The organism is Pedobacter psychrodurus (assembly GCF_032678585.1).
Taxonomy (GTDB): Bacteria; Bacteroidota; Bacteroidia; order Sphingobacteriales; family Sphingobacteriaceae; genus Pedobacter; species Pedobacter psychrodurus_A.
Genome location: NZ_JAVTSN010000024.1, coordinates 1 through 113,798, shown reverse-complemented (window position 1 = coordinate 113,798; position 113,798 = coordinate 1). Strand labels below are relative to the sequence as shown.

88 protein-coding genes, 3 tRNA genes and 2 pseudogenes are annotated in these 113,798 nt (G+C 39.4%); 51 read left to right on the top strand and 42 right to left on the bottom strand.

The window, feature by feature from the left end:
* The 3 genes from R2S57_RS16710 to ppsA form a co-directional block, all read right to left on the bottom strand.
* Window positions 1-279, bottom strand: a 279-nt coding sequence (locus tag R2S57_RS16710) for a RagB/SusD family nutrient uptake outer membrane protein (protein WP_316846087.1), incomplete at its 3' end; no start/stop codon positions are given.
* A 169-nt stretch (window positions 280-448) separates the two neighbouring features.
* Window positions 449-2,584 carry a S9 family peptidase gene (locus R2S57_RS16705; RefSeq protein WP_316846086.1) on the bottom strand — a complete coding sequence of 712 codons (2,136 nt, stop codon included), beginning with the start codon at window positions 2,582-2,584 and terminating at the stop codon, window positions 449-451.
* Between the two features lie 808 nt (window positions 2,585-3,392).
* A complete protein-coding gene (ppsA, locus tag R2S57_RS16700; protein WP_316846085.1) occupies window positions 3,393-6,047 on the bottom strand; it encodes a phosphoenolpyruvate synthase in 2,655 nt (884 codons plus the stop codon).
* Window positions 6,048-6,556: 509 nt separating this feature from the next.
* Between ppsA and R2S57_RS16695 the strand changes: the two genes are divergently transcribed.
* The 3 genes from R2S57_RS16695 (at window position 6,557) to R2S57_RS16685 (ending at window position 9,484) form a co-directional block, all read left to right on the top strand.
* Window positions 6,557-7,939, top strand: a complete 1,383-nt coding sequence (locus R2S57_RS16695) for a phosphatase PAP2 family protein (protein WP_316846084.1) — start codon at window positions 6,557-6,559, stop codon at window positions 7,937-7,939.
* Window positions 7,940-8,081: 142 nt separating this feature from the next.
* Complete coding sequence (locus R2S57_RS16690) at window positions 8,082-8,930, top strand: hypothetical protein (protein WP_316846083.1); 849 nt, start codon at window positions 8,082-8,084, stop codon at window positions 8,928-8,930.
* A 44-nt stretch (window positions 8,931-8,974) separates the two neighbouring features.
* A complete protein-coding gene (locus R2S57_RS16685) occupies window positions 8,975-9,484 on the top strand; it encodes a hypothetical protein (RefSeq protein ID WP_316846082.1) in 510 nt (169 codons plus the stop codon).
* Between the two features lie 24 nt (window positions 9,485-9,508).
* On the opposite strand, the gene R2S57_RS16680 is transcribed toward R2S57_RS16685, so the two are convergent.
* Together R2S57_RS16680 and R2S57_RS16675 are read right to left on the bottom strand one after the other, a co-directional pair.
* Complete coding sequence (locus tag R2S57_RS16680) at window positions 9,509-10,261, bottom strand: porin family protein (protein ID WP_316846081.1); 753 nt, start codon at window positions 10,259-10,261, stop codon at window positions 9,509-9,511.
* An 8-nt stretch (window positions 10,262-10,269) separates the two neighbouring features.
* On the bottom strand, window positions 10,270-11,325 hold the full coding sequence (locus R2S57_RS16675) for a PCMD domain-containing protein (RefSeq protein WP_316846080.1): 1,056 nt from the start codon (window positions 11,323-11,325) through the stop codon (window positions 10,270-10,272).
* Window positions 11,326-11,572: 247 nt separating this feature from the next.
* Between R2S57_RS16675 and R2S57_RS16670 the strand changes: the two genes are divergently transcribed.
* From R2S57_RS16670 to R2S57_RS16660, 3 genes are all read left to right on the top strand, one after another.
* Window positions 11,573-14,056 carry a mechanosensitive ion channel family protein gene (locus R2S57_RS16670; RefSeq protein ID WP_316846079.1) on the top strand — a complete coding sequence of 828 codons (2,484 nt, stop codon included), beginning with the start codon at window positions 11,573-11,575 and terminating at the stop codon, window positions 14,054-14,056.
* A gap of 154 nt (window positions 14,057-14,210) precedes the next feature.
* Window positions 14,211-15,014, top strand: a complete 804-nt coding sequence (locus R2S57_RS16665; protein ID WP_316846078.1) for an SDR family oxidoreductase — start codon at window positions 14,211-14,213, stop codon at window positions 15,012-15,014.
* 60 nt (window positions 15,015-15,074) lie between these two features.
* Complete coding sequence (locus R2S57_RS16660) at window positions 15,075-15,983, top strand: helix-turn-helix domain-containing protein (protein WP_316846077.1); 909 nt, start codon at window positions 15,075-15,077, stop codon at window positions 15,981-15,983.
* Window positions 15,984-16,039: 56 nt separating this feature from the next.
* On the opposite strand, the gene R2S57_RS16655 is transcribed toward R2S57_RS16660, so the two are convergent.
* From R2S57_RS16655 to R2S57_RS16645, 3 genes are all read right to left on the bottom strand, one after another.
* Window positions 16,040-16,127: transfer RNA gene (locus R2S57_RS16655), tRNA-Ser, on the bottom strand.
* Between the two features lie 196 nt (window positions 16,128-16,323).
* Entirely contained in the window at window positions 16,324-17,754 is a 1,431-nt protein-coding gene (pyk, locus tag R2S57_RS16650; protein ID WP_316846076.1) for a pyruvate kinase, read from the bottom strand.
* 149 nt (window positions 17,755-17,903) lie between these two features.
* The gene (locus R2S57_RS16645) at window positions 17,904-18,323 is read right to left on the bottom strand and encodes an IPExxxVDY family protein (protein ID WP_316846075.1); all 420 of its coding nucleotides are present in this window, start codon (window positions 18,321-18,323) and stop codon (window positions 17,904-17,906) included.
* A gap of 158 nt (window positions 18,324-18,481) precedes the next feature.
* Here R2S57_RS16645 and R2S57_RS16640 point away from each other — a divergent pair, with 158 nt between their 5' ends.
* From R2S57_RS16640 to rnc, 3 genes are all read left to right on the top strand, one after another.
* Complete coding sequence (locus R2S57_RS16640; RefSeq protein WP_008508386.1) at window positions 18,482-18,718, top strand: acyl carrier protein; 237 nt, start codon at window positions 18,482-18,484, stop codon at window positions 18,716-18,718.
* 21 nt (window positions 18,719-18,739) lie between these two features.
* Window positions 18,740-19,993 (top strand): beta-ketoacyl-ACP synthase II, encoded by a 1,254-nt coding sequence (fabF, locus tag R2S57_RS16635; RefSeq protein WP_131529614.1) that lies wholly within the window; start codon window positions 18,740-18,742, stop codon window positions 19,991-19,993.
* Between the two features lie 95 nt (window positions 19,994-20,088).
* Complete coding sequence (gene rnc, locus R2S57_RS16630; protein WP_316846074.1) at window positions 20,089-20,817, top strand: ribonuclease III; 729 nt, start codon at window positions 20,089-20,091, stop codon at window positions 20,815-20,817.
* 178 nt (window positions 20,818-20,995) lie between these two features.
* Here the strand turns inward: rnc and R2S57_RS16625 are convergent, their stop codons facing one another.
* The 3 genes from R2S57_RS16625 to R2S57_RS16615 are packed head-to-tail and all read right to left on the bottom strand — an operon-like array spanning window position 20,996 to window position 23,135.
* Window positions 20,996-21,706: a hypothetical protein gene (locus tag R2S57_RS16625; RefSeq protein ID WP_316846073.1), complete on the bottom strand. Its 711-nt coding sequence runs from the start codon at window positions 21,704-21,706 to the stop codon at window positions 20,996-20,998.
* Window positions 21,703-22,428, bottom strand: coding sequence for a hypothetical protein (locus tag R2S57_RS16620; protein ID WP_316846072.1), 726 nt, complete (start codon window positions 22,426-22,428; stop codon window positions 21,703-21,705). Before R2S57_RS16620 ends, R2S57_RS16625 begins: the two co-directional genes overlap by 4 nt.
* Window positions 22,425-23,135 (bottom strand): hypothetical protein, encoded by a 711-nt coding sequence (locus R2S57_RS16615; RefSeq protein ID WP_316846071.1) that lies wholly within the window; start codon window positions 23,133-23,135, stop codon window positions 22,425-22,427. The genes R2S57_RS16620 and R2S57_RS16615 overlap by 4 nt, the downstream gene beginning before the upstream one ends.
* 70 nt (window positions 23,136-23,205) lie before the next feature.
* Between R2S57_RS16615 and R2S57_RS16610 the strand changes: the two genes are divergently transcribed.
* From R2S57_RS16610 to R2S57_RS16585, 6 genes are all read left to right on the top strand, one after another.
* A complete protein-coding gene (locus tag R2S57_RS16610) occupies window positions 23,206-23,934 on the top strand; it encodes a lysophospholipid acyltransferase family protein (protein WP_316846070.1) in 729 nt (242 codons plus the stop codon).
* A gap of 339 nt (window positions 23,935-24,273) precedes the next feature.
* On the top strand, window positions 24,274-25,137 hold the full coding sequence (locus R2S57_RS16605) for a YicC/YloC family endoribonuclease (protein WP_316846090.1): 864 nt from the start codon (window positions 24,274-24,276) through the stop codon (window positions 25,135-25,137).
* 58 nt (window positions 25,138-25,195) lie between these two features.
* Window positions 25,196-25,762 (top strand): guanylate kinase, encoded by a 567-nt coding sequence (gmk, locus tag R2S57_RS16600; protein ID WP_316846069.1) that lies wholly within the window; start codon window positions 25,196-25,198, stop codon window positions 25,760-25,762.
* 163 nt (window positions 25,763-25,925) lie between these two features.
* Entirely contained in the window at window positions 25,926-26,498 is a 573-nt protein-coding gene (gene nadD, locus R2S57_RS16595; RefSeq protein ID WP_316846068.1) for a nicotinate (nicotinamide) nucleotide adenylyltransferase, read from the top strand.
* A gap of 142 nt (window positions 26,499-26,640) precedes the next feature.
* On the top strand, window positions 26,641-28,341 hold the full coding sequence (locus R2S57_RS16590) for a glycoside hydrolase family 3 protein (RefSeq protein WP_316846067.1): 1,701 nt from the start codon (window positions 26,641-26,643) through the stop codon (window positions 28,339-28,341).
* A 104-nt stretch (window positions 28,342-28,445) separates the two neighbouring features.
* The gene (locus R2S57_RS16585; RefSeq protein ID WP_316846066.1) at window positions 28,446-28,655 is read left to right on the top strand and encodes a hypothetical protein; all 210 of its coding nucleotides are present in this window, start codon (window positions 28,446-28,448) and stop codon (window positions 28,653-28,655) included.
* Window positions 28,656-28,731: 76 nt separating this feature from the next.
* Here R2S57_RS16585 and R2S57_RS16580 read toward each other — a convergent pair whose 3' ends face one another.
* Window positions 28,732-29,265, bottom strand: a complete 534-nt coding sequence (locus tag R2S57_RS16580; protein WP_316846065.1) for a thioredoxin family protein — start codon at window positions 29,263-29,265, stop codon at window positions 28,732-28,734.
* A 241-nt stretch (window positions 29,266-29,506) separates the two neighbouring features.
* Between R2S57_RS16580 and R2S57_RS16575 the strand changes: the two genes are divergently transcribed.
* From R2S57_RS16575 to R2S57_RS16530, 10 genes are all read left to right on the top strand, one after another.
* Window positions 29,507-30,166: a TatD family hydrolase gene (locus tag R2S57_RS16575; protein WP_316846064.1), complete on the top strand. Its 660-nt coding sequence runs from the start codon at window positions 29,507-29,509 to the stop codon at window positions 30,164-30,166.
* Between the two features lie 78 nt (window positions 30,167-30,244).
* Window positions 30,245-31,039 (top strand): tRNA threonylcarbamoyladenosine dehydratase, encoded by a 795-nt coding sequence (locus tag R2S57_RS16570; protein WP_316846063.1) that lies wholly within the window; start codon window positions 30,245-30,247, stop codon window positions 31,037-31,039.
* A 79-nt stretch (window positions 31,040-31,118) separates the two neighbouring features.
* Complete coding sequence (locus tag R2S57_RS16565; protein WP_316846062.1) at window positions 31,119-34,337, top strand: UvrD-helicase domain-containing protein; 3,219 nt, start codon at window positions 31,119-31,121, stop codon at window positions 34,335-34,337.
* A 167-nt stretch (window positions 34,338-34,504) separates the two neighbouring features.
* Window positions 34,505-37,360: a PD-(D/E)XK nuclease family protein gene (locus R2S57_RS16560; RefSeq protein ID WP_316846061.1), complete on the top strand. Its 2,856-nt coding sequence runs from the start codon at window positions 34,505-34,507 to the stop codon at window positions 37,358-37,360.
* A 215-nt stretch (window positions 37,361-37,575) separates the two neighbouring features.
* Window positions 37,576-38,133, top strand: a complete 558-nt coding sequence (locus R2S57_RS16555; protein WP_316846060.1) for a GNAT family N-acetyltransferase — start codon at window positions 37,576-37,578, stop codon at window positions 38,131-38,133.
* Between the two features lie 69 nt (window positions 38,134-38,202).
* Window positions 38,203-38,814 carry a DUF4304 domain-containing protein gene (locus R2S57_RS16550; RefSeq protein WP_316846059.1) on the top strand — a complete coding sequence of 204 codons (612 nt, stop codon included), beginning with the start codon at window positions 38,203-38,205 and terminating at the stop codon, window positions 38,812-38,814.
* Window positions 38,815-39,062: 248 nt separating this feature from the next.
* On the top strand, window positions 39,063-40,049 hold the full coding sequence (locus R2S57_RS16545) for a pyruvate dehydrogenase complex E1 component subunit beta (RefSeq protein WP_316846058.1): 987 nt from the start codon (window positions 39,063-39,065) through the stop codon (window positions 40,047-40,049).
* Between the two features lie 309 nt (window positions 40,050-40,358).
* Window positions 40,359-40,931: a pentapeptide repeat-containing protein gene (locus R2S57_RS16540; RefSeq protein WP_316846057.1), complete on the top strand. Its 573-nt coding sequence runs from the start codon at window positions 40,359-40,361 to the stop codon at window positions 40,929-40,931.
* 43 nt (window positions 40,932-40,974) lie between these two features.
* Window positions 40,975-41,343: an iron chaperone gene (locus R2S57_RS16535; RefSeq protein ID WP_316846056.1), complete on the top strand. Its 369-nt coding sequence runs from the start codon at window positions 40,975-40,977 to the stop codon at window positions 41,341-41,343.
* A gap of 213 nt (window positions 41,344-41,556) precedes the next feature.
* A complete protein-coding gene (locus R2S57_RS16530; protein WP_316846055.1) occupies window positions 41,557-43,848 on the top strand; it encodes a Tex family protein in 2,292 nt (763 codons plus the stop codon).
* A gap of 83 nt (window positions 43,849-43,931) precedes the next feature.
* Here the strand turns inward: R2S57_RS16530 and R2S57_RS16525 are convergent, their stop codons facing one another.
* Both R2S57_RS16525 and R2S57_RS16520 read right to left on the bottom strand, forming a co-directional pair.
* The gene (locus tag R2S57_RS16525) at window positions 43,932-44,405 is read right to left on the bottom strand and encodes a hypothetical protein (RefSeq protein ID WP_316846054.1); all 474 of its coding nucleotides are present in this window, start codon (window positions 44,403-44,405) and stop codon (window positions 43,932-43,934) included.
* A gap of 270 nt (window positions 44,406-44,675) precedes the next feature.
* Window positions 44,676-45,755, bottom strand: coding sequence for a mechanosensitive ion channel family protein (locus R2S57_RS16520; protein WP_316846053.1), 1,080 nt, complete (start codon window positions 45,753-45,755; stop codon window positions 44,676-44,678).
* 148 nt (window positions 45,756-45,903) lie between these two features.
* Here R2S57_RS16520 and pnuC point away from each other — a divergent pair, with 148 nt between their 5' ends.
* The 7 genes from pnuC (at window position 45,904) to tsf (ending at window position 51,207) form a co-directional block, all read left to right on the top strand.
* Window positions 45,904-46,566 carry a nicotinamide riboside transporter PnuC gene (pnuC, locus tag R2S57_RS16515; protein WP_316846052.1) on the top strand — a complete coding sequence of 221 codons (663 nt, stop codon included), beginning with the start codon at window positions 45,904-45,906 and terminating at the stop codon, window positions 46,564-46,566.
* Window positions 46,563-47,528 (top strand): AAA family ATPase, encoded by a 966-nt coding sequence (locus tag R2S57_RS16510; RefSeq protein ID WP_316846051.1) that lies wholly within the window; start codon window positions 46,563-46,565, stop codon window positions 47,526-47,528. Before pnuC ends, R2S57_RS16510 begins: the two co-directional genes overlap by 4 nt.
* A gap of 40 nt (window positions 47,529-47,568) precedes the next feature.
* On the top strand, window positions 47,569-48,102 hold the full coding sequence (locus R2S57_RS16505; RefSeq protein ID WP_316846050.1) for an ORF6N domain-containing protein: 534 nt from the start codon (window positions 47,569-47,571) through the stop codon (window positions 48,100-48,102).
* Between the two features lie 416 nt (window positions 48,103-48,518).
* Window positions 48,519-48,962 (top strand): 50S ribosomal protein L13, encoded by a 444-nt coding sequence (gene rplM, locus R2S57_RS16500; RefSeq protein ID WP_010602007.1) that lies wholly within the window; start codon window positions 48,519-48,521, stop codon window positions 48,960-48,962.
* Between the two features lie 3 nt (window positions 48,963-48,965).
* Window positions 48,966-49,352, top strand: coding sequence for a 30S ribosomal protein S9 (gene rpsI, locus R2S57_RS16495; RefSeq protein WP_029279076.1), 387 nt, complete (start codon window positions 48,966-48,968; stop codon window positions 49,350-49,352).
* Window positions 49,353-49,370: 18 nt separating this feature from the next.
* Window positions 49,371-50,231 (top strand): 30S ribosomal protein S2, encoded by an 861-nt coding sequence (gene rpsB / locus R2S57_RS16490; protein WP_316846049.1) that lies wholly within the window; start codon window positions 49,371-49,373, stop codon window positions 50,229-50,231.
* 130 nt (window positions 50,232-50,361) lie between these two features.
* Entirely contained in the window at window positions 50,362-51,207 is an 846-nt protein-coding gene (tsf, locus tag R2S57_RS16485) for a translation elongation factor Ts (protein ID WP_316846048.1), read from the top strand.
* A gap of 279 nt (window positions 51,208-51,486) precedes the next feature.
* On the opposite strand, the gene R2S57_RS16480 is transcribed toward tsf, so the two are convergent.
* Window positions 51,487-52,692, bottom strand: a complete 1,206-nt coding sequence (locus R2S57_RS16480; RefSeq protein WP_316846047.1) for a metallophosphoesterase — start codon at window positions 52,690-52,692, stop codon at window positions 51,487-51,489.
* A gap of 87 nt (window positions 52,693-52,779) precedes the next feature.
* Here R2S57_RS16480 and nagA point away from each other — a divergent pair, with 87 nt between their 5' ends.
* The 5 genes from nagA to frr all read left to right on the top strand — a co-directional run bounded on the left by nagA (window position 52,780) and on the right by frr (window position 59,725).
* Window positions 52,780-53,871 (top strand): N-acetylglucosamine-6-phosphate deacetylase, encoded by a 1,092-nt coding sequence (nagA, locus tag R2S57_RS16475; protein ID WP_316846046.1) that lies wholly within the window; start codon window positions 52,780-52,782, stop codon window positions 53,869-53,871.
* An 11-nt stretch (window positions 53,872-53,882) separates the two neighbouring features.
* On the top strand, window positions 53,883-54,845 hold the full coding sequence (locus R2S57_RS16470) for a 3',5'-cyclic-nucleotide phosphodiesterase (RefSeq protein WP_316846045.1): 963 nt from the start codon (window positions 53,883-53,885) through the stop codon (window positions 54,843-54,845).
* A 132-nt stretch (window positions 54,846-54,977) separates the two neighbouring features.
* Window positions 54,978-58,247: a carboxypeptidase regulatory-like domain-containing protein gene (locus tag R2S57_RS16465; protein ID WP_316846044.1), complete on the top strand. Its 3,270-nt coding sequence runs from the start codon at window positions 54,978-54,980 to the stop codon at window positions 58,245-58,247.
* Window positions 58,248-58,418: 171 nt separating this feature from the next.
* Entirely contained in the window at window positions 58,419-59,123 is a 705-nt protein-coding gene (gene pyrH, locus R2S57_RS16460) for a UMP kinase (RefSeq protein WP_316846043.1), read from the top strand.
* 38 nt (window positions 59,124-59,161) lie between these two features.
* On the top strand, window positions 59,162-59,725 hold the full coding sequence (frr, locus tag R2S57_RS16455; protein WP_316846042.1) for a ribosome recycling factor: 564 nt from the start codon (window positions 59,162-59,164) through the stop codon (window positions 59,723-59,725).
* 59 nt (window positions 59,726-59,784) lie between these two features.
* On the opposite strand, the gene R2S57_RS16450 is transcribed toward frr, so the two are convergent.
* Complete coding sequence (locus tag R2S57_RS16450; RefSeq protein ID WP_316846041.1) at window positions 59,785-60,801, bottom strand: LacI family DNA-binding transcriptional regulator; 1,017 nt, start codon at window positions 60,799-60,801, stop codon at window positions 59,785-59,787.
* 137 nt (window positions 60,802-60,938) lie between these two features.
* Window positions 60,939-61,083 (bottom strand) — tRNA-Asp (locus R2S57_RS16445).
* 344 nt (window positions 61,084-61,427) lie between these two features.
* Between R2S57_RS16445 and R2S57_RS16440 the strand changes: the two genes are divergently transcribed.
* Entirely contained in the window at window positions 61,428-61,904 is a 477-nt protein-coding gene (locus R2S57_RS16440) for an Lrp/AsnC ligand binding domain-containing protein (protein WP_056848148.1), read from the top strand.
* 512 nt (window positions 61,905-62,416) lie between these two features.
* Here R2S57_RS16440 and feoB read toward each other — a convergent pair.
* From feoB to R2S57_RS16320, 24 genes are all read right to left on the bottom strand, one after another.
* Window positions 62,417-64,525: a ferrous iron transport protein B gene (gene feoB, locus R2S57_RS16435; RefSeq protein WP_410479082.1), complete on the bottom strand. Its 2,109-nt coding sequence runs from the start codon at window positions 64,523-64,525 to the stop codon at window positions 62,417-62,419.
* 11 nt (window positions 64,526-64,536) lie between these two features.
* Window positions 64,537-64,752: a ferrous iron transport protein A gene (locus R2S57_RS16430; RefSeq protein WP_055913318.1), complete on the bottom strand. Its 216-nt coding sequence runs from the start codon at window positions 64,750-64,752 to the stop codon at window positions 64,537-64,539.
* Window positions 64,753-64,849: 97 nt separating this feature from the next.
* Complete coding sequence (locus R2S57_RS16425; protein WP_316846040.1) at window positions 64,850-67,621, bottom strand: outer membrane beta-barrel family protein; 2,772 nt, start codon at window positions 67,619-67,621, stop codon at window positions 64,850-64,852.
* 246 nt (window positions 67,622-67,867) lie between these two features.
* Window positions 67,868-70,675, bottom strand: coding sequence for an outer membrane beta-barrel family protein (locus tag R2S57_RS16420; RefSeq protein WP_316846039.1), 2,808 nt, complete (start codon window positions 70,673-70,675; stop codon window positions 67,868-67,870).
* A gap of 261 nt (window positions 70,676-70,936) precedes the next feature.
* Window positions 70,937-71,338, bottom strand: a complete 402-nt coding sequence (locus R2S57_RS16415) for a VanZ family protein (RefSeq protein ID WP_316846038.1) — start codon at window positions 71,336-71,338, stop codon at window positions 70,937-70,939.
* Window positions 71,339-71,348: 10 nt separating this feature from the next.
* Complete coding sequence (gene gcvH, locus R2S57_RS16410) at window positions 71,349-71,729, bottom strand: glycine cleavage system protein GcvH (RefSeq protein ID WP_147224488.1); 381 nt, start codon at window positions 71,727-71,729, stop codon at window positions 71,349-71,351.
* 1,475 nt (window positions 71,730-73,204) lie between these two features.
* Window positions 73,205-73,345, bottom strand: a complete 141-nt coding sequence (locus R2S57_RS16405) for a hypothetical protein (RefSeq protein WP_316846037.1) — start codon at window positions 73,343-73,345, stop codon at window positions 73,205-73,207.
* Window positions 73,346-74,655: 1,310 nt separating this feature from the next.
* A complete protein-coding gene (sprA, locus tag R2S57_RS16400; protein ID WP_316846036.1) occupies window positions 74,656-81,756 on the bottom strand; it encodes a cell surface protein SprA in 7,101 nt (2,366 codons plus the stop codon).
* A gap of 111 nt (window positions 81,757-81,867) precedes the next feature.
* Entirely contained in the window at window positions 81,868-82,452 is a 585-nt protein-coding gene (gene ruvA / locus R2S57_RS16395; RefSeq protein WP_316846035.1) for a Holliday junction branch migration protein RuvA, read from the bottom strand.
* 6 nt (window positions 82,453-82,458) lie between these two features.
* Window positions 82,459-84,780, bottom strand: a complete 2,322-nt coding sequence (locus tag R2S57_RS16390; protein ID WP_316846034.1) for an NADP-dependent malic enzyme — start codon at window positions 84,778-84,780, stop codon at window positions 82,459-82,461.
* Window positions 84,781-84,900: 120 nt separating this feature from the next.
* The gene (locus tag R2S57_RS16385; RefSeq protein WP_316846033.1) at window positions 84,901-87,423 is read right to left on the bottom strand and encodes a phosphocholine-specific phospholipase C; all 2,523 of its coding nucleotides are present in this window, start codon (window positions 87,421-87,423) and stop codon (window positions 84,901-84,903) included.
* A 201-nt stretch (window positions 87,424-87,624) separates the two neighbouring features.
* Entirely contained in the window at window positions 87,625-89,028 is a 1,404-nt protein-coding gene (locus R2S57_RS16380; RefSeq protein WP_316846032.1) for a lytic transglycosylase domain-containing protein, read from the bottom strand.
* A gap of 121 nt (window positions 89,029-89,149) precedes the next feature.
* Window positions 89,150-90,568, bottom strand: coding sequence for an Asp-tRNA(Asn)/Glu-tRNA(Gln) amidotransferase subunit GatA (gene gatA / locus R2S57_RS16375; RefSeq protein WP_316846031.1), 1,419 nt, complete (start codon window positions 90,566-90,568; stop codon window positions 89,150-89,152).
* A gap of 18 nt (window positions 90,569-90,586) precedes the next feature.
* A complete protein-coding gene (locus R2S57_RS16370; protein WP_029287719.1) occupies window positions 90,587-90,787 on the bottom strand; it encodes a twin-arginine translocase TatA/TatE family subunit in 201 nt (66 codons plus the stop codon).
* Between the two features lie 11 nt (window positions 90,788-90,798).
* A complete protein-coding gene (locus R2S57_RS16365; protein WP_316846030.1) occupies window positions 90,799-91,164 on the bottom strand; it encodes a twin-arginine translocase TatA/TatE family subunit in 366 nt (121 codons plus the stop codon).
* 46 nt (window positions 91,165-91,210) lie between these two features.
* Window positions 91,211-92,506 (bottom strand): murein hydrolase activator EnvC family protein, encoded by a 1,296-nt coding sequence (locus tag R2S57_RS16360; protein WP_316846029.1) that lies wholly within the window; start codon window positions 92,504-92,506, stop codon window positions 91,211-91,213.
* Window positions 92,507-92,690: 184 nt separating this feature from the next.
* A complete protein-coding gene (locus R2S57_RS16355) occupies window positions 92,691-93,482 on the bottom strand; it encodes a DUF4292 domain-containing protein (protein WP_316846028.1) in 792 nt (263 codons plus the stop codon).
* Window positions 93,460-95,157 carry a tetratricopeptide repeat protein gene (locus tag R2S57_RS16350; RefSeq protein ID WP_316846027.1) on the bottom strand — a complete coding sequence of 566 codons (1,698 nt, stop codon included), beginning with the start codon at window positions 95,155-95,157 and terminating at the stop codon, window positions 93,460-93,462. Before R2S57_RS16350 ends, R2S57_RS16355 begins: the two co-directional genes overlap by 23 nt.
* A 53-nt stretch (window positions 95,158-95,210) precedes the next feature.
* Window positions 95,211-95,642 carry a dUTP diphosphatase gene (gene dut / locus R2S57_RS16345; RefSeq protein WP_316846026.1) on the bottom strand — a complete coding sequence of 144 codons (432 nt, stop codon included), beginning with the start codon at window positions 95,640-95,642 and terminating at the stop codon, window positions 95,211-95,213.
* A gap of 61 nt (window positions 95,643-95,703) precedes the next feature.
* Window positions 95,704-97,191, bottom strand: a complete 1,488-nt coding sequence (locus tag R2S57_RS16340) for an oligosaccharide flippase family protein (RefSeq protein ID WP_316846025.1) — start codon at window positions 97,189-97,191, stop codon at window positions 95,704-95,706.
* Window positions 97,192-97,251: 60 nt separating this feature from the next.
* Entirely contained in the window at window positions 97,252-97,566 is a 315-nt protein-coding gene (locus R2S57_RS16335) for an acylphosphatase (protein ID WP_316846024.1), read from the bottom strand.
* 50 nt (window positions 97,567-97,616) lie between these two features.
* A complete protein-coding gene (locus R2S57_RS16330) occupies window positions 97,617-98,573 on the bottom strand; it encodes an NAD(P)H-dependent flavin oxidoreductase (protein WP_316846023.1) in 957 nt (318 codons plus the stop codon).
* A 208-nt stretch (window positions 98,574-98,781) separates the two neighbouring features.
* Window positions 98,782-99,948, bottom strand: a complete 1,167-nt coding sequence (locus R2S57_RS16325) for an amidohydrolase family protein (RefSeq protein WP_316846022.1) — start codon at window positions 99,946-99,948, stop codon at window positions 98,782-98,784.
* 111 nt (window positions 99,949-100,059) lie between these two features.
* Window positions 100,060-100,132 (bottom strand) — tRNA-Thr (locus tag R2S57_RS16320).
* A 333-nt stretch (window positions 100,133-100,465) separates the two neighbouring features.
* On the opposite strand from R2S57_RS16320, the gene R2S57_RS16315 reads away from it, so the two are divergent.
* The 6 genes from R2S57_RS16315 (at window position 100,466) to R2S57_RS16290 (ending at window position 104,865) form a co-directional block, all read left to right on the top strand.
* On the top strand, window positions 100,466-100,774 hold the full coding sequence (locus R2S57_RS16315; RefSeq protein ID WP_316846021.1) for a helix-turn-helix transcriptional regulator: 309 nt from the start codon (window positions 100,466-100,468) through the stop codon (window positions 100,772-100,774).
* Window positions 100,771-102,003, top strand: coding sequence for a type II toxin-antitoxin system HipA family toxin (locus R2S57_RS16310; protein ID WP_316846020.1), 1,233 nt, complete (start codon window positions 100,771-100,773; stop codon window positions 102,001-102,003). Before R2S57_RS16315 ends, R2S57_RS16310 begins: the two co-directional genes overlap by 4 nt.
* Before the next feature lie 377 nt (window positions 102,004-102,380).
* Window positions 102,381-102,695 carry a hypothetical protein gene (locus tag R2S57_RS16305; RefSeq protein ID WP_316846019.1) on the top strand — a complete coding sequence of 105 codons (315 nt, stop codon included), beginning with the start codon at window positions 102,381-102,383 and terminating at the stop codon, window positions 102,693-102,695.
* Window positions 102,696-102,759: 64 nt separating this feature from the next.
* Window positions 102,760-103,071, top strand: a complete 312-nt coding sequence (locus tag R2S57_RS16300) for a hypothetical protein (protein ID WP_316846018.1) — start codon at window positions 102,760-102,762, stop codon at window positions 103,069-103,071.
* Window positions 103,072-103,148: 77 nt separating this feature from the next.
* On the top strand, window positions 103,149-103,463 hold the full coding sequence (locus R2S57_RS16295) for a hypothetical protein (RefSeq protein ID WP_316846017.1): 315 nt from the start codon (window positions 103,149-103,151) through the stop codon (window positions 103,461-103,463).
* 70 nt (window positions 103,464-103,533) lie between these two features.
* On the top strand, window positions 103,534-104,865 hold the full coding sequence (locus R2S57_RS16290; protein WP_316846016.1) for a sigma-54 dependent transcriptional regulator: 1,332 nt from the start codon (window positions 103,534-103,536) through the stop codon (window positions 104,863-104,865).
* A 44-nt stretch (window positions 104,866-104,909) separates the two neighbouring features.
* On the opposite strand, the gene R2S57_RS16285 is transcribed toward R2S57_RS16290, so the two are convergent.
* Window positions 104,910-107,384, bottom strand: a complete 2,475-nt coding sequence (locus R2S57_RS16285; RefSeq protein WP_316846015.1) for an ATP-binding protein — start codon at window positions 107,382-107,384, stop codon at window positions 104,910-104,912.
* A 139-nt stretch (window positions 107,385-107,523) separates the two neighbouring features.
* On the opposite strand from R2S57_RS16285, the gene R2S57_RS16280 reads away from it, so the two are divergent.
* The 7 genes and pseudogenes from R2S57_RS16280 to R2S57_RS16245 form a co-directional block, all read left to right on the top strand.
* Complete coding sequence (locus tag R2S57_RS16280) at window positions 107,524-108,213, top strand: YafY family protein (protein WP_316846014.1); 690 nt, start codon at window positions 107,524-107,526, stop codon at window positions 108,211-108,213.
* Between the two features lie 135 nt (window positions 108,214-108,348).
* Complete coding sequence (locus tag R2S57_RS16275; protein WP_316846013.1) at window positions 108,349-108,846, top strand: DinB family protein; 498 nt, start codon at window positions 108,349-108,351, stop codon at window positions 108,844-108,846.
* A gap of 122 nt (window positions 108,847-108,968) precedes the next feature.
* Window positions 108,969-109,490, top strand: coding sequence for an NADPH-dependent FMN reductase (locus tag R2S57_RS16270; protein ID WP_316846012.1), 522 nt, complete (start codon window positions 108,969-108,971; stop codon window positions 109,488-109,490).
* Between the two features lie 27 nt (window positions 109,491-109,517).
* Window positions 109,518-110,492 (top strand): 23S rRNA pseudouridine(2604) synthase RluF, encoded by a 975-nt coding sequence (gene rluF / locus R2S57_RS16265; RefSeq protein ID WP_316846011.1) that lies wholly within the window; start codon window positions 109,518-109,520, stop codon window positions 110,490-110,492.
* A 93-nt stretch (window positions 110,493-110,585) separates the two neighbouring features.
* Window positions 110,586-111,644: a 23S rRNA (adenine(2503)-C(2))-methyltransferase RlmN gene (gene rlmN, locus R2S57_RS16260; protein ID WP_316846010.1), complete on the top strand. Its 1,059-nt coding sequence runs from the start codon at window positions 110,586-110,588 to the stop codon at window positions 111,642-111,644.
* A 1,460-nt stretch (window positions 111,645-113,104) separates the two neighbouring features.
* Window positions 113,105-113,413: pseudogene (locus R2S57_RS30540) on the top strand (Tex-like N-terminal domain-containing protein); the annotation flags it as partial.
* Window positions 113,323-113,798 (top strand): annotated as a pseudogene (locus tag R2S57_RS16245) (IS66 family transposase); the annotation flags it as partial. The pseudogenes R2S57_RS30540 and R2S57_RS16245, both read left to right, overlap by 91 nt.

Sequence of the window (113,798 nt, the reverse complement as noted above, 5' to 3'; positions counted from 1 at the left end):
TACCAGATTGGGGTTACCAATTTGATTATCGGGAATCGGAAAAAGCAGGTACTTGGCTTGGCTTGCTGGTTTTTCCTGCCACGCGGCAAGGAATTTCCCAAAACGGATTAAATCCTGTCTCCTAAAACTTTCCCAATAAAATTCACGGCCACGTTCGTCCAGCAGGATATTCAATGTTAGGCTTGGCAAAACGGAAGCCCCTCTCGCCGTTCTGATTGAATTAACAATGGTAAGGGCAGGTGCTGGTTGCGATGTCCGTAATTGGGCTTCGGCTTTCATTAACAAAACTTAATTTGGAAATTAAAAAGCCATTTTACGTTTCAGAAGCACTGACACAGGAATTTGGGGGAATGAGGCGGTTTGAGAAATCGGTATAACAGCGCTTGGATCTTATTGAAGATGGGCATAAAAAAAGGCTGTACGTTAAAAACATACAGCCTATATCAAGTTATCTTGCGATAGCACCTTTCATCGCGTAATCCTTAGGAGGCTCTGCACCTAAAAGATGTTGTACAAAGTAATCCCAGCGGCGGCGCATCATGTATGGCGAATAAGCACCGTAACCATGTGCGCTGTTTGGAAAAATAACCAGATCGAAAGATTTATTTGCTTTTTCTAATGCCTCTACTACAAGTAAGGTATTGTAAGGTGGCACATTATCATCCATCATACCATGCACCAGCATCAGCTTACCTTTTAGGTTTTTAGCATAGTTCTGGTTGGCCTGTGCTTCATAATCGGCATTTTCTACTAAGCCATTGTAACGTTCGCCCCAATCGTCCTCATAGTTTCTATTGTCGTGGTTTCCTGATTCCGAAATCCCTACCTTAAAGAAATCCGGATAACGGAACATCGCCGCAGCGGTAGCAAATCCACCACCCGAATGGCCCCAGATCCCTACCTTGTTCGTATCGATAGGATATTTTGCCGAAAGCTGTCTAATGGCCGCGATCTGATCGGGCAAAGTATTCTCGGCCATATTGCCATAACTCATATCGTGGAAGCTTTTAGACCGGTCGGGGTTACTGGTGCCTTCTATTACCACCACAATAAAGCCTAACTCAGCCAAAGCCTGGTTATCGCCACGCGAAGCGGAGAAAGCCCAACTGCCTACACTACCCCCTTGTGGACCCGGATAAATATAATCGATTACCGGATATTTCTGGTTGGCATCCATTTTGGTTGGCGTAAAAACCAATCCATAAATATCGGTTTTACCATCTTTTGCTTTAACCGAAACCGGAGTCGGTGCTTTCCATCCGGTAGCAGTTAAACGGGAAACATCTGTTTTTTCTAAACTTGTAATCAGTTTGCCATCTAAACCTCTTAGTACTGTAATCTGAGGCACGTCAGGTTGCGAATAGCTATCAATAAAGTATTTCTCTGAAGGGGATAACGAGACCACATGATTCCCTTCCTCAGGGGTAAGATTACTTAGGTTTTTTCCATCAAAACCAACTTTATAGAAATGTCCGAAATAAGGATTTCCTTTTTCTCGTCCGTTCGCTATAAAGTAAAGTGTGCGTGTTTTCTCATCAACCTTAAGTAAACGGGTTACTACCCAATCACCTTTGGTAATCTGATTTTTTACTTTTCCAGTAGTCGCATCGTACAAATACAGATGGCCCCAGTTATCCCTTTCCGAATACCAGATAATTTCTTTCGATGCCGGAAGATAACGCCAGTTAATCGCACCCTGACCAGATTCGAACTGTGTTTTCACTGTTTCTTCGAAAACTTCGCGAACGGCACCCGTTGAGGTATTGGCAATACGGAATTTTTCGTTTTTGTGATCGCGAGAAGTCGATAAAAAAGCCACCTCAGATCCATCAGCCTTCCAGTCGATATCATCAAAAGTACCACTGCTCGAAATATCATCGCTCAGGGTAGCACGGTGCTGATCTGCCGGAATGTTAAAAGAAATCACTTTAGGATTTTCTACATCAATCACTACCCTTCTGATGGTGGCAATCTGTTTATCGCCAGGCAATGGATATTTCCAGGCTTTTAAAACCGGTGCCCCAACATTGGTAGTCACCAGGTACATATCCTGCGAATTTCGTTGATCTTGTTGAAAAGTGGCTATTTTTTTCGAATCTGGCGACCAGCGCAGAATTGGTGCATCGCTATGTTTCCAACCCGCATTATCGGTGGCATAACCGTAATCTTTAATCCCATCGGTAGTGAGCTGCGTTAATTGTCCGCTGGCTATATCTTTAACAAAGAGGTTATAATCTTTAATTAATATGGATTTTTTCCCGTCGGGAGATAAAACCTCATTACGGCCGCCTCCACGACGCGAAGGCATTGTACCCCCTTTATAATCAGTAGTGAGCGTTTTGGTTTTTTTTACCGGATCTACCAAAAAAGTTTGTTCGGTACCATCGGTTTTGGTGTTATACCAAAATTTATCGCCATCCAGCCAGTTTGGTTGTACACTGGCATGATCGATGTACTTTGCGGTGTTATAGCCCATAAAACTTTCGGCCCGTTCGTAATCTTTAGCCGTTAGGGTTTTATGCTGGGCATTTGCTGTAATGGCCAAAGTACAAGCCGTTACGGTAAGCCAATATCTATTCATCATGTTAGTTAATCTTGCGATAAAAATAATACTGTTTTAGGAAATAGATGGTATTAATCGTGATACAAATTTTGGGAGGGGTGGTTTGTATAAGCACAAGGATATGCAGAGGGCATGGCGCGAAGCGTACAGCGTTGGATTTTCTTCTTGCACAATAAACCCCGGCGGCAGACTTCTGACATCATCCATCTCACGTTTGCCATCTTCCATTTTTAACCACAGAGATCACAAAGAGAAGGAGCAAAGGACACCAAGCTGGGCGCATAGTTAATACAGCCAAATTTAACAACATCATCCATCTCATATTTACATCTTCCGTCTTTAACCACAGAGATCACAAAGAGAAGGCGCAAAGGACACCAAGCTGGGCGCATAGTTAATACAGCCAAATTTAACAACATCATCCATCTCATATTTTACATCTTCCGTCTTCAACCACAGAGATCACAAAGAGAAGGCGCAAAGGACACCAACCTGGGCGCATAGTTAATACAGCCAAATTTAACAACATCATCCATCTCATATTTTACATCTTCCGTCTTTAACCACAGAGATCACAAGGAGAAGGCGCAAAGGACACCAACCTGGTCCGTACTACTCCATTTTACATCTTCCATTTTTATTGTACCAAGTTAACCCTAGGTTAACCTTTTGCTTACCTATTCTCTACCTATCCTTTACCTTTTGCTTACCTTAACGGTTACCTTTTGCATACCTGGAAGGTAAAGAATGGGTATATATACCGTACAGAAAAAGTGAGGCTAGGGTAATGTTAGTCTGCAGTTGGTCGCCAAAACGGATAGAGAGCAGGTTATAATATCTCTACATAACCATCGGTTCCGTTTACCCGAATCAGCTGGCCATCTTTGATCAGTTTCGTTGCATTATCCAAACCAACTACTGCAGGCAGGCCATATTCGCGGGCGATAACCGCACCGTGGGTCATCAAACCCCCAACTTCGGTTACCAGGCCTTTTATTGATACAAACAATGGCGTCCAGCTGGGGTCGGTAAATGTAGTGACCAGTATATCTCCTTCTTCAAGATTGGCATCTGCTATATTTAAAATTACCCGCGCCCTACCTTCAATCAGGCCGGAAGAAACGGCCAAACCTGCGATGGCGCCAGCCGGAAGGTATTTGTGTTTATATTTGCCTGTAACCACCTCACCATCAGATGTGATTACCCGCGGTGGATTTAGTTTTTCAAATAATCTGTGTTCTTCTTTCCGTTTGCCAATAAGTGCTAAATCAAGTTTATGACGCAGTACCACTTCCCTTAACTCTTCAAAAGTAAGGTAGTACACATCATCCCTTTCTTCGATAACCTTGGCCTGTTGGAGTTTTTCTACTTCCTTTAACAAAGCCTGTTTATACACAAAAAAGCGGTTAACAATGCCGTACTTGGGGTATTCGCGATAGCCTGCAAAATTGCGGAGCAGGCCGATCATCTGTTTAGTCTCAATAGCTTTTTGCGCGCCATCTGGCAAAAGCGCCAATGCATCCAACAATGCTTTTTCTTTTTTCGAGACTTCATTTAGTCCCTGTTCAAATTTCCGTTTGCCCGCCTTGGCTTCAAAATTTTTGATATTACTCAGGATGATGGGAATCAAAATTGACGGCTTTTCGCTCCATCGCGTGTTTGTGATATCAATTTCTCCGGCACAACGCATTCCATATTGATCCAGAAACACTTCAATCGCATCACGCGTTTCCTTTCCACCCGACAACTGAAGCAGTTCATCTAAAAAATTATCCGTTTTAATCTGTTGCAAATATTTAACCACCTCCGGATAACGACGGATCACATCGGCAACATCTAAAAGTGCCAATCCCATTTCTGAAGTGATATTATTTGATACCGATTGGGAAAGTACATCTGCTACATTTTTTTCGCCTAACCACTCGCCCATTTGATCATTGAGCCACGATGAGGCGTTCATTGCGGCGATGATTACCCCCATGTGCTGTGAATCAAAGATCATTTTCTTCGATTGCGCGATGTCGTCCAAAATAAAATCGAATAGATCTGTGCCTGATTTGGTTTGGATGTTCTGTTTTAGCAAGGTTACCGATGCCTCGCTCTCTTTGATCAGGTTGGCAACAATTGTGGGGTCGTTTCCAATTTGTGCCAGAATATCAGCAGCCGATAAACCTTTAGTGCTTTTAACGAGTACAAGTGTTTTTTCATCATCAGGCAGTACTTTAATAAAATCACCCCGTTCTGTAATGGTAACCAGAGCGTCTTTAATCAAAGGATCATGTTGTTCCATGGCTTCTAATAAATTGGCTTTGCCACGAGCTGTAACCAAACTATCGGTCACATCAACAAATAACCTTCCGCCAGCCTCAAACATCGGCCTGGCTGCCCTTAATTGCCATAAAGATAAGCCTAAGGGCTTCATAGGGTCAGTCATCATCTGCTGATGACCGACAGATATATAGACATGATTTTCCTGGTCACTTCCTTCAGTTGCGTCTGGGCGCGTGGGGATGGGGTATAAAGTAGTAATCGGTCTGCTCTGAACGATATAAAATGTATATCCGTTTGCCGGGCTGCTGTCCTCAACCAAGCACCACTCGATATCCTGGGGGTTACCAAAATGCGCCTCAATTTTCCGCCCCAATTGCTCCAACTGTAAAATCTGCTCATCCGTAAGTGCTTGCCTGTTCTGCTGCGCAGTCGAAAGCCCTACCGCTTTTGTTCCGCCATCTTTTAAGGCGTAAATGGCCAGTTTCTTTGCCGATATTTTCTTATCGGTGATCACGCTGTCGTGCACCTGATAATTATCGGCATTTACCAAGCCCGAAACCATGGCCTCGCCCAGGCCGAAGCTGGCATCAATAGATAAGGTTTTCCGGTTTCCCGAAATGGGATCTGCCGTAAATAAAATCCCAGCAGCCTGAGGAAATACCATTTGCTGCACCACTACCGCGAGCTGAACTTTTCGGTGATCAAAGCCATTTTGAATGCGGTAGGTTACAGCCCTATCGGTAAACATCGATGCCCAGCACTTGCTGATGTATTTTAAGATGGCCGTTTTTCCAATTACATTCAAAAAGCTATCCTGTTGACCTGCAAAAGAAGCCGTGGGCAGATCTTCGGCAGTAGCGCTCGATCGTATAGCAAAGGCCTCTTGATCAGCAAACCGGCTAAGATAAACTTCAACCTCCCGGGCAATATCCTCAGGAAAAGTAATGTTCTCTATGATCGTCCGTATTTCCTCACTAATCTTATTGAGGTTTAGGCGATCGTCAACCTTAAGATGTGTTAATTCATCCAAAAGGCGGTTAAACTCCAGGTTGTTCTCCGTTATCCTTTTATATGCTTCGGTAGTGATGCAAAAACCATCGGGCACTTGTATGTCATCTATCCTGGATAGTTCACCAAGATTAGCGCCTTTACCTCCTACAATTAAAATAGCCGACTTGTCGGTTTCCTCAAAACCAATTACGTATGTCCTCATATGATTTTTCTTTTTTATCTGGTAGATGTCTGGTCTCTGGTTATTTCATTAAAACGCTTTTTTATACTTTGTTTACCAGCACTTTAATTACAAACTCCATCAAAACGAAAGGCCAAAAGTATTAGCTATAAAACACGAAAACAACGTTTTTAAACTATATTTTTGTAAGCACAATAATGTAGAAAGTATCCACGTTATCCTTACAACAAACAGTCAACCACCAACATAACATTTTATCCACAGAGGAAGTATTGGCTCCGAAATTGGTTATAAATTGAGGTTCAATAAAATCTATTGTACTTAAACATTTCCCACTCCCCAAAATTGTTACTGTCGAGTTAATTCAGGCTACTCACCATCATACAGATCGGCATTTTTGATGATACAAAATAAGTTTGTATTTTAGAATTGAAATGATATGTCATGGCCTTGTATCACATGTTCTCCTATAAGACAAATATGATCAGGAAAGAAATGGCAGATTCATTGACTATCCAAACGCTATGAACATGAATCTCGACCTAAAATTATCCGTTCCCTCATTATTGCTGCTTGTAGCGTTTTTGATTTCGGGCGCCCACGCACAAAACATTTCGCCTGTAGATAGCTTAGTCCTAAAACGTAATTTTTGGGAATCAAAACCCGTTAGGGTTTCAGTTGTTCCTGCTATTCTTCTGGCTGGAAGCGCGGCAACCTGGGCGGTGAGAAAGGATGTAAGAAGTTTTAGAAACCGTTACCTCCCAACCTTCCGTTATCACTACGATGATTATTTGCAGTATGCCCCTGTTGTTGCGGTACTGGGACTTAATGCTGCTGGCGTTAAAGGTAGAAACAAAATGGGCAGGGCTTTGGTTTCTTACGCCTTTTCGGCTGCAATAATGGGAACAGTGGTTAATACCATAAAATATACCGCAAAGGTTGAGCGGCCAGATGGAAGTTCCAGAAACTCTTTCCCATCGGGCCATACGGCAAACTCTTTTATGAATGCGACTTTCCTGCACAAAGAATATGGGCAGTTCCGTTCACCATTATACAGTATTGGTGCCTATACAGCGGCAACAGCTACTGCGGTAGGACGTGAAATGAACAACCGCCATTGGATATCGGATGTGCTTGCGGGAGCAGGGATCGGTATTCTTTCTACAGAAGTTGGATACATCATTGCAGATAAAATTTTCAAAGAACATGGCTTGCACATCAAGGTTGATCACAATCCGGTGCCCATACAATTAAAACCAAGCTTTATAGAAATGAGACTGGGTTATGCCCAGGCCCTGGGAAAAGATTTAACAGATAAATCGCAGGATATTTTTGCCAGGAGCGGCTTTAACCTGGGTTTAGAAGGTGCTTACTTTTTTTCTAAAAATTTTGGTGTTGGTGGAGAATTCGCTTTTTCCAGTTTTCCCATCAACGACGACAACCTTAACTTTAATGATCCCGATATCCCAACCGTTACGGATGGGCACTATACCCAGCCAATGGGCATTCGCTACCTTCATTTAGGGCCGTACTTTAGTTTACCATTGGCCAGGAACTGGTTCATTACAGGCAAATTGGGTGCAGGTTCGTCTGTTGGTGCACAAGGCGACATCATTTTGAGAATAAAGGAGGAATACCAGGAAGACTTTGGAATAAAAGAACTCCCATTCTTTAAATATAAGCCCAAAAATGCTTTCAGCTGGTCGGCCGGGTTAGGGATTCAAAAACAGATCAAGAGGAATATTGGAATAAAGGCATATGCAAGTTACTTTGATTCTGATAATGATTTCGAGTTTGACATTATAGATAAAATTGAGGCCAATGGAAATTATGTATATAGAAATTATAGCGGAGAAAAGGTGCGGTTCGATAATATATCTTTCGGACTTGCACTCACTGCTTTTTTATGGTAGTACTACATATAATTATTTTCAATAGGAGGTTAGCGTTTAAATTAAATTTTGTTTATTTTAGTTAAACATTAAGATCTAAGCACTTATACAAATTCGCAATACATTTTAGTTCAATACCCGATCATCTACTTAAAAAAACAATATGAAAAACCTCTTCATTTTTATCTTTATTGCCCTTCTATCTTTTGGTGCAAGGAGTCAAACAAAAAGTACAGTCGCACTGGATATTGTGCAGAAAACCAACGGAGAAACCCTCAAAGGGAAAGTTATTAAAATCACGGATCAGGACGTTTCGTTTGTTTATTCCGGTGAAACTGCCGAATATGTGATCAAAAAATCAGACATCGCTCAGATTACCCATTCAAGCGGCCGGGTTGAAACCTTTTCGCAACAGACAGCACCTTCAGATACCAGACAGAAAGATCAGGTATCTATGGTGGCAACGCCGGTAGATCACCACAACAAGATTGCCATTCTTCCTTTTACATTCGTGATGGACAATCAGCCTGGAGCAGATGCCATTGGGTTAAAAGCACAACAAGATACCTATGGAATACTTTCGCAACACTCGGCAGGTTACACCATCGTCGATCCGCGTACCACCAATGCGGCGCTGATACAAGCAGGCGCAACAAAGGATAAACTCATGGGCTTTACAATGAAGAATTTATGTGATATCCTCGGTGTAGAGTATATCGTGGATGGCACAGTAACCCAGGCCAAGGGTTATCAAACGAGTTCTACGAGTACTTACGGCAGCGCAGACGTTAAACGCACCGACGGTGACAAGGTAAGTAAGGTTTCGGGCTACGGTGGTGCCAATAGCATGGCTGTACAGCGCTATGATGTGAGCGTAAGTTTGCAAATTTATATGGATAACAACGCCAGCATTTACAACGAAAACCATAAAGCGTTTTTGAGTAATACCGATGGTTCTTACAGTGGACCACTCGAATACCTGTTGAAAAGATGTCCGTTATACCGTAAATAAGCTATACTATGATATCAAAACATTTAAAATATAGTGGCTTGATAATGATCTTTTTATTCATCAGCTATCAATCCTGGTCGCAAAAAGGTGTAAATTTGATTCAGCCTTCCGTTCAGGTAAATATTCCAACAGGCAACCTTGCAGATAATGTAAACACCGGATATGGTGCAGCCCTGAAGGGCATGCTGGGTGTTGGTAAAGTGCCCCAACATTTAACACTGGAAGTTGGTTATAATCGCTTTGGTGTCAAAAACTTACCCTCAAGCGTTGATGCCAGTTATTCGTCAATTCCGGCATACTTTGGCTATCGGGCCAGGTTAGGCGGCTTAACCATCGAATCGCAGGCAGGCGTGGCCTTTAATCACATTGAAGGTTCGGGGCCGTTGGGCACCGTGAAAAGTAATCAAACTTCATTTGGCTGGGCCATAAGTGCAGGTTATGTTTATCGAAATGTAGAATTGGCTGTTCGGTACCAAAATTCCGAATCTGAAAATGATACCTATGTGATTAGATTCGTGGGGGTTCGCCTGGCCTATAATTTTAGCTTGAAGTAGATTATTTCCTAATCTGGTACACCATTAAATCTTGTAAAAAAGACCAAAACTGCCATAAATATTATACATTTTGAAGGAGATCCCGGTAAAGGATGCCGGGAAAGCAGGGATTAATCCCCACTGCAGGTCGAATGAAGCGCCAAAATTTTTATAAATCAGTTTTTCCGTGCCTGCAGATATTCCGAAATCAAACTTTCGTTCTTTATCATTGAAGTTGAAGGTGGCATAATTGATCATTACCTTTTCGCCCAGGGAATTTCCTTTTCTTAAATAACCATCAGATACTGATCCGGAAAAACGGGGGCGTATTAAATATGCAAAATATGCCCCTAGCTTAAACTTCCATTGGTTATTGGTCGTGTACGAAACCTGAACAGGCAGCGAAAGGTAAATATTTCTAACATCGGTTGTATTGGTACCGGTAAAATCGCCTTCTATTGTGGATGCATCCATTGATACCAGCGTATGAAAATATTGAACGCTATCCGAAACTTTCATCGCTTTCCAATCCAATCTTACACCAGTACCTACTGCCCAGTGATCGGATAATGAATAGGAGATTTGATAAGATACGTTTGGAGAAAAGCCCGGTGAAAAACTTTTTATTTTACGGATGTTATTCGGGAAGGATACGGGAGCAAGGCCACCGATGTTATACCCGATGCCGAAAGTATGCGACAAGGTATTACTGTTAGCAGTTGCAGAATTGAGTTCTTGCCCGAAAGTATAACCCGATGCACAAAAGAGAAACAAAAAGAAAATAATTGGTTTTAGCATCACATCTGTTATTTAGGGATTACCGAAAGATTGTCGACTACCAGGCGGCTGCCCAGTGCGCCCCTGTAATGATCCCCCTCCTTGCTCGAAGAGGCAACAATGGCCATCATGAGGTTTTTTCCAGAAGCGTTCCATCCGGCCTTGTACACGAAGGGAATATCAAATTTGGTAAAGTTTGCCTTTGCCGTTCCGTCCGAAAGCCTGGCAACCGCCACTACCCGATCAGATGTATTGATGTTTTTGCCGTTCAAACGCTCGTTACCTTCAAAAAGCACCGCATATATGGAACATTCGTCAACCCTGCCTGGTATTATTTTCTGATTTTCATCCTGAAAACTTGCCCCGGGCGTATACTTGTAATCGCCAACAAATTTATCAGGCAAGCCAATGTATGGTTCACCAAATTCTGTAGCGGCCAAAGGTTCTGCAAGAACATTTTCGCTATTGAAATCGCCAAGAAAAAGGGATCCGGCGTATAAATAAATCCCCACAATAGCCGAAAGTGTAGTGCCTTTAATGGTAACCATTTCGGCGGCTTTAGTTCCCTGATAACCGTCGGTTGTTGAGCGGGTGGGATACGACGATACCAGTGGCGGCACACCAGATAAGGCCACACCCGGATTGCCCGACGACCAGATGGCAGTTCCATTACTTTCAACCGGGAACTCGTATTTATCATTTGCGTTTTGTGCCCAGTTTTCGAATTCGAAATTCCAATCGCCAACATTGATCACTTCAACTGTGTATTTTTTGATATCATCACCCCGTTCGGACGTTACCGTATATTCGACAGCACCTTTATTAAAATGTATTGAATCACCTGAAGCAGGTTTCACCTTTGCATTTTTCGAAATCACAAGGTTTGGGGAAATCCCTTTTTCAAACGCTTCTTTGGTTAAAAAAACCTGTATTTTTCTGTTGGCCTGGTCGATATTCGTTTGCCCGGTTAACTGCCCCTGCGGTACAGTGAAGACTTCAATATCCGCTTCCGGGTTTAGGGGTGCATCTTTAATACACGAAACCAGGCAAACAGCAACGATCAGTAGACCCAAATATCTTTTCATAGGTATTTTATTGATAGACATCCAATTATCAGCACATTATACTGCAAAATAGTTAAAATATTGATAATAAAAATGGATGATGCCCATCTCCAGCTCAATATTCCGGACAGTTGTATTTATGGGATATAGTCATTAATGCCAGAATTAATCAATCATTCCGCTATTAAATCTGGGCATACCAATTTCCACAGAAATTGATAATCATGTATTTTAACAATATATTTAAGCTTAATTGTACGTTACCAGGATGAAAAAAAATATAATTGCTGTCTATTTTATTGTTTTAGCGGGGTTCTTTTATGGTTCTGCCTTAGCACAATCGGCCGGCGACACTATAAAGAACAAGAGTTCAGACAGCACCAATATCGGCTATGTTGCGCGCATGCAAGCCTTCGCCAGGAAATCGGCAAAAGAAAGTGCCAACGACCTTAATGCAGATAAAGCGCTCATGGCGCAGAACAAAACTTTTGAAGACATTAAGCTCACCATACAAAAAGCAGGTATGTATATGCAAAATGGTCCGGATACGGCTATCTCAACAAAACAGCTTAGCGAGATCGAGCGCAATTTTATGGTGGCTGGGGATGGTGTGCTGATCAATCAGGGTAGTGCACAAACTTATAGAAATTTAACAGCAACCTCGAAAATTATTGATGAGTTATTAAATAAAGCCAATACGATTAAAACACGCCTGGATGTTTACCACAATAACCTGGTTAATTTTAGGTACGAGTTAGACTCGTTGATCAGTAAACCTGAACTCTTTAAATTTTCAAACGACTCTACTACCCTATCCAAGTATTTAAAACATCTTGTGGTGATTGCCTATCAGGTTCAACCCACGGACAGTGTGTTAAAAAAGGTATCCGATAATGTGCAAAACCAGTTAAACAATACCAACCTTTTAATTTTGAAACTGCAGACCAGTCTTCAGCAGGTTAATCAATTCAAGGCAAAAATGGCAAACAATGCTTTTCAAAGAGATTTTGGCAACATTTGGGTTAAAAAAGAATATTCAAGACCTCTTGATCAGATATTGGCACAGGCAGAAGCAAAAGGTTGGCTAAATTTATCGTTTTACTTCCAAAACAATACCTTTCTTTTCCTATTTATAATTATTTTGGTCTGTATCGCATTCATTTATCTCCGCTCTTTGAAGAGCATCTACATGGATAACAATTTGATTAATGACAAATATAGTGATCAATTGGTGCTCAGAAGTCCGGTCTTGTCTGCGATAGTGATTGTTATAAACTTATTTCAATTCATATTCTTTTCGCCCCCATTTGCACTTACCGCAATTTTTTCCATCCTATCGGCCTGTTGTCTTTCGATCCTGTTTAGGGGCTTTATTACCAGATACTGGATGAAGGTATGGCTGCTATCGGTAGTGCTTTTTGTTTTGGCTTCAGCGCTTAATTTAGTACTCCAGGCATCAAGGGAAGAACGGTGGTTTATGCTGATATTGGCCACAATCGGTCTATTATTTGGGATATCCGTTACTGCTACGAACCGTAAGTCGGAACTTAAAGAAAAATGGATCGTTTACGCGCTCGGCTTTATGGCTGTTTTGGAAGGCATATCAATCATCGCCAATATTTTCGGCAGATATAACCTCGCCAAAACCCTTCTCATTAGCGGTTATTTAAATGTTGTGGTTGCCATATTGTTTCTCTGGACGGTTAGGCTGGTTAACGAAGGACTGTTCCTGGCCTTTAATGTATATGTACAACAGGACCGGAAACTTTTTTATCTGAATCTCGAGAAGGTAGGCAAAAGAGCCCCTGCATCTTTTTATATCCTGCTTGTATTGGGTTGGATGATATTATTCGGTAGAAATTTTGCCTGGTTCGACTATATCGCCGTTCCTATACGTAATTTTTTCGCCACCGAACGTACCATAGGCGATTATACCTTCACCATCAACAGGCTGTTATTGTTTATCGCCATTTTGGCCATCTCCGTAATGATTTCGAAGATCGTATCGTTTTTTGCATCTGATAATCACCTGGCCGCCACCAACGACGATAAGGGCGGAAAAAAAGGTGTAGGAAGCTGGCTGCTCATCATTAGGATCGTTATTTTAAGCCTTGGCTTTTTTCTAGCCATTGCGGCAGGCGGTATTCCGGTAGACCGCATTGCCATTGTCATCGGCGCGCTTGGTGTGGGGATTGGATTCGGACTTCAAACCCTGGTAAACAATCTGGTAAGTGGTTTAATTATTGCATTTGAAAAACCGGTTAACGTAGGAGATATTGTGGAGATTGACGGGCAGAACGGAACAATGAAATCTATCGGATTTCGGAGTAGTGTGATCACGACATTAGACGGAGCTGATGTGGTAATGCCAAATGGCGACCTGCTCAATTCTCATCTCACCAACTGGACACTGGGTGGGAACAGAAAACGCAGCTCGATAGTGGTTGGCATTTCGTACAGCGCAGACCTGACAAAAGCCAGAGACCTCATCACAGAAATTATCCATAATGACGACAGGATTAGTAAAACAAACGCCCCACTTGTTCACTTTGAGCAATTTAACAATAGTGCGATTGATGTTAAAGTATATTTTTGGGCAAGGAAAATAAAGGATTCAGCAGCCATACGCAGTGATCTTATTTTGCAAATTACGACTGTGTTTGCCAGTAACGGAATTGAAATACCTTTTCCGCAACAGGATATTTATTTGCACCAAGCCCTACCGAGACCAGAAAAAGACAGCACAGAATAAGTCTATTTGAGATTGCTAAGGGTTTAGCGAACAGTATCTACTTTGTTTCAAGCCGGGTATCTATCCGTCATTTATACTACAAACAAACTCAATTCGGCTACGTAGGACGTTGTTGTTTGCCCCAACTTTGTTTTATCAATTTAAAACAATCGAAATGCAAAAGACAATTTTTATTACAGGGGCTTCTACAGGTTTAGGGAAAGCTGCTGCCAAATTATTTCAAAATAGGGGCTGGAAAGTGATTGCTACCATGCGTAATCCAGAAAAGGAAACAGAATTAACCGCCTTAAGTGATGTTACGGTATTGCCTTTGGATGTGACCAATTTAGCCCAAATCCAATCTACGGCAAAAGCAGCTATTGAACAAGGTGTAGATGTGGTATTCAACAACGCAGGTTATGGCCTAATTGGCCCATTAGAAGCGCTTAGCGATGAGCAGATGGTAAAACAGATCAATACCAATCTATTGGGCGTAATTCGTGTTACACAGGCCTTTATTCCTTATTTCAGGGCAAAGAAAGATGGCTTATTCATCAGTACCACCTCTATCGGTGGCTTAATCGCTTTTCCCCTGGGTTCAACCTATCACGCTACCAAATGGGCATTGGAAGGGTGGAGCGAAAGTATGGCCTTCGAGCTGAACACTTTTGGTGTAAACATCAAAACCGTATCACCGGGCGGAATTGCAACAGATTTCTCTGGCCGTTCTTTAGAACTGTCAAGTACTGAAGATTATGATCCATTGGTACAATCGATGATGGCGGGTTTTGGTGACATGATGGAAACAGCTTCATCTCCGGAACAGATTGCAGAAGTAGTATATGAAGCCGCAACAGATGGCAAAACCAAACTGCGTTACGTAGCGGGAGAAGATGCCAAAGCTTTATATGCGCAAAGGTTGGCGCAGGGCGATGAAGCCTTTAGGACAGAATTTGCAAAGGTATTTTTAGGTAAATAATAATTCAGGGCAATACAGACCGAATATTTTGTGTTGCCCTAATATTTGTATTTTTATATAATGGAAAAGAAAGTACCACTCCGAATTTCGACGATCTCTGAAGTACATACCTTGTTGCAGGTACCCAAACCTGTGCATCCATTAATCAGTTTAGTGGATAATTCGCTGATGGTAACCAATACCGACATGTTGGACCGTCCGTTTTTCCTCAACTTTTACAAAATATCCTATAAATATTCCACTACTGGCCGTATGGGTTACGGACAGGGGTATTACGATTTTAACGAGGGTGGTATGATGTTTACATCACCCAATCAATTGATTTCTGTAGATGACGAAGCGAAATATTATGGGGCAACACTGCTGTTCCACCCCGATCTCATCCGAAATCACCCACTGGGAACAACCATCAAAAAATATGGTTTCTTTTCGTATGAAACCAATGAAGCTTTATTTCTGTCGGACAAGGAGAAAAAAATAATCTTAGGGCTCTTCGATAACATTAACGAAGAACTGAATACTTCTATTGATGATATCAGTCAGGATGTACTCGTATCTTACATCGAAGTGTTGCTCAATTATAGCAATCGTTTTTACAAACGGCAGTTTATTACCCGAAAGGTGGTTAACCATGATGTATTAACTAAAATAGAGCATTTATTGGAGGATTATTTTGCTGATGAGAAATCGTTGGTTGATGGGCTGCCCACCGTCGAATATCTTGCCGCTGGAGCAAACCTTTCGCCACGTTATTTAAGCGATATGCTCAGGGCTTTAACGGGTCAAAATACCCAACAGCTCATTCACGAAAAATTAGTTGAAAAGGCCAAAGAAAAATTGTCGGCCACAGATTTATCAGTAAGTGAGATTGCGTATCAACTGGGTTTTGAGCATCCACAATCCTTTAGTAAATTCTTTAAAACCAAAACACATTTATCGCCAGGTGAGTTTAGGCATTCTTTTAATTAAGCTTCACAATGCTAGATAACAAAAAAGCCCGACTAAAAAGTCGGGCTCCAATTTACTGGCGGAGAGGGCGGGATTCGAACCCGCGGTACCTTGCAGTACACACGCTTTCCAAGCGTGCTCGATCGACCACTCTGACACCTCTCCTGTTTTATAAATTTTTTATTGCAAGCATGCAAAGTTTAATTATTAGTCTCTATTTTCCAAGCGTGCTCAATCGTCACTCCCCATAGGGGTCCTTTGCACTGACACCTCTCCAAGGTGGATTGCAAAAGTATATTTTTTATTGATAAAAAAAATGCTCCCAATTAAATCGGGAGCATTTTAAATATGAGATCAGAAATTAATCGATAACCGTAATTTTTAACATATTGGTTTTGCCTTTTGCTTCCATCGGGATAGCAGCCGTATTGATGACAATATCACCTTGTTTAACCAATTTTTTGCTTTTTAAGAATTCATTTACCTCGATAATGGTGTTATCGGTACTTTCCCATTTATCATAGTAGAAACCTCTTACGCCCCATAACAAACTTACCGCGTTTAATAATGCCCTGTTGCTTGTAAAAATAAACGTTAAAGCTTCCGGGCGGTGGCTCGAAATTTCGAAAGCAGTATAACCACTTAAAGTCATCGAAACAATACCTACTGCATTAGTTTGTTTAGCTAAGAAACAAGCCGAATCACAGATTGCATCACTTAAGAAAGATGGAGATTTTGGTTTTAAAAACTTATCAGGATTGAACGGATAATTGTTCTGCTCAATGTTCTGGATAATTTTTTGCATGGTTTCGATTACGATCAATGGAAATTCTCCAACTGAAGTTTCACCACTTAACATCACCGCATCAGCACCATCTAAAACAGAGTTGGCCACGTCATTTACCTCAGCACGTGTTGGGCGAGGTGTAGTGATCATGCTCTCTAACATTTGTGTAGCTACAATTACAGGTTTAGATGCTGCTCTACATTTGGCAACGATCATTTTCTGTAACAATGGAACTTCTTCCATCGGGCATTCAACACCCAGATCACCACGGGCAACCATAATACCATCAGAAACAGCGATAATTTCATCGATGTTAGCGATTGCTTCCGGTTTTTCTATTTTAGCAATTACGCGGGCAGTTTTACCACGTTCTGCAATAATTTTTTTAAGTTCGATAATATCATCAGCCTTACGCACAAAAGATAAGCCGATCCATTCTACATCATTTTCTAAAACAAACTCTAAGTTCTCACGATCTTCTGGAGTTAATGAAGGGATAGAAACTTTAGTATTTGGAAGGTTTACACCTTTTCTGGAAGTTAAAATACCACCGTGAACGATTTCGCAAACTACCTCATCTTTTAAGTTGGTAGAAATTACTTTCATCTGCAGTTTTCCATCATCCAAAAGGATAATTTCGCCTGCCTGTACATCCTGAGGGAAGCTTTGGTAAGTAATATAAATGCGTTCTTCGTTACCTACACATTCGGTAGTGGTAATTACAGTGGTTTTACCATTAATCAGGTTAATACCACCTTCTTTTACTAAACCAATACGGATTTTAGGCCCTTGTAAATCGGCAAGGATACCTACATTATAATCGTATTTTTTGTTTAAATCGCGGATGGTATCCAAAACCGCCTGATGATCTGCTTGTGATCCGTGCGAAAAGTTTAGGCGGCAAACATCTAAACCTGCGTTAAACATACTATATAATACTTCAGGTTTTGCTGACGCAGGCCCAAGCGTGGCAACAATTTTAGTTCTCGAATGAAAAGGTTTCATTTAATTAATTGATTTTAGCAATGCAGTTTAAGAAAGCATAATTATTATCTAAAATAATCAAACTGCATTAAATTTTATATATTTTGTTCTTTTGTTCTTTGTTTGTAACCATCAAATATAGTGTATTTAATACACCAAGTATATAATTTTTATATTACCAAATTCTCCTTACTCTTTAACTTGGTTGGATCTATTTTTGCAGCCACCTGTATATCAGGCAGTTTATTTAATCCGGTGATCAGATAATCCAGATCTTCCTTATCAATAAATTCTTTAATAATAATAAAAAAATCTACTTTGTTCATCTCCGGAATTAAGAAACCATCGCTACTTTTATTGCATATTAAGTAGTATTCTACCTCACCTTGCTCTACAAAAAAGTAATATTTAGAGAAAGACCAGGCTGGTTCGTCGATATTAAAAAATATTTCGTGGTCATCTATTTTTTCAAATTGTGTGTTTAAGCGGGTATTAATTTTGTGGCAAAGCACATAGTCTTTTAGGGGTGCTGTGATCGCAATTAGTATAAAATCAAGGTCTAAGGTAAGTTTTAGGTAAGTTCTATTCAAAGCGAAATAAATTATTTACAGAACGAAATTAAAAAACTAATTCTATATTCGCTGTGTTATTGAGATACCAAAATTACGTATCGAAATAAAAACATTTGAAAATTGTAAGAATTTATTTTTCTTTGCACAGAATTATTTAACCATTAAATTATAAAATTATGTCTGATATTGCTTCAAGAGTTAAGGCTATTATCGTAGAAAAACTAGGTGTTGACGAAAGCGAAGTTACGCCAGAGGCTTCATTCACCAACGATTTAGGTGCAGATTCTTTAGATACCGTAGAGTTGATTATGGAATTTGAAAAAGAATTCAATGTAGCTATTCCTGATGATCAGGCTGAAACCATCGGTACAGTTGGTCAAGCGATTGCTTATTTGGAAAAAAACGTTAAATAGAATTACGCTTTTTCAGTATAAATGGAATTAAAAAGAGTAGTAGTAACAGGGTTGGGTGCGCTCACTCCTATAGGCAATAATGTTCCCGATTTTTGGGAAGGATTGACTAACGGGGTGAGTGGCGCTGCTCCTATTAAGGGTTTTGATACTGAAAAGTTCAAAACCAAATTCGCTTGTGAGGTAAAAAATTTTAATCCGGAAGATTTTTTGGAGAAAAAGGAAGCCCGCAAGCTAGATCCGTTTGTACAATATGCTCTTGTAGCAACAGATGAGGCTGTGAAAGATGGTGGTTTTGATTTTGAAAAATTAGATACCAACCGGATCGGAGTTATCTGGGGCGCGGGCATAGGTGGATTGAAAACTTTCCTGGATGAAATTTCGAATTTCGCCAAGGGAGATGGTACGCCAAGATACAATCCATTTTTTATCCCTAAAATGATTATTGATATTGCTCCAGGGCATATCTCGATCAAATACGGCTTACGTGGGCCAAATTTTGCAACTGTTTCGGCATGTGCTTCTTCTACCAACGCAATGATTGATGCATTTAACTATATCCGTTTGGGTATGGCTGATGTGATTATCAGTGGAGGTTCTGAAGCGATCATCAATGAAGCGGGTATGGGTGGTTTTAACGCCATGCATGCATTATCAACACGTAACGATGATCCGGCAACGGCATCGCGTCCTTTTGATAAAGACCGTGATGGATTTGTAGCTGGTGAAGGTGCAGGAACCATTATTTTAGAAGAACTTGAACATGCAAAGGCAAGGGGTGCAAAAATTTATGCAGAACTTGTTGGCGGTGGAATGAGTGCCGATGCAAATCACATCACGGCACCACATCCCGAAGGTTTAGGCGCTCGAATGGTAATGACCAATGCACTAAAAGATGCTGGTTTAACAACTGCGGATATAGATTATATCAATGTACATGGTACTTCTACACCACTGGGTGATATTAGTGAAACCAAAGCCATTGGTACATTATTTGGTGAAGATGCTTACCGTTTAAACATCAGTTCAACCAAATCAATGACTGGCCACCTTTTGGGTGCAGCCGGAGCTATTGAGGCTATTGCAGCAATTCTTTCTGTTAAAAATGATATTGTTCCTCCAACAATCAATCACTTTACAGATGATCCTGCATTTGACCCTAAATTGAATTTTACTTTTAATAAAGCGCAAAAACGTACCGTTAGAGCAGCTTTAAGTAATACATTCGGTTTTGGCGGCCATAACGCTTCTGTTATTTTTAAGAAATACGAAGATTAATTTAAAACAGCCCTGCTATATAATTTTGTATGCTAATTAAAAATAGATAACTTAGTTCAATATGCTCATTAGCCGTTAATTGTGTTATTTATTTAATGCCGATATTAAAATTATATAAACTTTATCTCTCTCCCCAAAAGGAGTTTGTTAAAAAGCTGAGAAACATTTTAGGCTTTGTTCCAGGCAATGTTACGCTTTATCAAATGGCGTTCAGACACCGTTCTGTAGCAAAGGTTCTAAAAAATGGTAGCAGGAGCAGTAACGAACGCTTAGAATTTTTAGGCGACGCTGTTTTAGGTTCGGTAATTGCAGAATTGCTTTTTAAACATTACCCTTACAAAGAAGAAGGTTTTTTGACCGAAATGCGCTCAAAGATTGTAAACCGGGCTAATTTAAACCAGTTGGCAAAAAAAATTGGTTTCGATAAGCTTATTCAATTCGATCAGCGTTCGGTGAGCATACAAACCAAACACAATTCGATGTTGGGCGATGCTTTTGAAGCCATTGTGGGTGCCATTTACATGGATAAGGGCTACAACTTTACCAAAGAGTTTTTGTTGCGCCGAATTGTAAAACCACACATCGATATCCACACCTTAGAACTAACTGAAACCAACTTCAAGAGTAAGCTAATCGAATGGTGCCAACGCCATGGTAAAGACGTAATGTTCGAACTGGCTGAAAATGGTGAAGGCGAAAGTGCTAAACTGTTTACCATAAGTGCTGTAGTTGAAGGCGAAAAAGTGGGTACCGGAAGGGATTATAACAAGAAAAACGCAGAAAAATTAGCGGCAGAGAAAGCTTGCGAAGCGCTGAGTATTTAGTTCATTGGTCATTGGTTCATTGGGTGAACTGTATAATGGGTTGATCAGATAAGGTTAAAACTCCGCAGGAATTTCCCTCTTAATCTCTGCAATCAGAATTTTCAGCTCCGAACTAAAAACTCCGGACTTTATTCTGCCCCCAATACGCTCAACTCCAAACGCCAAACTCCAAACTAAATCATTTCCCCTTCCCTAATGTATCAGTAAATTTCTTCGAAGATTCTTTAATGTATTTGATATAATCGTAACTGTTCCAATATTGTGCCTTGTCGAATTCAGGGCGACAGTTTAACATGTATTTCTCTAAGGTATCGCCTCTCAGTTCAGTATTGTTCTTAATCATGCTTTGATTAAAGTATACATCAATCTGCGATTGTTTAATTTCATTATCGGCATATCGGCCAAACCTTCTGGCATTTTTAGGATCCGTACCAAATAGGTTATATAAGGCATTTAAGGGACTAAATATAGCGGATAAAACTGTTGTCTTCCCACCATTATATACGCCCTTATTTTTGAATTCACGTTTAATTTCGTCCAGATCCTGTTGTTTTGTATTTCCCCTAATCGTTACATCATCCAAGGTGGTACTTCCCCTAACCAGATAGATCACCAGATCCTTTTCACTATTCACCACCACCCGCTGATCAATCAGATCTCTTTTGATTACCAGGAGTGTATCACCAATTTTAGCTTTTAACTGGAACATACCGATGTCGTTACTGCCCACACCGATTCCGGTGCGCAGGTTGGTAATTTCTGATAGGGCAATCCTGATATTCGAACCTTTTTCGATCACCACACCTTTCACAATAAAATCCTGTGCCTTTGTAATGAAGCCGATTGAGGTAAGAACGAAGAGTATAACGGTAAATTTTAAATTTTTCATTGTGAGTTATTTGTGTTTCTCAAGGTATCGGTATATTTCTTTGCCGATTCTTTGATGTATTTAACAGCATCGTAATTGCTCCAATTAATGGTCGCGCTGCGTGTTGGGTAATAATCGAGCAAAAATTTATTGAGGTCTTTCCCTGTTAATGTTGTATTTTTCGAAACTAGGCTTTTATTAAAAAACTTATCCACTTCGATTAAACTTAATTCCCTTTTGTAATAACGGTTAAAGTTACGGGCTCTGGCTGGTGTTTTGCCAAAAAGCTCGTAAAAAAATGTTAAGGGGCTGCCACCAAAAGGACTGAGCAATACCAACGGTGGTTTACCTTCAAAAAACGAACCATTCCGTTTAAAATCCCTCTTTATGCCTTCCATTTCCTGCTTTTTAGTCTGGCCTTTAACCGTAACCTCCTCGAGCATTGTGCTTCCTCTAACCAAATAGACCACCAGATCATCATCTGTTTTAACCACTACTTTTTGATCGGTCAGATTTCTTTTTTGGATCATCAGGGTATCGCCAATCTGGGCATTTAACTGAAACATTCCGATATCGTTACTCGTTGCGCCCATTTTACTGCGGATATTGGTAATCCCAGCCAAGGCAATCCGCACATTTGATCCTTTTTCGATCACAACACCTTTCAGCACAAAATCCTGGGCCTTGATTTTTAAGCCTTGTGTTAAGATGATCAGTAAAAGAAAGAGTTTCAAATGCTTCATGGTGTTCTTAAAGTATCTAAATATTGTTTTGCTGATTTTTTAATGTATCCAGCGGCATCATAAGTATTCCAATCTTTAATCTGTTTATATTTTGGCCTGTAATCCAACATAAACTTATTCATTTGCTTAGCCGTTAATGTTGTATTATTTTTAACAATTCTAACGTTAAAAAAACGGTCTATCTCCAATTCTTCTGTTTCTTTATCATAATATCGATCAAACCGCCTGGCATTTTTCCGTTCTGCACTAAACAGCTCCATTATGGCTGCTAACGGGTAACGTGCATAATAAAGTGGATTTCTTTTCTTACCATAAAAATAAGTTTTCTTACGGTGTTCTAACCTAACAGCAGATAAGTTTTGTTGTTTGTTTTCTGCTTTAATTGTTACATCTTCCAACAACATATCGGTCCTGAGTAGTTTTATAACCAAATCCAGATCATTGATGAGCACCACAGTAATATTGTCGAAGTGCCTTTTACTGATAACCAGGGTATCGCCAATTTTGGCCTTGATCTGAAAGAAACCCATATCATTACTGCCTACCGATTGTTTGTTACTGATATTGGTTACTACAGCCAATGCAATCCGGATCTGTGTTCCTTTTTCTAAAATAACACCTTTGGCCGAAGTAATTTGAGCGAGCGTTTTTTTAGGCAAAAAGAACAATAGTAATGAAAGTGATAGCGTGATTAAAAATGCTTTCATATCTATAAGATATTTTTTGTAAAATTAACATTTGTTAACCTTGCAAACTGTTAAAGAAACGTTAATAACCATGAGAAAGCTATTGGGCGGATTTTATTTAGGCTATTCGGCAATCGTATTTTTCATACTCATGGTAATCGTTTGTCCCTTTATTATCATCAGTACAAGTATTTTTAGGGAGAAAACCGGGCGGAAAATCGCTTTCTATTTTCTAAAGTTCTGGGCATGGAGTTTTAGCCTGTTTACTTTTTTGTGGTTTTCTGCAAAAGGTAAAGAAATTGACACTTCACAAGCTTACATCTATGTAGGTAATCACAGTTCATTTTTAGATGCCATAGCTATTGTGATCTGTATTCCACAGGCTTTTAGTCCACTGGGCAAGATCGAAATGCTTAATATCCCCGTATTTGGATGGATTTACAAACGTTTGGTGGTGATGATCGACCGCAGCAGCAGAGAAAGCCGCGACCAATCTGTAGCCGAACTGAGAAAAGATCTGGCCGATGGACAATCAATATTGATTTTCCCCGAAGGAACCATGAATAAATCAGACCAACCATTAAACCCATTTTATGATGGCGCTTTTCGCCTGGCGATAGAAACCCAAACGCCGATATTACCTTTCGCCATTTTAAACAGTAGGGATCATTTACCAAGAACAAATCCACTTTTACTTTATCCAGGAATGATTAGAACTGTATTTGGGGAAGCTATTGAGGTAAAGGATTTAGTAGCAGAGGATTTAGAAGAATTGAAACAAAAAACTTTTAATGCTATTTTGGGGATATTGGAAAAGTAACATCATATTTTTTTTTATTAAGAAATGAATGCTCCGGCACTTTTGGCCAAATCCCTCCTGCTGTCCGTTTTATTCCGATGAAAAATCGGAATGTTCACTTCCATCAGGTTTACGAACAAAGGTTCTGCACCCTGTAGGGATCAGGCCTCGCCAAAAGCAATTCCATGTCGTACATAAACCCGATTGAAATGAAATGAGCGGGGCTGCAATTACCAAGAAATACTGAATGCTGGTTTTCTAAATGTAAAAGTATTTTATGCGATATGCTTTACTGTGGCTCTTGCCCATTATTATTTCTCCTTTCGGCTTAAAACCCTATCTTTGCGCATGATAAAATCCATGACCGGATACGGCTTAGCAACAGCCGATTATGCAAATGCAAAGTATAGTGTCGAAATCAAATCGCTCAACAGTAAATTCCTGGAGCTGAATTTAAAATACCCTAAAGCTTTTTCTGATAAAGAGTTGATCCTGCGTAACATCTGCAGTAAAGATATCGAGCGCGGAAAGGTAAGCTTAAGCATTAATGTAGAACGCACCAATGGCGAGGTTACAGGCGCTACGATCAATACAGCATTATTAAGCCACTATTATAAACAACTTCTTGCTGTTAACGACGAATTGGGTGCTGGAAGCAGCAACCTATTGCAAACAGCGTTAACTTTTCCTGATGTAATCAGTTACAAAGAAGAGAGTGTGAGCGAAGATGAGTGGAACCATTTATTCCAGATTTTCACATCGGCTTTAGCCAATTTCAATAAATTCAGGGAAGATGAAGGTTCGGTTTTAAAGGCCGATCTGGAGTTGAGGATTAAAAACATCCTTTCTTATTTTAAATCTGTTGAAGAGCTAGAACCTAAAAGGATTAGTGCGATCCGCGATAAATTTACCCAGTTTCTGGATGATGCGGTTGGCAAAGTAAATATCGATCAAAACCGTTTCGAACAGGAATTGATCTATTACATTGATAAAATTGATATTACTGAAGAAAAAACACGTTTAAAAAGCCATTGTGATTATTTCTTGCAAACTTTAGCAAGCAAAGAAGCAAATGGAAAGAAAATGGGCTTCATTTCGCAGGAAATAGGCAGAGAAATTAATACCATGGGCGCCAAAGCAAACGATGCCCAGATGCAACAGTTTGTTGTAGGTATGAAAGAAGAATTAGAAAAGATAAAAGAACAATTACTGAATGTGTTGTAGCGTTGGGCGGAAAGCGATAAGCGCTTAACGCCAGACGCCAATCGCAAAATTTTTAAAAATGCAAGGCAAATTAATCATATTTTCAGCACCATCAGGAGCAGGTAAAACCACCATAGTACATCATTTATTAACGAAATTTCCTGAGCTGAGCTTTTCTATTTCTGCAACAACACGCGAATTGAGAGGCGCTGAAACACATGAAAACGATTACTATTTTATTAGTAAAGAAGAATTTTTACACAAAGTTGCCCGTCAGGAATTTGTGGAGTTTGAAGAAGTGTATAACGGCACTTTTTATGGCACCTTACGCTCCGAGATCGAACGCATCTGGGACGAAGGCAAACATGTTATTTTTGATATCGATGTAGAAGGTGGTATCCGCTTGAAAAGAAAATATGAAGAAGATGCTTTGGCTATTTTTGTCCAACCGCCATCATTAGACGTATTAAAAGAACGTTTAAGCGGTCGTGGAACAGACAGTCAGGAGAAATTACAGGAGCGTTTCATCAAGGCCGAAAAAGAATTACTTTATGCCGATAAATTTGATGTAATCTTAAAAAACTACGACCTGGCAACCGCCTGTGCAGAAGCAGAGCAATTGGTGGGAAACTTTTTGAAGAAATAGTTTTCTTAAGAAAGTAGGCTTTTTTTTCAAAACGAATCCGTCATTGCGAACCGAAGCGACGGGAAAGTGCATAAGGGTGAAGCAATCTTTTGCTAAATAGATTGCTTCGGCTCCCTCAATCCGGCCTCGCAATGACGGATCATAAATACTCAAAACCGCAAACATGAAAACTGGCCTTTTCTTCGGTTCATATAACCCTATCCACACCGGACATTTAATTATCGCCAATTATATGGCTAACCATACCGAGCTTGATGAAGTTTGGCTGGTGGTTTCACCACATAATCCTTTAAAAGACAAAAGTGCTTTGACAAATATGTACGACCGGTTGGAGATGGCCAAACTGGCGACAGAAAATGCGGAACATATCCGAGTTAGCGACATTGAGTTTGCGTTACCTCAGCCATCTTACACCATCGATACCTTAACCTATCTGCACGAAAAATATCCTGAAAAGGAATTTGTATTGATTATGGGTGCGGATAATCTGGTATCATTTAAAAAATGGAAAAATTATGAGGTGCTTTTAAAAAATTACCAGATTTATGTTTACCCACGTCCGGGGGCAGATGTAAGCGAATGGTTAAATCATTCTTCCATTACTTTTACCAAAACGCCATTGATGGAAATTTCTTCAACCTTTATCCGTAAAGCCATACAGGAGAAAAAGAATATCCAGTTTTTCCTGCCCGATAAGGTGATAGATTTTATCGAAGGAAAAGGAATGTACAAGTAGCGGACATCAATAATTCCAGACTTTACCGCAGCTAAAAAACAACAGGCTTACAACATATTGTATTAAATCGATTACTTGGATTGGTTTTTGTTTAATTCGCCTTTTGATTATTAATTTAGCGGTAGCAGATACAACAAAACACGTGAGAAAAAACTTATTTATACTTATTGCCTTTTGCGGCACAGCATTTTCTGTAAGTGCCCAACAAAAAACTTATCTAGAATTATTGGCCAATCAACCCAAATGGGTCGATTCGGTTTTTAATAAACTTAACCGTAGAGAACGTATTGCGCAGATGTTCTTTGTTCGGGCACATACCAATCTGGGTAAAAAATATACCGATTCAGTTGGTCAGGTGATTAAAAAGGAACAATTAGGTGGCGTTATCTTTTTTCAGGGAGGTCCGGGCCGACAGGTTTTAGCGACTAATGCCTATCAAAAATTAAGTCGCGTGCCTTTAATTGTGGCCAACGACGGCGAATGGGGACTGGGGATGCGTTTAGATAGTACCATTTCCTATCCTTATCAAATGGCCCTAGGCGCAATCCAAAACAAAGAATTGTTGTATAAAATGGGTCTGGAGGTGGCCAAAGATTATAAACGCATGGGGATGCAGATGAATTTGGCTCCAGATGCCGATATCAACAACAACCCTAAAAATCCGGTGATTAACTACCGTTCTTTCGGAGAAAACAAATACAATGTAGCCACCAAAGCTGCCGCTTACATGAAAGGTATGCAGGATGGCGGCTTATTAACCACATTGAAACACTTCCCTGGCCACGGCGATACCGATGTAGATTCTCACTACGATCTGCCGCAGCTTACCTTCTCTGCTGCCCGATTGGATACCTTAGAAATGTACCCTTTTAAAGAGCTGATTAAACAAGGTGCTTCGGGCGTAATGATTGCACACATGAATATTCCTTCATTGGATAATACGCCAAACTTACCTTCTACCCTGTCTAAACCAATTGTTACCGGCATTTTAAAGCAAAAACTAGGCTTTAAAGGGTTGATTATCTCAGATGCCATGGATATGAAAGGGGTGGTAAAATATTTTAAAGATGGTGAAGCCGATTTAATGGGCATTATTGCCGGAAACGATATTATAGAGCTTTCCGAAAACAGCGATAGGGCGATTAAATTAGTACGTAAGGCTGTAAGGCAAGACCGTGTAAGCATGGCAGAAATTGATCAGAGTGTACGTAAAATATTAACCGCAAAATACTGGGCAGGTTTAGCCAAACGCGATACTATCGTAACCCAGGGCGTGGTTGCCGGTGTTAACCGCAATGCAAGTAATGCTTTGGTACAGGAACTTGCCAATGCCTCGGTAACGCTACTAAAAGGTAAGGATTACATCAAACGGTTGATCCCGATCAGAAGAACAGCGATTATCAGTATTGGTGTGCCTTCGGTAACCACATTTCAAAAAGAGATTTCTAAAGGTTATTATAATTCTGTTTATTATGTATTGGATAAAGATGCAAGTGCTACACAGATTTCGAACATTGCCCGCGAAATCGGTGCATTTGACCAGGTGATTGTGGGTATCCATGATAGCCGTGCAAGGCCCGCAAACAATATTCCCTTAAATGCAGGCGTAAAGAATTTTATTAAAGAATTATCAGCAAAAAATGCAGTATTCGCTTTGTTTGCTAATCCTTATAATTTAGCAGGTTTATCGGGATTGGAAAACAGTAAAGGATTGGTTGTTGCCTATCAGAAAGAAGATTATATGCAGATTTCTGCCGCTGCTGTAATTAACAATAGATTGGTACCAACAGGAAAGTTGCCAGTTGGTGTGGCACCGTTTTATAAATTCGGAGATGGCCAATAGTTATTAAGCACAAAGGCGCAACGAATCATTGTTTATCATTCTGAATTTTTTTCTTAAAACAATTCCCTGCTCAAAACGATTATCTAATCATAAAACTTAAGGTTATGATAGATCCAGAAGACGACAATTATTCGAACGATCCGAACGATGCTTTACGCAGAGAGGATGATGTAGAAAACATCAATGAAATTAGTGGCGATGATACCAGCATTGAGCACGACAAAGATTTGCTCGAGCAAGCTGATGAAGCATCAAGAGCTTCTTACGAGTTAAATTTAGATGATGAAGTAGAAGACGACGATCTAGATGATTAAAAAGAAAGCCGTCCCGATTTTAGATCGGGACGGCTTTCTTTTTAGCTCTAAGGGGTTCACCTTAAGCTCTCAAGCTCTATTTGGCTTTCGCCTTATACGTTTCAGGGCTAACAGCTGTGGTTGTCCATCCTTTTAAAAATGAGGTGATTTTCTTCACATCATGTCCAACTTTCTTTTTACCATTTGCGGCAACTTCTTCAGTTTCTAAGTAAGAAGAATTTTCAATATGTAAGACTTTGCCTTTACCGTCTAAAATTAAAAATACAGGAAAACCAAAACGCTGAGGGTAGCCTAAACTGGCTAGAACACTTTCGTTTTTGTTCTCAGGACTGTAATTCACCAAAACGGTTTCGAAGTTATCGTTAATGTATTTTTTCAAGGTTGCTGTGCTATCAACCAGATTATGAAAAGCGATACACCAGCTGCACCAGTTGCCACCAACCTGTAATAAAACATGTTTATTTTCTTTGGCTGCTTTCGAAACTGCCGCAGCAATTTCGGCTTTGGCATCGGCCTGTGGGTTGTAAATATGTACGCCTTCCTTTTTCGCCTGACTAAAAGCCGCTGTCGACATCAACACAGCCGTTAATAAAATAACTATCTTTTTCATGATTTTTATGAATAATAATGATGCAAATGTAATAAAGTCTAGTAATAACATAGATTATTCGCAAATTCTTTACAGAGGGGAAACAGTCCATAGTCCATAGTCCATAGTCCATAGTCCATAGTCCATAGTCCATAGTCCATAGGATGGAAAGGAAATTGGAAAAAAGGTTTAGTCCTATATGTATTTTTACATTCTCCATCTTCCATTCTCCATCTTCCATTTTTACATATCTTTGTTTGAAATGGATTTTTTAGACATACATAACCATAAAGTTGCTACTCAACCAGGGGTGATCAGCATTCAAAGCCTATCGTTAACCAGCGATATCTTTTTAGCGATGCCTAAAACAAAGCCGATTTCAGTGGGCTTACATCCATGGTTTGCTAAAGTTGAACACCTGGAACTCCAAATGAAGTATTTAACCGTTGTGGCCACTCAAACCAATGTTAAACAGATTGGTGAGTGCGGTTTGGATAGGTTGAGGGGTGAAAAGTTAGAAAATCAGATCCTAATACTAGAGAAACAGATCGAACTGGCAGAAAAGCTCAACAAACCATTGATTTTACATTGTGTTAAATGTTTTTCAGAACTTATCGCCATTAAAGACCAATTAAAAGTCAAGGTGCCGATGATTATTCATGGTTTTAATAAAAATGAAACGCTTGGCCACCAATTACTGGGTAAAGGATTTCTCCTTTCTTTTGGTTTGGCCGTTTTAAAGAAAGACTCTGGTGCCGCAAAGCTAATTCAAAGTACCGACAGCTTCTTTTTGGAAACCGACGATGCTGATATTTCGATTGAAGAAATTTACCAGGCCGCAGCCATTTTAAAAAAATGTACAGTTGATGAACTTAAAGCTCGTATTTTTACCGACTGGAACAAATTGAATTTAAAGAATTAACCACAGATTAGCACAGATACACACAGATAAATAACTATCTGTGTTCATCCTTTTCATCTGTGGTAAAATAATAAATATATGTCTGATGTAACCTGGCTTTCGCGCTCTGCCCTGCTTGTTGGAAACGAGGGAATAGAAAAACTCCAATCAAAACACGTCCTGGTGATCGGTTTAGGCGGTGTTGGCTCCTTTGCTGCCGAATTTATCTGCCGCTCTGGAATTGGAGAAATGACCATTGTTGATGGTGATGTAGTTGATCCAACCAACAGGAACAGGCAATTACCTGCTTTGGCAACCAATCATGGCATGAGTAAAGCGGCAATTATGCAGGAACGTTTATTGGCCATCAATCCCGAATTAAAACTCCATGTGGTCAATACCTTTCTTACGCCAGAGAAATGTAGGGAAATTCTAGAATCGAAATTCGACTACATTATGGATTGCATTGATAGCGTGATGCCAAAAATCACCTTACTCAGTACCGCTTTAGAAAAGAATATGCCCATTGTGAGTTCAATGGGTGCAGGTGGTAAAATGGATCCGACCAGATTAAGAATTACACTACTTCCTGATACGTATCAGTGCGTATTTGCCAGTTATGTACGAAAAAGGCTGAATAAACTCGCCAATGCCAGCAAAATAAAAGCTGTTTTTTCAACAGAAGAAATGGATAAAAACTCCATGATCATGACTGATGGAAGTAATTTTAAACGGTCGGCCTATGGTACAGTTTCTTATTTGCCAGCAGCATTTGGTGGTGCATGTGCATCGGTTGTGATCCGTGATTTGCTTGGACTTCCAATCGAAATGGCCGAACGCCCGGCAAGGATCAGTCATAAAACCCTGGCAAAAAAGAAGATCAAAAAGTCTTAACTTAAAGCAGACTGTTAGTATCATGATTTCGTGAAAATTTTAAATTGTTGTAAGTTTAAAGTTCGAGAGAAATCATATTATGCCCCAACCCCTCAAAATTCTTCAGGCCTCCGCAGGTTCCGGTAAAACGTTCAGTCTTACTGCGCATTACCTCACCCTGCTTTTCAGTGGTGACAATAAATACCGTGAAATTTTAGCGGTAACCTTTACCAATAAGGCTACTGAAGAAATGAAAACCAGGATCCTGGAAGTGTTGCTTGGGCTGGCAAAGGGTAATCCAGCGAAAAAAATTGATGACTATCGGAAGCTCATTTTACAGGCCTATCCGATATTAAGCGCTCAGGAGCTACAGTTTAAGGCAGATAAAATTTACCGTAAAATCCTGCACGATTATAGCCGTTTTTCAGTAAGTACCATTGATGGTTTTGTGCAAAAGGTAATCCGCGGATTTGCTTTTGAACTTGGCCTCAACGCTGATTATAATTTAGAAATGAATTATGATAAGGTTAAAGACGATTTGGTAAATAAACTAGATGAAGCTTTAGACCACAACAAACAGCTTTTACAATGGATCATTGATCTGGCTATCGAACGCATCAGCGATAACAAAAGCTGGAATTATAAATTTGAACTCTATAATTTAATCGGTGAGATATTCTCTGAACGCTTTCAGATTTTCGAAGATGCTGTAAGCGCACTTGGATTGGAAAATATAGATGAATTATTTAAAAAATACATCAGTGTTACCAAGGCAGAAATCAAAAACTTCGAAGATGAACTGATTGCTTTAGCCACCGAAGCAAACGAAGCACTGAACGTAATCGGTGTAGAAACCGAGCATCTGAAAGGGAAATCCCGGAGTGCGCTGGCTAAAATTATCTTGGTTGCCAGAGGTGATTTTTCTAAAATAGAGCCACTTTTCAATTTAATCGACGAACCCGATGAATGGTTCCAGAAAAACGTAAGTTTTCCGGAGGCGTATGACACGGTTAATCCAATACTCCAAAAGTTAAAAACACATTATTTAACACATTTGCCAAATTACAGTCTGGCCATTGCCTTTAACAAAAACCTTTATTATTTAAGGTTGATGCAGGAAATTGCTGTACTGCTGAAAGAATACCGGGCTGAAAATGATAACCTGCTGATCAGTGATGCACAAAAACTGATTTCTGGAATTACTGAAGATGCAGGTGATAATCCTTCCTTTATCTGGGAAAAAGTGGGTAACCGCTACCGCAATTTCTTGTTCGATGAATTTCAGGACACTTCTACCAGTCAGTGGGGAAGTTTTAAATCGTTACTAACAAATGCGATGGCTACGCCTAGTCAGGATTTGATCGATCACCTGATTGTCGGTGATACCAAACAATCTATTTACCGCTGGCGAAATGGCGACTGGAACATTTTACATAAACATGCCAAGTTAGATGTTGGTGCAGAAAATGTACTAGAAGAAAGCTTAGAAGAAAATTACCGGAGTGCCGAGAATATCATCACTTTCAATAATTTTCTTTACAAAGCGATTCCAATTACCCTTCAGAATGAGCTGAACGAAAACCTGGCAACCAAACCTGATAGTATCTCCAGATGGTGGCAGGAACAACATTACCAACAAATTATAACCGACATTTATAGCGGTTCTACCCAGAACTTTGCCACCAATACCCTAAAAGGTGGAACCATCAAGATTAAAAAGTTCGGTAAAGACCACGCCCCTAATGAGGCTCGTTTTACAGAAACTGTTTTTAGGGACATTGCCCTGGATGATCTGGTTGAAGAAATAAAGCATCTCAAAAATGAGCAGCAATATGCGTTAAAAGATATTGCCATTTTAGTCCGTTCGAACAGTGAGGCCCTATTGACCGTTAAAAAATTAATGGGGCATAACTTACCGGTTTTATCGGGCGATGCGCTATTAATCTCAAACAACTCAGCCATACAACTGATTATTAACACTTTAAAAGTGCTGATTGGTTTAGAAACGCAAACGGCATTGTATAAAGCCAATTGCATTGCACTGTATCATTCTTTACAAGAGAAAGATATTGATGCCAATTATTATCTTAACCTCAACAATAAACCTTTAAGCACACTTACAGCCGTTTTACCTGTAACTTTATGCGAAAACTGGCAAAGCTGGTTACAGCTCCCCCTACCCGAGCTTGTGGAGATATTAATCGAAAGTTACGGGTTAAGAAACCTAACCGCCAATCTACCTTATTTACTGGCTTTTAGAGACTTGACGGCATCTGCCGGAAAACTTGGTGAAAAAGGTATTATTTCCTTTTTAACCTGGTGGGAAGAAGACGGAATCAAAAAATCGTTACCCTCGCCTGAAGGTGCGGATGCCATACAAATCATTACCATACATAAATCAAAGGGATTGGCCTTTAGGGCCGTTTTCGTCCCCTTTTGCAATTGGGAGATTAAAGGCAAGCCCAATGGTACTTTCTGGGTATCTTCTGAAGAAACAGTTTACAAAGAGCTTAAGGGTATCCCATTGAAATACAATGAAGCCTTAGCCGACTCGGCAATTGCCAAAGCATATTATGAAGAGCTACTTTACAACAACATGGATGCCCTCAATATGCTTTACGTGGCTACTACACGCTCAAAAGACTATTTGTACATCGCTACGATGGCAAAAAAGGAATTAAAGCTGTCCAACATGGGGGATGTGATCAACTTCACTTGTGACGAGCAGTTTGATGAAAATGGTATTTATGAGATTGTTGATCATGTTACTGTAGAGAATAAAGTTGAGGAATCGAATTTTATCAACTTAAAAAGTTATCCAACCACTACCCGATTATCGGAGCTATACATTCCTTCAGAAGACAAACACCTTACACATTTGGTCAATATTGAAAAATCGGGTAGAAAAGGTTCTTTATTACACGATATTTTGGCAAGTGCAAGTACTGAAAAAGAAGTTAATGATTATAGCACCAATCTGGTTTTGCAGGGCACTATTAAAGAAGAAGAAAAACAAAAATTAATCGATTCGGCACTTGAGGTATTGAACAATCCTGAACTTCAAGCCATTTTGGGTAAAGCAAGCGAAAGTATTGTGGAAAAAAACATCATCGATGCCAATGGAAAATTGCACCGCCCCGATCGGGTTTTGATCAATGCCGATGAAGTGATTATTCTGGATTACAAATTTACTTTAGAAGAAAGCGACAAACACATCGAACAGGTGAATAGCTACAAAACATTACTCTCAGAAATGGGCTATCAGAATATCAAAACTTATCTTTTCTACGCGGTTAAAGGCAAGTTGAAATTAGTATAATATGGAAAAAGCAAACGATTTATACGGCAGTCCCAATGCATGTTATCTTTATCATCAAAATGAATTAATTTGCTACGCAGTGCGTAGCAATTCACAAACAAATCATTATCAGCTGAATAAAATATCATTACAATTAAAAAAACAGGGCAACGATTAAAAACACTAACATGAAACCATTTTTACAAGAAGTTGCCGAAGATTTAGTTGCCCGTTTTGGAAATCACCTGGAAAACTGTGCCATTGTTTTTAACAATAAACGTCCGGCCGCCTATTTGCAGAAACACTTTGCCGATATTATAGGCAAACCTTTTTTCAGTCCGTCTTTTTTTACCATACAAGAATTTTTCGCCAGTTCTACCAGTTATAAAATAGCCGATTTTTACTTACAATTTTTCACCTTACACCGTATCTATAACCAACTGCTCGCAGAGGAAAAACTGGAGCACATTTCTAGTCATAAATTTTTTCCACTAGCCAAAATCATCTTAAGCGATTTTAACCAGATAGATGCCGATCTGGTTGATGCCGAGAAATTATACCGCGATCTTGAAGATATTTCAGTTATCAACAAAGAATTCGATTATCTAAGTCCTGAGCAATATGAATTTCTTTCCCAGTTCTGGACTTCATATTCAGAAGGGAAACATAAAAAACAACAGGAGCTTTTCATCAAGATGTGGCGCAGGATGCCAAAGCTTTACCATAAATTTCATGCTACGCTTAAGGAGCAAGGCTATTTAACCAATGGCTCGGTTTATCGTCACCTGGCCCATGATATTACCAATCATCAGGAATTTATTTCAAATTTCGATACTGGCAAAATCATTTTTGTTGGATTTAATGCATTAAGCAGTGCCGAAGCTAAAATATTTACCCAATTGCAAGAAGCCGATAAAGCTTTATTTTATTTCGATGCCGATACCTATTACTTAGATGATGTATCGCAGGAAGCAGGCTTATTTTTACGCAAAAACATCAACCTGCTTGGCCTCAAAAATGAATTTGCAGCACAGGAAAGCTTGATGAAAACAGCAGCACACCGGGTGAATGTTTTCAAGGTTCAGGGACAATCTGCACAAGCCAAAATCCTGAACAATATTCTGGAAGAAGATTATACCCATTCTGAAACCGTTGGCAAAACAGTAGTCGTTTTAGCAGACGAAAGTTTGTTGATCCCTACTTTACAGACCATCCCAACTACATTTAACGGCAAAGAAATCGACCTTAACGTAACGATGGGTTTCGCATTAGCCACCTCAAGTATTTTTGGCCTGGTTGATTTGTGGTTGACCAGTCAGCTGGAAATTTTGCAACGCGATAAAGTAACCTATAAAAATGTAGAGGCCTTTTTAACGCATCCTTTAACGGGCTTAACGCAGAAAATGCGTGATAAAATATTGACGGCATTACTGGAAGAAAACGAAGTGGAGATTGACCATAAACGTTTATTGCGCCAAAGTGGATTGTTTGAAACTTTCTACAAAAAGATTGATGATCCGCAGCATGTAGTTAGCAATTTACTCGATGTGCTGGATTATGTGTTAACCCGATTATCGAATGCGAAAACATTAAAAAAAATCGATGCAGAATTGTTTGTAAAGACCATCCAGGAATTAAACAGATTGCACGATACTTTTAGCAACCACATTGGTAAAGAAGAGATTCCTTTTGTAATCTACCTCGTTCAGAAATCGCTGCAGGCCATTGCTGTTCCGCTTTCAGGAGATCCGTTAAACGGCATACAGGTAATGGGATTACTCGAAACCCGAAACTTAAACTTCGATAAGGTTGTGATTCTGGGCTTCAATGAGGGTATCATACCAAAATCATCCATCGGAAATAGTTTTATTCCAGATTCTATACGCCGTGTTTATGGACTTCCGGTACTCGAAAACCTCGATGCCATTTCTTCCTACATGGTATACCGTCTATTACAGCGGACAAAGAATATCAATTTTGTCTATAATAGCTTAACCGACGAATCAACGTCGGGAGAGGCCAGCAGGATTTTAAAACAGCTGGAATATGAAAGTGGTTTTGATTTTAGTTATAACGAACTTAATCTCGAGGTAAAAACCGAAGCTTTCAAAGAAGTAAAGATCGAAAAAACCAATAATGCTTTTATTCAGGAAACACTTCAAAAATATCTGGACAAAAAGAAGGTGCTTTCGCCATCCGCACTAACGCAATATATCTCCAACCCGATAGATTTCTTTTTCAATTACATCGCAGGTATAAAAGAGCCTAAAGAAGTAAGTGCAGTTGTTGAAGCAAATGAAATCGGTTCGATTTTGCACAAAGTGATGGAATATTTTTATGAGGACCTGAGATCGGGCGAAATAACTGCTGATCGGGTTAAAGAAAAAAGGAAAAAGGTTCCGGCGCTGATACAGAAAGCCTTTAATGCCGTAATGTTCAAAAATCCGGATAAAGTGATGGAATACAAGGGCATGCAAAAGGTAATTTTATCGATTGTAGATGCCTATGTCAACATCATTTTAAACCAGGATGAAGCACAAACACCTTTTACCATCATCAGTCTCGAACAAAAAGTTGAAGCCGAAATCAGTTTTCCGTTAAAAGGAAAAGAAGCCAGTGTTAAAATTTTTGGTTTTATCGATCGTGTTGATGTTAAAGACGGGGTTACCAAAATCATCGATTACAAAACCGGAAGCGATAAGCTCACCTTTAAAGATATCCCCGAATTATTCAATTCAGATGGAAAACACATCAACAAGGCCCTCATCCAAACGCTATTATATACGTATGCTTATGAACAATTTTCGGGTAAAACTTTTGTCGAGCCCAATCTTTATGTGGTAAAAACGATGAGTGTAGATGGTGTTTGGTTTAAATCAGGCAGGCAAAACCTATCAGGAGCATACCTAGAAGAAATAAAGCCAGAGTTCCTGACAGAACTGAGAAAAAAACTGACAGAACTCTTCGAAGCACCTTATTTTGTAGCCAGCGCAATGGAGGATAACTACAAATATTCTATCTATAAAACTTTGTTTGGGAAATAATTTCAATCGCAAAGAAATAAAATAAGCGCAAAGAACGCCAAGCGTTTGGTAAATACCGCGGAGCACACACAGTAAAACCACGGAACGCACTGAGCTGAATGGAAAACATCAACTTCGTGCCCTCTGTGAAAATCTCTCCGTTCTGTGGTTGAAAAAATTTTGTATGCTTTGCGAAAAACTTTGCGCGCTTTGTGGTTAATCTCTTAAATTTAAAAATGCTAACCTTAAATTTCACAAAATTCCCTGTTCTGGAGACCAAACGTTTAATCCTCCGTGAACATGATCTCGCCGACGCCGAAGCACTTTTCGCCATGCGTACCAATGAAACAGTTATGAAATATATCGACAGGGAAAGGCCCAAAGATATTTTTGAGATCAAAGATTTTATCTCCCGCTTTAGAAATGGTTACGAAAACGGCGACAACCTGGCCTGGGTAATCGCATTAAAAGAAAATCCACAGCACATGATCGGCTCTGTAGGTTATTGGCGGACAGATTTTGCGAACCATAGAGCAGAAATCGGTTACATGCTCCATCCCGATTATTGGCGACATGGAATTATTTCCGAGGCCTTAAAAAGATCAATTGCCTTTGGTTTCGAAGAAGTTAATTTGCACACTATTAGCGCCAACATCAATGTAGAAAATGATGCTTCAAGACAAATGCTGCTCAAGCATGGGTTTATAAAAGAAGCTCTTTTTAAGCAAGACTATTATTTTAGAGGTCAGTTTCTCGATAGTGAGATTTATGGATTATTAAACCCAAATCATTGATCCAATCAGTAGTTTCTAGACTAGCGGCAATGTTATTCATTTTGGAGAAGATATTACAGTAAAATAATTATGAAAACTGATACAGAGCAGAAATTCGACTCCATTATAAACCAGAGTTTCCATAACAAACTTAAGCCCTTGGGCTTCAGGAAAAAGGGGAATAACTTTTACTTAAAAAAAGAGCATATAGGACTTATCATAAACGTTCAGAAAAGTGCGTATTATTCAAAAGAAAAAATTCATTTCACGATAAACATTGGCGTGTTTATCCCGGAATACTACCTTACTTATGATTACCACAAAAACATTCTTCCAGATTATCCTACAGAGCCTGATTGTGCCATTAGAAGCAGAATTGGGCAGCTCAAAAATCGAGACGATATTTGGTACGACATTGATGAAGAAACAAATCCAAATATCCTCATTAGCGAAATGGTTTTAAACCTCGAAGACTGGATTTTACCATATTTTAACAACTTTGAATCAAAGGACAGTTTCGTCAAATGGCTGGATTCTCCTGATTGTCGAATACATCCGCTCACTAAATTAATTATATTCGCTGAATACGGATTATATGATATGGCAAAAGATGAATATGATAGATTGATATCTGAAAAATTCAGAAATCCTTATTATAAGCAAAACGTTATCGACTATGGGCTTAAATACAAGCTTACATAATAAGTTGCACCATATTAAACATTTTGAAGAAGATATTTCGAGAAAAGCACAACCTTTGATACAATTAACCTATCAAAAACACAATCACCCAATATTATTTCTTCTTTTAGCAGATAAACAAAAAATAACGCCTCGAAACAGCTAAATAATTAGTCAAATTAGCTATAATTATTACAAAACATAGGCATTATAGCCTTTGGTTTCAAAGCGATTAATAATTATATTTGCCACCGTTATTAAAATTTACAATGAGAGAAATCCAATTTAGAGAAGCACTACGCGAAGCCATGAGCGAAGAAATGCGTAAAGATGACCGCGTTTTTTTATTAGGTGAAGAAGTAGCAGAATATAACGGTGCGTACAAAGTAAGTCAAGGTATGCTTGATGAATTTGGTGCGAAACGCATTATCGATACCCCGATTGCCGAATTAGGTTTCGCAGGTATTGCAACTGGTGCCGCAACAGCAGGCCTTATTCCAATTGTGGAATTTATGACCTTTAACTTCTCATTAGTAGCAATCGATCAGATTATCAACGGTGCTGCTAAAATTTTATCAATGAGTGGTGGTCAGTTCTCATGTCCTATGGTTTTCCGTGGCCCTACAGGTAATGCAGGCCAATTGGGTGCGCAACACTCTCAAAACTTTGAAAACTGGTTTGCTAACACCCCAGGATTAAAAGTAGTCGTTCCTTCTACTCCTTACGATGCAAAAGGATTATTAAAACAATCAATTATAGATCAGGATCCGGTTATCTTCATGGAATCTGAAGTGATGTACGGTGATAAAGGAGATGTTCCTGAAGGCGAATATTATATCGAATTAGGAAAAGCAAACGTAACCAAAGAAGGTACCGATGTAACCATCGTAACTTTCGGTAAAATGTTAACACGTGTTGTAAACCCTGCAGTTGAAGAATTAACTAAAGAAGGAATCAATGTTGAAGTAATCGATTTACGTACTGTACGTCCTATCGATTACGATACCATCATCGCTTCTGTTAAAAAAACAAACCGTTTGGTTGTGGTAGAGGAAGCCTGGCCATTGGCATCTCTTTCTGGAGAAATTGCCTTCATGGTGCAAAAACATGCATTCGATTATTTAGATGCGCCAGTTTTACGTATCACTTGTGCTGATGTTCCACTTCCATATTCACCAACTTTAATCGCAGCCAGCTTACCAAATGCTGAACGCGTAGTTAAAGCGGTAAAAGAAGTAATGTACGTTAAAAAATAAATCATTAGTCTGAGCATAGCCGAAGACCAAACATATAAATCCTCCAAAGCAATTTGGGGGATTTTTTGTTTTATAGCTTGTTATACTGAAGCACGAATCATCCACACCCGCAACGTGCAGTTGTTTCATCGCTTGTAGATGTTTCGTGCCTCAGCATGAAAGTATATTAAAGGTTGCTGTACAAAAAAACAATCCCATTTGTCGGATTTAGTTAAACATTATTTTTACGAAAAACACAATTCAGCACCCTGCTAAAACCGGAAACTGGCTGATAATTTTTATATTCGTCACAAAAAGAAACTCCCTATCATGTCCGAATACACAGCTGATCAAACCTTCGAAAAAGCCGATTTTACCTTACGTGCACTCCCAAAAGCAGAATACGAAAACTGCAAATTCATCAACTGCGATTTCTCCAGTTCGGACTTAAGTGGCGTTAAGTTTTTAGACTGCGAATTTATTTCCAGCAATTTAAGTTTGGCAAGCCTAAGCAAAACCTCATTTATTGATGTCCATTTTCAGGATTGCAAAATGCTGGGATTAAGGTTTGATAATTGCAACGATTTCGGTTTGGCTTTCAGTTTCAATAACTGTAAACTTGACCACTCTTCTTTTTATAAACTAAAGCTGAAGAAAACTGATTTCAAAAATTCGCAATTGCATGAAGTAGATTTTTCTGAATGCGATTTAGCCAATTCAACTTTCGATAACTGCGATTTATTGAATGCCACCTTTGATAAAACCATTCTCGAAAAAGCAGATTTTAGAACAGCCTATCATTATACTATAGACCCCGATAACAATAGGATCAAAAAAGCGAGATTCTCAAAATCAGGCATTGCAGGCCTTTTACAGAAATACGATATTCAGATCAGCGAATAGTTTTTTAGATTTTTTGTAAATTCAGCTCACAAAACCAAAAGTTATGGAGCAGTCTAAACCAGAAAATATAGATCAATATATCGCCAATTTCCCCTTAACAACACAAAAACTGTTAGAGGAAATCCGCGAAACCATCCGTAAAGCCCTGCCAGATGCTAAAGAAGTAATCAGTTACGGCATGCCAGCTTTTAAACAACACACTGTACTGGTTTACTTTGCAGGTTATGCCAAACACATCGGCTTTTATCCAACCGGATCAGGAATTGAAGCTTTTCAACAGGAGTTTGACAATTATAAATGGAGCAAGGGAGCTGTTCAATTTCCTTTAGATAAACCTTTGCCCCTGGATCTCATTACCAGGATTACCAAGTTTAAAGCAGAGCGAGATTTGGATAAGAACAGAAAGAAATAATATCGATTGGCGGGTAACTTGTCACGCTGAACCACGAAATATTCCTGCAAGCTGCAAACAAGTGGTCAATAGCCTGCAGATGCTTCGCACCTCAGCATGACACTACTTTTTTCAAAAACTTACTCACAAATTTCGGTGGAAAACTTCATTTTAAAAATCCTGAAATCCCGCAAATCCTGATTAGCTTTGCTTCCTTTAATTTACCTTTAGGATATGTTAACCCACCATAAAATAATTGCAGCCGAATTAAAAGTTGCAGAAAAACAAGTAACCGCGACCGTAAATCTATTGGATGAAGGTGCAACAGTGCCCTTTATTTCACGTTACCGTAAAGAGGCAACAGGTAGCTTAGATGAAGTTGAGGTAGCTGCAATCCGCGACCGGGTTTTGCAGTTGCGCGATCTGGACAAACGCCGCGAAGCGATTTTAAAATCGATGACCGAGCTTGGTAAACTAACACCCGAACTGGAAAAAAAGATCAACGAAGCCGAAACCATTTCGCTTTTAGAAGATATTTACCTGCCTTATAAGCCAAAACGCAAAACACGTGCATCAGTAGCAAAAGAAAAAGGATTAGAACCATTGGCCCTCCAGATATTTGAGCAGAGTGCTTTTGATCTGGATGCATCGGCAGATAAATTTATCGATGTGGAGAAAGGCGTAAATTCACTTGATGAGGCTTTGGCAGGCGCAAGAGATATCATCGCCGAGATGATTTCTGAAAATGTAGAGGCCCGTACCAAAATGCGTATCTATTTTCAGGAAAAGTCTGCCTTTAAATCGGAAGTAATTAAAGGGAAAGAAGAAGAAGGAATTAAATATAAAGATTACTTCGAATGGAACGAGCCTGTTAAAACAGCGGCATCACACCGCGTTTTAGCGATGCGCCGTGGCGAAAAGGAACTGATTTTAAGATTAGACGCACTACCTCCAGCAGAAGATGCCATTGCCATTTTAGAAAACCAGTTTATTTTAGGCAACAATGCCGCAGCTAAACAAGTGCAACAAGCTTTAGAGGATGGTTACAAACGATTGTTAGAACCAGCGATGGAAACTGAACTTCGTGTTTTAACCAAACAGAAAGCAGACGAAGAAGCGATCCGTGTTTTTGCCGAAAATGCCCGTCAGTTGTTATTGGCAGCCCCAATGGGACAAAAAAATGTACTGGCTATCGACCCTGGTTTCCGCACGGGCTGCAAGGTGGTTTGTTTGGATAAACAGGGTCAGTTATTAGAAAATACTGCAATTTATCCGCATACCGGACAGGGAAATGTGAAAAATGCAGAATTTACCATTCAACAACTTTGCGAGAAGCATAACGTTGAAGCCATTGCCATTGGTAATGGAACAGCAGGAAGAGAAACGGAAGCTTTTGTACGTGCGCTGAATTTACCGCATGTCACTATTGTAATGGTAAACGAAAGCGGTGCTTCGATTTATTCTGCATCAGAAGTAGCGAGAGAGGAATTTCCAACACAGGACATTACCGTACGTGGGGCCGTTTCAATTGGCCGCCGTTTGATGGATCCATTGGCTGAACTGGTAAAAATTGATCCAAAATCGATCGGAGTTGGCCAGTACCAGCACGATGTTGATCAAAATAAATTACAGGCCAGCTTAGATGATACCGTAATCAGTGCGGTAAACGCTGTTGGTGTAGAGTTAAACACCGCTTCTAAACAGATTTTGGCTTATGTTTCTGGTTTAGGTCCAACTTTAGCACAAAACATTGTCGACTATAGAAACACCCATGGTGCATTTAAAAACCGCGAAAGCCTTAAAAAAGTGCCCCGTTTAGGCGATAAAGCTTACGAACAGGCAGCAGGTTTCTTGCGCATACGTAATGCAGAAAACGTTTTGGATACCAGTGGTGTTCACCCTGAACGTTATGCCGTGGTAGATAAAATGGCTAAGGATCTTGGTACCACTGTATCTGCGTTAATGAAAGATACACAACTACAAAAACAGATCAAACCACAACAATATGTAACCGATGAAATTGGTTTACCAACATTAACTGATATTCTAAAAGAATTGGCTAAACCTGGCCGCGATCCACGTGAGCAGTTTGAGGCTTTTAGTTTCACTGATGGCGTGAATGAGATCTCAGATTTAAGAATTGGCATGAAGCTCCCTGGAATTGTAACCAACATTACCAATTTTGGTGCCTTTGTTGATATAGGCGTACATCAGGATGGCTTGGTTCACACCAGTCAATTGGCTAACCGCTTTGTGGCCAATCCAAATGATATTGTGAAAGTTCACCAAAAGGTAGAAGTTACAGTTATGGAAGTTGACGCGGCACGAAAAAGAATTTCACTATCGATGAAAACTGAGGCTGGTCCAAAGTCGGAGGCTCGTAGTCGGGAGCCAAAAGAACATAAGCCAAAGCAAGAATACAAATCCAATAACGGCAAAGCTAATTTCAAACCACGCAATGAGCCAAAAGATGCTGATGGCGACTTGCAGGAGAAACTGGCGAAGTTAAAAGGAATGTTTAAATAAAAAAGAAGCCCTTATTGCTAATCTATTTTTAGCGATAAGGGCTTGATAAAATAGTAAAACAGCCCGATTATTGAACAAATAGATTAGTAATCGTATTTGTGGGTATAATCAGTTGTATAGGTAACATTAAAATTCTGGTCATTCGTAACCACCTCACCATCCACCTCAGCTTTGAAGCTAACTTTATAGGATGGATTTGTTGCACCAGGATTTAAACACTGTTGGCTTGTAGTAACTAACCTTAACGGAGTGGTACTCTCAATGATATAAGTCTTAGTTGCACCTATAAAATCATTTTTACCTAAAGATATAGCCGTTTCATTGCTTTTGGTTACCCCATTAACTTTCCATATGGTTTTGGCGTTATCTAATGTTGCACCAACAAAAACAAAAGAAACATAATCTTGATCCTCTACACCGTTGACTGTAACGGTAAACTTAAAGTTTTTACCTTCAGTACCTGCAGGTGTTTCAGGATCATCTTTTTTACATGAAAATAATAATGTTAAAGCCAATAACGGAAGAATAGTGAAAATTACTTTTTTAAAATTTTTCATAAAATGGAATTAGATAAATGATTTTTTTTCGCTAAAAATCAATAAGTATGCCATTTACAGACTGGGAAAAGCCATTTTAAGATGTAAAAATCGAATCAAGAAACCATTCTTTTGATTATCAGTAATATAAAAATAAAATTTATTGGTAAAAAATAACGATGAAGATCTTTTTCAAAGTTTTTGCCTGTGGTTTGAAACTGAACAGATATTTAGACAGGAATAAATTTTTGAAATAGGTTGGTCATACTCACTGCATGGATTGATATAAATTTAAATATTCTTAAACCTATCCTCAAATGCCAATCTTTTCTTTGGCAAACTTTCCGGATAATTTACCTGGATAAATGAAATCATGGCTTCTCTTACATGGCAACGTAAATCGAAAGCCCTGGAAGAGTTTGAGGCGCTCATCAAAAAACGCACTTCAATTGCACCATCTTTTGTACTATCCGTAACTTGTACCACATTTACACGTTTATCCCAAAGCGCATCTGCATTAAGCAGTCGGGTTAATTCCTGCCGCATGGGTTCAATGGGAATGGTATAATCGAGGTATAAAAAAACCGTTCCGAGCAGATCGGCCGAAACACGCGTCCAATTTTGAAAAGGTTTTTCAATAAAATAGGTAATCGGCAAAATTAACCGACGTTGATCCCAGATATTAACCACCACATAAGTTAAAGTAATCTCTTCTACTTTACCCCATTCGCCTTCCACAATTAAAACATCATCAATCCGTATAGGCTGGGTAAAAGCGATCTGAAAACCCGCCAATAGATTCCCTAGCGATTTTTGTGCGGCAAAGCCTATAATAATCCCTCCTATACCAACACCGGTAAGCAGTCCCGCACCAATTTTACGCATACTCTCAAAACTCAGAAGAATAATAGCGGCAGTAATTAGAATAATAAGCGATACGATAAATTTGCGTACAAACTGCAACTGCGTTCTGATTTTGCGCTCCTTAAGATTGTTTTCTTTGTTCAGGTCGTATTTCAGATAAAAATAATCCTCTAAAACATTAATTGTTCGCACCAAAATTAATGCAAAAGTGATGGTCAGGGCTATTTCTGATATTTTGGTCAATGGAAGACGGAATCTGGGCGATATCTCCATCAGCGTTAACGAGAAATTAAGGAACACTAGGGGAATAAAAACTGCAACGGGCCTTCTTAAATGTTTGATGGTTGATTTTATGATAATTGAATCCCACCAGCGCGAAAGCAAAATAAAGGTTTTGTGAATGATAAACTTGATTAGAATACCAAGCAAGACCGCTATTGCTCCAATAATGAAATTCTTCAAAAGCAAAGGAATGGGATAACCGAAAATCTGGTCGATATACTGCATAAAAGAAAATCTCTGGTTAATAAATACGGCGACTAGCCATTGGATATTCTTATAACAGCTATATTTTTGGATTGTTTGACAACAGAAAACCAATAGCCGCAAATAAATTATTTACATTAGCATTTTGTAGATCTTCTAAAAGAAAGAGATGGATTTTTTCGATGCCCACAGTATATTTTTTACGGTTCTTGAATATAAAATGAGCTATCTGGAATTCTTCGCGGTAATTACGGGGATTATTTCAGTTGTTCTTTCGGCAAAAGCCAGTATATGGAGTTGGCCTGCCGGCATTGTTAATGTATTCTTATCCGCCTTTCTATATTACCAGAACCAACTTTATCCAGATATGTTTTTGATGGTTTTCTTTTTTGTAACCAACATCATGGGCTGGTGGCGATGGGCCAATCCCAAACCCGGGGAAGAAGATAAAAATAAAGAACTCAAAATTAGCTTTATGCCGATAAAACAGTTTCTAATCCTACTAGTTGTGGGTATTGTTGGCACATTACTGATGGGCACTTTAGCTAGCCAGCTCCACAACTGGCTTCCACTTCTGTTCAATCTTCCAAGTGCTTATCCTTTTGTCGATTCATTCATTTTTGTGATGAGTGTGATCACCACTTTTTTAATGATCCAGAAAAGGATAGAATGCTGGATTATCTGGTTGATTATTGATGTTGTGGCAACTTACTTATACTTTTTAAAGGGCATTAAGTTTATGGGCGTAGAATATTTGGTTTTTACCATTATTGCTGCATTTGCATTGTGGCATTGGATCAAAGAATATAGAAACTATTCTAAAACTGAATGAAAAGAGGTTTAGTGATTGGCAAATTTATGCCCATTCATAATGGCCATATTGCATTGATCAATTTCGCCGCTACACATTGTGATGAGCTGATTGTATCGATGAGCTTCACTCCTGATGACAAGATTGATCCGGTTTTGCGTTTCGAATGGATCAAGGAGATTTTTAAGGATCAGCCCAATATCAAACCCGCTATTATTGCTGATGATTTTGATGATGAAACACTCCCCTTAAGTGAGCGCACCCTTATCTGGGCAATCAGGATGCGGGAGGTTTATCCCAAAATCGACATGCTTTTTAGTTCCGAGTACTATGGAGCACCATTCGCTCATCACTTACAGGCAGAAGATATCCTGTTCGATGAACCAAGAATATTTATTCCGGTTTCTGCAACTTTAATCAGAAACAATCCATTTCAGTATTGGGATTTTATACCAACAATAGTTCGCCCTTATTTTGTAAAGAAGATCTGTTTTTACGGCCCTGAAAGTACTGGAAAATCGACCATGGCCGAAAAAATGGCCTTATATTATGAGACCACTTTTGTACCTGAGGTGGCCAGAGAATTAATCATATCCAATGATATCACTGTTGATGATATCATCAAAATAGGAACGGCACAAACACAAAGGGTAATAGAAAAAACCAAAATCGCCAATAAGATTCTTTTTTGTGATACCGATTTAATTACCACAAAAATCTATTCACAGTATTATTTAAACGAAGTTCCAAACATCCTCAACGATCTTGAAAATGAAATCAAGTATGATTTATATTTCCTGCTGGATATTGATGTAGAATGGGTTGCTGATCACCTTCGCGATTTCGGAAACCAGCGCTCGGAAATGTTCGAACTCTTCAAGGCCGAACTTGAGAAACGTAACATTAGTTATATCACCATTAATGGGAATTATAGAGAAAGGGAAGAAAAGATAAAAAAAATCATAGATTCAATTTTGGTATAAATAATCTTTTTTTTATCTTTAATTCAAATCCAAAAATGATATGACAGCTAAACAAGCGCTTCCTATCATCCCTGACAATATTGTAGTTAATAAAATTTACGAGCTTAGAGGCCTTAAAGTGATGCTCGATAGCGATCTGGCCGAGCTTTATGGTGTAGAGACTAAACGGCTAAATGAGCAGGTTGGTCGAAATCGCGATAGATTTCCTGAAGATTTCATGTTTCAACTTAATGATGAAGAGTGGTTAAACTTGAAGTCGCAATTTGCGACTTCAAGTTGGGGCGGAAGAAGAAAACTTCCATTTGTTTTTACCGAACATGGCATTTTGATGCTTTCTAGTGTATTAAACAGCAAACAAGCCATTCAGGTGAATATACAAATTGTTAGAATTTTCTCCCGCATCCGTAAATTTATTATTGATAGCGGCGAACTCAAGCTCGAAATAGAAGCCATCAAACAAAAAGTAAGCAACCAGGATAAAAATATCGAATTGGTTTTTACTTACCTCGATAGGTTAATCGAGAAGCAAAATACGCCGAGGAAGAGAATGGGGTATAAACCAGATAATCTGTAAAAGACAATGTTTAATAATGATGCCCTTTACCCCTACCCGTTAATAATTGTACTAACCCGGATTTTTAAAAGGGATTGCAGCGATATCTTTTTTAAATTTGCATTGCCTCCGTTCACAATGTCATGCTGAGGCACGAAGCATCTGCAACCGATGAAAAAGATGCTTCGTACCTCAGCATGACACCAGCATTTAAAAGATTTAGCATAAAGCCCGACTCGAACCAACCGAAGAACTACAGCTTATGCTTTACAAAAAGCCGCAATTAGATTGCCGCATCGCTGCGCTCCTGGCAATGACGATAATTTTATATCAAAAATTTTCACTCCAACTATTTGATAATAAAAGTATTCTATCTATCTTTGCAGTCCCAAATTTAATGGGAATAATAAATTGTTTAATAAATTAAATACAAGCAAGTGAATACGTTAAGTTACAAAACTGTCTCGGCCAATGCGAAAACTGTTAACAAACAGTGGATTGTTGTTGATGCGCAAGGCGAGATTTTGGGGCGCTTGTCATCGAAGATCGCTATGATCATCCGTGGTAAAAACAAGCCTGAGTACACCCCACACGTAGATTGCGGCGATAACGTAATTGTTATCAATGCAGACAAGGTTAAATTGACAGGAAACAAATTCAGCGAAAAGCAATATGTTTCTTATACTGGTTATCCAGGTGGTCAACGTTTTATTTCTCCTAAGGAGTTAATGGCGAAACACCCTCAACGTGTAATCGAGAAAGCGGTACGTGGTATGTTACCGAAAACTAAATTGGGTAAAAAACTTTACACCAATCTTTTTGTGTATGCAGGTGAAACTCACCCTCATGCAGCTCAATCTCCAAAAACCATTAAACTTTAAGAAATGTCAGTTACTAACACTTCAGGAAGAAGAAAAACAGCTGTTGCACGTATCTACTTAAAAGATGGTGCTGGCGCAATTACCGTTAACGGTAAAGATCACAAAGTATATTTCCCTACTTTACCTTTACAATATATCGTAAACCAAAGTTTAGAGGTTTCTGAACTAGTTGGCCGTTATGATATCACTGTAAATGTTCAAGGCGGTGGAGTAAAAGGACAAGCAGAAGCTGTTCGTTTAGCTATTGCTAAAGCGATTGTTGAACTAGATGCGGAGAAAAAACCTGCATTACGTGCTAAAGGCCTAATGACGCGTGATATGCGTATGGTTGAGCGTAAGAAACCAGGACGTGCTAAAGCTCGTAAGAAATTCCAATTCAGTAAACGTTAATCACAGGAGGCAAAGACAATGGCAAGAACAACTTATCAAGACTTATTGGATGCAGGTGTACACTTTGGTCACCTTACCCGTAAATGGAATCCAAAAATGGCTCCTTACATTTTCATGGAGCGTAATGGAATTCACATTATAGATTTAAATAAAACTTTAACTAAAACTGAAGAAGCTGCGGCTGCGATTAAACAAATCGTAAAATCAGGACGTAAAGTATTATTCGTTTCTACTAAGAAACAAGCTAAAGGAATCGTAGCTGAACAAGCTAAAAAAGTAAACATGCCTTTCGTAACCGAACGTTGGTTAGGCGGTATGTTAACTAACTTTGCTACTGTTCGCAAGTCAATCAAAAAGATGTCTAACATCGATAAAATGACTAAAGACGGTACTTATGCGATTTTATCTAAAAAAGAGCGTTTAATGATTCAGCGTGAGCGTATTAAATTAGAATCACTTTTAGGTGGTATCGCTGATTTAAACCGTTTACCTGCAGCTTTATTCTTAATTGATGTTAAGAAAGAGCACATCGCAGTAACTGAAGCGTTAAAATTAAACATCCCAACTTTTGCGATGGTTGATACAAACTCTGATCCTTCTAACATCGATTTCCCTATCCCGGCGAATGATGATGCTACAAAATCAATCTCTTTAATTACTGATGTAATTATCAAAGCTATTGAAGAAGGTTTAGATGAGCGCAAACGCGAAAAAGATGATGAAGCTGAAAAAGAAGCAGTAGCAGCGAAAGTTGCAGCCGATGCTCCTGAAGCAAAAGAACCTAGAGCAGCTGGTGAAAAAAGACCAACTACTAAAAAGGTAACTGCTGAAGCAGAAGTTGAAGCGCCTTCATCAGAAGAAACTAAAACAGAAGAATAGTAATATTTTTTAATTGCAGGTTACTGGTTTCAGGTTTTAAGTTGGCTTAACATGAGTTTAACTTAGTGCTTGTAACTTGTAACCTGTAATTGTTATAAACAAGATTGTAAATTTTAAAAAAGGAAATAAAATGTCTACAGTACAAATTACTGCCGCAGATGTAAATAAACTACGCCAACAAACTGGCGCTGGTATGATGGATTGCAAAAAAGCTTTAGTTGAAGCTAATGGCGATTTCGAAGCAGCTGTTGATTTATTGCGCAAAAAAGGTCAAAAAGTATCTGCCGCCCGTTCTGGTAATGCTACTTCTGAAGGTTTAGTATCAATCGCTGTTTCAGCGGATGGCACAAATGGCAAATTAGTTGCTTTAGCTTGCGAAACTGAGCCAGTTTCTAAAGTTGAAGATTTCCGTAACCTAGCTCAGGCTGTTTTAGCTGCAGCAGTGGCCAACAATCCTGCTTCTGCCGAAGAATTATCAGCAATTACTTTGGAAGACGGACGTACAGTTGCAGAAACCATTACTGAATTAACAGGTAAAATCGGAGAGAAAATCGTTATTCAAGATTACGCAAATATCTCTGGTGAGAAAATCGTTTCATATATCCATTCTAATGGCAAAATGGGCGTTTTAGTGGTATTTGAAGGTGCTAATGGCGTAGATATTACTGAAGCTGGTAAAGATGTTGCAATGCAAATTGCTGCAATGAACCCGGTTGCTGTTGATAAAGAAGGTGTTGATCCAGCTACTATTCAACGTGAAATTGAAATTGCTAAAGACGTAATCCGTGCTGAAGGTAAACCAGAAGAAATGGTTGAGAAAATCGCTGCTGGTAAATTGAACAAATTCTACAAAGACAGTACTTTATTAAACCAGGAGTTTGTTAAAGACAGTTCGGTAGATGTTCGTAAATACTTAGATAATACTTCTAAAGGTTTAACTGTATCTGCTTTCAAACGCGTACAATTAGGTGCATAAGCATTAAAAACATATTTAAAAAGCTCCAAGAAATTGGGGCTTTTTTTATGCATGGTATTCCTACAATTCCCTTCCTCTCTCCGTTCCAATACCATTGCGCATTTCAATAGAAGGCATCGTCATCTTGATCCGATAGCTATCGGATGAAACGCAGTGAAATGCCTGCCCGTACAGGCAGGGAGAGACCCAATTCAAAAATGCTCTCTAGATAGATTTCCCGACTCCGTTGCACCCGATAGTTATCGGGTCCGCTCGAAATGACGACCGCTTAAGTTTTACCTATTTCCTTAAAGCAGTATACGCTCCTACTTCTTTTCCCGAATCATCAAGCATACTCACCATCAATTTATTTTTATCTGCCTTTATCTTCGTAATCGTTCTCGTACCAGTTTTTGGTCCACCCCCTATGATTAATGGATAATGATTTAATGCTTTATCTGGTTGATGCACCATATATTTATGCGTATGCCCACTTAATACCAGATCTACCTTTCCCTGGTTTAATAAAGGTTCAAACAATTCGGTACAATGTTTTGGTCCGTGCGCATCGCCCGAAAAGCGCGGTGGAATATGCATCAGTACAATTCTGAAAGGTGCTTTTTTAAACGCTTTTGAATTGATTTCTGTTTTAAACCACTCTGCCTGTTGAACCCGGTAATCGTCAAAATTTACAATACCCGCATATACGGGATGTGCATCTTCCTTATCCTCACCTGTATCTAAAATTACGAAACGAACTGGCCCTAAAGTAAAAGCTGTATGACCAACATGCATGTAATACTGCGGAAATTCGCGTGCAAATTTACCCCGCGTTTCATGGTTACCCCTTACGTAGATAAAAGGCGTATTTTTAGCGAAATTATCTACACATGGCTGAAGCATATGATCGATAATCTGTTTTTCATCGGTTTGATAATCGAATATATCACCGTTAAAGAAAATAAAATCTTGTTTTTTTTCAGGAACTAAACCTAGCAAATGAGGGATTGATTCCGGACGATCATGTGTATCATTCAACATGAGAAATGAAACTTCTTCCTGCGCCAAATCGGAATTCACAAATTCTTCAACCGCGCTGCTTACCGTTTCCCCATAGGTTAATTTATAAGGCTGAAAATCTTTAATTTCCTTAGAAACTATTTTATAATAATATTTTACTCCGGGTTTTAGATTCGAAAGTGTAACGCCATTCAGTTTACTATTGGCCTGCATTAAACCCAAGTTGGCCTTCCCATAAGCTTTTTGATTCAACTGATCCGCCTGTTCGCCAAACTCGACCCAGCCTGCCGCATTTTTATTGGTTAACCAAAGTACGGTCATCGAATGATTAAAATTGGTCTGTAAGTATGGGCCAACCTCAATTTTAAATGCATCTTCCCTCTCGGTTACATCGGCTATTGCTACAGATGGCGCGACCAGTGTTGCTGCACTCAAGGTTAATCCGGCCTTTAAAAAACTCCTTCTATTTGGCTGATTTACATTCATTTGATTAAGATTTATCTTATTAACCAAATATATAGCGACAATATTTAACTTTGACTGTGTAAGCTTAAATTTACTCAAACGTTTGATATGCCTAAAGTAATTACCAATATATCCTATTTCCGGGATAATGATCTAAAAAAGAACCAAACCATCACAATTGAAGGTGCTATAATTTCAAATATAAAGGATTCTGAGAGTAGAGAAACGGGGAATTCTTTAGTCATTCCCGGATTTATAGACCTGCAGATCTATGGAGCAGGAGAAAGGCTTTTCTCCGCCGATCCAACTGTCGAATCATTAACTATAATGGAAGATGATCTTCTAAAAAAAGGAACTACAGGCTTCTTAGCTTGCATGGCCACTAATTCTGCCGAAGTTTTTAATGAATGTATTAAAGCGGCAAAAGAACATCGCTCGACGGCCAAAAATTGCCTGGGTTTACACTTAGAAGGACCGTTTTTAAATCCAAAACGTTTAGGGGCACACGTGCCAGCATTTGTACGCAAAGCTTCACTAGATGAAATCAAAAAACTGATCGAATTTGGAGATGGCGTAATTAAAATGATGACTATTGCCCCAGAACTTCAGGATGATGTAGTGATTGAATATTTGTTGAATAACGGAGTAGTTGTTTCATTAGGGCACAGCAATGCAACTTTTGATGAAGCAACTGCCGCCTACAACAAAGGTATCCAAACCACCACACATCTTTTTAATGCCATGAGCCCTATCCATCACCGTGAACCGGGCATTCCTACTGCCGTTTTCAGTCATGATAAAGCGATGGCCAGTATCATTGCCGATGGACAGCATTTAGATTTCGAAGTAGTAAAATTTGCACAGAAACTTTTAAAAGAACGATTATTCCTCATTACTGATGCGGTTACCGCTTGTTCTACAGGTCCATACCAGCATATTGAAAAAGACAATAAATATGTGATGCCTGATGGCACACTTTCGGGTTCGTCGCTCACCATGTTAGCAGCTGTTAAAAACTGTGTATCACATTGCAATATCAGCTTAAATGATGCAATCAAAATGGGAACCTTATATCCAGCTAAACTCATTGGGATCGAAAACCTCACGGCCAACATTGAAATCGGACATCAGGCAAATTTATTGGTGCTTGATGAAGAACTGAATTTAAAAGAAGTAATCTTTAAAGGCGAAACGATATAATACATCCGGATATGTTCAAAAAAATCTTGCCCGCATTGATTTGCTTTTCAGTTTTCACCATTAATTGTTGGGCACAGGAAAAAAATACTTCTTTTACGGTTATACCACTTGGTGTAAAAGGAGGTGATGATGAAAGCAATTTATCTTCATATATGATCGCCCCAAAAGGCAGTGAAAATTATATCTGTTTAGACGCCGGGACAATAAACGCAGGCATTCAAAAGGCAATTGATCACAGATCGTTAAAAGGAGTAAGTGAAGAAATCCAGCGCCAGCAGATTAAGGGATATCTGATCTCACACGCACATTTAGATCATGTTTCAGGGCTGATTATCAACTCACCAGCAGATACGGTAAAAAACATTTATGGTTTGGCTTCAGTCTTGAATATATTAAGGGATAAATACTTTACCTGGGATGCATGGGCCAATTTTGCAAATGAAGGTGAAAAACCGCAATTAAAAAAATACACTTATTTTCCTTTAAGCGAGGGAAGCACGTATCCGCTCGAGGGAACAGAGATGAGAGTGAAGGCTTTTGAATTAAGCCACGGCAACCCTTATAAAAGTACCGCATTTTTGGTCAGCCATAACGAAAGTTATGTTTTGTACCTGGGCGATACCGGTGCCGATGAAATTGAAAAATCAGATAAACTTGCCAAGTTATGGCAAACCATAGCACCGATTATTAATGCAGGACAGTTAAAAGCAATTTTTCTGGAAGTTTCATTCCCCAATGAGCAGCCTGATAAACAACTATTCGGACACCTTACACCAAAACTTTTCTTCAGCGAACTATCCAAAATTGAAAGTTTAACTGATGCAAAAGCATTTAAAAAAGTATCTTTTATTATAACGCACACCAAACCGCCAGAAGAAACTGCCAAAAAAGTAAAAAAGCAACTAATTCAAGGAAAATCGAAAGATTTAATGCTGATTTTTCCTGAACAGGGTAAGCACTTAACAATTAATTAATATAAATAGAACATTTGCAGCATTAAGTGCATGTATTTTTGTTGGAAATGCATGAAATATCATAATTTTAATAGGCCAAAAGGGCAATAAAAAATTATAATCGTTTCATCATCAATAAAAAAACATAAACTAATGAAAAAACTACTACTATTATTCACTTTTATGCTTGCAATAACCATTTATGGTTTTGCTCAAGGCGTTACTACTGCATCATTTATTGGCACAGTTAAAGATCAAAAAGGGGTAATACCCGGTGCAACAGTTACTGCTGTGCACATTCCATCAGGCACAAAATACGCAACAATTACCCGGGCCGATGGGCGGTATAACTTGCCCAACGTACGTGTAGGTGGGCCATACACAGTTAAAATAAGCTATATCGGCTACAACGAACTGGTTAAAGAAAATCTGAGCACCACTATTGGAGAAGATTTAAGGGTTGATGCTTCATTAACCGAAACATCACAAAACTTAGCCGATGTTGTGGTAAAGGGAACGCAGGATAAAGTGATCAATTCATCCAGAACCGGTGCAAGAGAAACCATTACCCGACAGCAGATTGATAATTTACCAACCATTAGCCGTTCATTATCCGATTTCACCAAACTAACCCCATCCGCAAATTCGACAACAGTTGGTGGTTTAAGTTTTGGTGGCAGAAGCGGTTCTTATAACAATTTAACTGTTGATGGTGCCTTATTTAATAACTCTTTTGGATTATCTGGTAGTTTGGGCGGACAGGCCAATTCTCAGCCGATATCACTGGATGCGATTGAGCAAATCCAGGTAGATATTGCGCCATATGATGTGCGTCAGGGATCTTTTACCGGCGCAGGTATCAATACCATTGTAAAATCGGGAACGAATGATTTTAAGGGCTCGGCTTATTACTATACTAGAGGTACTGACCTAACAGGTTACTCAGCGGGAGTTACAAAAATACCAGTTGTAGATTTCAAGTATAACCAGCGTGGTTTAAATATTGGCGGACCTATCATTAAAGACAAATTATTTTTCTTTGTTTCGGGCGAACAGGAACGCATCAGTACACCCGCTACCTCTTTCGTAGCTTCAAGACCAGGTTTATCAGGGGCCAATGTTTCTGCGGCAGATGCAGCAACCTTAGATAAATTATCGAACTATCTGATGAGCAAATACAATTATGCTACAGGCCCCTACGAAAATTATCCATACGAAACGAAAAGCGATAAAATAACCGCGAAAATCGACTGGAACATCAATGCCAACAATACGCTAAGTGCAAAATATTTCTACCTAAAATCGAACAGGCAGGTGGTAGCCAGCGGATCGGGTATCCCGGCGGGTTTAAATGGTAGCCGCTCGCCTTCTTCAACCTCTATGCCTTATTTTGGATCAAGTTATACCATCAACAATAACTTTAACATTGGTATCGTAGAGTTGAACACCAGGATTGGCAACAGCATGTCGAATAAGTTAACACTTGGTTATTCTGCCTTGAGAGATTTCCGGGCTTCGAATGGCGCTGAACTCCCAATGGTTGATATTGGCAACGGAAACGGTGGTATTTTAACGAGTTTCGGGTACGAAGTTTTTACGGCAAACAACTTATTAAACTCAGATATCTACCAGTTTTCTGATGATTTCTCCATTTATGCAGGTAAACACGAAATCACTATTGGTACCAGTAACCAACTGAATAAGTTTTTAAATGGTTTTGCACCAAACTATAATGGTCTATATTATTTTAAAACTGCCGATGATTTTATGAACAATGCACCTGCAGTAAGTTATTCTTACCGCAATTCAGCATTGTCAGATGGTGCTTTCCCATTCGCAAAAATGTCGTCTTATAACCTAAGCTTATACGCGCAGGATAAATATCAGGTAAGCGATAATTTCAAATTAACTTATGGTATACGGGCAGATTACACTTATTTCCCTACCAAATTAGATCCCAACCCAAATTTGGCAGCACTAACCTTTCAAAACGGCTTGCAGGTAGATATTTCTAAATTCCCGAACAAAAAGCTATTATTTTCTCCGCGCGTAGGTTTTAATTACGACGTTTTCGGCGATAAAACAACACAACTGCGCGGTGGAACCGGAATTTTTACCGGTCAGGTACCTTATGTTTGGATATCCAACCAGGCCTCAAATACCGGAACATTATTCAGTTCAGCTACCGTTTCAACAGCTGGAGATCCACGCCTGGTTTTCAATCCGAATGTAAATGCTAACCGCCCTGCTCCAGGCACAGTGAATGCCAATACTTCATACGAAGTAGATGCCACTTCTAAAGATTTCAAATACCCTCAAATCTGGAGAACCAATGTTGCTGTTGATCAGAAGTTACCGATGGGCATCATTGCAACCATTGAGGCCTCATATACCAAGGACATCAATGCCGTAAATTTCTCGAATGCAGCATTGCCGAACAATGCTACAGGTTTAATTACAATCCCGGGTATTGAAGGACAACAACGTTATACCTTAAAATCTACACAAACAGGCACAACAGCTGCAAACCCATCCATATCGCCGTTTATTTATATGCAGAATACCAAAAAAGGTTATTCGTACTTCATCACCGGCCAGTTACAAAAATCTTTTTTAAATGGATTTAATGCAAGTGCGGCCTACACCTATAGCCAATCCAGATCTGTGAACGATGGTGGCTCAACAGCGAGCTCAATCTGGTCGCAGAGGGCAATTGCAGGTGATGCAAATTCAGATGTCTTAGCCAACACCAATTTTATTCAGCCTAACAGGGTTATTGCTTCATTAAGTTATAAAAGAGAATATTTTAAACATGCGGCAACTACAATCGGTTTAATTTTCGAATCGGCCAATAATGGTGCATTCAGTTATGTTTCATCGGGCGATATCAACAATGATGGTGGCGCAAATGATCTGGTTTATATCCCACAAAACCAAGGCGACATTACCTTGGTTCCTGATTTCGTTGGCGACACCCGTACGTCGGCACAGATCTGGAATCAACTAAATGCTTACATCAGTCAGGATAGCTACCTGAGTAAACACAGAGGCGAATTTGCCAAAAGAAATGGCGCGATCATGTCGTACTTTAAAAGAGCTGATTTACACATTGCACAGGATTTCTTTGTTGGCCCCAAAGGAAAAAGAAATACTCTTCAGTTTACGTTGGATATCATCAACTTAGGCAACATGTTAAATAGCGACTGGGGTTTATACCAAACACCAAATATCCCTTTATCTACTTATAACACAGCAGTATTGTTAGCCTATAAAGGTTTAGACCCTGTTTCAGGAAAAGCCACATACTCTTTCCCATATCAGGACAAAGCCAATTTAACCCCTTATACCACCACATATAAAAACATTACCGATCAGATTTCGCGTTGGCAGGCACAATTTGGTGTCCGCTATATCTTTAACTAAGTTAAAGGGATCATTATGGCTTGCCATAACGCAATAAATTAATATAATATGAGGAGCAATATTTTAACCTATTGCTCCTTTTTCTTTAAATCAGTATTTCTATTTAAATATTTACATCAATTGTTAAAAAGCATAGCCAGGTATTAAAAAATTGTTAATATTTTTGAAGTCATGAAATACAAACGCATCCTACTTAAGCTTAGCGGAGAATCGCTAATGGGCGACAAACAATATGGAATTGATAATGAACGCGTTAAACAATACGCAGAAGATATCAAAGCCGTACACGATAAAGGTTTAGAAATCGCAATCGTAATTGGTGGAGGAAATATTTTTAGAGGCTTAAGCGCTGAAAAAAGTGGGATGGACAGGGCACAGGCTGATTACATGGGCATGTTGGCTACGGTAATCAATTCTATGGCCTTACAAGATGCTTTAGAAAAAGTTGGTATTAAAACGCGCTTGCTTACTGCAATTAAAATGGAGCAGATCTGTGAGCCGTTTATCCGTAGAAGAGCAGTGCGCCACTTAGAAAAAGGCCGCGTAGTTATTTTTGGTGCCGGAACTGGAAATCCATATTTTACAACCGATTCTGCAGCAGCATTACGTGCGATCGAAATTAAAGCCGATGTGGTTTTAAAGGGAACACGGGTAGATGGAATTTACACAGCAGATCCTGAAAAAGATCCTTTAGCCACTAAATACACTGAAATTTCATTCAGAGAAGTTTATGATAAAGGCCTTAATGTAATGGATATGACAGCTTTCACGCTTTGTGAGGAAAACCAAGTACCAATTATAGTGTTTGATATGAACAAACATGGTAATTTCATGAAAATTGCAAATGGCGAACCTATTGGAACGCTTGTTAAATAAGGAATAAAAATTATATTTTTGTAGAAATACACACAATTATGAACGACCTCATACAATTACAATTAATGGATGCTCAATCTGCAATGGATAGGGCTATCGATCATTGTGAATCTGAATTAACTAAAATCAGGGCTGGTAAAGCATCAGCTGGAATGTTGGATGGAATTTACGTTGACTATTACGGTGCATCAACGGCATTATCACAAGTATCTAGTATCAATACGCCCGATGCCAGAACAATTGTGATCCAGCCTTGGGAAAAATCGCTTTTAACTACAATCGAAAAAGCAATACAGGTAGCCAACATCGGTATCAATCCACAAAATGATGGTATCGTAATCCGTTTGGTGGTTCCCCCGCTTACGGAGGAGCGCAGAAAAGACCTGGTAAAAAAAGTTAAGGAAGAAGCAGAAAGAGGCCGCATTACGGTTCGTAACATCCGTAAAGATGCCAACACCAAAATTCAAAAATTAAAGGAAGAAAGTGTTTCTGACGATGAAATTAAAACAGGTGAAGGCGAAGTGCAAAAATTAACCGATGCTTACATTGTTAAGGTTGATAAACACGCCGAAGCTAAAGAAAAAGACATCATGACAGTTTAAGCTGTTAAAAAGATATTTGAAGAGGGAATGGATTTAAATCTATTCCCTTTTTTATTGTACTATTTTTTCAGGCTCGATGCCCTTATGTTTAATAGCGTTGGAAGTGATACCTGTGTATTTTCGACAGGCCTGCCTGCCTTTTTAAGCTTATTCAATAAAATTTTCATAATGTTCTCTGCAATGGCCTCGAGAGGTTGTGCGATGGCGGTAACAGGCGGATCGCAGAACTCTAAAATTTCAAAATCATCAAAAGAAACAACAGCTAAATCTTTATGGATGTGCACTCCTAGTTTCCTAAAAGTTCTTAATCCATCTAAGCAGATATAGTTAGCGGCAAAAATGACGGCATCAAGCTGCTTTTCTTCTTTAAAAAATTTTACCATTTCTTCGATGGATGCTGAAGAACTCACGTAGTCGATTTTCTTTACAATTGCTGGCAGATGATGTGCCTTTATCGCTGCTTCGTAACCCGATAAGCGGTCTACCATTTGTTGCTGAGCGGTATCTATTGTAACGAAACCTATATTCTTATACCCATTGCTAATCAGGTGTTCAGTGGCTTCAAAAGTACTGTTTTTGTTATCTATAATTACGTAATCGGTTTTTACATCCTGCACATACCTGTCAAATAATACTACCGGCGCATCTGTTTGGATGAGTCTTTTCACTTCTTCTTCCAGTCCCTCCGGTAAAGCCATAATATAACCATCAACATGCCTGTCTTTAAAAATCTGCAATAATTCTATCGCCTTTTCAGTATCGTTGCGCGTGCTGCTAAATAGAATTTTATAACCAAGGCTCGAGGCAATTTCATCGATGCGACGTGCGATACCTGCGAAAAATGGTTCAGAAATGTCATCTACCAGAAAACCTATAATTTTTGTTTTGCCTGTTCTTAAACTCGTGGCAAGGGCATTCGGTTGGTAGTTTAGCTCAGCAACCAGCTCTAAAACTTTTTTGGTAAGCGATTCGCTAATATTTTTTTCTCTGGCCTTTCCATTGATTACAAACGATACAGTTGTAATGGAAATATTTAATTGTTTAGCGATATCTTTTATGGAAACACGTTTCTTCATCACAGGCATTACACGGGTATTATTAATTGAACTGGTAATATAACAATATATCTACAAAAATGTAAAAGCCCTTAAAAAGAAAAAGAGCAACCTATCCAGGATTGCTCAATTAACTAACTTATTATTCATAAAAAATGCTGTTGGGGAAGGAGTCGAACCTTCAAGGGGTAGTTAGCTACAGTTCAAAAAATTAATTTGTGGTCAACCCAATAAACTGCGTTTGTCCCATTATTCCCCACCACCGAGACAAGGAGGCGTGTCTGCCAATTTCACCACCCAACATTATAGTCCTTAGTCCAAAGTCTGCAGTCCTAAGTCTACTAAAGACTATGGACTCTTGACTTAGGACTCAAGTGCTGTAGGGGAAGGAATCGAACCTTCAAGGAGTGGTTAGTACCGAAACCGGTATATTCCCATTATTCTCCGCCACCGAGACAAGGAGGTGTGTCTGCCTGTTTCACCACCCTACATTATGTTAAACAATTTTGAAAGAACGTTTCCTTTTTGTTAATTGCTTGATACAAATGTAAAGGATCAACCGATACCTTGCAAATATTTTAAACATTTAATTTTATTTTTATAATATTGATAAATATTTGTAAATTCGCTTATCATAATTCAAAAATATGCTTAAAAAAGACAATTCCAATTTAGAAATTGACAACCTCGACATCGATATATTGAAACAATTGATGCAGGATGCCACTAAACCTTACACAGAAATCGCTAAGGATCTGATTGTTTCTGGAGGAACGATACATGTAAGGATGAAGAAACTACAGGAAATGGGGATTATAAAAGGTTCGCACTTAATCATTGACCCACAGAAGGCTGGATACGATATATGCGCCTTTTTGGGTATCTATCTCGAGAAAGGAATCCAGTACAAAGATGCAGTTGCCCAGTTGAGCAAAATTAAGGAAGTGGTAGAATTACATTACACTACAGGCTCATATAGCATGTTCGCCAAAATAATCTGTAGAGATACCAACCACTTACGCCATGTTTTAAACGAGGAAATCCAGGCGGTGAACGGAATTCAGCGTACAGAGACATTAATCTCGTTAGAAGAGAGTATTAAGCGCCAGATTGAACTGGGGTAAAGCGGAGAGACTAAAGGTGAAAGCCACAATCTTAATTAATAATATCTGAGCTAAATGATCTGATATGTCTTACATGGTAAATAGGAATTTTATAACGCTTTTATTTTGAAAATCTACGCTCAGTATTGCTTCGGAAACAGAAGTCCCGTTATCCGCTATAGTCCCGATGCTGATTTAGTGCCGATTTATCGGTAAACAATCGGGAGCTATTGCTACTACCGGGTTTAGATACAAAGGCTGGTGCAAAAAATAACAAGCGCACCTCTGTGATAAACCGTAAATAGTAAATTTTCATTAATAGGCATCAAGCCGATAATAGTAGCAGCTATTGGCCACTAGACCCGATCCGATAGCTATCGGATAACGTGAAAACGAACCCGATTTGCGGGGTGAAGTAAAACGGAAAGCGGTAGCAAACCTTGATCATTGTACAGGTACTGCTCTCCCAGCCTCAGTCATTTTGTGGAGAAGGCCCTTCGACGGATCAGGGTGACAATCCAAAAGGAGTAATGTTACTTCAACAACTGATAAGCAACAAGTGCGGCAACGTAAGCCATGGCCGTCATATATGCCAATTGGATAACCGGCCATTTCCAGCCTTTGGTTTCGCGGTAAACGATGGCTACTGTACTCATGCATTGCATTGCAAAAGCATAAAAAAGCATTAATGAAATGCCCGTAGCAAACGTATAAACAGGCAAACCTGTACGGCTATTTCTAGAGGCCGACATCCGCTCTCTGATGGTGCTGGTATCTTCATCGCCACCATCAACACTGTAAATGGTCGCCATGGTACCTACAAAGGCCTCGCGGGCAGCAAAAGAGGTAATTAAACCAATGCCAATCTTCCAATCGTAACCGAGCGGGCGGATGGCAGGCTCAATCGCATGGCCAAGTATACCTACATAAGAGTTTTCCAACTTTTCTGTGGCCACTAAGGTTTTAATGTGATCCGTATTTTTTGTGGTATCGGCCAGTGCAGATTCGAACTTTTTATCGATGTTTTCAAAACGGTTACCTGGCCCGAAAGAAGCCATTACCCAAAGAATAATGGAGATGGCAATAATCACTTTACCCGCTTCGAAAACAAAGGTTTTCGATTTCTCGTACATGGTGTAGAGCACATTTTTCCATCTTGGCATACGGTAAACCGGCAGCTCCATGATAAAATAAGATTTTTCTTTGGTTTTGATAATGAATTTCATTACCCAGGCCACCAATACCGCAGCAATAATACCAACCAGGTACATCACCATTAAGGCCAAACCCTGAAGGTTAAAAATACCCAAAACCGTTTTTGAAGGGATAATCAATGAAATGATTAAAATATATACGGGGAGTCTTGCCGAGCAGCTTACCAATGGCGTAACCATAATGGTAATCATTCTATCTTTCCAGTTTTCGATATTTCTGGCAGCCATAATAGAAGGAACGGCACAGGCCAAACCACCAATCATCGGCACTACCGATTTTCCGTTAAGGCCAACCTTACTCATGATTTTGTCCATCATAAAGGTAACACGGGCCATATAACCTGTATCTTCCAAAATGGATATAAAAGCAAAAAGGATTGCAATTTGCGGGATAAAAACAAAAATACCACCCAAACCTGCAATTACACCATCCAATACCAGATCGGTAAGCATACCGCCGGGCAAATATTCGTGACCAAGGCTGGTGATAAAACCAAAACCGGTTTCGATCCAATCCATAGGATAGGATGACCAGGCGAATATGGCATTAAAAATAACAAACAGGATAAACAAGAAAATGGCAAATCCCCATACTTTATGGGTGAGGATGCCATCCAACTTATCACTGAAAGAGAATTTCTTTTCGTTACCATTATCAACCACCACATCAGACAATATGGTACTGAGGTGTTTATATCTGGCAATGGTTTCAGCTGCCTGGATTTTTGAAGATTCGAAATGATGCGATTGCTCTATTTCCTCAATTTCTTCCTGCTCCTGTTCGGTAAAAAAAGTTAAGTGCTCATGCTGATGCAAAACCTGCAGGGCGTAATAATCGTTATCCGAATTCAGTTTCGATTTTATGGCATTAATGGCCGCAGGAGCTAAAAAATTTACATCTACATCCTGAAATTGTGTGGCAATTTTATTGGTATTGGCGATGGCCTGTTTTAATTTATCAATCCCGATATTATTCCTTGCAGATATAGAAACCACCTGGATACCCAGTTTTTCAGCAAGTTTATCGAGATTAATCTCTATCCCCTGTTTAGCAGAAAGATCGATCATATTCAAGGCCAGGATCATTGGAATACCCAAATCTGCAACCTGTGAATATAAAAGCATGTTACGCTTTAAATTTGAAGCATCGGCAATGAGCACGATCACATCCGGATGGCTATTGTTGTTCTTATCGGCCAGCACCTGAAAAACAATACTTTCATCGGTACTTTTTGGATACAAGCTATAGGTGCCCGGCAAATCGATAATCTCGGCCTCTTTACCGCCTGCAAGTTTCATAAAACCTGTTTTCTTATCAACGGTGATACCTGGAAAATTTCCTATTTTTTGATTTAATCCTGTTAAGCGATTAAATAAAGTAGATTTACCTGTATTGGGATTACCAACTAACGCAACTTTAATATCCAAACCCAGCTTATTTATTGAATAATAATAACATCGGCTTCGCTCTTACGCAAACAAAGCTGATAACCAGCAACACGGATCGCCATCGGGTCGCCTAGCGGAGCAAAGCGCTCAACCTCTACCACCTCGCCCGGCAAACAGCCCATCTCCATTAACTTTACAGACATATCTAAATCTGTAAAAGCTACAATTGTTCCTTTTTCTCCAACTTTGAGGTGCGACAGCTTCATGTGCTAAATTTGGCGCAAGTTACCCTTTCTTTAGATTTATTCCAAATAAGATAGCGGCATGAGCGGTATAATTTACATAGGATTACCTTAAAATGATCTAGTTTCTTTGTCTACCACCGCCAAAGCCTCCACCACCGTTACCATCCCGGTTTCTACCACCTTCTTCACCTCCCCTGATCCTGTTTTTACCGCCCATCCGGTTAAGCGAATAGGTAAATGAAAACATGAAATAACGTTTCAGTACGTTGTAACTTACATCCTGTATGGTATTGTTATTAGCAGTACGGCTTACGCCTTGGTTTTCGTTCAGTAAATCGTTTACCGCAGCTTTAAAAGTTCCCCTGTTTTTGAAAAACTGTTTGCTGATGTAAGAATTCACTAGGGTAAAATGCGTGTCGAAGGCCTCTCCCCTTCCGGTATTTTGGTTGTAATCGGCATCAATAGCCCAGCGGATGCTGCCAGGGAATAAATAACTTACACTGATATTGGGGCTGAAGGTATAAAAACGGGTATTGGAATTTGGCTGAACGGAGTAGGTTGCGCGGTTAATGGAAGCACTTACACCTGCTGTTAAATCGAGTTTATCTAAATTAGAAACCAAACGGTAACCATTGGTGATGGACCAGCTATTGGTTATATTTTTTAAGGAGTTGGTAAAGTTTACATCCCGATCGTAATTGCCGCTTACGTTGATGTGAAAGTTTAATTTATTCTCGGCCATAATTGGCAAACTCAATGAAGATGAGATGGATCCTGAATAAACGCCGCTAACATTTACCGGAGTAACGGCAAGTTTCCCCTGATCTTCGCCACTCTGGATTAAACTGGTGCTATTTGCGATCCGGTTAGAGGTTTGGGTAAGATTTAAATTCACAAACAAAGATCTGTTTTTCCCCACGGTAAAGGTATTGAAGGCTACACGAAGCGTATTGTTGAACTCTGGTTTCAGATCGGGGTTACCAACCGGAATACTTTGTGTATTGGTATTATTTCTGATCGGCTGTAACTGTTGTATGGTTGGCTGGTTGGTGCTGCCCCTATAATTAAATACCAGGCGTTTGCTGTTGCTAAAATTATACCTGAACATGGCCGAAGGGGTGTAATTGAACACATTTTGCTTGAGTACAAATCCCTTACTGATATTGTTATTCGTTCTGTCGGTATTCTGCACCGCCATGCCCACATTCCAGTTGTATTTTTTAGCCATTTTATTAAAGCTAAAACCTGCAGCATTGGTTAAAATGGTATTTTCGTAGGCATTGCTGAAAGTTTCATCCAATAAATCGTAAGCCAAGGTAACGGGATTGAAATTATAGGTAAAACGGTCGGAAGTGTTGTGGTTATAACCGTTCTGGTAATTAAACTCCAGACTTAAGGTTTTATCCAGCGGTTCGGTATACACCAATCTTGTATTCTGGTTTATAGATTCGCTCTCCTGATCGTTAAACTGGTCGGTTGTTTTTTTGGTAGATACCCCATTCTCTGTCCGCGTTTCTGGATTGCTATTGTAATTATCAGCATCGTTGTTGTTGATACTGGTATTAAAGTTTAATGAAAGCGTTCTTCCCCTGCGCATAAATTTTTTACGCAATAAAATGTTGTTGCTAATGGATGGGGCAGTATTGTGATTTCTCAACGATTGCGTTCCTTCAATCATATACGTTTTATAATCGCGTGTATAAACGCTATTATTTAAACTCTCGTTATCGGTATAACTTAAATTCGGCTGTACACGAAGTGAGGTTAATGAATCGATCTTGGTATCGACCATAAAATTTAAACGGTGGTTTAAACGATCGGAACTGTTGGTCTGGTTGTTATTAAAAATGGTGGTTACATCGCCCAATAAGTTTTGCGTTACGCTATTCCTCAGGATCAGGTTATCAGATTTATTAACAAAATAACTCATGCTGATTTCAGTATGATCAGCGTATTCATCCGAAAAATTAAATCCTCCGGCTTTTGTATCAGTAATTCCACCACGACCGCCGTTACCACCACCATTTCCTCCGCCCAAACCACCGCCAAAGTTCTGTTTGTTTACATTATTAAACTGGGCAATTACGCTCAAACGTTTATCCTGATTAAAATGATTGATGTTCGCATTCACATCATAACGGTCGTCAGAGCCATATCCTGCTGTGCTGTTTCCGAAATAACCGTTTTTCTTATCTTTTCTGGTGGTGATATTAATGATCTTGGTTCTTGAACCATCGTCAATACCCGTAAACTGTGCCTGATCGGAAAGTTCGTCGATGATCTGGATTTTATCGATCATATCAGCCGGAAGGTTTTTCGTAGCCAACAGGGGATCGTTCCCAAAAAATTCTTTACCATCTACCTTAACCTTGGTGATGGTTTCGCCCTGGGCTTTAACCGTTCCTGCTTTATCAACCTCAACCCCTGGCAGTTTTTTCAACAGGTCTTCCACTACCGCATTTTCTACTACTTTAAAAGAACTTGCGTTAAACTCCAGTGTATCTTTTTTTACAACAATTGGTGGCACCTCAGCCTTAATCTCGACAGTTTGAAGATCGATTGCGCCCCCCTCCAAAACAATATCAGGCAAAGTGATATCTGCTCTATCAGCTGTTATGGTAAAATCTTTAGTGGTATTCTTTAAACCCAAAAATGCAGCATATAACCGGTAGGTGCCTGGCTTTAGGTTTTTGATCACGAACTTCCCATCTTCGGTGGTACTTACGGCACCAACCATGCTAGAATCGGTTAAGTTTTTCACCGCCAAAGAAGCGTAATCGATAGGTTTTTTGTCCTTTGATTGGATTACCCTGCCACTTACCGAACCCGTTTTCTGGGCGTAAACATAAAAAGATGATAAAATAAATAAGAGCGTAAAAATTCGTTTCATTCGCTTGGTTTGGTTAGCTTGATGTATAGCATAGAGACACCGGACCTTTCCAAAGGTTTATTTTGCTTAGGTAACATTTGAAATACATAAATGTCAGTTGTACATTTAATAATTAACGAATACCTTAAAACAGGAAAATCCCGGTTAAAACCGGGACTTTCCTTTATTGGTTAAATGCTCATTCAGGAGCAATCAATTTTAGCATTTTACAGGCTAGGGATTCTTCACTGCGTTCAGAATGACAGACTACATTCTCGGGCGACCACCACCGCCGCCGCCACCACGTTGACCTGGCATCTGCATATCTCCGCTCATTGTTCTTCCACCGATACGGGTTAAAGAATAAGTGAACGACAACATATAATAACGTTTTAATACATTAAAGTTTACATCCTGGATTGAAGTACCGGTAGCTGTTCTGCTTACTCCTGTATTCTGGTTAAGCGCATCGTTTACCGAGAACTTAAATGTGCCTCTGTTTTTAAAGAACTGGCGGCTGATATAAGGATTGAGAATGGTATATTCCTGGTTATACAGATCGCCACCACCAAAGTTTCTGAAATAATCGATGTCGATGGCTAACCTGATATTGGCGGGCAATACATAACTTACATCAAAACTTGGGTTAATCGTATAAAACTCTGTGTTAGCCGACTGTTGGGCTGAAAACGTAGAATTGGTATAACTACCGGTTATGCCACCTGTTAAATCGAATTTATCAACATTGGTAACCAATTTATAACCATTTGAAATGGTATAAGTATTGGTAATGTTCTTAACAGATGTTGTACCGCCTTGAGGAACAATGTAATTCACATTTCGGTTATAAGCACCGTTTCCAGAAATATTCAGGGTTAACTTACGCTCTGCCATTAAAGGTAAAGACCATGTTGCATTGGCATTACCGGCATACACACCATCAACATTCACATAACTCACCTGTTGTATACCGCTCGGCAGCTGTGCAACACTGTTACCAATGCTATTAAAGGTTTGTGTCAAATTTAATCCTGCAAAGAAAAATCTACCGTTTTCAATATTAAAATTATTGAAGTTTACTCTCAACTGGTTATTGAACGAAGGTTTTAATGCCGGATTACCCACATAAATGGTTTGAGAATTGGTATTATCGGGGATCGGTTGAATCTGATCGATACTAGGTTGTGTAGTTGAACCACGATAGTTGATAAACAAACGCTTACGGTTGCTAAAGTTATACCTAAACTGTGCAGAAGGGGTAATGTTGATAAAATTCTGGGTACGTTTTAAGCCTGTGGTTAAATTGGTATTCACCCTATTGGTTTGTTGTGCGGCCACGCCAATATTCCAGTTGTATTTTTTCTCGGTTGTGGTTAAACTCACACCTGCTGCATTGGTTAAGGTACGGTTGTTATAGATGTTCGAAAAGGTATTGTCTACAAGATCATATTGCAAGGTTAAAGGGTTGTAATTAAATACATCTCTTTGCGAATCACTATTTGAATAGCCATTCTGGTAATTAAATTCCACACTTAAAGTCTTATTTAAAGGTTCGGTATACACCACCCTTGTGGTATTATTAATGGAGTGGCTGCTTGTATTGTTCAACTGGTTAGTTAACGAATCTCTTGTTGCTGCGCCTGTGGTAATCGTTTCATCTCTATAGTTAAGATTGGTACCACTGTTATCGTTAATACTGGTGTTCACGTTCAAGGAAAGCGTACGGCCTCTGCGCTTAAAGCTTTTTCTGACCAATAAATTATTACTAAATGCCGGGGTAGCTGCAGTTGTTGCATTGCGCTGTAAACCGTCTGTTAAGGAAGTGATAAAATTACGGGTATATTTGGTAATACTGTTACCGTCTGTTTCGGTATAGGTTACATTGGGCTGAATCTTGATCGATAATGAAGGGTCGATTTTGGTATCCACCATAAAGTTGAAACGGTGGTTGATCCGGTCTGTTGTATTATCTAAATCCTGATTGATATCGGTTGTACCTGTACCTAAAAGATTTTGGGTATGTGAATTCTGTATCAGTTCGGATGATGCTTTATTAAAGAAATAACTGGCCTGAAACTGGGTGCCATCTTTATAGGTATCCGCAAAGTTTAAACCTGCCGCATTAGTATTTGTAATACCGCCACTTCCATTAGCATTACCGCCACCGCCGCCGAAACTACCACCACGGCCACCGCCACCAAAACCATTACCTACGCCACCACCCTGGCCAAAATTTTGCTTGTTCACGTTGTTAAACTGACCAATAAAACTGATCTGTCTGTCTTCATCAAATTTGTTTACGTTTAGGCTTGCATCATAACGGTCATTAGAACCGTAGCCAGCAGTACTGTTCCCAAAATAACCGTGTTTCATGCCGCTTTTGGTGGTAATATTCAGGATTTTATTTCTTGTTCCATCGTCAATGCCGGTAAACTGAGCCTGCTCAGAAAGTTCGTCGATGACCTGAATCTTATCAACCATATCGGCTGGAAGGTTTTTTGTAGCCAATAGCGGGTCGTTTCCAAAAAACTCTTTACCATCAACCTTTACTTTGGTTATGGTTTCGCCCTGGGCTTTCACACTACCATCTTTTGCCACTTCTACACCTGGGATTTTCTTCAACAGATCTTCTACCACGGCATTCTCACGCACTTTAATCGATTTGGCATCGAACTCCAAAGTATCTTTCTTCACCACAATCGGAATGGTGGCTGTAACGTTAACGGTATTTAAATCAACACCATCATCGCTCATGGCAATATCGCCAGCGTTTACAGCTGCTTTAGCCACTTCTACATCTTTGGTTGCTGTTTTTAAACCTAAAAAGGCGGAGTAAATTCTATATTTACCTGGGGCAATGGCCTTAAAGCTGAAGCTTCCATCCGGATTGGTTTGTCCGGAGGCAACAACACTCGAATCTTTCAAGCTCTTAATGGCTATGGTTGCAAAATCAACCGGCTTTTTATCTTTTGCGTTAATTACCTTACCGCTTATCGAGCCAGTATTCTGCGCCTGAGCGATATAACCACAAAATAGGAGCGCTACAAATATTGCCCTCTGAACGTATCTTTTCATCAAAAAAAATTAGATATTATAATATAAAACTAAGCTATCAGACTGTAGAAAAGCCGAAAGGTTTGTTAAGGTGTGTTAAAAGCTTGGTAACATTTTAAATACAGCCTAGGGAAGGTAGTCAGATCAAACAGGAAGATTGATCAGTAAGAGGATTATTTTTGCTGAGAAGGATAACTTTTGTAATATACTTTTGGGCAGTTACAGTTCTTTTTAAAAATACTGCAGCCGCTTAAATACATGGTCGCGATTAAACAAATGATGCTAACTTTTCTTCTCATTGAAATTTAATTTATGGAGCAATACATAACTAAAAACTGCCATTGATGCGCCTAACATATCACAGCCAAAATCCCACCACTCTGCAGAACGATAGGTAAAAACTTTCCATTGTAATAGTTCAATTCCGCCACCGATGATAGCACAGACAAGTAAAACCTTAAAAATGGTTAAGGTCCTGAAAGCATAGGTATGCTGGTATTTTATTTTACCATAGAAAAGTAATACAGATAAAACAAAGAAAAAACCCATATGGGTCATTTTATCGAAGCCTTCGAAGAAAAAGCCGCTTTTTCCAACGGAATCGGAAATGTGCATATTACAAAACACCAAAACAACAACTGTCCAAAGAATGGCCCATTTTTGCTGTTTTAGTGTTTTGTACAAAATATTAGAATTAAGCACCTACAAGTTCCTGATAAGCTTCTGCTGTTAATAAACCATCTACTTCAGCTAAATCAGCTAAAGATACTTTTACCATCCATCCTTGTCCATATGGATCAGAGTTAACCAATTCAGGGTTATCGTTTAATTCAGCATTAACTTCCAATACTGTTCCGGTAACTGGCATGTATAAATCAGATACTGTTTTAACAGCTTCTACAGTACCAAAAACTTCTTCTTTAGCTACCTCGCTACCTACAGTGTTAATATCAACATAAACGATATCGCCCAATTCGCGTTGTGCAAAATCAGTTACGCCAATATAAGCTTCGTTACCTTCAACTCTAACCCACTCGTGGTCTTTAGTGTATTTTAATTCTGATGGAAAATTCATTATTTATATATATTTTATGAAAATAAGTTATTTAAGTTTATTGCTCTATCAGGCTTGCATGCATAATTGCAAACATTTAAGCATTCCTATCGTTTACACTCCAAAAATACAATTTACTTTCACATATCGCAATGCCCAACAAATTAACTTAAAAATATTAATTGTGTCAGCATTACACGATATAAGCAAAAGGTAAGAATTTCTGGCTATGTGAGCTGAAGCGGTTAGTTACACAAGGGAATTCAATACAGGCTGATTGCCAGCTGCTGGTTCTGTTATACTTCGTTAACTTTAAGCTACGTAATTCCACTCAAAACACCAATGATTGATTTTTCTCAGCAAGAAACACATTATGTTCGGCAGAAAAGTTATGGGGTGATCAGACAGTGCTTGAATCTTGCTTCGTGTAACTACCTGAAAAAACTCAATTATATTCTATTAATAATATGATGTTCTCAAAACCTTCAGTGCTTTAAAGCTAATCACCCTATCAAAATCTTTATGCCCCAACCATAGCGTTTCATTCCATCGTAATTATCCACACCAGTAATGAGATGATAAGTAATAGTGTAAATATTGATCCAATTATATTAAAGTTGCTCATAATATTTGGTTAGTTATAGATAACAAATTAATACATACGAAATGTTTTATAAAATGGTTGTTCGATCTGTTTATTTTTATAATCAGTCGATCTGACCATTAGCATTTTAAATCGGTCGGTATAATTTTATACCTTATTATTCATAGTGGCGTCGCAAATAAAGGTATCTTTCTCAACTTCACAGGAAATAAAACAAGAGCCTCATGAAAAATCTCCTTTTCATATTAATTGGAAATGTAGGTATTTGAGGAACTTTTCTAAGGCACAAGTATATCGCTATTGAGTACATGACTAACCTATACGATTTTAACAATCATCAGATCGGGTTTTCGTATCTAAACTTATAGAAAGAACATTTGACGATCGGCGTAATAACTGGATATTTATCAAAAATCTTTCCTTATGATCCAAAGCCCCAATGTCATAGTCTTTTCCACTTATTTTATTATGCAATTACCATACCGATTTCGGGCAGAAGTTTGAATTCGCTCTGGTGTCTAACTTTTAGGGGCATTATACAACACGTACAGGCATCGTACCTATAGATACGTCACTAGTTCTGATGTGCTATTGTTATCGATTTCTTTCTATCTTGAGCGCGTTTTTTCTGGTAATGGAAATCAAATATCATTAGCATTAGTGCCAAAATCAACAAAGCAATCAATACCCAGTCCACCGTTGGACGGTCTCTCATAAGAAATAATTGGTTAGACTGCAAACATAGTAAAAAACTTAAAGTAACACAACACCGCAGAAGGTATGGGTTTATTAACCTGCAGGAACTTGTGCAGATACATTTACCTGCAGCAGAATCAAGGGCCGAGAGCAATTTAAAGGAAATGTAGCCGTATTTGTGGAACCGCTCCTAATTTTACCGGCTATAAGAAACTCCAAAGGAGTTATTGTTTTTTTGGACTTGTCTGTTCTGACTGGCCATATCGATTAAAACCATAATTAAAGCACAAATTAATAACGAAATTAACATCCAGTCTGTTGTGAACTGCTTTTTCATAATCTGAGTATTTAAATATGTGCAAATTTAGAAAAAAGTGAACCGCAGTTCAAAAAAAAGTAATTGGACAAATCAGAAATATTAAATCCGGCGAATAAGCCCAAACTCCCATTTCAAACAAAACTCTCGATTGTTTAACACAAAAAATAACCACAACAAAAAACTGATTTCCCATTAACAACAAGATTTCGTCACTCCTGACTATTTACACATATACTTTACTATAAAACCTTATTAATACTTTGAAATACAACTATATAGCACCTTTTAAAACGCATGTAAGCTTAAAAAAATAAAAAATTTTATAAAAATAAAACCGGATACATCAAAAAATACGTATATATGTAAATCTAACCATACAAACATCTAACCAAAAACCAAAAATATGAGTAAGCTAATTATTATTGCAATTATTTTTTGCACGCTATTTTGGACAGTTCTTCTGTTCGTGCAACCTATTATTATGGTTGCTTTTATCCTATTGACCAGCACTGTATTTTGGTTGAATACTAGGCATGCAAAAAACATAGAATAAAACTGGGTCGTGAGGCTGTCTAATAAATATAGAATTGTCATCCTGAGCTTGTCGAAGGAACTGTTTTAAATGTCTTACAAGGCGTTTCGATACTTCGTCAAGCTCTGTACAGGCTGAGCTCAACGCGACAAATTTAATTGAATTACGATTTATGATACAGCCTCATGGCTCAAAACAGGCGGCATTTCCGTAGCCGCTATTAATGAACCTTATGTCCGTTGTATATTGCTATATCATGGAAAGAAAAGTACAGCCGATAGCAGTCGTCTCTATGCTGATGAAAATTGACAGATGAGTCTATCGCATGCGTATAAGAAATATGCATCCCAATCCCCATCTGTATAAAGCACGAGAAATTCTTTCAGATTATCTGTATGACAGATATATTTTTAAAAGAAAATCCAAGTGCAACACCTGATCATTTATGCAGGCTTTACTGATCATTAACACTCTGACTCTATCTTCTAACCTCAGTTCGATTAATATTCCTTTAAAGGTATACTACAGACATTTTTCATTCATAGCGTCACCCTGACCTTTAGCGCGGCGGAAAGCTACGCAGTAAACCGAGCCTTAAGCGAGCTCACCGAAGGTAATTTATTTTAGGGTCCATTTAGCAGGAAGATGCTGACCACATAGTAGCTACAAGACGATTGAAAACACTATTTCTACTTGTAAAATAAATCCGATAGCTATCGAATCAGCATGACGATCGCGCTAGTTTCAAGGGCTTAAAATTAGTGAGTATAATATTAATATTAATCGAATTGGCTTTCTAATTTAATGTAAACCTTAAACTAAAACCGAAATTACTGAAAGAAGTATTAAAGGTTTGTGAAGTATAAGGTTTGGTAATGTTCGAATCGTAAAATAACTTGATATTAAACTTCTGGTTTAACACATAATCTACACTTGGCCTAAGCGTAATGTTTTTTGCACCTGAAGAAACTTCGGCTTCAGTAACATCGGCACGGTAAATCACCGTTTTATTATCGCGGATAGCTACATCTAACTTAAAATCCATGTTGTTATCCATTTTCAGGCTTTTAAACCATCCGAAAGGGAAACGGAATTTATTGGTACGGTAACCCAGTCCCAAAACCATATTGTTTTCTGATAACTGTGCCAGCTGACTGTTTGATAAACTCAAGCCCAGCAGCCTCGAACGGTTTAATTCAAAAGAGGCGGTGAGGTTATTTTTAAACCTGGTATCTACCCCAATCAATGGCGAAAAGTATTCGGAAATGGTTACCTGTGCAAACTGGTATTCGGGTAAGAAGTTGTTGTTCACATCCCTGCTGCTTACCCCACCGTTGGTTTCCTGATAACGCAATAATGAATTAAATCCATTGATATTATAGGCAGAGCGATAACCATGCCGGATGTCTACTGACGAAAATTTATCGGCAATAAATGGTATCCTGGTTAAACCGCTATAAGTTAAACTCCAGTTTGGAAGCGGTATTTTAGGGAAGGCATTCATTTTCGTTTTACTGGCATCTTTACCAGAATAGGCAGCCATAAAAGCAGAGATAATTACATCCTGACTTTCTTTACTGTAACCGTCGGCAAAACCTCCATCAGCACCTGATGAATTGGGATTTTGCAATCCCAATCTTCTCGAAATAACAATCCGGTTGGCCATAAACTGATTAAACAAACTGGAAACGGTATTTGAATTGCTTTCTTTAAAGGCTGTACCCAGGGCAATGTAAGAAACGCTATAATCGCCGGTTGTAATGGCACTTAAATTTTCGAATGATGAGGTACTGGCCACATACCTAAAGTTAGTAGAGAAATTCCGCGTTTGCGCTTTATTAGCCTTCAGCGTGATCCGTAAATCTTTAAAAGGTTCTACTTGTCCGGTAAGCTGTAAATCTTCCCTAAGCGTATTTACATACAATTGGTTTTGCAGGGTATCGGTGGTTAACCAGCCATTGTTCAGTGCCATCTCACGGATATCGCGCTGGCTACCAAAAGCAAAGCCTAAACCTGGTGCACCGGTGGCATTATCAATACCAAAATACTTGGTTGTTGGCAGGTAGCCAGGTAGGAAAATACCTTTTGTTTGTACAAAGCTGGCATTCACATTTTTCACGCTCGTTAATAAATTAATGAAAAATTTCTTTGCCCCACCTCCTTCCTGATCGTTTCCTGCATTCCGGATAAAACCAAACTTATTGTATAGTGTAGTCAGGTTTAAGGTTGGGTTGATCTGAACGGTCCTGCTGTTCTGTACGGTATTACCTAAATTGATGTTTGGATCGCGCAAGGTAGAAAGCGGTTCGGTCTGCCAGTTAAAGTTGGTACCGTAACGGGTTTTTACCGTCACCCAGTTTAGTCCGGGTATTTTATCGATAGGCAGATTATAGGTTACATTTAAGTTGTGGTTATAATCGGTTGTACGGCCTAAACGTTTCAAGTTTTCCCAAACAGTATCACGTTTTAATCCTTCAATCCTGCCATCTGGTTCATCAATAATTGAATAGTTGGTTGCGTTAAAATCCAACTGTAACGAACGGGTAAGGTTCCAGGCAATACCATAAATCCTGCTCATGGTAAAGTTTTTATTAAAGGTAGTGCCATAACCGCTTTGGTAAACCCCGATGCTATTGTTCGGATCGTTATTTCTTAGCGTGTTTTCTGAATACAAGCGGTCTACATCAACCCTGAAGTTGATCGCACTAGGAAAAATACTGAAGTTAAAATCTTTCAGTAAAGCGAGCATGTTCGATTTAATGATCTTTTCGAAAGGCGCTATGGTTTTCGCTTCTTTTGAATAGCTGTATTGTAGTGATGCCCTATAGGTATTCTGGATGCTGCTTTGGTTGATAAAATCGCGGTGATTGTACTGCGTGTAAGCATAACTTGCCGAAAAGTTTTCGATGTCCCAAAGGTGAACCGGCTTGCTGTTGTTTACACGGTCTTTCCGGACATTGGTAAAGTTAATGCCCCGTCTTACCGTATAATCCTGCGCAAAGTTTAAAATCGAATCTTTTTGTTCTTTGGTTGATTGGCTTAAAGCATTTTTCAGCTCGATATCCGGAGTTCGCGGGTTATACTGAGGCGTAGAAACCTGTTTCGAATAACTCACAAACATTGGGATTTTTACCCCTGATTTTTGTGGCAGGAATTTACCCAGTTCCATCGCCGAAGACACATCCAACAGTACATTATCGGCACGGTTTCTTTCGCTCACTTTTGAATCGATTGAACCAAAACCAACTGTAGATTTACTGCCTGAAATATTTACATCTGCAAAATCTGCAAGTTTTAAATTTAATCTTCCTGTTGCTGCCCAACCGCCTCTTTCATCAAATTCGGTTAACCTCAATTCGTTAAACCAAACCAAAGCATTTTTATCCTGGCCATCGTCTGCACGTTCATCATTGGCCGCACGCAAAGGGTTTTTAATACCAACCATGTACACCCTAACCTTGCTCATATCCGGTTGTCCTTTTACCACAATGGTTCTTGCCCCATCGGTATAGGTAAAGGGAACATTGGTAGGCCAGGGCTGTCCGTTAGCTTGCTTGGCTACATTACGGGCGAGTTTGGCATTCTGGAAAAGAGTTAAATCAATATCCATCCTGTTGGCTTCCGGCCAGATGGCATCCGGATCGCTGGTGCCTGGATTGGTCACCTTTAATGGCATTACATATTCGTAATAGTTATCCTGATTATCGGTTCCGATCCTTAAAAAGGCCGCAACATCATTATCATTTAAGATCTGATTATTAACCGCCTCTGCGTGAACAAACATCTCTAAATGTTTGTAAGATCTAAAATCGCTATAGGCAGTTTTAAATGCCGCCCTGCCATAACCATCCCTTAAATTTTTTACGGTAACCGATAGCGATTGCTCATTCAATCTGGTATCGCCGCGGTAGTTGCTATAATCGCGTTCACGCAAAATTCCCGGAGGGGTAACGTAAGGGATCGGAGAACGTTTACCGTTTTCTTCAATATTTACGGTAGATACTTCAATGGTAGAATTATCAGGCGTTAAGGCCGGTAAAGATGGATCAACGATTACCTGGGCAGCGATGTTTGAAGCATTATATTCTCTCCATTCGCCACGGATCAACTGCAGCTTGGCGAAACGCATTACGGCCGTATCGGTAAAGTTGGTCATAAACATCCTGAAAAAACGGATCGATTTAAAATCCTGGATTCCGCCAACCTTATCCTGGTACTGACCGATCGGAATCCGGAACTGGTACCAGGAAACAGCCTGTGTATTTCCATTGGCCAATTTTACCTGCGAGGTTACTTTATCGGTGATGAAATTCTGCCCAACGTTTAAATCGCCCGGGCGGATCGAAACTTTATACTGAAAGTATTCGTCGCTTTGGGTCATGTTGTTATCCCGGTTAATATCTTCCCCATCAGGCAGTGACGTAGAAGCTGAATTTTCAAGCCCTAATTCCTCTTGCGACTGCTGAGCAGTTTTAGAGTTTCCTTCAGTTCCATTGTATTTTTCGTAACGCTTCAGAATACCGGCATTGATCTGATCTAAAGCCGGACCTCTGAAATAAGTATAATTATCTGATGATGGATCGGCATCAAGTGCGGTAGAAGCGGTGGCATTCAACTGCCCTTTAATCTGGGTAATGGCCGCAGCAAACTTTACTTTTTCATCAGCATCCGATAGTCCATCTAAACCCACATCCTGTGCCCGGCGCGAACTGGCATTGTTATCGAAAGCCTGTACAACAGGCTGTAACTTTGGTACACGGCCCCAAACGGTTTCATCAAATTTACTTGGATCGTTTGTAGCGGGTAAACCATTTTCTAACGACTTCCTGCCATCCTTAAGAATATCTTCTGAGATATTTCCTAAGTTGAAATACATATCACCACCGGTAGAATTCGGTTTATAGATGAATGGGTCCATTACCCAAAACTCGATAAAGCCAACATTTAAGGCTTCAAAATCGTTGGTTTCAATCTTCCGCTGAAAACCGCCCCAACTATTTTTAGGCTGCAATAAACTTCCATCTGGTCTAAAATCGGTAGTACGGAAATTGTATGGTCCCCTAACGGTTGGGTAATAGGCCACATCAAAAGTGGTAATATTTAAAGCCTGTCCGGTTGCTGTTTCTTTAAATGGAAAAACTTCCTGCTCGATTACTTCCCTTACATAGTGATTGGAAAGCTCTCCCCGGTTGCCCCTGATATTGGCAGGAGTGGTAGATGCCGCCGAATTGTAAAAAGTTGGATCGATGTTATAAAATGCAATTCTTGCCCGGTTATAACCATAAGATAAATCGTTCGACTTATCAGCCTCCGGGAATAACTGTGGCGTGCCGGATAACTGCCAGGCAATGGCACTCTTCAAATCGATTATTGATCGTGAGGCTTCGAAATCATCTAAATAACTTACCCCGTTTTTACTGCCTGCAAAATTCAGTGCCCGCGGGTGACCAGGGATCAATTGGGCAAATTCACCATAAAACGTTACACTCGATGGTGCTTTGGTTGAAATGAAAGGGAGTTTATCAACCAATTTGGTTAAAAACCTTGAAGGCGAGCTATAGTTAATATCTGCTCCCCAAATGGTATTTGAAATGGGTTCTTCACCGAGATTTACCTTTTGCGTTAAAGGTTTTTCGGTTAAGTTCATAATGGTACCGCCAAGGTTCAGTTTATTGTTGACCCGATAATCTAAACGGGTTCCAAAAAGCGAGCGTTGCTGCAGTCCAAAGGTTTCACTGTTTTCTGTAGTAATTCTAATCGGCTGACCAGATACCAAAAGGGCCTGGTTGATGATGCTCACACGGCCGCCCTGATAATCAACGGTAAAATCCACCCCTTCGGTTAACGGCATTGTTCCTGCAAAAACCTTTACCGATCCTTCGGGAACATTGATGGCATTCAAGCTAAACTCAGAAGAAATATCTGACTGGTAACTTACCTTAATGGTATACCTGTTCTGGTTTTGAAACAGCTGTTTAGCGATGGTTTGTGTTGAATCGTAAAGCGCGGTAAAAGTATATTTATTGATCAATGCCTGTTCACTCGGCAAAAACTTTGCAGCCAAATCTTTACCAAAGGGTTCAATCACCGGAAAAATAATCCTTCCATTTGCCGGATCGATGGTAATATATCCCGAATTGGTATTGGTAACCAAAGATGTTTGCCCATTGCTCCCCACGCCGAACAAGCTTGCCTGGTTGGCATTGTTTGCAGTAGAATAAGCACCAAAAGCATTATTTGAGGCTACGAAATCGAAAACCCCATCAGGCCTGCGTTCATTCTGCTGGTTCAAACGGTCGAATTCTGTCAGGGCAATCCATTGTTTGTTTGCCGTATTTTGTCCTTCGGTCATTACCGGATTATCCACACCCGTTTCGTTATCGATGCGGTAAATATCAAGTTTGAAATTCTGGCTGCTGATCTGGTACCCCCCGGTAGAGTAAATATTTTTCATCATCAGATCCCACGTTGGAAGTTGGATCTTAGTAGTTTCATTCTTTAATAATTTTGCATACAGCACTTTGGGATTTGCAGCATCAAAAGAAACATCGGTAGAAAACTCACCCACCTGGTACTCTACACCGTTATAGGTATAACGGTAAGCCACAGCCAAAACTTCATCAGCATTTAAGGGGTTGTTCAGTGAAAGATAACCCAGTTGCGGCTGAAAAGTAAACTCACGCTCGGTCAGTTTTCTGGCATAAACCAGCTTGGCAAAGTTATCGGTATTACTGGTGTTGGCAGGAGTTGTTTGAAAAAAAGAAAGAATGGCATTAGAATTTGTCTGTCTTACCGCCCCTCCCTGATACGCATTTAACTGCGAGATCAGATTGTTCGATTGCTGTGGGAAACCCGTAGCGGTAGTTCCTGCCGGCAGCCCGGATGTTCCTCCCGTAATGAGATTGTTATTGAAGGGAACATTCTCTCCCAAATCCATTAAACCCAATACATCTCTCGAATCGGTTGTATTTCCCGCTTTGTTGGTAATCCAGACCTCAATTTTGGTAATCTGGATCGGCGAGGTAATAATGGGTGCGTTGGCGAGGTTTTTATTATAGTTGTTCCTAAAATATTGTGATAAAAAATAGTGTTTGTTGGCCTCGTAGCTATCGATATTTACCGTCGTGGTATTTTGTTGCGCACCGTTGGTAATTTTAATTTCCCGTGATTGAGATTTCTGTTGCGTGTAAACACTGGTTACGTTTAAACGCCCAAATTTCAACTGTGTTTTAATACCGAAAAGTGCTTGTGTTCCGGTAATTAATGACGTATTTAAAGGTAAACTTACGTTACCCGCCTCAATTTTCTGGATAATATCATCCGGTCCGCCGGTATAATCCAGTTTGATCTGATTTTCAAAATCGAACTGTGCCTCAGTATTGTAATTACTTTTAATCTTCAACTTCGTTCCGATATTTCCCACCAGGTCCATCTGGATCCTCTGATTAAAATCGAAATTGGTCTGCACCCGCTGTCTTTCGTTAAAGAGCGGGTTTTCGTTTTTATTTACCCGGCCTAAAAAAGTAAGTTCAGCTTCTCCGCGGGGCTGTATATCGATGGTGGTCCCGCCAAATAATTTTTCGAAGGCTTTGCTGTTCACCTGGATCTGGGGAATAATACCGGTACTCCTGTAATCGCTTACTTCGGCATTCGAAATGCTGCGCCAGTTCCCCCGTTTGATCTCACTGTTTACCAGGCGCTGGTACTCATCAATGGTTAAATATTGGGTATTTAAAACAAAATTCTCTCCTATGAGTTCTTTAACTATATAACGTTTGTTCTTGGCATCGTATTCTACAACGCGCTTTAAATTACTTGGAGATGGATAAAATGGATTAACAGCGGGACTAAGCCCTAAACGTTCTTTTTCTTTTAAACCAAAATTGTTTTTTGGCATGATCGTATCCGCTTTGCTTGGAACAACTTGAGAGAAAGCGTGTTGAGAAGCAATTAAAATAAGAGGAGTGAGAAACAGAAATGTAGATATTCTCTTCAAAGGCAGTTGGGTCTATAAAGTTTTTAAAGCATGTTTAATTAATTGCTCTACCGAAAGGGTCCCCTCTGTCACTTTTAATATCTGGTCTATAGTTTTTTCGGCGGTTTGTTTGGCGAATCCGAGCATTACCAATGCTGATAACGCTTCATCTTTAACAGTATTGTGTTGAGGCATAGAAATTAATGAATCTACCCCTTCTTTTTTTAATTTATCCTGTAGTTCTAAAACCAGGCGTTGTGCCGTTTTTGCACCCAAGCCTTTAATCCGCTGAATTAAAGGCAGATCTGCCTTAACAATTGCGGTCTGTATTTCCACGGGGGTAATAGACGATAAAATCATCCTGCCAGTATTCGGTCCAATTCCCGATACCGATATCAGGTGTAAAAATAAACGGCGTTCGCCTTCATCAGCGAAGCCGTATAATGTATGTGCATCTTCTTTTACATGCAGCCAGGTGTATAATTTACACCTTTCTGCATCAGCCAAAGCGCTATAAGTATTTAAAGAAATGTTGATATGATAGCCTATACCTCCGGCTTCAACCACAACGTATGCTGGGTTTTTGAATGTCAATTTACCATCTATATAGGCGTACATGTAATGCTACTTTTTAGTTGTTTTTCCAAATATACCTTTTCGTTTTGATGTTGCAATTTCTTCTTTTGCTTGCACATCTACAACAGCAATGGTAACCATATTCACGATTTCGCGCACAGAACTACCTAATTGAACAATATGAACAGGTTTATTCAGTCCTAAAAGGATCGGACCAACTGCTTCGGCACCACCTAACTCTTGTAACAATTTGTATGCAATGTTTCCCGACTCGAGATTTGGGAACACTAAAGTGTTTGCCGGAGCATCCGCCAGGGTGCTAAATGGAAAGTTATCCTGCAAGAGTTCGTTGTTGATGGCAAAGTTTCCCTGCATCTCTCCGTCTACTACAATTTCCGGATGGTTTTTATGAAGCAGGTTTACCGTTTGCCTTACTTTATTTGGGGTTATCCCATCATTTGAACCAAAGTTGGAGTACGACAATAAGGCAATACGTGGTTTGATGTTAAACTGCTTAACGGATTTATCGATCAATAAAGTGATATCCACCAGTTCTTCGGCAGTCGGATCAACGTTTACAGTGGTATCGCCAAAGAAAACAGGACCTTTTTTGGTCATCATCATGTACATGCCCGCAACACGCTTTACGCCTGGTTCTACACCAATTACCTGCAAAGCAGGTTTAATAGTGGCACCATAATTTTTCGTCAAACCCGAAATCATGGCGTCGGCATCACCAAATTCAACCATCGAAGCCCCGTAATAGTTACGGTCTCTCAATAATTTGGTTGCATCACGCATAGAAGATACTCCTTTACGCTTGCGTTTTTCGAAAAGGGATTCTGCATATTGTTTGGTTTTTTCAGGGTTCAGCATCTGATCGATGATCTCTACGCCCTCCAGCTCCAAAGCATGCTCATCGATAATGGCTTGTATCTTTTCTTTGTTTCCTAAAAGAATTGGAATAGCGATATTTTCATCTTTTACAATCTGGGCAGCCTTTAAAATTTTGTAATTATCGGCCTCCGCAAATACCACACGTTTAGGATCCATCTTCGCTTTGGTGGTTACCGCCCTCATAATGGCATCATCCAAACCTAAACGTTTTCTCAGTTCTTCATTGTAGGCATCCCAATCGGTGATGATTTTTCTGGCTACACCACTTTCGATCGCGGCTTTTGCTACGGCTGTTGATACCTCTGTAATCAACCTGAAATCAACAGGTTTCGGGATGATATAATCGCGTCCGAATTTAAGATTACGAGCATTGTAAGCCAGGTTAACAGCTTCTGGAACCGATTTTTTGGCCAGTTCTGCAATTGCCCTTACTGCTGCAATTTTCATCTCCTCGTTAATGCTGGTTGCCCTAACATCCAGCGCCCCACGGAAAATATAAGGGAAACCCAGTACATTGTTCACCTGGTTGGGATAATCAGAACGGCCTGTAGCCATAATAAGGTCTTTACGGGTCTTAATGGCCAGTTCATAGGCAATTTCAGGGTTTGGATTGGCCATGGCAAAAACAATCGGGTTTTTAGCCATTCCCACCAACATATCTGGCGAAATTACATTCGCTGCTGAAAGTCCGATAAAAACATCAGCGCCCTTCATCGCTTCTCCGATATTGGAAATACCTTTTCTGGTGGTTGCAAAGCTCATGCGGATATCATCCAGATCGGTACGGTGGATATCAATTAGTCCATTGATATCGAACATCACCAGATTCTCTTTTTTTACCCCTAAACTCAGGTACATTTTAGAGCAGGAAACAGCCGCAGCACCTGCACCGCTCACTACAACCTGAATTTTATCAATTTTCTTTTTCTGGATTTCGCAGGCATTTAATAATGCTGCCCCAGAAATAATGGCTGTTCCATGTTGATCATCGTGCATTACAGGGATATTCATCTCCTGTTTTAAACGCCTTTCAATCTCAAAACACTCAGGAGCCTTGATATCTTCGAGGTTGATCCCCCCAAAAGTTGGCTCCAATGCTTTAACGATTTTTACAAAATCATCTACATTTTCGGTATCGAGCTCCAAATCGAATACATCGATATCAGAGAATATTTTAAATAAAAGGCCTTTACCTTCCATTACAGGCTTGCCGGCTTCAGGGCCAATATTTCCCAGGCCCAAAACCGCCGTTCCATTACTGATTACTGCAACTAAATTACCTTTTGCGGTATATTTATAAACATCATCTTTATTGTTTGCTATTTTTAAACAAGGCTCTGCAACTCCTGGAGAGTATGCCAGGGTTAAATCCCTTTGCGATGTTGTTGGTTTAGTAGGTACTACTTGTATCTTTCCCGGACGGCCCTGCGAGTGATAATCCAACGCATCTTGCTTTCTATTCGTATTACTCATTAAGTAACTTATTAGTGACCGTGCAAAGGTACAATTCTTTTTATGAGGCTTACAATAAAAAGCCGTTCAAAAAAAGTTAAATAAGACCAATTGAGCAATGAACAGAAATGCATTATTAGCTTATACCCTTCCCATAACCGGATCGGTATAACTTTCCTTGCCTGTTTCTACCCTACCGGCAAAACGTTGTGTAAATAATGGATCAGCATCACTTTTGATCTCGAAATCGTACCAACCGTAACTCGGTTCTAAATCGAGCACGAGAACTGTTTCGGCATTTGCCGCAATACTCTTTTGTTGATGGTTCGTTTTGTAACCTAAATCGTTCAGGTTAATTTTTACTATACCTTTGCCTGTATTTTTAATTGTTAACCTCATGTTTCCAGTCGCACCTTTTGTTAATCGGTTCAGCTCGTTTTCGGCTGTGATGCTGATTAACGGATCCCCGGCAGAACCGATAAATTCGCGGTAAAAACCGTTTGGCCCGTTTAACCGTAAATGATATCGATCATCTTCAAACGCATTTAACGGCCACTGATATTGCAGTTCATCATTTACCTTAACCGCAAAAGACCAATTTTTACAGATTTCTTCCTGCCCGCCATCTGCTTTAAATTTAGCTGGCGCATATACCGTAAAAGGTGAACCCGCTGCCTGACTCCCAAATAACTGGTTGCTGGCAGCCATTCTGATTTGAAAAGCTTTTTTATTTCGATCAAATGATCCATTTGCCGATAATTGATAAGGTATGGCGCAGGATTTCCGGATCCCTTTTTCCTGTTGCGACATTAAATGCTCACTAGCTCCCGATTTATTGATTTCCTGATCTGAAATTACTTTAAAACCTTTTGGTTCCACTTTAAATTTCGCGTTAAAAATCCCTTCAACAAATGTATTGCGGTTAAGGAAGGGTAATTTCTCCGATTTGGGATCGAAAGGAGCAAATGCCGAGGTTAAATTACCTGAAATGGTTCTGCGCCATTCGCTAATGTTATCCAAACGGATGTTCTTTTTATATTTTTTATTTACAAATTCCTCTAAAAACTGTAAAGTAGATGTGTGCTCGAAAAGCTGAGAACATACTTTACCGCCGCGGCTCCATGGTGAGGCAATAACCATTGGTACACGAAAGCCTAAACCGATCGGTGCTTCCCGGGCTCCTTTTTCGGGTACACCCTGTTTAAGCTCATTGGCCAAACGCACGTGTTCAATTTCAGTATCAATTCCCTTCGAAACCTTTCCAGTTTCTGGTTTATTCTCATCGGGAATGGAATATGGCGGAACATGGTCATAATAACCATCATTTTCATCGTAGGTAACGATAAAGACGGTCTTTTTCCAAACTTCAGGATTTTTGGTTAAAATATCCATTACTTCTGAAATATACCAGGCGCCGTACCATGGCGCACTTGGGTGATCAGAGAAATTCTGTGGTCCGGCAAGCCAGGAAACCGTAGGCAGTTTCCCCCTGTTCACATCATCCCTGAACTGATGTAAAATATCCCCCTTTGGTACGGTTGCTTCACGTTTTTCGCCATTATCATCGTATGCAATTGTTGATATATTGCGGAAATGGGGGTCATTTTGATTCACTACAAAGGCATTGTAAAACAAACTTTTTTCCTGTTGGGAGAGTTTATCGAAATTTTTCTTGCTCCATTGCTCAAGCTCTGTTGCAGCATCATCCAGGGCTTTGATTTTATTTTTGAGATCCGTTTGGATTTTCTTTGCAGCAGCATCGCTCGACGGACTTGCTTCCTGCAGCTTATTGATTTCCGCTGGCAGGGTATCAACCAGCTTCTGCAGGTTTTCTACATATCTATCTTTAAACTTAACATTATAGGCTTTAAAGAATTCCAGGAGATTACAGCCGAAATTCGAAAGCCAGGCTCTTTCTTCGCCTTTAAAACCACCTCCGCAACTGGTTTCGTTCTGATAAAATTTCCATGCAATTTTATTCTCCTCCAGTAGTTCAGGAAAAGTTTTCCATGGTTGTTTACCATAGGCAAAATCGTCATTACGGATATTGGCTTTCGGGATTCCATTTTCTTCGTGGGTAATTTTCCCTGTCCAGAAGAAAGAGCGGTTGGGCGTAGTGCTCGTCATTGCCGAACAAAAATTCTGGTCGCAGATGGTAAATGCATCAGCTAAGGCATAATTAAAGGGAAGATCTTCACGGATATAATGCCCCAGGGTCAGTGGCATCGACGCATAATTTTTATTTCCAGATTTCTTTGCCGTTAGCCATTGGTCGTATTTGCCCTGATTGTTGGCGTCCACCTGGCTGGCACGCGAATGCGGCAGAGAGCCCATCCAGGTTACTTTGGTATCTTTAATATTTAAACGGAAAGGTGCGTAAGTATTTCCAGCAGCATCGGTCTGGAACCAAACCGGTTTTTGGTTTGGAAGCATAATGGCCCTTGGATCGTTAAATCCACGTACACCCTGCAGACTTCCAAAAGTATGATCGAATGAACGGTTTTCCTGCATTAAAATCACAACGTGCTCTGCATCCAGAAAAGTACTGCCAGCAACCGGATCGATCGCTAATGCACGTTGAATTGATGATGGCATCACGGTAGCTATACCCGTTGCGCCAGAAAGTAATAAAGATTTACGAAGAAACTCCCGCCTGGTATCCATTTTTTTAATTTAAGGCAAGTTTAGCTTGTGTTAACTTATTTCAAGTTAAGTAAGCGTTAACTAAATGTAAACCAATATTATTGTTACAGGTTATCGTAAATTGTCATCCGGAGTGCAATCCCGAAGATTCGGGAGAGAAATTTGTGCACATCATTTTAAAGATCTCTCCACTGCGGTAGAAATGACGATTACATATATAACTTATCCCTTGCTAATCTTCAAAACCATACCCACTTGCAAGCCCGCTTTTGATAGACGGTTATCTCTTCTGATCGTTTGTACGGTAGCGCCATCGAACTTCTCGGCAATTTCAGATAAGGTATCGCCAGTTTTAACTTTGTAGCTTAAAAATGATGCCGGCGCTTTTAACGGTGTGCGGTTTTTGGCATAGATCTTTAATCGTTGCCCTGGTACTAGGGTTTTACTTTTTAAACCATTCCAAACCCTCAGATCCTGCACTTCCACGCCGTATTTATTGGCAACGGTTGTTAAATTTTGGCCTGCGGTCACTTTATGGTATACTACCGAAGAGCTGGTGATGCTTTTAATTTTTTTCTTTCTTAAATCCCTTACATCATCGGTATTGGCATTAACAACTTTCATGTTTCCTTCAACCTCCTGGTTGTTTAATACATCATAAATACCAGCATAATCGGCATCCCTCAATTTGGGCATCACAATACGCTTGGGTTCATCATCCGTGCCGTTTACAATCTTTTTCTTGTAGGATGGGTTTAATGCCATGATTGCTTCTTCCTCTATGTTGAGCACTTTGGCCAGGGTAGATAAAGAAACAAAACGAGTCGTTTGAACGGTGTCTGTTTTTAAAAACATGTTCGAAGCTTGTGCCGTAATCTGGTGTTTGCCCGAATAGTTCATTACATAAACAGCTGCAATAAATGCAGGCACATAATTTCTGGTTTCTTTAGGTAAAAACTGTCTGATTACCCAAAAGTCCCTCGATCCTGCTTTGTCAATCGCACGGTTTACATTGCCCTTGCCACAATTGTATGCTGCAATGGCCAAAAGCCAATCGCCTAACTCTTCAAATGCATCCCTAAAATAGGCTGCCGCAGCATAGCTGGCCTGGATAGGATCTTTCCGTTCGTCCACAAAATTGTCCATCTTTAAACCATAAGCCTTGCCAGTTCCAAACATAAACTGCCAGATTCCTGTGGCACCCACTCTAGAAATGGCATGTGGGTTCATCTGCGATTCTACAATGGTTAAATATTTTATTTCCTGCGGGATGTTATAATCCTTTAAGGCTTTGTCGAAAATCGGAAAGTAATAACTCGATAGGCCGATCATTTTGCCGAACATATCTTTACGCTTGGCATAAATATCGATATACTGCTGAACATATTCGTTGTAAGGAAGGGGTACTGTTTTTGCGATAGAATCGAGCCTGAGCTTGTAGATAAAGTTCTGCCCCATGGTTAATGGGTTTTCAGAAACTGAAGGTACCGCTACGGTATCGGTATTGATAAAGATGTTGTTTTGTACCTTCGGAAGACTATCTAATTTGAGGGTTTGTTGCGCAGAAGCGGAAGAAATATATCCTAAGCAAGCACAAATTGAAGCAAAAAGTAATTTTTTAATCATGGGCTATTGGTTTATTCAGCACCGCCAGTCCGAACCTGATCCAGAATCTGTTGTCCAGATGCTGAGCCCGAAATATCGGGACAGCATGACGGTTACTGCACACAGCTCAACGAGCTAATGCCTATTTTAAAAAAGCCTGAGAAAAAGCTAAAAGCTTATCTTCCTCAAAATGTTTGGCTGTAAATTGAATACTTAACGGCAAATCCGCTTCATTATTGCCCAAAGGCAAAGCAATGGCCGGGTTTCCGCTTAAAGATGGCAACACGGTAAAAATATCGGCCATATACATGACCAGTGCATCTTGCACATTATCGCCGATTTTAAATGCAGCTGTTGGTGCCACTGGAGAAAGAATTAAATCATAATCCTGGAATAAAACATCCATTTTCTCTCTGATTAAACGGCGTACCTGCTGTGCTTTCTGGTAGTAGGCATCGTAATATCCGGCACTCAGTACAAAAGTACCTAAAAGGATGCGGCGTTTTACTTCTTCACCAAAACCTTCGGCCCTGGATAACTTGTACAATTCGTTTAATGACTTCGCCTCCATGTTGCGGTGACCATAATGTACACCATCGTAACGCGAAAGATTTGAAGAGGCTTCAGCTGTGGTTAAAATATAATAGGCCGGAACCAGATAATCTAAAAGATCGAACGACACATATTCAACCGTATGTCCATCTGCTTTTAGTTTTTCTATTGATGTTAAAATTGCTGTTTTAATTTCAGGATCAAGCGCATCGCTTTCTATCGTTTCCCTTAAAACGGCTATTTTTTGTTTTTTTTGTTCGCCAAGCTGAGCTGGATAATCAGGAACCGATAAAGGTGAAACCGTTGAATCATGATCATCGGCACCGGCCAAAACCTGTAAAAGTATTGCGGCATCGGTTACTGAAGAAGTAATTGGGCCAACCTGATCAAAAGAGGAAGCATAAGCAATCACTCCATATCTCGAAATCCGTCCATAAGTAGGTTTTAGTCCAATCTGGCCGCAAAAAGCAGCTGGTTGACGCACAGAACCTCCGGTATCGGTACCCAGCGCAGACAAACACATATCGGCCTGAACCGCTACAGCCGAACCACCGGAAGATCCTCCCGGAACAAGCTCCGGATTGGCTGCATTTTTAACGGCCCCGTAAAACGAGGTCTCGTTAGAGCCACCCATGGCAAACTCATCGCAGTTTAAACGGCCAATAATAATGGCATCTTCCTGCAATAAACGTTCTACAACGGTAGATGAATATGGCGAGACAAAGCCTTCGAGCATTTTTGACGAAGCGGTAACAATATGGCCTTCATAACAGATATTATCTTTGATGCCAATCACCATACCTGCAAGCTTACCTGCGGTACCTTCTTCTATCTTTTGCTGTATCGCTTTTGCTTGAGCTTCGGCCGACAAAAAAAACACCTCATTAAATGCATTGAGGTGTTCATTTTTTTCAATTTGCTTAAAATAATAAGCCAATAAATCGGGTAAAGTTAATTGCTTTTGCGAAATAAGCGACTGTATCTCTTTAAGAGAGCTGTATTTCTTCAAAACTAAAAATTATTGCAATTAAACGGTTTTATCACGGTTAGATGGATCTACTTGTTCCCCATCAACGCCATCTTTACCATCTTTAAATTCTTTAACACCTTTACCTAAACCTCTCATCAGTTCAGGAATTTTTTTACCACCAAATAATAACAATACCACTACCGCAATAATGATAATTTCTGGTGTTCCAAGCATTGCTGCTATTGTTGTATTTAACATGATTTTTTTGTTTAAACTTTTTCTTTGTCAGTTACAATTTTTTCGTCAGTAGGCTTTGCCAGATCGATATGTGGCGCACTTGCCTCAACCTTTTCATCAACAGGCGTTTCTTCTTCTGTTGGGTGATGACGTTGGCTATGGGTATTTACAGCTGTTTCTTCCGCTTCTTCTTTATCTAAGTCCATAGCATTAATATTTCTGTGAATTTCACGCTTCACACCGTCAGAGGCGTCTTTAAATTCTCTGATCCCTTTCCCTAATCCCCTTGCCAGTTCGGGTAATTTTTTACCTCCGAACAACAACAGAACCACCACTAAAATGAGCACGATCTCGGATCCACCCATGTTTAAAAACTCTAATAACGTGCCTTGATACATCACTAATATAATTTATACAAATATATACATTTTAAAAACTATTCTTTTATTTACTAATCCAGGCCTCTGGATTTAAAGCCGCTTGTCCTCTTCTGATCTGGAACTTCAAAACAGCATCATCTCCTGTATTTGCAACTACTCCAATGGTTTGTTTGGTATCTACAGAATTACCAACACTTACACTAACTGATTTTAAGTTTTGATATACCGTAAAATATTCTCCATGGTTGATCAATACTACGGTTCTGCCCATCACCACCTGAACAGCCGCAACCTTACCTGCAAATACAGCTCTAACGGCAGCCCCGTCAGCTGTGGTAATATCAACACCATCATTGGTGTAACTTGCCTGATCGATCTTATGCAAACCAAACCTTTCTGTTATGGTTCCGGTTGCTACCGGCCAAGGCAACTTGCCCCTATTATTTTCAAAACCTGCAGATAATCTGGCAGCCTCCGGTGTTGCTGTGAGTAATTCTCCTGTCGATTTTGCCTTAGCAGCTGGTGGAGTTGGTGCTGTTGGTACCGGTTTATTTTCAGCCTTAGCTTTCGCTGCTGCAATCCGTGCTTCCTCAGCTGCTTTTCTTCTCGCCTCTTCAGCAGCCTTTCTTCTTGCTTCTTCAATTGCCCGCTGAATTGCCGCACTAATGGCCCGATCTATCTGGGCCTGCTGTTTTTTACGACTGGTAATATCCTGCTTAAACTGCTTTTCATCCTTGCTCAGCTTATTTAACACTGAAGATTGTTCACTTTTATCTTTACCCAAACGCTCGCGCTCTCTTTCCTGTTCTTTTAACAGATCACTTTTTTCCCTGAGCGTTTTATCCAGCACTTTTATCTTGCCATTCAGGTCTTGCTGTGTATTTTCAATATAACCAGCTTGTTTTTTTCTATACTGACTAAACTGTTGTAAATATTTGATCCTTTTATAAGCCTGATTAAAATCCTTGGCCGCAAAAATGAACATCATTTTATCGTATGAGTTCCTGTTCCTTTGTGCAAAGCGGATCATCCCGGCATATTCTTTTTTAAGATCGCCTAGCTGACCCTGCAACGTATGTACGGTATTTGTGTTCTGAGAGATTTGGTTATCCAGATTTTTTATTTCAGAATTGATTGTTCCAATTTTATCCTGGCGCAAACGTATCTGGGCATTTATGGTATTAATCTGTTGTAAAGTAAGCTTTTTACCATTTGCAGTTTTGTTTAAATTCTTTTGAAGCTGTTCGATTTCGCGTTGTATAGCTTCTTTTTTCCTTCTGAGCTGACTTTCAGTTTGTGCAACCGCCGAAAGGGTTAACACGCTTAAAAAAAGGATAAATAGGAGTTTTTGTAGCTTCATTAAGCCAAAAGTATAAAAATTTTACAGTAAAAAGTACTAAAATCGAGATACTAAAGTCATAATCACTTATTACAGAACCGTCTTCACTTAATCTTCATACAATACAAAGATTGCCAAACAGACTGTTGCAGTACTGCAGATCTCTTTGGCAAACCATTATAAATATTGAACTGTAATTGAAGTACTATTTTACAACTGTAAATCTCTTTGGTACATTAAACGGAAAATCGACAGGAACATTGCCATCAATTTTCACAAACTGGAGGTCGATATTTATTTTTTTCGCTTTGGATAGCGTTTTGATCTGTAAGGCACTAGGGAATAAAGATTCGTTTAATTTTTGATAATCGGTATAGGTCACTTTTAAGGCCTGACCGTTTTTCGCATCATTTAAATTTGTTTCTGCAACTTTAAAAAGCGTATTGAAAAGCAGTTTATAATCCAGTTCAGATTTGCTCCCCGAAACGACCCAAACACCATTTTCCTGTTTCACATCCGATTGCGGGGTTAAAAACTCACCCATGGCATTACCGGTTAAAATGGCCTGTAAAGTATTGAAATTAACCTGTTTATTGGTAAAATTATATATATAGCTGAAAGGCTTTTTTAAATATTCGCTTTTCATTCGGTTCATAATCTTAATGCTATCAGGTGTAATTAAAGCCCTTGCAACCTCTGCCATCCCACCTAAAGCCGTGATGCTTACCCAGATGGTCTCCTTGTCTTTCATCTTGAAATTCATGGTTACATCGTTCGCATCGCCAGCAATATCCAAAGTGGCTTTGGCTTTTAACGAAAGGGTATTAAATTTCAGTTGTTTGTTATTTAATAACGTTAGGGCTTCTGCTTTGGAGTTATCCGTTTTGGTTTCCACTTTTGTTGGCGGCACTACCACAATTTCTTTTTTAGGTTTACATGCCGAAACAAAAACTACAGCCCCGAATAGGATTACGCTATTTAAAATACTTCTTTTCATTTATCTTTTTAATTAATACTTCTGATCCATTTCCAGCTTCCTTTGCCTTTTGCCATTGGATTAACGCGGCATCCTTTTCACCTTTCATAAAAAGAATATCTCCATATCGCTCCAGGTAAACACCGTTTTTATTGCTATTGTTTTGCAAGGCCTTTTCTATCCACGTTATTGCCAGATCGTACTTCTGTTGCTTAAACAGAATGAAGGCATACGTATCGGTAACCGATGGATTATTGGGCATTCCGTTGGCCGCTGTTTCTGCATATTTTGCCGCCTTTGCCAAATCATCATTTCTTAACGCTAAATAGTAGGCATAATTATTCATGATGAGGTAATTATCCGGCTCCAATGAAATGGCTTTTTCGAAGGCCGTTTTAGCGGATGCAAAATTATTCTGACTGATGTAGATATCGCCCTGTAAGGCATAAATCTGCGCCTGAAGGCTCTTGTTCTCCACATCCAACTGCAGCGAGGTTTTCAGATTGCTTTGAGCAGGTTCATATTTGCCTGTTTTAAAAAGGGCATAGGCCATATAATAGTACAAACTGGCCTGGTTGGGATAGATGGTTAAGGCCTCATCGCCCACTTTTATGGCTTCATCATAATGTCCAAGCAAGGTTTGAATATTAATGACCTGTTCCCAAACCACGTAAATTTGTTCATTGAGTTTTAGTGCGGCCTGATATTGTATTAAAGCATCCTTTAAATTATTCTGCTGATACAACACGTCGCCATAAAGCGCCAAAGCTTTGGCATCACTAGGATTTTTTTCGGCAACCAGTTTACTCAGTTCGGTTACATTTTTAGCTACAACGGGCTGATTGAGTTTTGGAAAAAGGGCCGCTATGATCTTCACTTTTTCTGTCAATGGCATTTCAGCGCTCTCGAAAGCAAGTTTTAATGAGGCAAAGGCCGCATCGTCATTTTTTTGCCGGCGGTAAATGTCGGCCAGGGCTAGGTTTACCTCAAAATTATTAGGCTCTAACTGCTGTGCTTTGCTTAATACTTTTAAAGCTTCAGGATCATTTCCTTTCTGCAAAAGCAGGCCTGCCGCATAAAGATAATTTTTTACATCGGCCTGGTTGCCCTCCAACAATTTCACAATATCACTTTCTGTGGCGCTCCCGTTGGCCTGAAAGCGTTTTTTCGCATTCACCAGGTCTCTCGATTCGCCAAATTTAACCCCGATTTCATCGTAGGTCTTTTTTGCAGCATCGAGCTGGTTGGCCAAAAACTGAGCGTTGGCTTTATCAAAATAATAGGCGTCGTTTTCCGGGTCTAGGCGGATCAACTGATTAAACACTTCAATAAGCTCAGGCATTTTATTATTGCGTTTATATACCTCTCCAAGCAGGCGCCAGTACCATAAGTTGCCTGAATTTAATTTGATGGCCTGTTTTATGTTTTGCTCGGCTTCTGTAAGTTTATCCAGACGCAGATTTGCGTTGGCCAACTCGAAATAGGCCGCATGGTTATTAGGATCTAAACCTACAATTTTGTTGAAATTGGTTGAGGCAACAGTATAGTTTTCAGACATTTTCTCGCGCAGGCCAGCAAAAAACAATTGTTTTACCATATTGCTATCGCGGTTGGTGGCTGGTGTAACTACACCCTGACCAAAGGCCTTGAAACTAAATAAAGTAGCTCCGATAAGAAAATGTATTTTGTATTTCATATCATTTTATCACTCCAAAAATTAACTCGAACTGAAAACTGCGAACTCCAAGCTTATTTACCTGTATGTCCGTAACCACCTTCACCACGTGCCGTTTCTCCCAGTTCTTCAACAGATTTCCAGCTCACGGTTTCGTGTTTGGCCACAACCATTTGCGCAATCCGATCGCCGTTAATAATTTTAAAATCTGTGTCTGATAAATTTACCAATAAAACTTTTATTTCCCCACGGTAATCGGCATCAATTGTACCCGGTGAGTTTACAATACTAATGCCATATTTATAAGCCAGGCCGCTTCGAGGTCTGATCTGTGCCTCGTACCCAATTGGTAGTTCGATAAACAATCCCGTTGGCACCAACAACCGCTGTAAAGGTTTTAATACGATTTCTTCAGTTAATGCAGCCCTCAGATCCATACCAGCCGCATGTGCGGTTTCATATTGTGGAAGTGGATGTTCGGAGATATTGATAATTTTTATTTCCATTTTTATTAGATGTGAGATTGGAGATATGAGATTTTAGACAAAATCAGCAACCTGAAATCCTTTATTTTTTTAAGATTTTCATTAAATCATTCTTTTCAAAATAGGCTATCCCAGCCACAAAAGCGACTAACATGGCATTGCCAATATAAATGTTCCGGTTAAAGATAAAAAATGAAGAGAACACCAGTATGATTGAAATGATTAAATAAGCTAAAATCTTTTTGAGGTTATAAGGGATTGGATAATATTTCTGCCCTAGGATGTAGGAGATAATCATCATTGTTCCATAAGTTGCCATCGAAACCCAGGCAGAACCCATGTAACTAAATTTTGGAATCAGTATAATATTGAAAACAACGGTGATCACCGCGCCCACTAATGATATATATAATCCGAACCTGGTTTGGTCGGATAACCTGTACCAAATGGAAAGGTTCATATAAATCCCTAAACATACGTATCCTACCAATAAATAGGGTACTGCAGGCAAACCTACCCAATACTCGGCCAGATGTTTGGCGTCACGGCTAATAAAATATTTAAGAATTTCGATATTTGCTGTGAGTGCCACAAAGAGGATGGAGAGGGCAATTACAAAATACTCCAAAATTTTTGCGTAGGTAACTTTTGCATTTTCGTTTTTTGCATAACTGAAGAAAAATGGTTCAGCGCCTAACCTGAAAGCCATATTGAAAATACTCAGGAATATGGCCAGTTTACACACCGCTCCGTAAATACCTACTTCAGCCTCTGTAGTATAACGGTCTAAAAGTATTTTATCCAAGTTTTCATTAATGATAAAAGATAAATTTGCAACCAAAACAGGCCAGCTGTAGGAAAGCATCTTTTTAAACAGATCTTTATCGAATTTAAACTGAACCTTTAAAAATTCGGGGACCAAAAGCAAAAAGGTAAGTCCGCTAGCGGCCAGGTTGGCGATAAATACATAACCAACCCATTTATCGCGAAACCAGCTTTGAAAAAAGGCAGCCCCCGGCAGATCATGTTTGATAATCAACGGGATACCATAAATAAAAAACAGACTTAAGAGTACATAACTTAATATGTTTACAAATTTAATGATGCTATATCTAAAAGGTTTCCCGTCTGCCCTGATCCTGGCAAAGGGGATTACACAAATGGCATCTGAAAACAGGAGCCAAAGAAAATACTGAACATATCGCTTCTGATCCTGATAGTGTGACATGTTACTGTTTAACAGCCATTTGGTTATCGGCTCGGTAAAAACCAGACCACTGATTAAAAATAACGTAGAAATAAAAGCAACAATCAAAAAAGAATTATTGTAAACCTGCTGTTTTTTATCTTCGTGTTTATTGAGGTACCTAAAAAAAGTGGTTTCCATTCCAAAGGCCAGTATGGCATTGATCATGGAAGCATAAGCGTACATTTTGGTAAAAACACCCAGTGCGCTTGCACCGTAACTTCTGGTAAATATTGGCGTTAGGATGAAATTGAGCAAACGGGAGGCAATGGTACTGATACCATACACCATGGTTTGCCCAAGAAACTTTTTATATACAGACATTCGTTATAATCAAGGATAAAAGTATCAAGATATGAGAACATTATTGAGTCTCGCTACGTACTACTTTCTTAAGATTTCAAAATTACGATAGTTTTTTACTTCACCTTCGGTCACCGCAACATTTTCTACCCGCGAACGATCGGGTCCTTCTTGGCACCAGTTTACAAATTCCTCGAGAAAAATAGCTTCTCCCTCGGCCTCGATGTATACCGAACCGTCTTTTTCGTTCCTAACAAAACCGGTTACCATCATCTGGTTGGCAATAATTTTGGTCGTTTCCCTAAAACCAACTCCCTGTACTTTACCCGTTACGATTATATTGAGGTGTTTCACCTCTAAATCCCCTGAAGGGGACTTTACATTTCTTTCGCTCATGTTAAAATTTATTGTTGCAAAGTTAGTAAAGCAATTGTGTTTAGGAATGTTTAAAAATCCAATTCATTATGTAAACTGTTAAATCTTGCCAATTCAGATTTAAAATCTGTCCATATCTCCTCAAGAATTTCTTTTGCTGGCCTGATTGCGTTGAGCATTGCCGATACCTGGCCGATTTCTAGTTCTCCGCCTTCCATATCGCCTTCAAACATCCCTGCCTTTGCCCTCGCCCGGCCCAAAAGCTCCATCAAGCGGACTCTGTCTGCTCCCCCAGCTTCTGCGATCGATACTGCATCAGCAAATTCGTTTTTCAACAACCTTACCGGAACCAGCTTTTTCATCGCCAGTTTGGTATCGCCTTCAACAGCCGAAATAATTTTATTTTTAAATGCAGGATGGGCAGATGATTCTTCAGCCACAGCAAAGGCCGACCCGATCTGAACAGCATCAGCCCCTAAAGCAAAAGCAGCCAACATCGATTTTCCGCTTCCAATGCCACCAGCAGCAATAACAGGAATGGTAACTGCCTGCTTTATCATGGGGAGTAAACACAAGGTGGTGGTTTCTTCTCTACCGTTATGTCCGCCGGCTTCGAAACCTTCGGCAACAATAGCATCAACGCCAGCCTCCTGCGCCTTTAAAGCAAATTTTGTATTCGCAATTACATGTACAACGGTAATTCCTTTTGCTTTTAAAACGCTGGTCCATGTTGCAGGGTTTCCGGCAGAAGAAAACACAATTTTCACTCCTTCCTCAATTACTACATCAATAATTTCCTGAATATTCGGGTAAAGCAAGGGAATATTCACGCCAAACGGTTGATCAGTAGCCAATTTACATTTTTGAATGTGTAATCTTAAAACATCAGGATACATAGATCCCGCGCCAATAATGCCAAGGCCACCGGCATTAGAAACTGCCGAGGCTAATTTCCAACCGCTGCACCACACCATTCCGGCCTGAATAATTGGGTATTTAATATTTAAAAGTTTAGAGATTGGGTTCATAAGGAAAATATAATAATTTAACCTCAAAATATCTCTTTTTTAAGGTCAAGAGAAAAAATCACCTTAAAGAGCTAGAGATAAACAAGGTATACATTAAAAAAAAAGCTTGTTTAATGTATACCATATGATTTTTCATGCTGCTTGATCATAAAAAGTTTAGATTAACATTAAAATATGTAATTTTTAAGGTATTAAGTTGTAACATTATTTAAATTAACCGATGTACCTTATCGCTTTCAATCGCAAATTCGGCAGATAGCTGAATCAGGTTCAATCCTGGCTTTTTACCTGGCTCTATTGTACCAAGTTGTTGATCAAGCGCCAAAAATTCAGCGCCGTTAATAGTAGCCCAGCTTAAAAGCTGCTCGAAACCTACCTGTTTGTGTTTCTGTAAAGTGATCATTTCTGATAAGATGTTAAGTTGATGATTACTCGCCAGGCTATCGGTCCCTAAAGTAATTTTAACATCCTCTGCTATCAGCAGATCTACATCAGGTAAAGTATTTTCTATGTATAAATTAGCTTGTGGACAAAGGCACCAATACAGATTACTGTTGTTCTGTTTTGCAAATTCGATATCAGCTTTATTGGAAACGGTGTTGTGTACCAGTAAAGTTTTCTGTTCCTTAATATAAGGTAGCCAGCTTTGTAAGGATGTTTTTTTTGTGGGTTCGAAGAAAGAAATATCCAGTCCTAAAAATTGATATAGATTTAAAAATCCACCGGTTTTATTTTCAAAGAAAGCATTTTCATTTTCTGTTTCCTGATTATGCACACTAAGGAAGGTATTTTCTTTTTCGGCTTCCTGCGTAATCAAACTGAACAGCTCAGGAGATACCGAATAAGGTGCATGTGGCACAATAGATACCGGTAAAGGAATAAAGGCTTGCTTAATTTCTTTAACATATTCCATTATGGCATCAGCGCGTTCAGGGTTGAAGCCCATGGCCTCTATAAAAGTGTGGTAATATATTTTACTATTTTCTTTTACTTCTTTTGAGGAGACCTGGTTGGAAATATCGCCAACGGCCACTATCCCATTATCGAACATTTTTTGGTCAGCATTGTACATGGCGACTTTGATTTCCGCTACATCCCCCTGTCTGATTTTAATAATGCTTTGTACAAATTCTACCAAACCCGTTTTTTCGGGAATTTGCCCCAATAGGTGCGAAAGTTCCAAATGGCAATGGGTATTGATAAAACCCGGAACGATGGCCCCTTTATATGTAGTAATCTCTACATCAAGGTTTGAGGCTTCTTGTATGGTCAATACTTCTTCAATTGTGCCTTCTGGATTTACGGCTACTACTCCATTTTTGATCGGAGGCGAAGAAACAGGAAATATCCAATCGGCTGAATAATATTTTAGCATCCCGCAAATTAGCGCAATAAAGGAGCAAATAAAAATATTTCTCTATACCTGCGCTATTTTGATTGGGAAATGATTTTTGAAAGATTTTCTGAGAGAATAGAAAAGAAAAAGAGCCTCCTATCGGAATCGAACCAATGACCTACTGATTACAAGTCAGTTGCTCTACCAGCTGAGCTAAGGAGGCTTTTAATCGGGCTGCAATGATAGAAAAAAATCTTCTTTTTTCAAAAATTGAAAATTATTTTTTTGCTTTTAGATATTTCCATCTAATAGTTAGGTATCCTTAAAGGTAGTGGTTAAATATCAACTGTTTGTAATTGCCAAGCTCATCGGCTACCCAGTAGGATGATATCTGACAGCATATGAAAAACTTAAATATATAAATCGTATCTAGAGCTACGGACATCAAATAGAATATATACAAAGCTTCGATTTACTGAGTTATTTTGAGATAAAATGATTAAATTTGTACTACTATAGTATTAGAATTGTTAAATATTTAAGTATTACTACTACAATGATATCACTTATATCACCTTCAAAAGCTCAAGATAAAATAGCCAAAAATATTCGGGCCAAACGTTTGTCTATAGGATTTACACAAGAGGGCTTGGCCGAGCGGTCGGGCGTTCCCTTAGCAACGCTCCGTAAATTCGAGCAGAAAAGTTTAATTTCCCTGGAATCCTTTTTAAAGCTCCTAATGGTTATTGGCGGTCTGGAGGAAATGATCGAGGTATTAAAACCGTCGAAGCCAACTTTCAATTCAATTGATGAGGTGCTGCAAAGTCCAGAGAAGATATCCAGGAAAAGAGGGCGTAAAAAATGACACAAGCGATTAAAGAATTAAAGGTCGGATTGGATTTTGGCAACAAAATTCAGGCTGTTGGCCGACTGGCAATACGCGATCGCATTATTTATTTTGAATATAATGATGAGTTCTTACAAAATGGCATCGAAATATCACCGTTTCGCCTACCATTGCAGCGCGGTCTTATAGAGTTACCTCAACGTCCATTCGAAGGACTTTCTGGCGTATTCAATGACAGCTTACCAGATGGCTGGGGACGGTTGCTTTTTGACCGGCTGTTAATATCTCAAGGTATCTTGCCTGGCAGCCAATCCTCACTAGATCGTTTGGCGCATGTGGGCCTAGCGGGTATGGGGGCTTTGGTTTATGAACCTGATAACAGCCCTTCAGATCATATAGAGCCGATAGACCTTGATAATCTGGCATTACAGACAGAAGACGTTTTACAGGGCAATGCTGAAGAGGTTATCGGAGAGCTGTTGGTATTGAACGGCTCGTCTGCAGGTGCCCGGCCAAAAGCGGTAATTGCAGTAAGCCAAGACTTTAGTCAGATCCACTATGGTGCAGGAACACTAAGCAAAGGGTTTGAACCCTGGTTGGTTAAATTCCCCAATTCAATCGATGGTCGCGATGCCGGTGCGATTGAATATGTCTATTCGATAATGGCAAAGGAAGCAGGCGTGGCCGTGCCAGATGTACATTTATTTCCATCACAAAAAGGAGCTGGTTATTTTGCTGTAAAACGCTTTGACAGGGATGATAATAAGCGCCTGCATATGCATACAGCAAGCGGCTTATTGCATAGTGATTTCCGAACGCCATCTCTTGAATACGAGGATCTGCTTAATCTGACAGGTGTTTTAACCAAGGATATAAGAGAAGTAGAAAAAATGTATCGCCTGGCTGTTTTCAATGTTTTGGCACACAACAGGGATGATCACGCCAAGAATTTCAGCTATCTTATGAATGAAAACGGGGAATGGAAAATGGCTCCTGCTTACGACCTTACTTTTTCAAGTGGACCTAATGGAGAACAGAGCAGCATGGTTATGGGTGAGGGCAGAAATCCTAAAACCAGCCATTTGATTAAACTTGGCCAGGAAGCAAAGTTGTCCAAGAAGCTGATAGATGAAATTATTGAACAAACAAACCGTTCTTTAAGCCAATGGGGTAACCTGGCAAAAAAATACAACGTGACTAGTACCAATACTGAACTTATTAAAAGCGCTATCAAAGGCAATAAGTAACCAATCGATAACATCTTTGGTAGGCTTTGAATCCCATGAACCTTCTACCTTTTCCCCTATACAAGCACTTTAACAAATTCGGATAATAAGGCTTGGGATCACCGCCATACTTCTGGCATCGAATCAGAAAACAGTCCTTTTATAGAGATTAGATCATAAAAAAGCAGCCGACCTTCTTTGCGCTGTCGTAAAAATTTAAACTCGTCTGGAAAATCTGTTGCCCTAACCCACAAAGTGTGGAGTTTCTCCACACTATCAAAACTTTGGCGAAAAAACAAACAACTGTAAATCAATCACTTAAACAAATAATTCCGTTTGGCATCATTATGAAACATTAGCAAGTATCGTAACACAAATTAAATTTTAAAATATATACTATGAAAAAGTTCATTTTAGCAGCAACAGTATTAGCATTAGCCGGATTCTCAGCAGTACAAGCAAGTGAAGTAAATACAATGAAAAATGCTGCAATTGTTGCAGTTCAAGACAGTGCAGTAAAAACTCCGGTTAAATTGGAAGAATTACCTGAGCCAGTAACCACCGCATTAAAATCTGATGCTTATAAAGGCTGGACCGCTACCGAAGCCTGGTCCGTTAAAGAAGGCGCAAAAGAATACTACTTAATCAATGTTAAAAAAGAAGCAGAAACCAGTTCTGTTAAAATTGACAAAGACGGTAAACCAGTTCAATAATCAAAACATAATTTAATTAGCGCTCCATTAATTAACGAGTAATTACATATTAAAACATAACATCATGAAAAAGTTCATTTTAGCCGCTACATTAGCATTCGCAGGATTCACAGCAGTTCAAGCAAGTGAAGTAAATACAATGAAAAACGCTGCAATTATCGCAGTTCAGGATAGTGCAGTGAAAACTCCAGTTAAATTGGAAGAATTACCTGAGCCAGTAACCACCGCATTAAAATCTGATGCATATAAAGGTTGGACCGCTACTGAAGCTTGGTCCGTTAAAGAAGGTACAAAAGAGTACTATTTAATCAATGTTAAAAAAGAAGCAGAAACTGGTTCAGTTAAGATTGACAAAGACGGTAAACCAGTTCAATAATCTCAAATAAATACGCCGAAAGGCATAATCAATATAAGCGTGGCCTTCGGGCTGCGCATCACTAAAATTTAAATACCATGAAAAAATTAATTTTATCAGCTGCGTTCTTAGCTTTTGCAGGATTCTCAGCAGTACAGGCAAATGAAGTAAATACCATCAAAAATGCAGCAATTGTTGCAGTTCAGGACAGTGCAGTAAAAACTCCGGTTAAATTGGAAGAGCTTCCTGAACCAGTTACAACAGCATTAAAATCTGATGCTTATAAAGGATGGACAGCCACTGAAGCTTGGTCGGTTAAAGAAGGAACAAAGGAGTACTACTTAATCAATGTTAAAAAAGAAGCAGAAACTGGTTCGGTTAAAATTGATAAAGACGGTAAGCCAGTACAATAAAAACCCAAATATTACATCTACCTATTACAAAGAAAGCCGGATTATGTCCGGCTTTTCTTATTTTTGTTAAATGGCGAGAATCCTGATTTTAGAAGACGACACTACATTTGCTCAATTACTTGAAGGTTTTTTAACTAAAAACAGTCATGAGGTTACCCTTGTAACCCATGTAAAGCAATCTTTTAAACTGATTGAGCACAACGAATTTGATCTGCTTTTAATTGATTACCGCCTTCCCGACGGGATAGGCTTTGAAGTACTTACCCATGTTAGGGATTTAGGCCTTTCTATTCCGATCATTATCATGACCAGTTTTAATGACGTCCGTACAGCTGTAAAATCTATCCAGTTGGGTGCTTTCGATTACATTACCAAACCGGTTAATCCTGATGAACTATTGATGGTAATTAAAAATTCTTTATCAAAAAAGGATTTAAAAAGCATTGAACCTAAAGAAACGAACAGCGATTTTATCAAAGGTAAAAGCGCAATTGCCGATAAATTATATGAACATATTAACCTGGTAGCGCCAACTGATATGTCTGTGATTATACAGGGCGAAAGCGGAACTGGAAAAGAATTTGCAGCCAGAACGCTTCACCAACAAAGCAAACGTGCCGATAAACCCTTTGTGGCTATTGATTGTGGCGCATTATCAAAAGATCTGGCAGCCAGCGAATTATTCGGACATGTTAAAGGTGCTTTTACAGGTGCGTTAAACGATAAAAAAGGGCAATTTGAGGCCGCAAACGGTGGGACATTATTTTTGGATGAGGTGGGTAACCTGAGTTATGAAGTACAGATTAAACTACTCAGGGCCCTACAGGAAAGGATAATCCAGCCTTTAGGCAGTACCAAACAGATTCCGGTCAACGTTAGAATCATTACCGCAACCAATGACGACCTTTCCAATAGCATGCAACAGGGCGAATTTAGAGAAGATCTGTACCATAGGTTGAACGAATTTAAAATACAACTTCCACCCTTACGAGATAGGGGAAGTGATTTAGAACTGTTTATCAATCATTTTATACAATTGTCAAACCGTGATTTACAGCGGAATGTTAAGAGTATATCAGCTGATGCAAAAGCACTCCTGCTCAGTTACGATTGGCCAGGCAATTTGCGTGAGCTCAGTAATGTGATTAAGCGTATGGTTTTATTAAGCTCGGGTGATGTTGCCCAGGTAGAAGCATTGCCAGATGAAATGATGATCTCAGTTCATCACCAAACGGCTCCTGGCAATTCATCTGATCTGAAAGCGGTAAACGAGCAGAACGAAAAAGCACTGATTACCGAAACGCTGATCAAAGTAAGGCACAACAAATCAAAAGCAGCTAAGATTTTAAACATCGACCGTAAAACATTGTATGCAAAAATGGAACGCTACGGAATTGAGTAGGAGATTTCATCGTCCATTTCACATCATCCATCTTACATCTCACATTAAATAGCATTAGCATAATCCATTTCTGCCATAAATGCGATTAAACTATCTAATTTTCTGATCTGTAATAAAACTTCAGATTTAATATGCTCAGTCAAACCTTTCTCCGCAATTTCTATTTCTAAGGTTCTAAAGGCATTGGCCAATGTTTTCGATCCCATCTGCGCTGTACGGCCAGCAAGGCGATGAACCAATAACCTGCTTTTATCCTGATCGTTTTCGTTCAGGCAATTTTTAAGTTCGGTAGCATCATCAATCGAATCCTGTTTAAAACGGTTCAGTATTTTTTCCAACAGCTGCTGATCCCCAAAAGTCATCTTTTCGATAGAAGAGAAATCGAATTCAGGTTGCTCTGTTAATATTTCGGTTTTATCAAAAATGGATAAGATATCAACTGCCCTAAACGGTTTCATAATCAGTCCGTCAAAGCCTCCACTTAACACCATTTCGCGTTCTTCTGGCAAAACCTGTGCGGTAATGGCATAAAATTTAATGTGTGCGGGCAGTTTCTTTTTCAATAAATGACAAAGTTCGAAACCTGTCATTTCGGGCATGCGCATATCAACCAGTACATATTTTAAATCGGGTTCAGGATCTGTACGTAAAATATCGGCCACCTGCGTAAAACTTTGATATGGAATTTTGTTTTTATGAAAAATCATTCCACATAAATCAAGGATCAGTTTATCATCATCAATCACCCACACTGTTCCCGGGTTTACAATGGCGTAATGTTCCAGATCCAAAGCGTCGTTAATCCGCTCAGTGGTATTTTCAAATTTCATGTAAATATTAAAGGTGGTTCCAATGCCAGGTTTACTTTTAACATAAATCCGTCCGCCTTGTGTTTCAATCAGCGATTTAACAATAGGCAGCCCCAGGCCTGTACCCGTCTGATTGATAATATATTTTTCGGGAGATTCTATCTGTTCAAATTCGTTAAAGATTTTAGGAATATCTTTTTCCTCAAAACCAATTCCGGTGTCTTTTATCGTAAAATGAAAATGCAGGTCATCTCCCTGTTTTTTATAAGAAGCTGATAATTTAATTTCACCTTTTAGGGTAAACTTAACCGCGTTGCCCAATAAATTGAAGAGAATCTGTTTTAACCTGAACACATCACCTTTTACAAATTCGAGATCAACCAGATCGAATGTTGCCTTTAGCTGAAGCGATTTCTGCTCTGCCAATGGCCGCATTACCGATACTACCTCATCCAAGGCCTTTTTTATATTAAAAACCTGATTGTTAAAACTAAATTCTCCCGAAATAATCCGGTTATAATCCAGTACTTCGTTAACAATCTGAAGTAAATGGATAGAAGACTGATAAATCGCATCCACATCCTTTTTACTGGGAACATCCTGTTGGGTAATCAGTTCCGCATAACCTAAAATAGACTGTAACGGCGTCCTGATTTCGTGGCTCATATTGGATAGGAACCGCTGTTTCGCTTTACCATGATATTCAGCCTCATCTTTGGCCAACTCTAAAGCCCTTCTGTACCTGTTACTTTTAGTAATATCTGCCAAAATTAGATACAAAAGAATAACCGTTAACAAAAAGAAAATAATGATAATGGTAGTAATCTGTGTGATACCGTCATTCACCACCTCTTTGGCCTGTATACCGTTTAGATCGACCTGTGCCACGGCTTCTCCTTCCACCTCACGTAAAATTTGCAACATTTTGGCGGTCAAGGCATTACTTGCATTTGATAGATCAGCCTCGCGCTTTAGAAATTTCTGACTTTTCTGCCGTTGTTCCAGTTCGATATTTTTTAACGAACCTGTCATGCTTTTCATGATACTGTCTTCAGCCTTTGCATTTAAGGTATCACGTTTTACTTTAAACTCCTCGTTAATAATCTTGTAAACGTCGGATTTTTTCTTGCCAAAAAGTTTACTCAGGAAACCCCTCGATTTTTGTTCTTCTTCGGGCGCAACCGTAGTGGTAGAGGTAGTGGTTTCGGTAGTCAACACTGCACTATCCGTTTGTCTGGTGCGTGTGGCCACCAGTTCATTCAATTTCTGTACCTCATCAGAGAAGGATTTGGTATTCACCAGTGTTTCCCTCACTTTTAGATAGTTCACAAATTGTTTATCGCGGTCGGAAAGCAAGTTTTTAATCGATTTTATCCTTGCCAGCTGTGCAGAATCACCCCGGTATAATTTTCGCAGTGTATCCAAACTCGATCTTAGCTTACGCGATTCCTTAAGGAAACTATAGGTACCTTGTTTGTTAAAAGCTTCATCACGCTGCAGTTGATCTAACCGGGCAATTTTATGCGAGAGATCATTTACGATCCTTAACCGATCGTTTGGGGCTGAAATTTCTTCAACCGTATTGAGCATCCGTGTAAAGGCAAACTTGCTGATGCCCCATGCCAGAAGCAGCGCAAAACAGGCGAACAAAAAACCGATGATCACTTTACTTTTTATTGCCCGAAAGAATCGCTTTTGGATAACAGCCATTTATTTAGATTGTATAATAAACCATTATGATAACGGTTTATCCATTCGAATTGATATCTATTTGTTATTTACAAATAACGTACCACAAGAAAATTGCGTAAAAAACTTTATTTTTATAAGCGCCTATAAAAACCCAAACATGAACCGTATCGACCGCCTTTTCGGAATCTTAACTCTACTTCAATCCAGAAAATATATTACTGCAGAAAGAATTGCGGAAAGGTTTAACATGAGTGTGCGCACTGTTTACAGGGACGTAAAGGCACTCTGCGAACAGGGCATACCCGTGAGTTTTGAGCAACATAAGGGCTACTACCTGGTTCAGGGCTATTTTCTGCCACCGGTTTCCTTCAATATGGATGAAGCCAATGCCTTGTTATTGGTAGAAAGTTTAGTAAACGGTTTTGCCGATAACTCTATCCGCACCCATTACTCTGCTGCGTTAACAAAGGTGAAAGCGGTATTAAAAACAGGGCAGAAGGAGAAATTGGAAACATTAAATCAACACATACGGTTACAGATCCCGGAAAGGTTAAGTTTCAATTTCGAATACCTGTCTCTTATTCAGCACGCCATTTCAGAAAAGCACCTCATCGAACTCGAATATAAAAATAATAAGGAAGAGGTGAGCAAAAGAGAAGTGGAGCCAATCGGATTAATCTTTTATGCTTTTAGCTGGCATTTGATCGCCTGGTGCCACTTCCGCAACCAGTACCGCGATTTTAACCTCACCAGAATTATCTGTCTCAAAAATTCAGGCATTCCTTTCAAAAAAACACAACACATGCCACTGAGTGAATACATGCATCTATTACCGGTAAATTATTAAAAATAATATTTTTCACACTGCCATAGGGTTGTCAGTGGACTGTATTTTCTTTGTGTAAACAAACATCAAAATCATGAGCATAGCCGATTTATTACTGATGGACCTACACACCGCAGAAAAAACAAAACAGAAAATATGAATATTATCGAATTATTATTAAAAGAGCTAGAAGCCGAATTTAATACCACAAAAAAATTCCTGACTATTGTACCAGCAGATAAGTTTGACTGGGCACCACACGAAAAAAGCATGAAAATGAAATCGCTTGCTGTTCATATTGCCGATCTGCCAAGTTGGGTATCACTAGCCTTAACAACCGATGGGCTGGATTTTGAAACAGCACCTTATGTAGAACCTACGGCAGCAAATAGCGATGACCTGGTTAAACTTTTGGAGGAAAATTATACAAAAGGGAAAACAGAATTGGAAAAAGCGACCGAGAATGATTTAAACGGACGTTGGATATTAAGTATGGGCAAACAGGTATTGGCCGATTATTCTAAATACGAAACTATCCGCCACTCGCTTAGCCAAACCACTCATCACCGGGCGCAATTGGGCGTTTATTTAAGATTGTTAGATATTCCGATTCCAGGAAGCTATGGACCAAGCGCCGACGATCAAAACTTTTAGTTTATTTATCATTTTTCGATGTGCTGTTGACACCTGGTGCGTTTCAACAGCATCATTTGAAATTGACGATTGCATTACCTGATCTCCTTTCCAATATATGTTCACTTTGCTACTTTTAGCAAATGAAAAAAATATTTGCTATTTCTGGCAGTACCAAAGCGGCCTCAACCAACGGCCTTTATGTAAAAGCGATTACTGAACTTTTGGGTAAAGGTTTTGAGGTAACAAGCTTTCCATCCATTGCCAATATCCCACATTTCAATCCTGATTTAGATCTTGAAAATCCACTAAAGGCCGTTGCAGATCTTAGGTCAAATATCCAACAGGCAGATGGCATTATCATTTCTACACCAGAATACGCCATGGGTTTGCCTGGCTCGCTAAAAAACTTACTCGATTGGACAGTAAGTTCGGCCTCCTTCTCTGGGAAACCTGTTTTAGCACTCGTTGCCTCAACGCAAGGCGAAAAAGCCTACCAGTCGATCATCGATATTTTAACAGTGATTGAGGCAAAGGTTGCTGCCCAACTTATCCCATATGCAAAAGCAAAGATCAATGATCAAGCAGTTATCACCGACAACGAAACTTTAGCCGTACTTAAAAGTACTGTCGATTCATTTGTTGCCAGCATAGAGAATGGATAACACAATTTATTTCCGTAAAATTGCAGCATGAACAATAGCTCTGCCACCCGTTTAAATAAATTCATCAGCGAAAGCGGATTATGTTCACGCCGTGAAGCAGATCGTTATATTGAAAAAGGTACCGTTTTCATCAATGGAAAACGGGCCAAGGTTGGCGATCAGGTTTTAGCAGGCGATAAAGTGATGGTAAACGGTCATAACATTGAACCCAAAGAAGAAAGTAATTTCATTCTTTTGGCCTTCAACAAACCTGTAGGGATCACGAGTACTACTGAAGGCAGCGTACGCGATAATATCGTTGATTATGTAAACCATAGTGAAAGAATATTCCCCATTGGCCGTTTGGATAAAGATTCTTCAGGTCTGATTTTTTTGACCAACAATGGCGATATCGTTAACAAAATTTTAAGGGCAGGGAACAAACATGAAAAGGAATATGTAGTTACGGTAAACAAACCGATTACTGAAGATTTCATCTTCGAGATGAGTAACGGTGTACCAATTTTAGGTGTAAATACGCGCAAATGTAAGGTACGCCAGATCAGCACATTTGTATTCAATATCATTTTAATTCAGGGTTTAAATAGACAGATCCGCAGAATGTGCGAACATTTTGGTTATGAGGTGACCAAGCTTGAGCGTACACGTATCATGAATATCAATTTAAAAGGGATTCCGACAGGAGAATTTAGGGAACTCACGGAAGATGAGATGAAGAACATTACTAAAAATGTCGAAAATTCATCTTCTGAGGTTAAAGCCAAACCTAAAAGTTCAGCCAAGAAAAAAAACAATGCTTGGGAAGAGAGACCAGACCTTCGGGAAGAGCAACCTAAAAAATCATTCAAACCAAAACCATCTGGCCCAAAATCGACAGGAAAGAAAAATGCTGGCCATTCAGGAGCAAAACCAACTGGAAAAAGTAATACTGGTAACAGAAATTCGAGACCAGCTAAGGGTAAACCTTCAGCAAAACCAAATACAAGAGGTAGAGGTAGGTAGGAGCATAAGCAAATTGTAAAATTACAATCTGATTTATAGCCTTTTAGCATTAATCTTTCAGCATAGCACCTTTTTTAAGTACCTTTGCAACAAATGGTAACAGCAAAAAAAACCGATATCCGTGCGTTAGATCTTCCCCAATTGCAACAACATCTTGTAGCAATGCAGCAGCCTGCATTTAGGGCTAAGCAAATTTACCAGTGGCTCTGGGAAAAATCGGCTACGAATTTCGAGCAAATGAGTAATCTTTCTAAAGATCTGCGTAAGGTATTAGACGAAACTTTTGCTATCAATGCTGTTCAGGTCAACAACTCACAATTCAGTAACGACCATACCATTAAAAATACTTTTAGGTTAGCCGATGGCAATATCGTGGAGGGGGTACTCATTCCGCTTGAAGACCGTATGACGGCCTGTGTAAGCTCACAGGTAGGCTGTAGTTTAACCTGCAAGTTCTGTGCAACAGGTTATATGGACCGTAAGCGTAATCTAAATGCTGACGAGATTTACGACCAGGTGGTATTGATTGATAAACAAGCAAAACAGAACTATAACAATCCCCTAACCAATATCGTATATATGGGCATGGGCGAACCGCTGTTAAATTACGCTAATGTCATGAAGTCAATAGAGCGTATAACTGCAGCAGATGGCTTAAACATGAGCTATAAGCGCATTACGGTTTCCACAGCTGGTATTGCCAAAATGATTAAAAAATTAGGCGATGATGGTGCGAAATTTAATCTTGCTTTATCCCTTCACGCTGCCGATGACAAAAAGCGTAATGAGATTATGCCTATCAATGAGGCCAACACATTAAAAGCATTGGCAGATGCCCTTAAATACTACTTTGCTAAAACCAAAAACCCAGTAACTTACGAATACATCGTTTTTAACCATTTTAACGATGAAATATCTGATGCAATGGATTTGGCCAAATTTTGCAAACACATTCCTTGTAAAGTAAACCTGATTGAATATAACCCAATTTCTTTCGCCGATTTCACTAATGCCGAAGGGGATAAGATCGATGCTTTTTCGAATTATTTGAAAAGTCAGGGCATTAATACCAATATCCGCCGTAGCCGTGGTAAAGACATTGATGCTGCTTGCGGGCAATTAGCGGTTAAAGAAGAAGCTGCTAACGCTTAATCTTCCATTGACACCTTCTGGTTCTTTAGAGCAAAACTTTTTCAATTGTCTTATTTTGAAGCGCAATACCTGTGACACCTAGCTTGGGTCCCGTCCTACTGTACGCTCAATTCTTTTCGGAAAGTGGTTCTGCGTCACTTTTGGTGAAGAATTCGAAATCCGGCTTTAAAAGAATATTTTTCAAGCCAATGAAAGTCATTGTGCAGTTAGGGATCTAATCACATCGTATCTTATTTATAGGTTTTCACCAAAAGTGACGGAGAACCACTTTTGATGAAATAGGCACTTCGTTGCGATTTGCAAAAAGTATGACGTCAATCCTTAAAAATAGCTCAAATACGCACTGGAAAATATAATGTCGATAAACCACAAAAACATTAGGATCTGTACCCACAGAACTTTAGAAATATAATTGGTTAATCATATATGTAGTTTTAGGGCGGATACATTGAAATGGTTAATTACCATCTTAAGACGGTAAGATTTACAAATCAACGATAGCGGTTTTATTGCAGAATACGATACTTAGATCAGTGGTTAGGATTTAAGGAATTTTGGTAATTTAAGGCTGCCAAATCATCAATTTTGAGTAGTATAAATCTGACAAATGCAGAACAATATATGGCTGGTTTCTCTGCAAATGCACAAAAACATTCAGAGCAGGCGCGGAGAACAATCCGTAAAGCCACACCAAAGGTAAAAGAACAGTTCTGTTTCGTTTGAACAATCCACTACATTTGGATTCAGTTACCAGAGGATCACCAATTCTAAACGGAAAGTCTGATGTTAAAAAAGTATTGAGAGGGGTTAGAGCCGGGATGCTTGGAATACTTCCCCCCTGATACGACCCGCAACTGATTGCCGGGGGCTGCAGAACAGTTCTATCAGCTAATATTATACCTGGGAATAGCCAAGTTCATGATAACCACGTAGCGCCCTGCTAAATTTCATTTCAGATTTAAAGGATAGCAATGTTTATTTTTTCCTGATCTTTTTAGGGGTGGTCTTATTAACATGCTCAGTCTTTAGGTAATTATCACTGTTATTTTTGGCCTTCACCCATGAATATCTACTGGTCACACAATGTGGACAAAAATATTTTCTAATGGGCAGAAAAAAAAGCAACGTTTTAATCAGCCAAGGCCTTGGGATTTGATAGTGGTACTGCGTGTTGCATTTCCAGCATCGGGGATAGGGATTTGACATTAATTTAGTATTTTAGTTAGTTGGTTAGCAAAACAAAAAAGCAAATAGTATGCCAAAGTAATAAGACATCGTAAACTGCTTATGCTGAACACCTTTCAAACAGATACTAAATCAATTGACTCAAAAGCCGAACAGAATTACTCTTCTAAATATTTTTTTTTGGAAAATTACCCACAGAGTCCGGTGGAAAACTTCATGTTAAAAATCCTTAAATCCTGATTAGATTTGTTCCTTTAATTTTTACCCTTTTGGATATGCTAGCTCACCATAAAATAATTGCAGCCGAATTAAAAGTTGCAGAAAACAAATAACCGCAACGATAAGCCTTTTAGACGAAGGGGCAACCGTACCATTCATTTCACGCTACCTCAAAGAAGCAACGGATAGTTTAGACGAAGTTGAGGTAGCGGCAATTCGTGACCGAGTTCTTGCAGTTACGGGATTTAGACAAGCGTCGTGAAGCGATTTTAAAATCGATGAAAGACCTTGGCAAGTTAACGCCCGAGCTGGAAAAAAAGGTCAACGAAGCCGAAACCATTTCGCTTTTAGAAGATATTCATCTGCTCAGGCTCCGCCCACCAAACTGGTATACTTCGAATATCATCCTGGCCGCAATCAGGAAGTGCCTCAGCTTATTCTTTCAGGTTATTAGGGATATCTCCAATCGGACGGCTATGCATGCTATGAAACCCTATCAGTAAATAAGGATATTAAACTGCTCTGCTGCATGGCAAATAGTAGACGGTATTTTTCAGAAGCAGAGAAAAATGATCCAAAAAGGGCCCGTTACGCGCTTGAAATATTTGGGCAGCTTTATGATATTGAGCGGGACATCAAAGATAAAACAACTGAAGAGCGGAAACAGGCTCGGGCAGAATTGGCAAAACCGACCTGGGAAAGCTTTGGACGGTGGCTTGAGGAAAATGCCGGTCAGTTAAGTGAGAAAAG

What these genes read in the sequence shown, in the direction of transcription:
- R2S57_RS16705 (WP_316846086.1), bottom strand. Translation starts at nt 2,584, where the DNA reads ATGATGAATAGATATTGGCTTACCGTAACGGCTTGTACTTTGGCCATT.
- ppsA (WP_316846085.1), bottom strand. Translation starts at nt 6,047, where the DNA reads ATGAGGACATACGTAATTGGTTTTGAGGAAACCGACAAGTCGGCTATT.
- R2S57_RS16695 (WP_316846084.1), top strand. Translation starts at nt 6,557, where the DNA reads ATGAATCTCGACCTAAAATTATCCGTTCCCTCATTATTGCTGCTTGTA.
- R2S57_RS16690 (WP_316846083.1), top strand. Translation starts at nt 8,082, where the DNA reads ATGAAAAACCTCTTCATTTTTATCTTTATTGCCCTTCTATCTTTTGGT.
- R2S57_RS16685 (WP_316846082.1), top strand. Translation starts at nt 8,975, where the DNA reads ATGATCTTTTTATTCATCAGCTATCAATCCTGGTCGCAAAAAGGTGTA.
- R2S57_RS16680 (WP_316846081.1), bottom strand. Translation starts at nt 10,261, where the DNA reads ATGCTAAAACCAATTATTTTCTTTTTGTTTCTCTTTTGTGCATCGGGT.
- R2S57_RS16675 (WP_316846080.1), bottom strand. Translation starts at nt 11,325, where the DNA reads ATGAAAAGATATTTGGGTCTACTGATCGTTGCTGTTTGCCTGGTTTCG.
- R2S57_RS16670 (WP_316846079.1), top strand. Translation starts at nt 11,573, where the DNA reads ATGAAAAAAAATATAATTGCTGTCTATTTTATTGTTTTAGCGGGGTTC.
- R2S57_RS16665 (WP_316846078.1), top strand. Translation starts at nt 14,211, where the DNA reads ATGCAAAAGACAATTTTTATTACAGGGGCTTCTACAGGTTTAGGGAAA.
- R2S57_RS16660 (WP_316846077.1), top strand. Translation starts at nt 15,075, where the DNA reads ATGGAAAAGAAAGTACCACTCCGAATTTCGACGATCTCTGAAGTACAT.
- pyk (WP_316846076.1), bottom strand. Translation starts at nt 17,754, where the DNA reads ATGAAACCTTTTCATTCGAGAACTAAAATTGTTGCCACGCTTGGGCCT.
- R2S57_RS16640 (WP_008508386.1), top strand. Translation starts at nt 18,482, where the DNA reads ATGTCTGATATTGCTTCAAGAGTTAAGGCTATTATCGTAGAAAAACTA.
- fabF (WP_131529614.1), top strand. Translation starts at nt 18,740, where the DNA reads ATGGAATTAAAAAGAGTAGTAGTAACAGGGTTGGGTGCGCTCACTCCT.
- rnc (WP_316846074.1), top strand. Translation starts at nt 20,089, where the DNA reads ATGCCGATATTAAAATTATATAAACTTTATCTCTCTCCCCAAAAGGAG.
- R2S57_RS16625 (WP_316846073.1), bottom strand. Translation starts at nt 21,706, where the DNA reads ATGAAAAATTTAAAATTTACCGTTATACTCTTCGTTCTTACCTCAATC.
- R2S57_RS16620 (WP_316846072.1), bottom strand. Translation starts at nt 22,428, where the DNA reads ATGAAGCATTTGAAACTCTTTCTTTTACTGATCATCTTAACACAAGGC.
- R2S57_RS16615 (WP_316846071.1), bottom strand. Translation starts at nt 23,135, where the DNA reads ATGAAAGCATTTTTAATCACGCTATCACTTTCATTACTATTGTTCTTT.
- R2S57_RS16610 (WP_316846070.1), top strand. Translation starts at nt 23,206, where the DNA reads ATGAGAAAGCTATTGGGCGGATTTTATTTAGGCTATTCGGCAATCGTA.
- R2S57_RS16605 (WP_316846090.1), top strand. Translation starts at nt 24,274, where the DNA reads ATGACCGGATACGGCTTAGCAACAGCCGATTATGCAAATGCAAAGTAT.
- gmk (WP_316846069.1), top strand. Translation starts at nt 25,196, where the DNA reads ATGCAAGGCAAATTAATCATATTTTCAGCACCATCAGGAGCAGGTAAA.
- nadD (WP_316846068.1), top strand. Translation starts at nt 25,926, where the DNA reads ATGAAAACTGGCCTTTTCTTCGGTTCATATAACCCTATCCACACCGGA.
- R2S57_RS16585 (WP_316846066.1), top strand. Translation starts at nt 28,446, where the DNA reads ATGATAGATCCAGAAGACGACAATTATTCGAACGATCCGAACGATGCT.
- R2S57_RS16580 (WP_316846065.1), bottom strand. Translation starts at nt 29,265, where the DNA reads ATGAAAAAGATAGTTATTTTATTAACGGCTGTGTTGATGTCGACAGCG.
- R2S57_RS16575 (WP_316846064.1), top strand. Translation starts at nt 29,507, where the DNA reads ATGGATTTTTTAGACATACATAACCATAAAGTTGCTACTCAACCAGGG.
- R2S57_RS16570 (WP_316846063.1), top strand. Translation starts at nt 30,245, where the DNA reads ATGTCTGATGTAACCTGGCTTTCGCGCTCTGCCCTGCTTGTTGGAAAC.
- R2S57_RS16565 (WP_316846062.1), top strand. Translation starts at nt 31,119, where the DNA reads ATGCCCCAACCCCTCAAAATTCTTCAGGCCTCCGCAGGTTCCGGTAAA.
- R2S57_RS16560 (WP_316846061.1), top strand. Translation starts at nt 34,505, where the DNA reads ATGAAACCATTTTTACAAGAAGTTGCCGAAGATTTAGTTGCCCGTTTT.
- R2S57_RS16555 (WP_316846060.1), top strand. Translation starts at nt 37,576, where the DNA reads ATGCTAACCTTAAATTTCACAAAATTCCCTGTTCTGGAGACCAAACGT.
- R2S57_RS16550 (WP_316846059.1), top strand. Translation starts at nt 38,203, where the DNA reads ATGAAAACTGATACAGAGCAGAAATTCGACTCCATTATAAACCAGAGT.
- R2S57_RS16545 (WP_316846058.1), top strand. Translation starts at nt 39,063, where the DNA reads ATGAGAGAAATCCAATTTAGAGAAGCACTACGCGAAGCCATGAGCGAA.
- R2S57_RS16540 (WP_316846057.1), top strand. Translation starts at nt 40,359, where the DNA reads ATGTCCGAATACACAGCTGATCAAACCTTCGAAAAAGCCGATTTTACC.
- R2S57_RS16535 (WP_316846056.1), top strand. Translation starts at nt 40,975, where the DNA reads ATGGAGCAGTCTAAACCAGAAAATATAGATCAATATATCGCCAATTTC.
- R2S57_RS16530 (WP_316846055.1), top strand. Translation starts at nt 41,557, where the DNA reads ATGTTAACCCACCATAAAATAATTGCAGCCGAATTAAAAGTTGCAGAA.
- R2S57_RS16525 (WP_316846054.1), bottom strand. Translation starts at nt 44,405, where the DNA reads ATGAAAAATTTTAAAAAAGTAATTTTCACTATTCTTCCGTTATTGGCT.
- R2S57_RS16520 (WP_316846053.1), bottom strand. Translation starts at nt 45,755, where the DNA reads ATGCAGTATATCGACCAGATTTTCGGTTATCCCATTCCTTTGCTTTTG.
- pnuC (WP_316846052.1), top strand. Translation starts at nt 45,904, where the DNA reads ATGGATTTTTTCGATGCCCACAGTATATTTTTTACGGTTCTTGAATAT.
- R2S57_RS16510 (WP_316846051.1), top strand. Translation starts at nt 46,563, where the DNA reads ATGAAAAGAGGTTTAGTGATTGGCAAATTTATGCCCATTCATAATGGC.
- R2S57_RS16505 (WP_316846050.1), top strand. Translation starts at nt 47,569, where the DNA reads ATGACAGCTAAACAAGCGCTTCCTATCATCCCTGACAATATTGTAGTT.
- rpsI (WP_029279076.1), top strand. Translation starts at nt 48,966, where the DNA reads ATGTCAGTTACTAACACTTCAGGAAGAAGAAAAACAGCTGTTGCACGT.
- rpsB (WP_316846049.1), top strand. Translation starts at nt 49,371, where the DNA reads ATGGCAAGAACAACTTATCAAGACTTATTGGATGCAGGTGTACACTTT.
- tsf (WP_316846048.1), top strand. Translation starts at nt 50,362, where the DNA reads ATGTCTACAGTACAAATTACTGCCGCAGATGTAAATAAACTACGCCAA.
- R2S57_RS16480 (WP_316846047.1), bottom strand. Translation starts at nt 52,692, where the DNA reads ATGAATGTAAATCAGCCAAATAGAAGGAGTTTTTTAAAGGCCGGATTA.
- nagA (WP_316846046.1), top strand. Translation starts at nt 52,780, where the DNA reads ATGCCTAAAGTAATTACCAATATATCCTATTTCCGGGATAATGATCTA.
- R2S57_RS16470 (WP_316846045.1), top strand. Translation starts at nt 53,883, where the DNA reads ATGTTCAAAAAAATCTTGCCCGCATTGATTTGCTTTTCAGTTTTCACC.
- R2S57_RS16465 (WP_316846044.1), top strand. Translation starts at nt 54,978, where the DNA reads ATGAAAAAACTACTACTATTATTCACTTTTATGCTTGCAATAACCATT.
- pyrH (WP_316846043.1), top strand. Translation starts at nt 58,419, where the DNA reads ATGAAATACAAACGCATCCTACTTAAGCTTAGCGGAGAATCGCTAATG.
- frr (WP_316846042.1), top strand. Translation starts at nt 59,162, where the DNA reads ATGAACGACCTCATACAATTACAATTAATGGATGCTCAATCTGCAATG.
- R2S57_RS16450 (WP_316846041.1), bottom strand. Translation starts at nt 60,801, where the DNA reads ATGAAGAAACGTGTTTCCATAAAAGATATCGCTAAACAATTAAATATT.
- R2S57_RS16440 (WP_056848148.1), top strand. Translation starts at nt 61,428, where the DNA reads ATGCTTAAAAAAGACAATTCCAATTTAGAAATTGACAACCTCGACATC.
- R2S57_RS16430 (WP_055913318.1), bottom strand. Translation starts at nt 64,752, where the DNA reads ATGAAGCTGTCGCACCTCAAAGTTGGAGAAAAAGGAACAATTGTAGCT.
- R2S57_RS16425 (WP_316846040.1), bottom strand. Translation starts at nt 67,621, where the DNA reads ATGAAACGAATTTTTACGCTCTTATTTATTTTATCATCTTTTTATGTT.
- R2S57_RS16420 (WP_316846039.1), bottom strand. Translation starts at nt 70,675, where the DNA reads ATGAAAAGATACGTTCAGAGGGCAATATTTGTAGCGCTCCTATTTTGT.
- gcvH (WP_147224488.1), bottom strand. Translation starts at nt 71,729, where the DNA reads ATGAATTTTCCATCAGAATTAAAATACACTAAAGACCACGAGTGGGTT.
- R2S57_RS16405 (WP_316846037.1), bottom strand. Translation starts at nt 73,345, where the DNA reads ATGAAAAAGCAGTTCACAACAGACTGGATGTTAATTTCGTTATTAATT.
- sprA (WP_316846036.1), bottom strand. Translation starts at nt 81,756, where the DNA reads ATGCCAAAAAACAATTTTGGTTTAAAAGAAAAAGAACGTTTAGGGCTT.
- ruvA (WP_316846035.1), bottom strand. Translation starts at nt 82,452, where the DNA reads ATGTACGCCTATATAGATGGTAAATTGACATTCAAAAACCCAGCATAC.
- R2S57_RS16390 (WP_316846034.1), bottom strand. Translation starts at nt 84,780, where the DNA reads ATGAGTAATACGAATAGAAAGCAAGATGCGTTGGATTATCACTCGCAG.
- R2S57_RS16385 (WP_316846033.1), bottom strand. Translation starts at nt 87,423, where the DNA reads ATGGATACCAGGCGGGAGTTTCTTCGTAAATCTTTATTACTTTCTGGC.
- R2S57_RS16380 (WP_316846032.1), bottom strand. Translation starts at nt 89,028, where the DNA reads ATGATTAAAAAATTACTTTTTGCTTCAATTTGTGCTTGCTTAGGATAT.
- R2S57_RS16370 (WP_029287719.1), bottom strand. Translation starts at nt 90,787, where the DNA reads ATGTTAAATACAACAATAGCAGCAATGCTTGGAACACCAGAAATTATC.
- R2S57_RS16365 (WP_316846030.1), bottom strand. Translation starts at nt 91,164, where the DNA reads ATGTATCAAGGCACGTTATTAGAGTTTTTAAACATGGGTGGATCCGAG.
- R2S57_RS16360 (WP_316846029.1), bottom strand. Translation starts at nt 92,506, where the DNA reads ATGAAGCTACAAAAACTCCTATTTATCCTTTTTTTAAGCGTGTTAACC.
- R2S57_RS16355 (WP_316846028.1), bottom strand. Translation starts at nt 93,482, where the DNA reads ATGAAAAGAAGTATTTTAAATAGCGTAATCCTATTCGGGGCTGTAGTT.
- R2S57_RS16350 (WP_316846027.1), bottom strand. Translation starts at nt 95,157, where the DNA reads ATGAAATACAAAATACATTTTCTTATCGGAGCTACTTTATTTAGTTTC.
- dut (WP_316846026.1), bottom strand. Translation starts at nt 95,642, where the DNA reads ATGGAAATAAAAATTATCAATATCTCCGAACATCCACTTCCACAATAT.
- R2S57_RS16340 (WP_316846025.1), bottom strand. Translation starts at nt 97,191, where the DNA reads ATGTCTGTATATAAAAAGTTTCTTGGGCAAACCATGGTGTATGGTATC.
- R2S57_RS16335 (WP_316846024.1), bottom strand. Translation starts at nt 97,566, where the DNA reads ATGAGCGAAAGAAATGTAAAGTCCCCTTCAGGGGATTTAGAGGTGAAA.
- R2S57_RS16330 (WP_316846023.1), bottom strand. Translation starts at nt 98,573, where the DNA reads ATGAACCCAATCTCTAAACTTTTAAATATTAAATACCCAATTATTCAG.
- R2S57_RS16325 (WP_316846022.1), bottom strand. Translation starts at nt 99,948, where the DNA reads ATGCTAAAATATTATTCAGCCGATTGGATATTTCCTGTTTCTTCGCCT.
- R2S57_RS16315 (WP_316846021.1), top strand. Translation starts at nt 100,466, where the DNA reads ATGATATCACTTATATCACCTTCAAAAGCTCAAGATAAAATAGCCAAA.
- R2S57_RS16310 (WP_316846020.1), top strand. Translation starts at nt 100,771, where the DNA reads ATGACACAAGCGATTAAAGAATTAAAGGTCGGATTGGATTTTGGCAAC.
- R2S57_RS16305 (WP_316846019.1), top strand. Translation starts at nt 102,381, where the DNA reads ATGAAAAAGTTCATTTTAGCAGCAACAGTATTAGCATTAGCCGGATTC.
- R2S57_RS16300 (WP_316846018.1), top strand. Translation starts at nt 102,760, where the DNA reads ATGAAAAAGTTCATTTTAGCCGCTACATTAGCATTCGCAGGATTCACA.
- R2S57_RS16295 (WP_316846017.1), top strand. Translation starts at nt 103,149, where the DNA reads ATGAAAAAATTAATTTTATCAGCTGCGTTCTTAGCTTTTGCAGGATTC.
- R2S57_RS16290 (WP_316846016.1), top strand. Translation starts at nt 103,534, where the DNA reads ATGGCGAGAATCCTGATTTTAGAAGACGACACTACATTTGCTCAATTA.
- R2S57_RS16285 (WP_316846015.1), bottom strand. Translation starts at nt 107,384, where the DNA reads ATGGCTGTTATCCAAAAGCGATTCTTTCGGGCAATAAAAAGTAAAGTG.
- R2S57_RS16280 (WP_316846014.1), top strand. Translation starts at nt 107,524, where the DNA reads ATGAACCGTATCGACCGCCTTTTCGGAATCTTAACTCTACTTCAATCC.
- R2S57_RS16275 (WP_316846013.1), top strand. Translation starts at nt 108,349, where the DNA reads ATGAATATTATCGAATTATTATTAAAAGAGCTAGAAGCCGAATTTAAT.
- R2S57_RS16270 (WP_316846012.1), top strand. Translation starts at nt 108,969, where the DNA reads ATGAAAAAAATATTTGCTATTTCTGGCAGTACCAAAGCGGCCTCAACC.
- rluF (WP_316846011.1), top strand. Translation starts at nt 109,518, where the DNA reads ATGAACAATAGCTCTGCCACCCGTTTAAATAAATTCATCAGCGAAAGC.
- rlmN (WP_316846010.1), top strand. Translation starts at nt 110,586, where the DNA reads ATGGTAACAGCAAAAAAAACCGATATCCGTGCGTTAGATCTTCCCCAA.